Here is a 97,698-nt window from a genome sequence, read left to right as displayed (position 1 = left end):
CATACCCTGAATCACTTAAAAGTGTAACTCTCAGGGTGTGAATGACTATATTTGGCACTAAACTGCCCGCATGGGTTTCTTTGTGCAGTTGTGAGCGAAGAGCAGACGTTTCACGTATCACAGCTGAATGTTTCCAATAGGTTGAACATAACTTTATTGTTGCGAATCATTGCTCATAAGCTTATAAAATCAGAAACCTATATGGAAATTAAGGCACTATGAACATTTCAATCAGAAAGTTACTGCCGCTAGAATGGGATCATGCTTACAGTTTGATTTCACAGCTACGGAACATTTCCAAAGAAAAATTTATCGAAAGCGTCAGAATTCAGATGTTGAACGGTTATGAACTTATTGGTGCATTTGGCAATGAAAAAATGCTTGGCTTGATGGGTTTCCGTCCCGTTCATACTCTGGCCAGAGGATCACATCTCCATATTGATGATTTGATTGTAGATAAGGATTTAAGAAGCACGGGGATAGGGAAAAAATTGCTGGATTTTGCCACCACTGAATCAGAAAGCAGGGATATGAACTTCGTGTTCCTTGATGCCCGACAGCAGGCGATACCCTTTTATGAACGGAATGGTTTTGTGGCTCACACATCACCTTCAATGAAAAAGCCTCTCGGATAAAATCAGATAGCCTGTTCATAGGTGGAGGTGCGGACATTATAACTTTGCATCCACACCCTTTAGCACCATAAAAACATGAAATTAAGGAAGTTTTTTGCACATAAAAACACTCAACGGATCTGTTGCATAAGGTGGGAATGCATTGCATATCACATAACCGCATCTACGATAAAGTGCTATAGCCGGTTGCTGGTGAATCCCTGTTTCAAGCTGCAATAGGCTCGAATTCTTTTCTGAAGCAATCGTCTCGATTGCGCTGACTATCTGTTCTCCGAGCTTCATGCCCCGATATTCCGGTCGAATATAAACCCGCTTAATCTCAGCTGAGCCATTTTCATGAAATAGCAAAGCACCACAACCTGCAGGTGAGCCATCTTTATCACGTACGATAACGCACCGAAGCTGCTCGTCAGTAACTTTTGAAAGATCCAGGCAGTGATTACTTTCTGCAGGATATAGTTCGTTCTGAAAGGCATCGAGTTCGCTTACCAGCCACGCCAGGTCAGAATCACTTTTATCTACTTCTGAAATGCTGAACATTCGCTATCCTCAATACAGTTTTAACTACTGAATCTAACATAATGTTCCATCTATGACGGCTTTCAGTATTTAACATAGGAGTGCATGTGCAACTTCCGCTTCTGGCACAGGGCTGCTGTTGCAGCCCTGACAACCTTAGACTTCAATCGATTCAGAGATCTCTAACGCATCATCGACTTCAATGCCCAGATAACGGACTGTGCTTTCCAGTTTCTTATGGCCCAACAGAAGTTGGATCTCCCGGAGATTCTTGGTTTTCTTGTATATCAGGTAAGGTTTTGTTCTTCCCATGGAATGAGTGCTGTAAAGCGAAGCTTCGAGACCAAGCTTTTCTACCCACCCATGAAAAATTCGGTTGTATTGCCGGGTTGATATATGTTGGCAAGAACCGACCCGGGATTTGAATAAGTAGTCTTTACTGTGCAGATTGCCAAGCTTTATCAATGCGGAAACAGCTTCTCTTGTCCCTTTAGTTAACTCAAATTGCACTGGGCTACCGGTCTTCTGTTGCAACACCGTCGCTCTGCTTGAAACAGAACTGCCATATGCAACATCTGATACTTTGAGTTTAACTAGATCACAGCCACGTAGCTTACTGTCCAAAGCCATGTTGAACAGGGCCAGATCGCGCGTTTTCCCTTCCAGTTCAAGTCTGATTCGGATCCCCCAGATATGAGATATCTGAAGCGGTCTTTTTTGGCCGATGATACGGTCTTTGTTCCACGGTGACGTGTTCATACTCAAATCTCCTGCAGTGTGGGAGATTTGAGTATGGTTGTCCCTCAAGAGCGAAAAGCGGACGTAGTGTCGCAGGAGGCAATCATGTCTATGTCATTAAATTATAAGTAAATTTGTTTTTGTGAGCACTCAAGTATCTGGCTGAGAGACAATCCAGTTGACTTATTATGTATCGGCCGCTAAAAATATAAATACCTTATTTAGTGGTCGATACAAAACGTATTGTGGTCGTAATCCATCTGAAGAGAGAACCATGGAAAGTACTGTCGCATCGCGGGTAATACAGCGTGATATAGAAGAAGTCTGGGACATTATTGAAAAATTTCACGCTCTGTCAGCGTGGCATCCTGCCGTAGTCAGCAGTGAGTTTGAAGAGGGCTATACGGAAGATATTGTAGGAGCTGTTCGCAACGTAACTCTTGGAAACGGAGCATCGGGAACGGAAAAATTAATCCGTAAAGACAGCAAATCATATGTTTTGACCTATTCCTTTGAAACAGCACCTCTGCCTGTTGAAAATTATCTCTCCACCATACAGCTGCTACCGACCCGTAATCCGGGGAACACGCATGTTGTCTGGTCCGCCTCTTTTAACTCACACTGCAAACCGGACTTATGCAGCGAGATGCGCAGGGTGCTGGAAAATGATGTTTATCTGGCTGGAATTAAAGCCTTGCAGACAGCGACCGTCTGACGACGATAGGCTGAAGTCGTTTATTTCTGAGATGAAGTGGCAGCCAGCCTGCTGCCACTGTTTATTTACCAGTTCTGCTTCGTAGGGGATACGATAAGATCGTTGACCGTCACGTTCTTAGGCTGGTTGAGAGCGTAGACCACCGCATTTGCCACATCCTGCGGGCTGATAGCAATTTTTGTCAGCTCCAGCGCCACCTTACGTCCTTCCGGATCACTCACCTTGTCAGCCCATCCCGTGTTAATGACGCCCGGGCTGATGGTATTGACCCTGATGCCCTTATTCACACCCAGATCCTTACGCATAGATTCCGTCATGGCGTGTACAAAGAATTTGGTCGCACTGTACACACCTGCGCCGGCGTCAACCTGGTGCCCAGCGACAGAGGCCATGTTCAAGATCTGTCCGTCACTTTTGCTAAGCATAACCGGGAGTACGGACGCAATGGCATTCAGATACCCCTTGATGTTGACGTCGACCATCTTGTTCCAGTCGTCCCACGCGATGTCACTCCAGGCTGAAAACAGCATCAGTCCGGCGTTGTTAATCAGGATATCAACAGTACCGAAGGTGTCAGTAGCATGCTTTACCAGCGCCTGTGTGTCTTCCAGACGAGTCACATCAGTCACAAGACCGGTAGCATGGCCGCCGGCTGACTCAATATCCTTTACCAACCTATCAAGGCCGCTCTGATCCAGTGCTGCGGCTACGATATTCACGCCATGACGTGCAAGTTCCAGCGCGGTTGCGGCGCCAATGCCCGACGATGCGCCAGTAATAACAGCGGTTTTATTCTGCAGGTGATTCATATTCTTATCCTTCTTTATGAGGTACAGGCGGCGGGAAGATCCCGCCGGTTTTATTTATCAGTAATTCCCTTCCGGCCAGTCGGTGTAACCTTTCGCACCGCCGCCGTAGTAGGCTTCTTTCGGCGCGATGGTCAGCTCGGCACCATAACGCAGACGTTTAACCAGATCCGGGTTGGAAATAAACAAGCGGCCGAAGGCGACGGCGTCGATTATCCCGGCATCACGGCGACTGATGGCCATCTCAAGGTCGTAGTTGTTGTTACCGATGAACGGGCCGTCGAACTGGGCGCTCAGCGCATCCATATCCACATCGGCAGGTACCTCACGTGAGGTCGCCGTCGCCCCCTCAACAAAGTGCAGATACGCGAGGTTAAAACGGTTAAGTTGCTGAATCAGATACCCGTACATTGCCATCACGTTGCTGTCCGGCGGCGTGTTACCCGCATCAGGCGTGACCGGTGAAAGGCGGATACCAACCCGCTCGTTACCCCAAATGTTGACGATCGCTTCAGTGACTTCCAGCGTCAGACGCGCGCGGTTTTCAATAGAGCCGCCGTAGGCGTCGGTCCGCTGATTGGTTGAATCGCGCAGGAACTGATCGAGCAGATAGCTGTTTGCAGAGTGCACTTCCACGCCGTCAAAACCTGCGCGCAGGGCATTTTCAGCGGCACGTTTATACTGCTCAATAATGCCCGGGATTTCGTCGGTTTCGAGCGCGCGCGGCGTCGATACCGGTACGAAGCCATTGACGGTATAGGTCTGGCCTTCGGCCTTGATAGCGGAGGGGGCGACAGGGCGCTCGCCGTTGGGCTGCAGTTCAACGCTTGAAAAACGGCCTACATGCCAGAGCTGACAGACGATTTTTCCGTCTTCAGCATGTACTGCATCGGTGACCTTTTTCCAGCCGGCGACCTGCTCGTCACTCCAGATACCCGGCGTTGCCGCATACCCGCGGCCCTGAGCTGAGATATTCGTCGCTTCTGAAATAATCAGGCCGGCGCTGGCGCGCTGAGCGTAGTAAGTTGCATGTAACTCATTTGGTACACCATCTTCACCATAGCGGCTACGGGTGACAGGCGCCATAACGATACGATTAGCCAGCTGAAGTTTCCCCATTGTCACAGGGGAAAAGAGATCGGTACGGTTACTGTTGTCAGTCATGATTACTCCTAAATAGTTGACCGGTCGTCTAGTAAATTGGCAGAAAAAAATGCGGCTACGCGAGCAGCCGCTTTGTTGCACTCATTGCTTTGTCGAACGCCTGTTCAGGCGTATGAATTTTTGCCATCAGGGATGCGCCCAGCCACAGCTGGTAAAGCTCTTCTGCAAGAGCCTCTGCATCCACACCCGATGGCAGGGAGCCATCCTCCTGCCCCTGTTGTATGCACGCCGTGATCCTAAGGATAATCTCACGGGTTCCGTTTGCCAGGACGCTTCGCATTCTGTCGTACTGGTCGCAGACTTCTGCCCCGAGTTTGACGACAAGGCACTTGCTTTCCGGCAGATCCGCTCCCTGTGTGGCCTTCCAGAACGAAAAGTAGCGCAGCAGCCGCTCTCTGGCGAGTTGGCTGCCGCACAACTGCTCTTCAACCTGAACGAGATAATGAGTGAAGTAATGTTCCAGCAAGGCTTCAGCAAACTCTTCCTTGGACTGGAAGTAGTAATAGAAGGATCCTTTAGGAATGCCAGCGGCTTTGACAATCTCAGCAAGGCCGACGGCGCTATAACCTTTATGGGTGATAAGCGTTCGGGCAACATCAATGATGTGCTGACGCACGTTAGCCGTTTGTTTTTTCATAGTCCGTATAGCTTAGCGATAAAACTGACCGGTCGTCTAGTGTTGCAGTTCGCATTTTGTGCGGTCACTGTTTTCTGCAAGGCAGCAGACGCGACGCATACTGGCCGGTTGCTCTGAGGCTTTCCAGTGTGGCGCCATCTTTCGCCTCGATCGACATCCCCTCCAGAAGCGTATTCAGCACGGTGGCCAGCGCGGCGGTGCCGGTATCTGCCGGTAACTGCTCTTCATGTACAGCCCTGCGCAGTCGCTTTTCAAACAGGTCTTTTCCTTCCTGCCTGAGTAAGCTTACCGCCTCCACAACATCAGCAGACTCCTGAGAGACGTTGATGGCCGCAAGGACCACCATGCAGCCACAAGGTGCGGAAGGCGAAAGCAGAATATCAGCCGCTTTGCTGAAGAACTTATCAATCGCCCGCGTGATATCGGGCTCTTCTTCAAGCTGCTCCCAGGTTGCCTTCCAGTAGACCCTTTCGTAATAGCTCACGGCCTCCAGGAAAAGTTTTGCCTTGTTACCGAAGGCGGAATAAAGGCTGGGCGGATTGATTTCCATCGCAGCGCAAAGCTCGGCTACCGATGCTGGCTCAAACCCTTTACGCCAGAAAATGTCCAGCGCCCTGAGCAGGGCCCAGTCACGATCAAAGCTACGCGGCCGGCCTTTTGGCTTCTCGCCAGTGGCACCTGCGTTTTTCGTCTTCATGTCGGGCATACAATCATTCTCTTGACATATTACATAGCGATCACTATACAATAATAACATTACTTAGTGACCACTACATAATTATATGAGCCCCCTATGTCAGAACTCGCGTTCTCCTTCAGCCATTATCTGCAGTCCTCCGGAGAGGCAGGGGTTGTGTTGTATTTCGTTATTTTTGTCACGGCGACGCTGATGTTTTTCCCGGCTTCTCTGCTGACCGCGCTGTCCGGGTGGTTGTTCGGCGCTATGGGAGGAACCGTGCTGGCTCTGCTGGCGGGCACCACCTCCGCTCTGGTCGCGTTTTGTCTCAGTAAAAGTCAGTTATTTCCGGTCGCATCGCGCGCTGCAGGCCGGAACCGCTATCTGAAAACCCTGCTTTCACTGTCGCATAACAATGCCCTCCTGCTGATCCTGTTGCTACGCCTGAGCTCGGTCCTGCCGTTCACGCCGCTAAATTACGTGCTTGGGGTCAGCGGTGTATCGCTACGAAAGTACGCCGCAGCAACGGTGTTTGGCCTGATCCCCGGCACGTATGTGTATGCCGCTGCCGGGAGTGTTATTTCTGACGTCCAGGTGCTTCTGCGCGGCGGGTTCAGCGCCGGGGATATTTTACAGCGAGCGGATGTGTTAACCGGCATGGCAGTTGCTGTGGCGGGTCTGATGCTACTGTTTGTCATAAAAAAGATTTTCAACCGCATAGCGGGCATCCGTGCGGATACCCGTAACAACACAATCGGAGACAGATGATATGACCGACTTAACTTATGTGCAGGAATATAACGCCATCGTGGAAGTCCTCAGCAAATATAACGAAGGCGGAAAGCAGGCAAAGAGTGAGGTAATGAAGCCCGCTTTCAGCGACCAGGCCACGATTTTTGGTGTTGACGCTGATGCAAATCTCACGGGCGGTCCGATCCAGGGCCTCTTCGACACCATCGATACCGCGTTCCGGCCTTCACCGGAGGCGAAGGCCGCCATCGTATACGTCGACATCGTGGGCACCGCGGCAAGCGCGCGTATCGATACCGACGATATTTCAGGCTTCCGTTTCACGGACTTTTTCAACCTGCTGAAGGTCAACGGACGCTGGACCGTGGTGAGCAAAATTTACCATACCCACGTAGCTTCCTGACATCCGCCATAGCCCCACATCCGCCGCGTCTGGCTGTCCGCCAGACGCGGCGGAACCAACCGAGGAAAAAACATGAGCAAAAATATCAAAACCGTCCCCACCTCTGCCTATGAGGCCGTACTCGACACCGCGCGTCGTTACGTTGATGGTCTGAGAAAAGGCTGTGCAGAAACGGTGGCCGAAGCGTTTCATAAGGATGCCGTCATGTACGGATTTACGGACGGTGAACTGCTGGGAGGATCTGTCGACAACCTCTATAAATTCGTTCGTGAAAACGGCAGTGCGCCAGAGATCGTAACGCATCTGGATGTGCTGGCTATCACCCCGACCACGGCGGTGGTGCGCGTGGACATGGAAAAGGATGCTATCGGTGCCGACTACAACGACTACCTGACCCTTATCCTAATCGACGGCCGCTGGCAGGTCATTGCGAAAGTCTATCACCAGTTTAAGAGCTGACTGCCGGCGATTTTCTGCAGAAAACAGGTAACGCAAAGGAGTTATCCATGAGTACAGTTTTCATTATCGGAGGTGCAGGCAAGGTGGGCCTACGCCTGTCTAAAATTCTTGCTGACAAAGGACACGCTGTTCATGCGCTTCACCGTCTGCCGGAACAGGCACAGTTGATCCACCTGCAAGGAGCGAAGCCCGTCAGTGGGAGCCTGACGGAGCTTGGTGCCGAAGCCCTTGCGACGGCCATGAAAGGCTGTGATGTGGTGGTCTTCTCGGCCGGTGCCGGAGGCAAAGGCGGTCCGGAAATGACAAATGCCGTCGACGGCGAAGGTCTGAAGACCGCAGCAGAGGCGGCAGCGCTGGCCGGAATTTCGCGCTTCCTGCTGGTTTCGGCATTTCCAGAGGCCTCGAGGAGTGAAACCACCTCCGCATCTTTTGAAAACTACATGCGGGTTAAAAAGCAGGCCGAGGTAGTGCTGGCCGAAAGCGCTCTGGACTGGGTCATTCTGCGGCCCGGCCTGTTGCGGGACGACAAAGGATCGGGATTTGTCCGTACGGGGCTGGCCATTCCTTACGGTGAGGTTACCCGGGATAACGTGGCGGCCACGCTGGCTGAAATTATCGGGCAGCCCCGCATCAGCCGCGTCATCATTGAGCTGACCGACGGTGAAGTACCGGTCCGGGAAGCGATACAGCAAATGGCAGGACGCTGAAATGGAAAAGTCGCCGGTTTCAGGTTCGGAAATGCGGCTGCTGCTGCTCGGTGCAACCGGCCTCGTGGGCAGTCATGCCCTGCATCAGGCTATGGCCAGCCCGCATATCGGTACCGTGATTGCGCCCACGCGAAAACCACTCGGGTGTGGCCTGGCCGGGCGAACACGGCTCATAAATCCCCTGATCGACTTCGATGCACCAGACGCTGACGCCCCGGAATGGCGCGTTGACGCGGTTATCTGCGCGCTCGGAACCACCATCGGCAAGGCCGGCAGCCGCGAGGCATTCCGGCGGGTTGATTACGACTATCCGCTGACGTTTGCCCGGCTGGCGCGTGATGGCGGTGCCTCAGCGTTCGCGCTGACGTCGGCGACCGGCGCGAATACGGCCTCCCGTTTTTTTTATAACCGGGTGAAGGGTGAGCTTGAAGAAGCGCTGATACGCGAGCAGTTCACCTCACTGACGATCGTCCGTCCCGGGGTTATTGCCGGTGCCCGGACTGAAGCCCGCCCGGGAGAAACGGCGCTGAAGCTCGCGCTCACGCTTTTCTCGCCGCTTCTGCCAGGTAGCTGGCAGCTCAGCCCGGCTGAAGACATAGCCAGCCACTTGCTCAGGGCAGTTATCACTCCCCGGCAGGGCATCAGCATTGTTTCTGCGGGTGAAATAAGCCTTAAAAAATGATTTTCATAAGATGAATGATAAGAAGGAACCGTTATGTCAGTAGTTAACTTTAATGCCGTGGTTAAAACCGATGCTGGCCGCGTCTGGCAAACACTCAGCCAGTTTGGCCGTATCAGCGACTGGCACCCGGCCATCCGCAGCAGCGAAATCGAAGACAATCAGCCCGACGGTCGTCCGGGCTGCAGGCGCCGACTGGTACTTGAAAACGGCGATGTCCTGCGCGAACAGCTGCTCACGCTGGATGAAGATAAGCGTGCCTACTCATATCGCTTTATTGAAGCCCCGCTGGCCGTAGATGGCTATGTGGCAACGGTCAGCCTCATTCCTCTGAGCGATAGCGACGAAACGGTCATTGCCTGGCAGGCAAGTTTTGAAGCCCGGTCCCGCAACGAGGTGCAGGCGATGGAGGCGAACGTTCTGGAGCTGATAGCGTCAGGCCACCGCAGCCTCGCTGCCTACCTTGAAAACCTGTAACGTCTTAACGGAGCCCGAAATGCTTGACTACATTGTGCCCGTAGAGCCAGCAAAGGCCTACAGGCTGATAAATCATGGACCGACAACGCTGGTCTCTGCGCGCTATAACGGAGCGGACAACGTCATGGCGGCGTCATGGGTCTGCGCCCTGGATTACGAACCGGCGCGGCTGACCGTCGTGCTGGACAAGACCGCATTCACCCGCGGGTTGATTGAAAAAAGCCGTTCCTTTGTTATTCAGGTCCCGGTGGCAGGCCAGGCCTCACTCGTGCACTACCTCGGTTCACATTCACTGTCCTGCGAAGCGGATAAACTCGCTCAGTCCGGGGTGTCGCTGTTTGAACTGCCCGGCGCGGATGTGCCACTGGTTTCAGGATGTGCCGCGTGGCTGTATTGCGAACTCATCCCTGAAGCACATAACCAGCAGGCCTATGATTTATTCATCGGAGAAATAAAAGCGGCCTGGGCTGACAGTCGCGCTTTTAAGGACGGACACTGGCAATTTGAACGGGGAGCGGCGGACTGGCGAAGTCTGCACTATATCGCGGGCGGCCACTTTTACACTACCGGTGATCCGCTGGACGTGCCGGACGCGCCGCTGCAAACGCCCGGAGAGCCGCAGGGCTGAGTCTCACGCTGTTGCCGGTCAGGTTTACCGCCCCGCCTGCAGGATAATCTGCTCGGAGATCCGCCTGACGTTATCGTCAAGGTTTTCAAGCGGGCGGTGAATAAGCCCGACGTCCCGGTAAAAAACCTTCTCATTCAGACCGATGGCCCTGACGGAGGCCGGCCAGCGCCGCCAGTTGGCTGTCCGGGGCAGCAGAGCAACCCCCATGCCATTACTGACGAGCTTGAGGATGGCTTCCAGCTCGTCCACCTCGCAGATTTCGTTGACCGAGAGGTTCATTTCGCGAAGAAAGCGATCAACCTGGCGTCCACCGAAGGACGAACGATCGTAGCGGATAAAAGGCTGGTCGCTCAGCAGCGAGGCAATATCGTTACCTGCCACATTTTTCGGCACGATGAGGTGGAAAGGTTCATGTGCCAGCGCACTCCACTGCAGCCCTGTCGGCAGCGCAAACGGGGGTTTCAGCACCGCGGCCATATCTATTTCACCGGCGTCCACAAGGTTAATCAGTTCCATCGACAGGCCCGGTATAACGCGGATACGGCAGCCGGCGCTGTGTCTGCAAAACGCCGTCAGCGCATCCGGCAGCAGCGTACGCTGTATCGAGGCAATTGCGCCTATCGTGATGGTCTTACCGGGGATAGCCAAATTCAGTCGCTCACCCAGCCCGTCATACAATGAGAGGAGTTCCTGCGCCTGAGAGATCAGTTGTAGCCCTTTCTGGTTCAGACGTGCGTTTCTCCCCGACCGGTCAAACAACGGGAAGTTTAAGTCGGCCTCCAGCCTCTGCATCTGAGCGCTGACGGCCGCCTGCGTCAGACCAATTTTATTGCCAGCCGCCGCAAAGGTCCCTTCCTTCGCCACCATCAGAAACGTTTTCAATTCACGGATCATCGCGCTCACGATACACAAATATTATTTGTTATATATAAAGATAAAAATTGATTTTAATCAAATTAAATTATCCATAAGCTCATTTGTGACGGTAATGTTAATGCGGGAAAGTACTGAAACCCGGCTGTGCATTGAACATTACTCCTCCCTAAATTATCGATCTTGCCGCAAGCAGGCGGATCTTCTTACTGAGGATGCATAAATGAGCCTTTCCCCCTTCCATCTGGCGATCCCTGTCTATGACCTGAAAGCAACACGTCGTTTTTACGGCGAGGTCTTCGGCCTGAGTGAAGGCCGTTCGAGCGAACAGTGGGTTGACTTTGACTTTTACGGCCATCAGTTGGTCATTCACGAACATCCTAAAACCGCATCGCAGGAGAGCGTGCATTCCAATTCTGTCGACGGTCATGACGTACCCGTCCCGCACTTTGGCATCATCCTGAAGTGGGAGGAATGGGAGGCACTTGCAGAACGCCTCAGATCATTTAACACCAAATTTGTCATCGAACCTTACATCCGCTTTAAGGGACAGGTCGGAGAGCAGGCCACCATGTTTTTATTCGATCCCTGTGGCAACGCGCTTGAGTTCAAGGCGTTCAAGGATATGAGTCAGCTTTTCGCAAAATGATTACCCGGCACGGCCTCAGGCCGCGCCATACATCTCCTTCACCCGAATTTTTTAAGCGTGGCTTCTGCCTCTTTCGGGCAGAAGTTGCCCCTGTTTAAACTGAGGGCGTAATGAAAAAAATAACACTGGTTTGGCAGATAGTTATTGGACTTGTACTTGGAATAATTGTGGGATGGTATTTTAATACGCACCCTGAGTATCAGCAGTGGGTCAGCCACGAAATCCTTAAACCGCTGGGCGATATTTTTATCAAAATGATGAAAATGGTCGTGGTGCCTATTGTCTTCTGTTGCATGATCCTGGGCATAACCGGAAGCGGTGACAACAAGTCGTTCGGACGAATGGGCGCGAAAGCGCTCGGTTACTTCTTTATCGTCACGGGACTGGCCACCATCTTTGGACTGGTGCTGGCTAACCTTATTTCCCCAGGCGAAGGCACCAGTATTCAGGGAATGGCGCACGGCGGCGGACACATGAAAATGGAGCCGGCGCGGGGCGCACTGATTATTCTTCAGAATATCGTTCCTGATAACCTGTTTGTTGCACTCTCCGAGGGCAAACTGCTGTCAGTTTTGTTCTTTGCCGTGCTGTTTGGCCTGGCGCTCAATGGCCTTCCCAGGGATAAAACAGCCCCGTTCCTCAGCGTTATCCAAAGCGTATCAGATGGCATGTTCAGGGTGGTGTCCATTGTCATGGCCTACGCGCCGGTTGGCGTCTTCGGCATGATTGGTGCCACCGTGTCCACTTTTGGTTTCGCTTCCCTTCTGCCGCTGCTCAAGCTTGTAGGCACCGTTTATCTCGGTCTGGTTTTATTCGCCCTGATCGTGCTGGGCGGTATCTGCGCGCTGATCGGGGAAAACGTCTTTAAGCTGATAAAACATTTTCGTCAGGAACTGGTGCTGGCATTCTCAAGCGCCGCTTCTGCAGCGGTTATGCCACAGCTGATGTACAAACTTGAACGCTATGGCGTACCGGGTCGGATCGTCAGCTTTGTGGTGCCCGTGGGATATGCTTTTAATCTTGACGGCGCGTCGATATTTCTCGGTGTGGCGACCATATTTGTGGCCCAGCTTTACGGTATTGACCTGACGCTGATGCAACAGATCATTTTAGTTGTCACAATGGTGCTAACGTCGAAAGGAGCAGCCGGTGTGCCGGGGTTTGCCATTCTGATTCTCTCAGCCACTCTGGCGTCTGCGGGATTACCGCTTGACGCCGTTGCCTTGATAGCCGGGATATTCCGTATTATTGACAGCGGAACAACAACCCTCAACGTCCTGGGAAATGTTGTTGCTCCATTGGTCATTAACCGGTGGGAAAAAGAACCACGAGCCTTTGAAGGCTCTCAGCCGGACCTGAGTAAACGCTGAGACGAAAAATGAGGTGAAGGGTGCCTGTTCCCTGTAAAGCTAACGCAATTTGAGGGTAACTGGCACCCTTCATTATTTTGATCTGCTTCCTGTTGATCCACTCAAACTGTTATTAGCTACTTCCGCTTTTGGCACATAGCGGACATTCATATGCTTTACATCAGAACCAAAGGCATTGCCTATGCCGCCGCCCACCACTCTTTTTCAGAGGGACGTATACGTAAGAATTATCATACTTTTCCAATTGTATGACTCCATAAAAACCGGCCAGCAGGCCGGTCACATAATAATGGCACTTCAAACTAATTAACCCGGAACCGTTCGCACAGCTCGCTCAAATGAAGCAACAGATACACCACATCGGCCGCATCCGGCACAGTGACATACCAGCGTGGGTGGTCGTATTCCTCCGACAGGGGCCACAGCGTACTGCCAGTCACCGTGATCAGCACATCGATGCAGCGCCCCAGCCGGCCTTCGAGATGCAGCGCCACGCTGGTACGGCTCCCGATACGATGCGGGTGGGCGGTCAGTGTGACCGGTCCCCACAGCCTATCGCGGATAGCCGCACAGAACGTCTCAAGCGCCAGCGCATCCGTGTCGCTTAAGGTGGCCATGCCCTGCGGAGGGAGGGTAAACAACGACGGTCCACGACAGACCTGGCCGTGCGGTCGTACAACAGGTTCAGGGTATTTCAGGGTCATCATGCAGCCCGAGCCTCCCCGTTCGCCGCCAGGCCGCGCAGGCGGTCAAGCTTTTGCGCCACCTTGCGGGCAGCCTCAAGCTCGCTGCAACCAAACTCCTGCATCAGTGCGCGGCGCTCGGCCTTCTCTTCTTTCTCGGTCATCCCCAGTGCCAGATACAGGCTTGGCGGTACCGCACGGAACAGCGCCTCGAGTTTTTTCGACAGCACCACGCCCTCGGTATAGCAACCAGACAGCTTACTGGCTGACAGCAGCACCGCCTTTTGCTCCTCGGTCAGCGCCTTGAAACGGGCAATATCGTTGACCTCCTCCGGTGGCATCGTCAGACAGACCCACCACTCCGCCATGTTCAGCATCTTCTCGGCAATGTCCGGAAAGTCTTTTAAGTTCTGCGTCGCCAGCCACAGCCAGGCGCCGAGTTTACGCCACATCTTGACGATTTTTGTCATGTAGGGCGCCAGCAGCGGATTCACCGTCACGATGTGCGCTTCATCCACCGCGAACACGATGTCCCGCTCCGAGTACTGGTCTCGTTCGGCAATGTTGTTGATGGTGTTGGTCAGGCTCACCATCGTCAGCGCCATCTGCGCTTCATACCCCTCGCGCGCCAGATGTCCCAGGTCAATCAGGGTGACATCCGCCTCTGGCCACAGGCTACCTTCGCGGTTAAACAACTCCGCCTCGAAGCTGCCGGCCTGGGTAAACATCCCGAGCGACTCAGCCATTTCAGCCGCCTTGGCCCGACGCTGCTCATTACGGATATCACTCCCTTCGTCTTTCGAGAGGGTGTACAGCGCCTTCTGCAGATCTGCCGGCAACATCTGCCGCCCTTCGTCATAGGTCTGACGCGCCGCCATCAACAGGGCTTCACGGATCATCGCCCGGTCGGCACGCTTCAACTCGTGCTCTTCCTTCGCATCACCGCCAGTGATCATCATGCGCGCCGAGATCTCCATTTCACCCAGGTAATCGCGCTTGTCGTCATCGTCGTCGTCATCGGCATCGATGTCAGGGAGGTCATTTTCATCCAGGGCCAGCGTCGTTAATGCATCTTCGACCAGCTTGTGCGCATAGGAGAACGGCGGCAGCGAGACACCACTGCCTGGCTTGATGCTCACCTTGTTGACGCTGAGCCCCTGGCTCTCAAAGTAATCGGCCAGCAACCCAAACGAGTTGCCCGCTTCCGCGATAAACAACCGCGGCCGGTGTATCGCCATCAGTTGCGATAAGGTCGCACACAGCGTCGCCGATTTCCCCGCGCCGGTCGGGCCAAAATACAGCATGTGTGCATTCTGGCTACGGTCATGCTTGTTAAGCGGGTCAACCGTCAGCGTATCCCCGCCGCGGTTGAAGAAACTCATGCCGGGGTTACCGGTCCCGGTCTCACGGCCGGTCACCGGCAGCAGTCCCGCCAGGTGCTGTACCCAGGTCAGGCGGGTATACCAGTGTTTCTTGTCGGTCTCCGGGTTAAAACACATCGGTAACGCCCGCAGGTAGGTATTGAGCGGCGCCACATCAAACTCCGGCCGTACCGGTTGCAGGCCGGCGCCCAACAGCACGTTGGTCAGATCGACACGTTTGTGGTTAAGTGTGGTCAGGTCGCCGGCACGCAGCAGGAACGTAATGCCGGCACGGTACAGCTTGTGGCGATTGCCTAGGTACTCTTTCACCTGCGCCACATCCTGACGCACGCGGCCGGACTCGGTATTCTCGCCGACGGCGTTTTTCGACAGCTTGTTGAAATCATTCTCCAGCGTGTCCTGAGGCTGTACCACGATGGTCATGCACAGCATCGTTCCCTCCGGGAACAAATCCATCAGCGCATTGATTTTCTTCTCGCCGCGTTTCATTTCACCGGTGATGGTGCCCGGCTCCGGAGGGCGGCGCAGCTTCTCGACGGGAATGGCACAATGCGCCTGGTTATCGAACCACCATACTCCCTGATCCGCATCGGACACAGGCGGGGTGAACAACAGGGTCTCGGCAAAATCATTTTGCACCGGCATGGCGCCTTCCGGCGTGTCACGACTGTCGAAATAGGCGGCATCTCGGTACAGGGTCTCTTTTTCCACCCACTCCGGGTTGGGATTAAAATGACGCAGCAGCCAGTCATGGACCTGTGCCCCGTTCTGGCGCACGCAGATCACGCCGGCGCCGGCGAGCGCCCCGGTCACCCGCTCACAGGTCTGATTCAGCATGGCGATCGGCGGCATCGGATCATGATTACCCTTGCCAATCCAGCGATACACCACCATGCGGGTACGACGTTGCTGCCCACGCCATGGCTGATCGGTGATCAGCGTGTCCTTGAACAGACCTTCCGGACGAGCGATACCGCGCATATGACGTTCGGTTTCTTTCAGCCAGTCTTCTGTGAACGCGCTGCCCTGGGCATGGGGTTTGACGTAATTTCTCAGGCGATCAATATACGCCTCGACGTTGTTCTCGTCCTGGCAGAAGAACTGTGCGATCCAGGGGTTTTCGTCATGCTCGTCAAACGAATCCTGCAGTGCGTCTTCCACCGTGTCGCGCATTTGCTCCAGGCGATCGTCAGTGCGTCCTTCGGTCGCTACCGGCGTGATATCAAAAACAGCCCCGACGGACACCCCATCATCCAGCAAAATACACTGTTCGCGGTCGAGAAATTCCGCCCAGGGCAGGTAATCAACGATGGACGGATTGGCGTGATACACCTGCTGCTCATCCTTTACCGTCATCTTGCCGGGCCGCCGTAACGGCTCACGTCCGTCTACGGACAGCGGCACGCCATCCTCAGTGGCGATCACGGTGTCCTGGTCACCCCTAGCCGGCATCACCGGCGTCTTGCGCGTCAGGCGCTTTTTATCAAACAGGGAAAATCGCATCAGTAGGCCTCCGTCCGTTCACCCGGCATCGCATACTGCACCTGGCTGTAGAACGGAAACACGGTGCTGTACCCCGGCACCGGTGCGTTACCGTCCGCCAGATGCGGAAAGACATACATCACCAGGTCGGGGTTCGGCAGCCGCGGGAACTGCTGGCTGATTTCGCTTGCCTGCGTGCGGCTGTAGCTGCGATCGTCCGCTGCTGTCGCCTGGCGTTCGCTGTCGGTGAGCGGCCGGCGCAGACTGTCGCGGGCCGCCACCGCATTACGCGCCGAACCGCCGCCGTCTTCACCCTGCCACAACTCCAGCATCGAGCTATCGCCCGGTGGCAGCATTTCCTCTTTCGACGTCGAACAGCCGGCCAATGCCATGATGCTGACCATGACAGCGGTGGCCAGGACTCGATTAAATAGGTTTTTCATCATGATTATCACTCTCTTATAAGCAAACACAGCAGAAGCAGCACACTCAGCCAAAACGCGCTGCAGAACAGTAAAATGAACGCCCAGCCCTGTGGGGGACTCATCCTTTCGCATTGACGCCACAGCCACAGCATGCCCTTTCTCCTCTGAATGACGCGTTAATCCAGTCCGCCGGTGCTGCCGTCTTCGCCTGGCAGGCTAAAGTCGTAACGCACCTTGCGCCCTTTGGTCTCAAAATCGATCGCCAGTTGGCGGGTAATGTGTACGGCCAGTTTCTGGCCCGGAGGGACGTAGACGGCGTCGAACATCATGCCGTAGCGCTCGCGTACCCAATCGGCGGTCTCTTTCATTCCGCCGGACAGGGCTTTGCCCAGCACCGCCTGGCCGGCATTGCCGGTCATGGTGGCGCTGATGCCATTGACATTGTTTTGCGTGGTGTATTGCCCCTGGCTGATACCTTCGCCGGCGGCGCTGGCGGCCGACAACGCGGCAATGGTCGGCAGGTAGGTCGAGGCATTGGATTTACGCTCCCCACCGATGCACGGAATGCCGTTGTCATCGGAGATCCAGCCGATACCGGCGGTGGTGCTGACGTCTTTGCCACTGTTGCCGCTATTGTTGTTGCTGTTTGCCTTCATATTGGTGTCAGGATGCGGCAAGGTGCGTACCGTACCGTCCGCAAACACAAAGGTGATGCTGTTGACCTGGCCACGCACGCACGACAACGTCCAGTCACCGCTGGCCGTCCCGGAGACAATTGCCCCTTCCACATCCGGCAGCTCGATGCCGTTCGCCGTCAGGTTATCTTTACCAATCATCAGTTTGAACGGATAGGGGTCGGTCACCGTGCCGTTGATCGGCACCCGGCCCAGCAGCGCCGTCATCGCGCGGCTACCAACCAGCGTGGAGTTCTCCGGCAGGGTAAACACCGGCTCAGCGCCTTCTTCCTCGCCTTTTTCGTTGGTGTGCCCTTTTACCTGCTGTTCATACTTGGCTTTTTGACGCGTGATGGCGTTATCAGACAGGAACGATGTCGGGAACTGTGGGCCGTCTTTGGCGCCGTTCGGATTGCGCGGATCAGGTTCTTTCATGTCCTTCGGTCCGACCCACATCAACCCGTCCTGACCAGGCGCTGCGCTGCCTTCGCCAGCACCCATGCCATCCAGCCCCAGACCGAGCGGGATATCACTGTCGCTCTTCGCCTTGTCTTTGTTCCCGGCCAATTGATCAGTCAGCGTCTGGATTTTCCCCATCAGCGTTTGTTGCTCCTGCTGAAGCTGCTGCTGACGTTGCTGTGCCTGTTTCTGGAAACCAGCCACAGCCTCATTGACCTGGCCGGAGACATTGGTATTGCGTTTGCGCAGCGCTTCGTTTTCTTTCAATACTTTGTCGATGTTGCTTTGCAGCTCAGCCTGTTGGGTCCGGGTGGTACGCAGGGTGCCTACCAGGGTGCGCAACGTGTCTTCCGGCGTGTCCCCTTCAACGCCCAGGGCGCGCAACTCCTCCGGAGACATATTGGCCAGCACGTTATGCGGCTGCTGAGTTTTTTCCGTCGTTTTATTGTTGCTGCAGGCTTTCAGCCCAACAACCACGGCCGCAGCCAGCACGCCGATCACAATCACTTTTGGCAACATGTTAGATTTCACATCAGCCATGGTTTGCCCCCTTCTTCGCTGCCTTCACCGCTTTGCGAACCACCGACGGCTCCGCGACAAACGCCCCATCCGGGCGACCGGCGGTGACCAGGTACAGCGTGGTGGTGTCCTCCGGGGTACCCACCGGCCCCAGATAACGGTGCTGGAAGGTGGCCGTCACGAACTGCCCCTGCAGTACCCGCGGATCCAGGATGATTTTGCGACTGGCGGTGTTCTGCACTTTTAGCGCCACAACGTTGCGACTGCCAATACCCCAGCCGCCCAGCGGCGTGATGGCCACCGGCTCTGACGGGTACAGTGTGGTGATGCGTTTCGGCAGGTGCGGGTTGACCGGGTGAATGCCCGGCACCGCTTCAACCGTGCGCACCGGGCCGTACAGGCTTTGTGCCGCGTAGCGTGTCAGCACCACCGGCAGCGGCGCGTTGTATTTGATTTTTTTACGCTTCGCCTGAGTGCCGTCATCCGCCCCAGGCGCTGCCGAAGGGCTCCCGTTTGATGGAGACGGGGTATCATTACTGCTGCTGACCGACGACACATCACCGCTGTAGACAATACGCACCGGCTCGGCGGAACCTTTATCGGATGCCGTCACATCGAGGAGGATGACTTCCCCGTTTTCGACGTCCTGCAGTTGCAGGCGCGTTGGCGGGAATGCGGCATCGGCTTTCAGGTAAACCGCGCCGCCGCTGCTTTGCACCCGCAGCTTGCCGTTCAGTGCCGGCGGGAAGCCGACGCGGACATTTTTATCAGCAAACAGCACCCGCTCCTTGCCGACGGCCAGCGGGATTTGCAACGGGATACGCTCCCATTTCATCAGTTCCTCCGCCAGGGCAACCGGTACAGTAAACGTTGCCACCAGGGGAAGCACACTCAGGGAAAGCGCCAGAACACGTGCTCTCATCATTGGAATACTCCTTTCTTCTCAGGTGCGGGTTCCGCCGGCGCCGCAGCCAGACGTTGTGGCATGCTGTCGTAACAATCCAGGGCCAGACCGAACTCATTACGTTCCGGATCCCCTTCTGCGCGCACCACTTTCAGTGGGTAGCGTGTCAGTGCGCGCTTCACGGGTTCGCCGGCGAAAGACTCATCCGCCACCAAGTCAAGGCGCACCACCCAGTTATCACGGCCTTTCACCGTCACCGGGCTCTGGTTATAACGGCCGTTGTAGCCATGTTCCGGGATTTCAAACACCACGCGTGTCCTGCCGGCGAGCTCGCCGCTTTCGCTGCGCTTTTTGGCGTCCGTCTTCAGAAAGCGCTCACACGATGGTGTCAGGTACGGCGACAGGCCGTTGATTTTGGCCGGGTAATCCACCTCCCCGTTCTTTGGCCAGGCATTGAGCTGCTGGAAAATGTAGAAACCAAAACTGTAAACCGTGGAGGGAGGAACCTCCCACCAGGCGCGGGTTGACCCGCTACGCAGGTCGGGGGGGTTATGAATAGTCAGGTTCTCCGGCGCCCGCATCCAGCCGATGCTGGCCACCAGGAGGAAAACAACCAGCACACCGCAGGCAACCCGTAATGTGAAAATGTGCTGGTCGCGGTTTTTAACCGCATGTCTAAAATGGCTCATTTTGACCTCTTAACAACGCGGCGGCGGCGCAACGACCAGCCCTGTTTGTCGATAATCAGGGTGGGGTCACCCCACCCCATACGACGTTTACGCGCCTCGAGGCGCTGCCAGATATAATTCTCCGGTTTACCGCGCTTGAGGCGCGTCAGCCGGCTGCCACCAAACCAGATAACGAGGAGAGGGGTCACCAGCATGCCGGTGGGTATCACGACCCAACCGGCAAGCGGAAAAAACGGCAACGACACGAGCAGACCCAGTCCCACACCGGCCAACGCCGCCAGTCCCATCTCCGGGGTGGTAAAGCCCCGGAAGACGACAGGCTCAGCGTTAAGACGGTCAGGCAAAAATCGGATAGTCTGCATAGCAAACGACCTTAGAACAGGATTTCAGCGGACTTGCCGACCAGCCAGATAACCGCCACGACCAGCACGATACCGACCACGATAATCGCGCCGAATTTACCCCAGTTGGTTTTCCCTTCACGGACTTCATGAAATGTGGAAACCGCTGACTGGGCCACCACGATAAATGCCACCGCGGCCAACACCAGGCCGACCAGCACAATGCCGTCCTGCAGATAGCCTTTCAGCGTATCCATCAGGCCACCTCCACCGCCGGAAGACGGAGGTTCAACGCTCGGCAGGGCAGCATGCGTCGGTTGACTGGCGGCATAAGCCAGAGAAGTCGCCACCGCGACACGCGCAGAGAAATGACGGAAAAGACGAACTACAGCATTCATAAAACATTCCTTTTTGCAGTGTGAAATTAACAACATGTAAAACCGTACAGCGTCTTCAGCTGGCAAACATCCAGGTGACAACAACCAGCAGCAGCACGAGCCTGACGGCAAACTGCACCATCGCCGCGTTGCGGATCTTTTCGTTGCTCCACCCTTTCCAGATATCGGTCAGCGCCCAGGCCGCCCAGACAAACAGCGTCGCCAGCAACCCGCCTATGCAGATCAGCGACAGGATGTTGGCTTCAACCCCACCGCTGGCCGCATTGAAGGCCTGTTCCTGTGCACCGGTCATGGCCATCAGGGACGCTCCCGACGGTAATTGCCGGCCACCGCGCTGCCATCACGCGGTTGCGCGCGCGAGGGTTCGAGGTAGCGGTCAATACCGGCATTGATGGTTTTCAGATCGGACGTGGCACGGGCATAGTCGAAGAAGAAACGACCACGCTCGGACGGGTCGGCCTGAACGGCGGCAACGCGCGCGCGTTCAAGCGCTGCCTGCACCTGAACCAGCATGCGCTGGGCAGATGCGAGCTCGTCTTTTTCAGCAGCCTGGGCAGGCAGTGCGATGAGGAATGACAACCCCAGCAAAAAGCCGGCGCCCAGTCCTCGGGTAACTACGGGGATACGCATGCAAGCACTCCTTGGTAATTTAGGGTGCTGTCAGGGTGCGGGATACAAAGGGTCAGGTCAGCGGATAACTCTTTATGGGATTTTGATAATTTTTGATATGTTAAACGTACTACTGCTACAACTTATGGTCTTGCTATTACAGTTCTAGATATTCCAAGGAAGAAATTTAAACATGCTTAATTTTATTTTGGGGATCATTACTAGTCTCATCGCTACAGGCCTGATAGCTTTGGTAAAAAAATTTGCTTGGCCAACATTTAGAGATAAATGCCTGTATAAAGGCATCCGAGTTGAAGGAAAATGGGACATTATCGAAATACGTAATGGGAAAAGCGTCAACGTAGGTAATATAGAACTAACGCAGCATGGTCGCCTTATAACAGGTATAAGCTCTCGAACAAAAACTCGCGATGGCAAACGTTCGGATAGAAGTTTTAAATACCATGGCTCCATCGATGGCCATCAGGTAACTTTGATTTTCGAAGATAAACGCGGGGTGGGATTTGATACCGGAACTTACGTTTTTACAGTTCTAAACGATAGTAAAACAATGGTTGGTATGACCACTTTCCATGGTAAAACTGAAAACAGGATCATCTCTGAACCAAGAACCTTGAAAAAGATAGTATCCTGAATCGCTTTTTTCTGACGCGCCGCTCCGCGGCTTGTCTGCTGACGGCGGCGCACAAAAACCAGTTTTGTACGCCGTCGTCCAGCTCGAGGATAAATCAGAGATACTTCTTAAAGCTCGCCGTCGTCACCGTCACAGCTATCCCCAGCAATATTGCTGCTGGCAACAGCAGGAGATTCGGGTATACCGCGGTTGGCCAGGAGAGATACAGCATGCAGGGAATATAGATAGCCGGCTTCACCATCCGCTTTGCATGGTGGTAAACAAAGCTGCTTTCATAGCCGGCGCCATAACGACGGATATCACGCCGCCCCAAGCCTTCTGTCAGCGCTACCAGGACTACCAGGATAAACAGCGGGATGGACAGCACAAGAATGGTCACTCGCACCAGGGTGATGACGGTGACATATACCGTCGCCACCAGGTACTCTTTGAGCCTGGCGGCCAGCCAGCCACTCCAACTGTTCAGCTCTCGGGCAACCGCATTCTGGCTGTGTACCTGCGAGTCATAGGCACGTTGGATCCAGTCCAAAAAACCGCTGTCCACAAAGGTCCACTGATACGCCTGGCCAATCCACCGCGTGACAGTGACTGACGGCTCAGACAACATCAGACTGCGGGTAAACTCCGATGACAAATACCCCATTTCGGTATGCATCACCGCTTCACTGTGCGACGCGCCAAGCTCTGGCCAGAAGAATGCCATCCCGACATACTCAATCACCAGGCTCACTAACAACGAGGCGAAGAACATCCCGATCAGCATCCATGGCCAGCCCCACAGTACGTTGTAAAACAACCCATGCTTGCGAGGTTGTACGGGCTGCTGAGGCTGATTATTCACCGCTTGTGACATTCAGTCCCCCTTTTATGACCGCATCAGGCATTACCGTGCTGGCTGACCACCAGGATTCACTGGTCCGGTAATTGCGCTGCATCTCCTCGGCAATCTTCTCTAGGTTAGGTGGCATCAACGCGTCATCGCCATCCCCACTGGGTAAGGGCATCCGAATTTTCCACAACTGCCCGCCTTCCAGCAACGCGAACGCCTGCCCCTTCGGTAGGTTGATCACATCCGCCGGCATCAGCAGCGGCGTTTTCACCGTACCAACGCGATCCTGGGTGCTGGACGTGAAGTCCTGCCCTTTCTCGACGTCGGCCGTATCGGCGTGCCCCGACACCAGGGTTTTGGTGTAGACATCGACCTCCGGGAGCTGTGTTGTCAGTAGCTGTGCGGTCCGGTTCTCTCGCACGCGCAGCATGATCAGGGTATTAAAGTTACCCGTCACCTGGGCAGCCTTGGCGGTACTGCCTATGCGAGCCTCGATGTCCGACTCGGTTTGCGTGTAAGCCGTCACCTGCATGCCGGCGCCACCGCCTTTGTTGATGAGAGGAATAAATTCGTCCCCCATCAGTTCGTTAAACTCATCGCAGTGCAGGTTGATCGGCAGTTTGCCGTCGGCACGGGTCGGCAACCCGCCATGCATGCCGTGTTTATAGATATGGCCAGCCACTGACACCAGATCAGCAAACATGCTGTTACCGACGGCAGAGGCGACCACACCGTCCGACAGCGCATCCAGCCCTACGTAGACAATGCCCTGCTTTCGGATGACCTGCTCCCAATCAAATATCGGCCGGGGGTCGTTCATGTCCATGTAGTTCGGTGCCAGCAGCTCTGCGGTCTTGCCGGTGGTGAGTTTTTCCAGCAGAGGCAGCAAGGAGGCGACAATTTTATCGAAATAGGTGCGGTCATAGCGCACGGCTGAGCGCAGTCCATCCAGGATAGGATCATACAGCTGCTTGCCGGCTTCCGAGCTCAGGGCCATTTCAACCGCGAATATTTTGACCGCGTTCGGCTGTCCCTGCATGTTGCGCGGCACGTCCTCCTCCGTCAGCACCTTTAGGTTGTTATCTATCTGCTGCTGCAGTGCCGGCATACGCGTTTCAATCACCTTTTTCGCGTAGGTCTCATACAGTTCACTGATGTTGTTCACATAACGGGTGATCAGGGTGTAGTCCGGTCGCTGCCCCAATGCGACCAGGGCACGCGCGACGATGTTGACGAATCGCCAGGCAAACTCGCGGAATGCCGCACTGTTGCCCTCCCCACTCAACTGCCCGGAGATACGGCCGGCGACTTCCGATACCCGTTCAAAGCGACCGACGGCGTTATAGCGTGCCGAGATATCCGGCCAACCCAGATGGAAGATGAACAGCTCATCCCCACGGCCGGCACGGTGGGCTTCAGCCCAGACACGCCGCAGCAAGTCTGCATCGCCTTTCGGATCAAATACAATAGTGATGTCTCCGCGGCGAATATCCTGAGTGATCAGCAACTCGGCGAGGCGCGTTTTGCCAACACGCGTAGTACCCAACACCAGGCTGTGGCCAACACGTTCACCTAAGGCCATCGAAACATCGAGCTCGTCAGGTTCGATGCCGTGGATCGCCGGATTGCCACCCACTGGCGGCAGCGGCCGTACCGGGTTGAGTGGGGAATCCTTGCGCAGCAGTTGGGACAACCACGGCAGGGTGTATTCAGTTTTAAGCTCCAGGCGCCGCGCCATCTGGTACAGCTGCGGCGGCTGAACATACTTCTCAACCTCTGGACGACGGGTGTCCATCAGACGCTGGGTGTGCTTTTGCTGCCAGCGGAAGCCCCGCCCCAGGAACAGCCGCTGCCGGCTAACCGGTATTTGTGCGCTGGTCATGACATAGCGCGGCAGCCGGCGCAGATTACGGCGGTAACGGATCACCCGCAGGCCCTGACGTGCCCTTACCGCAGACAGCACCGCAAACCCGCCGGCAGTGACATAACTCACCGACGGCGCCAATGCCACTGACCAGGGGGCAACAAAACAAATGGCGGCTGCGGCGCCGGCCACAATCGCTGTATTCAACTCGACTGCTGGGCGCAGCAATGCTTCCATCACGTGGCGATTACTCATGGTCGATTGATTCCTTTTTCGTACCAACAGGGTTTACCGGCCAATAAATCCAGCAGGCGCTGACCACTGACCAGGTGAACGTGGGTATGGTTTTGCAGCAATGCCCGGCTGAGGTGGCCAGTACGACCGGTATGAATAAAAAAACCCTCGCACCGAGATTTCAGCAGCAGCGCACCAAAGTCTTGGATGTGTGAGGGGGTGATGGTTCGGCCATAGCGTTTGGCCTGGATGAAGTATTTTTTGCCATCAATGATGACCTGACCGTCCAGGCCGCCATCACCGCTGTATGAGTCATTGCGTTTGACCGGATGTCCCTGGCGTTCACAGGCCAGCAACAACAGTTCTTCAAATACGTAGGGATTGATTTTGCGCAGGTAGACTAGGCGATGCGAGTCACCATCCAATTGCGGCAATCGCTCAAACACTCGTGCAGCTGTAGCCTGATAACGGCGGTGGCGGCGACGGCTGGCCGTCTCCCGGCCACGGCAGTTCAACCCCGCAATGACAGCAACAAACAGCCCAATCAGCACCGCCGTCAGCACAGGATTCACCATCAACGCAGCGACTATGACGATGTGCTGTACCGACATCATGGAGTAACCTGTTGTGACAACCCGGTATCGGTGATCAGCACCGGGTAATGCGCCAACTGCAGACGACGCGCCAGTTCACTGCCGGATGCGGGCGCCATCGGCACACCCGGTGCCAGCTCACGCAGTGCCTGCAGTGCAGGCAGGTTACTGACGTTAACGACGAGACCTGCGGCGTGCCGGGATTTGAGTTGTTCCGCGTTCCCCTTTAGCCAGATGCGGCTGGCATCGTCATCACCCACAATAAACAGCGCGCCAATGCCGGGTAACTGCAGCGGTCTGTCAGCCACATCGCCGGGTGTCAGCTCTGGCGTTGCCACGGGCAACACTGCCGCCTCGGTATCAGCAGGAGATGCCGGCGCCGGCGGCACGGCCGGAGACGATTGCGCCCCCTCCTGACGGTTGATACCTTCAAAATACGGCGAAGCATCTTCACCACCGACATCGGCAATCACATTCAGGTTGGCCAGCGCCGCGGTGGTCACCAGACTCAGGCCGAACAGCAGAAAATTCACTTTTTTCATGATTATTGGCTCCGTGGTTCAATCCAGGTCAGCGCCGCCGTTTGTGCCGGTAACGCCGTGGGCATAGTGCTGGTCATCCGGATCGGGGCGGATGCCTTGCCGTTTAGGCGTGCCAGCTTGCCGCTCACGATGGATTTATACCGGGCAGCGGGCGCTCCGCCGGCAGGATGGTGATAACACCCGGCGGCAACCAGCCAGCTACCGGGGTTGCGGTCATAGCACTCCCGCAAGATGGCCGCCGCCGCGTTGAGATTGGTGTAAGGATCAAACGCCTCCCAGGTCGACGTGAAGTGATGGCCGTTCCAGCCCAGATTGACCTGGGCAATTCCGACATCAATACGTTTTCTGGGATGTGTTTTCAAAAAACGCTGTAAGGCTTCCCAGGCCTGCAGTCGGCTGGCATAGCGATACCCTTTACCGGCAACATTGATGGTCCAGGGCCAAGGGCGCTCCACATCCGGGGCCGGACCGGCGCCGCGGGTCACCGAGACGATGTTTTTCGGTGCCATCGATGTCTCGGCCAACGCCACCGAATACAGGGACTCCGGAGGAACCCCATGACGCAACGCCACCTCCCGATAACCGGAAGGTACCTGCTGGGTAGCAGCATGAACGGCTCCGACCCCCACAGAAGTGAGGAATGCAAACAGGGGAAATAGCCCCTGGGTCAGAACGCGGCGAGTGTCCATCCGTTTTCCCCTTGTTGCAGCACCACCGGCATCAAGCCGTTGCCGAACGTCATCCAGCGGCCACCGTCATGATTCAGCGTGATTTGACGTGCGCGCACCTTGTCGACGGGAATGTGATGTTCCCGAGCCCAGTCACGCAGCAGGCTGTCATTACCCTTGCTGTCGACCAGGTAAATGTCGACCGGTCGGTTATCTGCCAGCACCGCCGCCAGTCGAGCATCACACTGACCGCAGTCCTTCGCTTTCACGAACAGCGCCAGTCGCCCGCCGGTGTCATGCGCAATACCCGCAGCATTCCCCATGTTGACCGGCAACACACCGAGGCGCTGCCAGGCCGCATCCACCTCACGCTGGAACTTGAACTCTTTCTCCGTGCGGACAAACTCCTGCTTCACCCACTGCTCGGCGTACTTTTTACGTTCGGCGTCGCTCTGAGCTTCAATGCCAAGGGCGGTTAATGGATCAAGCCCAGGGGATTGGGTCCCGCGGGGACCATCCATCAACTGCTGGTATCGCTGGTACTCTTCCCCACTGATGCCCCACTGCTTGCCCTGTTCAGCCGTCTTGTTGTCCTGGCTCTGCTGAAGCTGGCTCAGGGTAGACTGGCTGTTCTCGATGGCCGTCTGCTGCGCCGCCTGTGATAACGGGCTCAGTAGCATCAACGCGACCATGTGGTATTTCAGTTTCATCGCGCTCTCCTTATTGGGCGCTGACGGTCTGCAGACGGCCGTTCACACGAAACGTCGCCTGCCCGTAGCCGGCACTGACCAGGGTCCAGCCGGCGACTGACTCCCCTTCACCGATTAACCGCACCTGCGACAAATCACTGAATCCCTGCGGCGCCACGGCAGCAAAGGCCGACGTCCCACGCTGCTCCACCCCGGTCAGCACGAATGGCGCTTTACGCGCCACACGGCGTACCGCATTACGCGGGGAGGATTTAATCGGCGTAGGTTTGTGCTTTGGGGTGATTTTGGCTGTCGCTGAAGGGGCTGCGGGTACGGACGTTGATGGCGCCACAGTCGGTGCAGGCTTTTCAGTTGCTGACTTTTTCATGGACTCAATGCTGTCTTTCAGCGCATTCAACTCAGCCTGTTGAGCCTGCAGCTGCTGCTCAAGTTTTTCCGGTAACCCATTGGTTAGCGTCAGCATCCTAATCTGTCGCGTGAGCGAGGCCTGGCGTTCAGCCAGGCTTTTAAGCAGTTTTGCATGCGTCTGCACCACATCGGCCATAGAGTTCATGCCATCCTGCGGTGCCAGTGCTTTCTGTGCCTGCTCAAGCTGGACAATACGCTGGTCGACATGGTTGATAGCCCCTGTACCAACGAGGCCAGCAACCAGGGCGACAACAACGCCGGCAGTTACTCCCCAAAAAGCCTTACTGCGCAGCAGCCCTTTTTTCGCCAGCGTCATCGAGATCATTTCTTCGTTCTTCTCGGTCATTTTTTCAACCACCCGCCAGTTGCCGGTACCGCGTTAACAGCTTGAGGTACAATGACCATCACAGCCGGACGTGCTGAAACCACCTTGCCCGGCGGCAGCTGCGTAGCCGGCAGCTGATACCCGTCACGCAGGCTGTGGCAGACAACACGTTGCACGTCGTCTACCTCGAGCTGCCACGCGGGGCCGGCCAACACTTGCAGGGCAGTACGCAAACGCATCGGCCCCAGTTGGTACTGCACCGCCGGCAACGCCTGGCGGTACAGCACGCCGTTTGCCGGTCCGGTCGCGCACAGGGAATACCCCGACTGGCGCAGCGCATAGCGCAACGCATCAGCAACCGTCGGTTTTACTGACGCCGGAATACGGATATCGATGATTTGCGAGAGCGGATCACGCTGAACGGCCGCCGGGTCAGTGCTGACCAATAAATAACGGTCGTAGCGCACTACCTCCGGCACCTGCCCGTAGGCATCCGGGCTGACCGGCTGAACATTGCGATTGACGGTGACAGACGGTGTAACAGGGGAAATATCACGCTGCTGCAGAGGCTGTTGAGTAACGCACCCGGTCAGCATGAATGCTGCCAGGGAAGAGACGAGAATTGTTTTTTTCATCCGGAAGGTTTCCTGTTCAGTGACAATTGACAGGTGTCACTGTGCGGTTACCGTCCGAGACTCTCAATTAACAACTCTTTATTGCTAAGCAAAAAAAACGCAAACCTGAAGATCAGTGTTTGAGACCAGATATCGAAGATCAGAATTAGGATAATCAGGGTGTTCAATTAACTCTCTGCTTCGCATCACCCCATCCAAGCCGGGATATTGTATGCCCATAACATACAACGCCCAATTTCCCAACAGTGCGCATGGTATAGCAAGATCTTAAGCTTTCATGAATTTGGGGTCCCTCAGTTGTTCTTGTAAACGTTACTATGCTGATCAAGCTCATTATTCACATAATATCCATTACCTCCGGATAAAATCACCTGAGTAGGTTAAGAGCTACGGATAGTGAAAATCTGAGAGTCTTGATAAACTACTCTTGATCAAACTGAATGCGTGAAGATTATTCAACATAGATAGATAGCAGTAATCAAAACCGAACCGCATACAGTTCAGACAAAGCGAAAACGCGTTTTAAGTGAATGTGGGCAAAATAGCCCGAATTTGACTATCACTCAGTTGAAGAAAGGATTTTAAGAATGCGCCTTAGTAAAGTCAGGATCCAGAATTACAGAAGCATCATTGATAGCGGAGAGTTTACCATTGAAGAAATGAAAACTCTTCTTGTTGGGCCGAACGAGGCCGGGAAAACGGCGGTCCTCCAAGCAATACAGCATCTGAACCCACCTCCAGAAGTAAAAAAACTCAACGCACTCAGAGATTATCCCCGCAGCCTCTATTCCAAGATAAGCAGGGGGGAGATAAAAGAAAGCGATATTGAGGTTGTAACTGGGGTCTTCACCCTTAGTAAGGATGAACTAGCTCACGCACCGGAACGCCATCAAGGGAAGGTACTTAGTTATCGTTATACGCGAAAGATGAACAATATTGCCACACATTATGTGGAAGGAATGGAGCACGTAAACATAAGTACAGTGAAACCAGACCTTTTGCGGTTAGTTCATCATCTCGATCGTGATTCAGAGGTAGGAACCCCCAGTAAGTACTCTGAGAGTTTTAAGAAATTAACTACTGAATGGAAAGATTACCAATCTCTTTACTCCGTGAGAGATAAGCTAAAAAGCTGGCTTGACGATATTTATGCAAACATTGATGAAGACAATCAAAAAGAACTGGATCGTTTCGAGAAAATTAATCAAGAACTTATTTATGCAAGCCAGTATGAATCATTTTATAATTATCTAAATAGTAATGTGCCTGTTTTCATTCTGTACAGTAATTATTTTCGAGTAAAACCGATTATACACCTAGGAAATCTTGCAAGACGAACTAATGAAAATGTTCTTGATGATGAACTCTACGACTATGGCAATAATTGCCTGCTCAAGCTGTTGGGCTTCACAGCAACTGAACTCTCTGAATTAGGTAAAGCATCTGAGCTCAGCCACACTGCAACCGATATGGAACCTTTCAGAGATCGATTGGACCGTCGCCAATATCAGCTAAATGCAGCTAGCGTGGAGCTAACCGATCAAATTGTACGAGTGTGGAACCCCGACCAGAAAAAAGGTGAGGCCAGTAAACTTCGTCTGACCGCAGATGGCCAGTACCTTAAAGTGGTGGTAGAAGATGATATTGGAGTTGAAGTTGAACTCGATCAACGTTCGGAAGGATTCCAATGGCTGGTTTCTTTTTTCATCGTCTTTTTTGCTGAATCGAAGGGTAAGCATCAGAACACAGTGCTGTTACTTGACGAGCCAGGAGTCAGCCTGCATGCCCTTAAGCAGCGTGAATTCAGAAAAACCATTTCACTGCTGGCTAATGATAACCAGACCATTTATTCCACGCACTCTCCTTTTATGGTAGGCCCAGACGAACTGGATCTTGTGAGAGTAGTAGAGCTGACGGAGCGGCGTACCGGAACGAAGGTACTGACTACGGTAACATCTGGTGATGCGGCAGCAATGCTACCGCTGCAAGAAGCACTAGGATATGATCTGGCACAAAGCCTATTTTCAAATCAGCGTAATATGATATTAGAAGGGCTCACCGACTACTGGTATCTTGAAGCTTGCTCAGAACTGATGAAAGCCTCAGGTAAAGAAGGAATTAGCGACAAAATTGCGCTAATCCCTGCTAACTCGGCCAGTAAAATTATTTATTTCGCTACAATACTTTCAGCCCATAATCTAAAAGTAGCTGCACTGCTTGACTCCGATAATGCGGGCGATCAGGCTGCCAATCAAGAAATATTGGTCCATCGGCTTGGAGTGAAAAAGATTCTGAGGACAGCAGATTACATTACACCCAGCGTTGCAAAAGCAGAAATTGAAGACTTAGTCCGCCACACTTTGGTTCATCTTGCTCGTTCAACACTCAATTGGGATATAGTTGAAGAAAACGCATCGAAACCGGATAAACCCGTGATTGACCTTTTCAAAAAGAAGGTCGGTAATTCATTTTCTAAATATGTACTTGCAAAAGCTTTCCTCCGTTGGTCGCGAGAGCACGGGCTGGAAAACTTACAGGAGAATGAACAAGCTGGGATCGCCGCTCTGATAGCTACAATTAATAACGTTCTAAAATAGAGGAGTGTCTATCTCTATTACGACGAGCTCGCTTCTCGGTATACGTTCAGGCGAGCTCATTCTAATCTACCTTGTCACTTTTATTTTCTCTAGAGGCATTGATCATAATCCTGTATTTCGCACGCAATTCTTTACCACGCTTGTTGAATAACCTCACAAGCATACGATTAATATATGGGGCGTCACTAACCACTCCTTCAAGCAAGTTGACATCGTAAACACTTTCAAAAAGATGACGATGGATATCCATCATTTTAAATTTACTATTCGCTCTATTAAAAATGGATCGAGACATATTAACTGCCATCTCAGGCTTCTTCTTTGTTTGCAAGCAAACAAAGAAGAAATAATGGCACTCTATATGCGTCAGTTGAGACATAACAATGCGCCTCGAAAATGAAATATCATAACCTTGAGGACAGTTTGTCTCCAGATGGTTGAAAAGAACTTCTGCCGTTTGGATTAGTCTCCCCTGCCAAACCAGATTGTTTTTTATAATTTTATGATGTTCATACTGGATAAACTGCATGAGCTCATTCTGCTCAGCGCGAAGATTACCTTTCGCGATCCTTTCTCTGATTTCTTCCGGGTAAAAACTAGTCGACTCCCGACGTATTATATACTGAATACTTTTTACCGAAATCTGGAGTACATCCCTTCCATTTATTATTTTTTCTTCGGTGGCAAGCATAACCTCTTCTAGAACCGCTTTATAAAGTTCCAGAATTTGGTAAATGGTTTTCTCATAATTATCTATTTGGTAACGTCGATGCTGTTCAGAATTCTCCTTTTCTTGCTCAATTATTTGTTTCTGCTGCACAATGAGCGTAACGACAATACCAGCAAACCCAAGCCCAGAAAACAGTGAGTTAAGTGTCCCAAAAGCATCACCAAGTGTTCCATATTCTGGATAACCGGCTGGAGAACCATTGACATATAAAATGGAAAGCAAATAAATAAAATAAACAAGAATAACCACTAGGAAGGCAATTATGACATATAATCTATTTTTCAATTTCTAGTACCGAGTTGGTTTTTAACCTAAAAGAGTGAAATGCTATAGGCCGATTACTAAAGTCTGAACCACTAGGAGTATTTAATAAAACCAGTGTCAACGACATTATCATCAATAAGTATAGAATGTCGAACTCTTTCCCAAAAAACCTTGTAATTAACATTATAGTTATGTGATTGAATCACCGTAGTTCAAAAAACAGAAACCCACTGTAGTAAAGTAAAAAACCTCCGATAAATCGGAGGCTTACAGGTCAAAACATTATAAAAAGTTCTCAATTCCATTTCAGAACGGTATGTCATCGTCAAAATCCATCGGTGCTGCATTCCCACCCGATTGAGATGGCTGGGATTGCTGAGCCGGCGTACCGCTGTGCGAGGGTTGCTGAGGTTTCCCCCAACTGCCTTGCCCAGGTTGTCCAGCGTTGGTTGGTTGTGAACGCCCTCCCAACATCTGCAGAGTACCGCCTATGTTGACGACGATTTCAGTGGTGTATTTTTCGACACCGGCCTGATCGGTCCATTTGCGTGTTTGCAGGGTGCCTTCAATGTAAACCTGCGAGCCTTTACGCAAATACTCACCGGCAATTTCGGCAAGCTTGCCGAACAGCACGACACGGTGCCATTCGGTTTTTTCTTTCTGCTCACCGGTCGCCTTATCGCGCCAGCTCTCTGAGGTCGCCAGGGTAATGTTAGCAACAGCACCACCATTTGGCATGTAACGGACTTCCGGATCTTGGCCGAGATGACCGACAAGTATGACTTTGTTTACGCCGCGAGACGCCATGATCGAATCCTCATAGGGAATAGAATTAGAATGGGAAAACGCCCCGATAAATCGAGGCGTAGAGGGCGTTATCAGAAAGAGTTTTCCGCGTATTGCTGCTGTGCGGAACCTTGCTGAGGCGGCGTAGAGTCGGATTTCTCGGCCTGAAATACCTTCTCCTGACCGATCTTGATCCAATCGACCTTGATAAGGCGGGCTTTGAGGCTGACGCGCTGTTCACCGGCATGTTCGCCGCTGTTGAGCGTGAAGATGTCCGGTTTGAGATTGCTGAGCACAAAACCAATCAGGACCTTCTTGTCTTCATCAACCGACTTTTGACAGCGGTTGATCAGACTGCTGGCTTCTTTACCGGCGACCGTCACATCGAAACGCGTGTAACTGGCGTTATCGGTAGGACCTGAGAGTCCATTGACGACACAGCTGATAAAGGTGCCATTCGGGCCATTGACTTGACGAATGTTGCTGAGGTACCCCATGCCCTTGATGGTCAGGTTGAAGTATTCAGTTTTGGTGGATGCTTGTTGAGTTTGGCTAGACATGATGTTTTCTCCAGGCGTATAGATTCGGTGACGGAGAAATACACCTTCCCTGACGGGAAAAGTGTTTCCCGTCGGGAGTCTGCAAAGTCGTACGTCAGTGCAGACTGTCTTGATTGTGAAATGGACCTTCATCACCGTTAAGTGATCCCCGTTCTCAAAGGCTAAACGGAGTTACCGCCACATGGGCTTCCTCTTTCAGGCTACGAGGCTATTGGCAGTCACCCGAAGGCGTTTCTCACAGACCGCTGAAACTTTGACTGGCACTCACCCGAAGGCGCTTCTCACAGAGTGCTGAAGCATTGGCTGGTTGTCCGAAGACAACGAGTAAGCCTGTTCATTTTTAATGCAAGCACCGAGAGTGTCAACCGTAATGTTCCGTTTTGAGATCCATAAAATAAAAACGGCGTTGATCCGAAAATCAACGCCGCACGGCCGGTACCTTAGCCTTCAGTAAATTCTGCCTAACTCCGGGGAGGAACCTAGTCTCCCGACGTTTTTTTCACGGAGTTGCATACGTCTTGACAGCCAACCTGAGTGTGGAGGCCGCTGACCGAACTGAAGCAGAAAAAAACCATGGAAGAATTTTCCCACCACCGCAGTTACGGGGTACCCTGCATCAAAGCTAGCTCACCTTAGCAAAACTTTCCGCTATGTACATCAGACAATCTCTTACTCCGATCCTGTTGCTTTATTTTTAGTCGGTGATTTCGCTTTATAGCGCTTAGCCTTGCGCCCACCTTTTGCATCGATGTTAATGACACCCTGGCAAGTGGGATAATTACTGCAGCCCCAGAAAGCACCACCGCCTTTCTTGCCAGCACGCCGGCGCATCGACCCACTGCATGTCGGGCACGGCGGTGAAGGTGGGGCGGTAAACTTCACAGCCTGCGTCTTCCCTTTCTCCACCAGATGCCCTGTCCACTGTGCCTGGCGGCTCATGAACGTATCGAGTGTCATCTGGCCCTGGGCAATCTCGTCCAGCGCCTGCTCCCACAGCGCCGTCATCCCGGGGTTGGTCAGCGCAGTCGGTAACGCATCAATCAGTTCGCTGGCGATCGGTGTGGAGAGTAGGTATTTGCCCTTCTTCTCCAGGTACCCGCGTTTAAACAGCGTCTCCAGGATACCGGCGCGCGTCGCTTCAGTACCCAGCCCTGCGTTCTCTTTCAGCACCTTCTTCAATTGCGGGTCACTGACGAACGCCGCTGCATTTTTCATGGCGGCGATCAGTGTCCCGTCGGTGAAATGTCCCGGAGGCTTCGTCTGCAGCGTTTTAAGCTCAGCGCCGGCAACCGAGACGGTTTCACCTTTTACCAGGGCAGGAAGCCGGACATCATCCGTGTCAGCCGGTTCCTCTTTCGCCTCGCTCGCGTCATGCTGGAACAACACTTTCCACCCGGCCACGGCCTCGACCTTGCCGCGAACGCGGAACAGTTGCCCGCCGATATTGAAGGTCGCTTCCGTGACATCCACTTCATGTAACGGCAGGAACTGTGCCAGGTAATGCTGACGGATCAGTTGATAGACCTTGAGCTCGTCAGTAGACAGCTTGCTCAGGTCGAACGGCTGTTTGGTTGGGATAATCCCGTGGTGCGCCGTAATTTTTTTGTCGTTCCAGATACGAGATACGAATGCCCTGTCGAGCCTGGCCACGCTTTCGCTCTGCGTCGGGTCCGTGAGGGTAACAGCGCTCAGCACATTGGCAACCTCTTCCCGCATTGATGTCGGCAGATAGCCGCAATCCGTCCGGGGATACGTGGTGGCCTTGTGCGTCTCATACAGTGACTGCGCGATACTCAAGACCTGGTTGGCGCTCATCCCCCACTTACGTGAGCAAGCCAGCTGCAGGGTGCCCAGGTCAAATGCCAATGGCGCGGACTCTTTCTTGCGTTCGGTCCCCACCTCAAGCACAACAGCATTAGCCGTTTGCTGACACAGCTGCACAACGGCCTGCGCCACATTCTGTTGAATACAGCGCTTCTCTTCATCACAGTAGTTGGCCGCAGGTACCCAGTTTGCCGGGAAGGCGATCCCGCCTTTCTGCAGCGTGCCCCTGACTTGCCAGTACGGTTTGGAGATGAAGTTGGCAATGTCGCGGTCACGGTTCACCACCAACGCCAGAGTGGGGGTCTGCACCCGCCCGATCGATAAGACCTCGCCGTATCCTTGCTCGCGGGCTTTAAGCGTATAAAGTCGGGTTAAATTCATCCCCGTCATCCAGTCCGCTCGGGATCGCGCCAGGCCAGCTTCATACAGGGGCGCAGTCTTTTCGCCAGGGAGCTTGTTCGCCAGGGCATGCCGAATACTGGCCTCATCCAGCGCTGACAACCAGAGCCGCTGGACCGGGCCGGTAAAGTGGCAATGCTCCAGTAACTCCCGCGCGATCACTTCCCCCTCGCGATCCGCATCGGTCGCAATCACCACAGAATCAACCTGTTTGAGCAACCCGCGGATAACAGCGAACTGGTCGGCAGTGTCTTTTTTTACCGCCATTTTCCACTGGGTAGGGACAATAGGAAGAACGGACTCCCGCCAGGGACTGCCGAACTGCTCACCGTAGGTCTCCGGCTGGGCCTGTTCCAGCAGATGCCCGATAGCCCAGGTGACTATCACGCCAGCGCCCGCCAGGTAACCCTGTTTTCGCTGCGTCGCCCCGAGAATGGCGCCGATATCTTTACCCTGACTGGGTTTTTCGCACAGGTAGAGTTGCATCAGATAACCTCCCGTCAGCCCAGCTGACCTTTAGCGACCTGCTGCAACTGCGTCATCAAACGGTCGAGGTAAGCATCGGTCAAGTGCGATGCATCCGGTGAGCTGTACGTCACTTTCAGGCGACTGCCGGTGCCGGACTTGACCACTTCGAGCTCGAGGCGATCATTGCCTTTCCATTCCTGCCCCATCTTGTAATAACTGCCCCGGTTTGCTGACCAGACTGGGCGAGCTTCATCAATGGAGCTCGCGCTCCAGTCGCCGTGCTGATCACGCTGACGCAGACTTTCCAGCTCTTCGGAGGAGATAAACTGATAATGGCTTTTCAGCCGCGCCGCCGCGGTATCAACATCCACCGAGAGCGTATACGTATGACGCACATCCTGCCGGCCCCCGGAAATACCGGCTCGAGTCATCCAGGGCATGCTACCTTCGCTGGAGCCACCGCGGCCCCCGCTTGCCAACGAATGTGCAGCGTCACTGATTTTTTGGTTCCATTCACCCAGTTCAGTGCCTGCACACCCCGTTAACAATAACGCGGTGCAGAGTACGCCAGGCATCAAAACAGACTTTACCTGTCGATTCATGTTCATGCTTTGGCTCCTTTTTTTGAAGAAATGGAGGGCGTTAACACAGAGGTTTTATTCAGTGGCGGCGAAAAAGCGGAACGTGACTTGCCCGACATAATGTCTGCGTCAGGTTCACCCAGACGTTTTACCGCATCAATACCAACCTGAGTTTGAAGGCGAATATCATCACGCGTAACGGCTACAGATCGATACTGTTGTACCACCCCATAAACCTGACGCACCCAATGCCCTCCCTGACTCAGTAAGTCATCCCGCTTTTGACGGGAGATCAGCCCGTAGTGCCATGCCTGGAACGCTTTCATCGCCAGTTGATCAAAGCCAACGAGTAACCAGACACAGCGATACCCGAGCGGGGTTCGGCTAAATACACCGATATTCAGCGGAGATACTGATGAGACTTCTGACATCGAAACCTGGCCTGGCAAGCTGGATAAAACGGCATCAAGTCCTGCTACTGCGCTCTGCAATCGCGCAGTGCCACGCTCAATAGCCTGCTCCAATGACAACATCGCGCTATCGGCATAAGGATTGTCAGTATTTGAATCTGCATTAATTTTCCCTGCGCGGGCGATGACCTGAGGCATGCTGACTATTTGTGGTTTATTTGACTCTTTCTCTCGCTGGCGCCCTTCCCACAACAAAATGGCATATTGGGTATGTAACTGAACGGTTAACGTCGATTTGAGAGCACCTGCGCGGGCTGGAGAGGGCTTATTTTCTTTACTGCCTGATGAATCAACCATTTGAAGCATCCTTTTGGGATTATGTGTGGCTTGAAATAGTTGCGCCAGCCTGTCTTGACAACAATCCAAAACTCTTTTTGCGCGACGAACAAAAACTCAAAAGACAACAACGTTCACTTTTCAACCACTGCTGCCAGTGGCAGCAGTGGTCTATTTTTGAACAATATTGACTATCTGCACTCACGACTCATTTTGTTGCTCGCATCATTTTCTGACGCAATTTGGCCACGACATCACTTACATGGTCCCGCGACGCCAGCTGTTCGCGGACTGGGCCTGTTGGTTTTGCCGGTGCCATAGAGCAAGGTATTTGGTGTGCCGGAACAGGCCTGGCAGGCTCTGGGGATTTGGCACTCGCATACAGCTCACCGTTCCGGGCGCGCTTAATTACCGCCAAAAGCCAGCCGGTGGGATTATTCAGGTTGCCTCTAGCCATCGTCTGCTCAAGACTCTCCAGCACCTGGCGAGCAGTCTCTGCAGGCAAAGCCTTAAGCTGGACACCTATCTGACGCAGATCATCCGCTGCCATGCTGGACTGTAGTTCGGACGGTAACTCAGGTACGTACGTTGTTTTATTCACACTCTGTGTGAAAGAACGTACGTTACAGTTCGGTTGAGTTGATGCACCGTAAGTGGCTGATTCCAGAATGAGTTCGGAAAACGAACTCGGTGTTTTGCTCCCCTGTTTCACACTGAGTTCGGTATCCGAACCGGGGGTATATCTACTGAGTTCGGCATCCGAATTCGGGGATTTTTTCCTGAGTTCGACGTCCGAACTCGGGGAATTGTCCTGCCATTGAGACACTCTGGCGGCCATCTGTTGCGGGGTTTGTGGTGAGCCCAGTCGTTCAGCAATTGCCGCCATCTGGGAATGCTGATGACGCATTGTCGGGTCATTTTGAATATCGGACAGTACTGACCAGGCCGTCTGGCTGACGGTGCGGTTTTTATGCGCGCAGCCCATGGCGACCGTATCCAGCCAGGTCGGATCCAATGTCTCCGCATCACGAGCCGAGAGCGGCTCATCGTGTTGGGCATAGATATTGCCCTTCACCCGCCCCTTGTCGCCACGCACACGTCGGCACAAACTGAGCCAGCCGGTCAGGCGTAACATCAGCAGCACGCGGCTGACAGTCTCGCGGGACGCCTTACCGTTAAACGGCGAGGCGAGCTGCAGCTGCAGTTCGTCATAGGTAGGGAACACGGCGCCCTGGTTCTGTTGCGCGTACAGACGGATCATTATCCACGCGGTTTTATCCAGCGGTGACAAACGGGTGTCCAGGAGCAACCGGCGGGGGATGGAATCATGCACATTCCCCATGAACAAGAGACCGCTGCGCAGATTCGTGACATCGGGAGCCCCCGCGTGCTTTTCGGCACCTATTCGTTCCGCCAGGCGGGCATTCATTTGTTCGAGCGTAAAGGTGATCAGGCTATCATCAGGTGTTTTTATGCTCATCGATTTTGCGCATCCTTTTACGCTGCCCTCGCCCACAGGGCGAAGGCGTCAAGCGGTTGTTGGCCTAACGGCACTCAGGCCTGTACCCGACAACCAGGCACAGGGTGAATGTCATCACTTCCACAGTTCGTTGTTGTAGCGCTCGTGGGTCAACAACTCCCAGTCATCACCACTGTTTCGGCTGAGCAGTCGCCAGCTGGTCCCGATATCAATCTTCATCCAGGCACGCCCGGGGGCGTGCTTGCCTTTGACATGAAGCTGCTTGTAGTTACGCTCCCCGCTGCGGAAGCGCCTGACCTGCTCCTTCGCCTTTTTTTGACAGGACGGCGGCGCCGAACGAGGGACCTGCAACCCCGGCATTAATATCACCGGCTTCATGCCAGCCTCCTTGCATTTCCTCCCGGCGTACCGCGTGGCGTACGCACGGCCTGAATGGCTTTTCTGGCAGTAGCAGTCTGAGGGGCATCAAAGCTGCGAACGGCATGCCAGACAGCTGTCAGAGAAACATCCATCTGCTCGGCGGCCAGCATCATGACGTCCAGTCCATCCGCACTGGAGGCGTCATCGACGTCCGCTTTTTGCCACTGACGCCACAATGCCGCATTCTCGTCGTCGCTGAGCGCCGCACACCGCCCCTGCCGAATATTGATACCGGTCATGCGCCGGCGAGCAGCGACTTCAACGGTGGAGAGGCCAAAGTAGTGCTGCATCATTTCGATAGAGCCCCCTAACGCCAGTGCACGGTCAATCCGCTGCATACGCTGCTGCTCGCGGCGCGCGTGTTGCAACATCAATGAGAAATTCTCGTGATGGATTTGGAAGGTCAGCACCGATACGGAGCTGTTCATCAGGTAATGCAGATCTTCAATGGTCAAACCATGCAGCAGCTGCATCTCTTCCGTTGTCAGCCCCAGGGACTCACAACGGCGGATATAGCCTGATTTCAACTCCATCACCAACTGCGTGAGCAGGCTGTTCGTTGCCTGCGATAAGCTATTACTCATTGTCCTATTCCCCCCCAATGCTATGTGCGATTGCCACTGGCCCATCACCCTGAACTCCCTGGTGCAACCTGGCGTTCTGCCCTGCTTTAAACCCCTGGCTGCGGGCAAGATCACCACCACGGCATCCTTTCAACGCACGTGTCTTGGCATCCACCATGTCCTGATTAGCAATCCAGGTCGTCATCAATTGCTGCTCGTTGTCTGGTACCGGGAAACTGGAAATGACCCGCTGTACACCACGCACCCAACCGGCCCGAAACTGCTCGGCGCGTGCACGGCGCGTGCTCAGTTTCAGGCGGCTATTCTGGGTTTTCAGGTAGTCTGCAGTACTCTCTTTCAGTTGCCGGCTCAGCACATCAAACGCATAGGCAGCAACGGCCGGCCGCTCACTGAAGCCGTAGAACGTCACGTTACGACGCTGACCGGAAGGGGTATCTCGCCAAGAAAAATATGGTCGGCAGCCAAAGACTCGACTGACGGCCCAGACCAAACTGATCATCCATTCCGGTAATTTCTGCGCCTCCGACGGCGCCCCCTGGCTCGGCGCTGTCTGGATAGAGGACAGATTTGCTTCCAGCTCGCTGATACCGTATTTCGCCATCAGCTTTTGCGCCCGGGCTAATGCCAGCCCAGCCTCATGCGCATTACTGTTGCTACGGGCCAGCTCGAGGAGTTTGCGCACTAGTTTCACCAGGCGCGTTTGTCGTTGTGAATGGCTCATCAAGTTGTCTCCTCTGACGCGGGTAAGTCACGCTGCAGTTCACGTAGACGACGCAAAACACGAATAAGGCGCATCAATTTCACGGCATGAATATCGTCAAGCAGCGGCCAGTCAGCAGCATTTTCCGACCCGATGAGGGCTTCATTGAGAGAGCTGGATGAGGCACCGTCCGGGTTGTTGCCGGCAAGGGTCAGGAGTAACGCGGTAAAGCGAGATGGGCGTTCGGCAGTCAATGCGTAGCCGGCAGCCCGCAAATCGGCTCTATCGGCTTTGATTTCAGCTTCGCAGCCCGCCACTTCGGCCAGTTCAAATGCCAACCGGAAGGTGATCACCTGCAGGTGCTCAATATCGTCCTGCAGGGCAGAAATAGCCCAAATGGAGGAGACCGGCTCAAGTCCCACCTCCGCAAAAGGCACCTCTACCACAGGGGCTACAGCTTGTTTTGGCTGTGTCTCGATATTGTTGTGAGGGGCGGTCGACTCATGAGAGCCAGGCAGGAGGGGTTCATTGACGCTGGTATTCTCACCGTCTAAAAGCGTTTCAACGTCACCTGATAACACCGAAGGAGCACCGTATAAATCAGGTTGAGTCTCAACACGCGGTTCAGTTTGGGTTGAGGGAATTTCCTCGACCTGAACACCCTGTGATTCATTATCAGAATCACCGGCCGACTCAAGCAAAGCGCTGTCCAGCACCAAAGAAGAGCCACCACCCGGCACTTCAGATTCCGTTGAGGGTAAACCACCGTTTTCTTCCTGCTGTAGCTCAGGCGCCAGCACGACGGTACTCGCCTTATCTGGCAACTCAGGCGTTGATGTCGGTTCACCGAGGTGCTTGCGCCGGTTTTGCTCTTTCGGATCGAGCTCAAGTAGCCAGCGATCATAATTGAGCAACGGGTGCGGCAACGCGTTGATAAGTGCCCCAATCAACTCATCGCGAAACATATCAAGCGAATAGACCTCAGGCGAATCAAAATGACGGCACACATCACCGAAAACGGTATCAAATGGCTGATCCGAGTCTTGGGTAATACAGTGCTTCTGCCATGTGGTTTCGGCATGAGACCGCATTGCCAGTAATTGCAGAATTTGCGGACGCCCCAAGCCAGTCTCCAACAAATGAGGCATATAGGGATACAGATACTGCACCGCATCTTCCATCCGACTGATACTGGAATTATGGACGGGGTAACCTTCTGCGGTAAGGAGCGTTGATAGCTCTCGTAATGAGACAGGCTTACCCAACTGTGCTTCATATAATTCTCGGGCCTGGCGAATGCCAAAGGCTTTTTCAATGAAGCTCAGGTCACCGCGAACCTCATTCTCGGCAAGGTGACCTATCACGCAAGATAATCGCCCTGGCCAGGGCTTGAACACACAAGAGAAGCGGTAAAATCGTTCTTCCCCCGTCTCCTGCCAGAGCTCGGAAAGAATGGCATAACGCGTATTGCCCCCATCGCTGAAAAAGTACCCCAGCTCTGGACGTTCCGGATCACGAGTCACCTTTGGTACCGTATCCAGACCGCGGGCTCGGATTGACGACTTTATTTCCTCATATTTCGGGTTACGCGAGGTTCGTGGGTTATCCGGGTTCGGGTTCACCTCATCCAGTGTCAGCACCAATGGCATTTCACTGACGGGGGTCTCCGCCACCACGGGGGCTAACGGCTGTGTGCCTGCTGCAATCTTACCCTGCTGGAGCAAAGCACTGTTCAGATCGAGGATCTTGGTTTTAGGACGCGCCATGTTTACGCCCTCCCCGAGTATTGGTCATACTGACCGTCGCGGAAGTCGCTGAACGCGGTGAATTGCCCTTCAAACTTGACGCGAACGGTACCCGTTGCCCCCTGCCGCTGTTTACCAATGATAATTTCTGCGGTACCGGCATCATCAGAATCAGCGTAATAAACCTCATCACGGTAGATGAACGCGATCACATCAGCATCCTGCTCCAGTGCACCGGAGTCACGCAGATCACCATTAAAGGGCCGTTTGTCAGCACGGCTTTCCAACTGACGGTTCAACTGAGATAGAGCCACGACGGGACAATCAAGTTCTTTGGCCAACGCTTTCAGGCTGCGGGAGATTTCCGCAATTTCCTGAGTGCGATTTTCCTGCCCTGGGCAGCGCATCAGCTGCAGGTAATCGACCATGATTAAGCCAGGCTTCCCGTACAACCGGGTGTAGCGCCGTGCCCTAGAACGCAACAGAGCGGGTGTCAAAAATGACTCATCGTCAATAATCAGGCGGTTTTCCAATGGCAACAACCGCTCCATCGCGTTGGAAATTCGGGCCCAATCTTCATCATCCAACTTGCCACTACGCAGACGCGAAAGTTCAACACGTCCATCTACAGCGATAAGGCGTTGAAGCAACTGCTCGCGCGGCATTTCCAGGCTGAAAAAGAATGCAGGTTTCTCCGTGCCACGAAGCGCGCCGGTGTAGGCGCTCAACGCAAAGGCGGTTTTCCCCATCGACGGCCGTGCGGCAATCAAAATCAAATCACCAGGCTGTAAACCACACGTCATCTCATCAAGCCGTGAGAAACCGGTCGGGGTGCCGGTGATACCATTGCCGCCATTCGCAGTCTCAAGATAAGTAACGACGGCATTCAACCCATCCGTCAGGCTGACATTCTGCTCTGACTGAGTTTGCTCAGAGAGCTGGAACAATTGCTGTTCGGCACGTTCGGTCAGGGCCGCAGACTCTGCGCGGGGATTAGCGGCATCCGCACTTAATTCACGACCGAGTTGCAACAGGCTACGCAGACGACTGCGTTCGGCCACAATTTCCGCATAGGCGACGATATTGGCTGCACTCGGCGTGTTTTTAGACAATTCAGCCAAATAGGCAAAACCGCCCACTTGCTCGAGTTCACCATTTTGTTCCAGTGATTCATGGAGCGTAATCAGATCAATCGGCTGCTGAACAGCCATCAGGCGAGCCATGGCCTGGAAAATTCGGCGATGTACCGCCAGATGAAAATCACGCTCTCCAACCAATGGGAGAACATCATCCCACCGCTCATTATCCAGCATCAAACCGCCGAGAACGGCCTGCTCAGCATCGGAAGAATAAGGGACATTGGATGTTGTCTGGTTCATGGCTGCACCTCCGATTTCCCTGCCAGTAGCGCATCAAAGTTTGATTGCCACTGAGGGAACAGCTCATAGGCCAGCATATGCATGGTGTCAGCGGCTGCCGGTGTAGACGTTCGAGCCGTTGTTTTTTCGAGACGATGAACGGGTTGACCGGAGGCATGCCCCATTTTGTAAATTTCCAGCTTGGGGATAATCGTATCGAGAAGGGAAACATCGAAGGCATCTGCACGCAGATATTGGCCATTTGTGATGATGCTGCGCAAACTTTCCAGAGTCTGCCAATCCAGATTGGTGTACTCCATGCAGTTGGTCAGGATACGGATACGGGGTAACGCGATGCCGTAGCAGGTCAACGGCAATAATCCTTCCATCAACCCCAATGTGCCACGCAGAAACTCACGGGTGTCCGGCAGTATAGGCTTGATAACCCCAACAGCGAATTCCGTGCTGGCCACCAGAATAAGTTCGAGCATCACAGACGCCGCGCCTTTGGAGTCAATGATGATGGCATCGTACTCGTTGAACAAAGGGTGTTGCAGGACATTCCGCAGGCGCATACGCCCATCAGGGGCATGCAGCATGGCAGAAGATAAACGGTCGTGGGGATCGTTGGAAACAATGATGTCCAGATTTCGGATAACAGAACGGGAGATAATTTGCTCAGAATGGTTGAGGTCGACCGTCTTCATCAACAGTTCGTACAAACCATTGGGTGCTTCATATTCCAGGGAGAAAATGCTGCTTGCGGTGGGTTGGGAGTGGTCGCCGTCGATGAGGAGGATCTTTTTACCTGCATCGGCGAGGAAGCCAGCAAGGTTAGCACTTTGAGTGGATTTACCTTCTCCGCCTTTAGTTGAAACCATAGGCACGATTTGTGGCTTAGTACTGAGAGAAGCAGTAGTGGCTTTTGTGACGATATTTTCCATGAGTACACTCGAATAAAGTATTCGATGAGTACAAATTCGATGCAGAAACTAATTTCCCACTGCGATAATTCAACTTGCTAGCGAAGAGAGGATTGAAAATCCCCGTGTCCTTGGTTCGATTCCGAGTCCGGGCACCATATTTAGAAGAACCCGCCTATGGCGGGTTTTTTGCTTTCTGGAGTATGGACTCTTCCTGCGGGCCAAGGCTGAAGCATAGTAGCCAGCAGGGCCTCGTGAGCCTGAAGTCATTGCCGCTGGCTTTGCCGGCATATCCGGGTCCCATTTGATGGCCTCAGCATGTCACGCCGCCTCCAGCGATATCATCACCCCTGCTATCGGCATTAGCAGCACTCCGTTGAATCATGACCGGCGCTATGCTGCCCAGGTCAATACAGTACGGCAACAGAAAAAGTTTCCGTTAGGCTGTCATACATGCTGCTTGCGTCTGGTAAAAAGATCCCATGGAAAGTGAGTTGAAGCAGTAGCCCACTAAAAAATATCAGCGCTATATCTTTTTTAAATTTTTATAGGGATGGTAAACTTACCATTACGTCACATTATCTTATTACGTAGAAAAGGCGTTAATCCAAGCAATAAGAAAGTATATATGGTACAGACTTCGAACATATGGATTTTCAGCACCGATATCAAAAATTCGAATATATATATCTGTACAGATATTAACACTCTATTTATTGCCATCGATTCGTTTTATTTTTCCTTGGAGAATAGATTACCTTATGCATTATAATCATTCTAAAGCTAAGTGTTGAAAACTTCCCTGGCGTTACATATTTTCAATGCCCTGTCCGTTATTTAAATAAATCCGGCCACAATAATATTACAAGGTATTATGATAATTACTTATAGTTTTTTAATTAGCAACGCGTTGGAGTAGAATAATATTAATTTTGTTAATGTGTCAAAAGGAAGGATTTAAGATCCTATGAGAAGTCATAGGGAAAAACCCAAAAACTCACGATAACCATTTGAAAAAATCTGGTTAGATGCAACAAAGCGGTGATTGAGATCTTTAACAAGGCTTATCCCGGCGCAGGCAGGTATTACGGGGTTGTCTAAATAATACTCAATGGTTGGTGAGCTCTTCTCATCCAAAGGTGAAAACTGTCTACTCTCTATCTTGGTCATGGAAGTCCTCCCATGGACTTTAAGGCTTTCACTGTAAAGCGAAAGCATAATCCTTCATTTTCACTCTATAAGTAACATATTTCTGCAACCTAAAAACCCTCTCGTTTTATGAATATAATGTAACAATACCTTTCATTATTGTTTTACGTATTAAAACCGCGTCTCATTATAACTACAACGCAACTAAAAACAGGATGTTTTATTTCCGTTTCCTGAATCCCAATCTATACTGGGGTAGGTATTTTACAGTCCATGGAGATTCAGGATGTCTAAGAAAAAAACCGTCATAATTACTGGTGCGCTTAGCGGCATTGGAGAAGAATGTGCCCGCAAGTTCAGTCAAATGGGGTATAATGTAATAATTTCAGGACGTAATGAAAAAAGAGGTAGGGAATTAGAAACCGAACTACGTCAAATCAATCCTGATACTCACTTCTTTTTAGCCGATATCGTATTTGAAAATCAGGTTTCCGAATTAATTAAGTACACGCAACAAGTCTTTGGGAAAATCGATGTCTTGCTTAATGTTGCAGGTACAGAGGGGCAGCCTATTTCGCATGACAAAACCACAGTCGAAGACTTCCGCCATGTATTTGATACCAATGTGCTGGGAACCCAACTGGTGATGAAGCATGTTCTGCCGGTTATGAGCAAACAGGGGTCAGGCAGCTTGATTAATTTCTCATCGCAAGCTGGGCAAGTCGGTATTCCTGGCGGCAGCGTCTATTCAGCAAGTAAACATGCAGTAAACGGATTAACGCGCTCCGCCGCACTTGAAGTTGCCGCTGACGGGGTGCGGGTTAACGCCATTGCGCCCGGGCCAGTAGCAACAGCAATGTTTGACCGGTTTGTGGGTAACGATCCGATAGCGAAGGAAAAATTTCTCAGTAAAATGCCTACAGGTCGTATTGTTACAACCGAGGAGATTGCTGCAACGGCACTTTTCCTGGCTTCGGATAATGCCCGTTCTATCATTGGCCAAATTATCACGGTTGACGGTGGTTATTCTGTAGGTTAATCCCCAAAAGAACTGGCAAGTTGATATCACAGTGTTTTCGAACTTGTACACTCTATATTAATAACCAAGTTTCTCTTAAAAAAGGATACCTGTGTTGGCGAACAGGCGTCCTTTTCTCGATCACTGGTGATAACCCCGAACGGTTGAAAAGTGAAGCGGCGCTGGCATCACTCTGTGGCGTGAATCCCTTACCAGCCTCTTCTGGGCACCGATTAAACGTGGTGGCTCACGTGAAGCAAATAATGCCCTGCGGATAATAGCTCTGGCGCGTATGCGTAGCGATCCGCCAGAGGAGCTATTTTCAATTGGCGCAACCTACCTGATGCGCGTCACTTTTCCGTGCCCTGGATTGCTGACGTCGCGCGCGATTGCACGCGCAGCGTGAATCGAACCAGCGGTACAGTCAGCGCCGTGGTCACCAGCGCGAACACCACGAGGATCGTGTAGACCTTTGGCGGAAGGATCTGCATCTGCAGACCGATTGACAGGACAATGAGCTCCATCAAGCCGCGCGTATTCATCAGCGAACCCACCAGCATCGCATCGCGTGGCGCAAGCCCGGTGGCACGCGCGCCCAGATAACTGCCGCCGAACTTGCCGATGAATCCGCCCGCGAAGAATACACCGAACCACATCCATGAAGCCGCGTCGTCGATCGTGCCGACCGACGCATGCAGCCCCGCATACGCGAAAAACACCGGCATCAGCACAAGCCTGACAAAACCTTCGACGTTATCCCGCCACTCATTCGCGATGCCGGGCACCCGCCGCACGAACAGCGCCGCCGCAAGTGCGCCAAATGCGCTATGAAACCCGATCAGCGACGTCGCCAGTGCCGACGCCATGACGAAACATAACAACACGGCCAAGCGGTCGCGCGCCGCATGCGCAGTCGATGCGAGCCGCATAAGCGTCGGTCGAACCACGAAGCGCACCAGGAGCGCGCACAGCACCAGATACGCGAGCAGGCTGACGAGCATGCGCGCAAATGCCCAACCAGGCCCGCTCGATAGCGAAGCAATAGCGGCAAGCAGCATCCATCCGAGCGCATCCGTCAGCATCGCGGCAGACATTGCGTGCCGTGCGCCCACCATGGCGTTGAGCGCCAGGTCGTCGACGATGCGCGCCATCACCGGTACCGCCGATATCGCAAGCGCGACACCGCAGAAGAGTATATAAGGCAGCGCCGGCGCGTCGCCGGCGAGCATGTCTTTCGAGACAGTGGCGACGATCATGCCGATCGCGGCCGGTAAGACGAGCCCGCCCGCGGCGATCGCGACAGGCATGCGCCAGCGCTTGCCACGCAGCGTCTCGCCCAACTCCATATGCAGACCCACCTGAAACATCAGCAGTATCAGGCCGACTTCACCGACTTGCCCCATCGCCGACAGCGTTCGGGGGCCGAACAATGCGTCGTAGAAATCCGGTGCGATCGCGCCGAACAGCGAAGGCCCCAACAGCAAACCGGCCGCGATCTCACCGACGACCGCGCACTGGCCGAGCCGTTCGGCAATGCGGCCACAGACATTGCAGAGCGCAATCACCAGCACGAGTTGCAACAGCCAGACAGTCATGAATACCTCGGAAAGCGCGATACCGACACCAATCTGGTGGCCGCGAGCCCGAGCGGGCCCGCCGCGCCATACGCCATGATGACAGTGACGCCGCTCGCCAGGTTCGCGAGCGCCTGGCGGAACGACGTGCCCGGGACCGGCTCGGTGAGGGCCGCCGACTCACGCATCACCGCTCACTCGCAACGCGGTCGGCCCAGCCCCGGTAGAACGCACGGTACTTGAGCACGAGCTTATCGTACTTGCTGTACGCGCCGCCGCCGTCCGGCTTCATCCCGTTCCAGATTTTGACGTCGTACTTCGCTGCCTGCCGGGTCTGCAGCCCGAACAGCACGTAGTCGGTCGCGCGGCGCAGAACGCCACCCACTTTCTTGATCGAGATGAGCATGTGCATGACGTTCTTGCCGTCGCTCACCGGCGTCACACACTGGAGCAGTTTGTATTTGAAGTCTCCGTCCAGGGAGACGGTCATGACGCACCCGCCGGGGTAGCCATCGAAGTGCAGGTTCATCTGCGACATGTTCAGGCCGAGTACGCGGGCCAACATGCCGGAGGCCCCGAAATACCGGTCCACGGTGAAGTCGATCCCGGCACCGAACCACGCGCCCGCCTGGGCCAGAGACTCAACCTCCGGCCACCGGCGCCAATCGTCGAAGAGCTTGAGCTCGAAGGCCGAGATCGGGAGCTCGTGCACGGGAGACGCGTGTTGCGCATCGTAGAAGTTCTCTACGATCCGCAAGACCGCCGTCGTCGTCTCGAACGCGAAGTGCAGGTGCATAAAGTCGCCGTTGTCGACATCGGCTGCGGCGATTTCGGGCAGCGGGTGCAGCGGCTCCGGGGAACCGTACCAGACCCACACGTAGCCGTATCGCTCGACGGTGACCAACGTCGGCTGGCGCACCGATCGCGGCACGGGCTCCAGCCGGCGCACCGTCTGGTTGTGACCGGGGATGTGAACGCACTGGCCCTGCTCGTCGTACCGCCAGTGATGAAACGGGCACTGGATGCACCCGTCCTTGACCTGCCCGTCGGCCAGGTTCGCGCCAAGGTGCGAGCAGTGGCGGTCCATCACCACCGCCTGCCCCGTCGCTCCGCGCCACGCCACGCAAGGACGGCCGAAGAGCGTCAACGCCGTCGGTTTGTCCTTGAGGTCATCCGAGCGCATCGCGACGTACCAGCTCGCGGCCACGCTCGTAGTCGCATCGTACGCCCTCGACGGATGCTCCTCGGCGTTCACTTGAACCAATTGAATGTCGTTCATCATTTTTGTGTCCTCGATGGCCGGCTACTTCTTCCGAGTCAGGCTGATGCGGGTCGTGATGTACGCCTTGAGCAGCGCGAACATCGGGTTGTAGTCGAAGTACTTTTTCACCTCCGCCGGCGCGCTGGTTTGTGTCCAGTGCATCAGCTTCATCGCCGGCAGCAGGCTGTACTTCGAGTTGTTGAGCTGCGGCTTGTCCCCGGTGATGCAGTACCCGAAGCCGAACATCTGCTTGGCGAAGTCTCGTTCGTCGATGAGGGCGTGGATCCGCGCCGCGGCCTCCGCGGTCGGCTTGCGCCCTGCGCTCACGGCCTCGATCTCGGCTTTGGCGTCGTTGAACAACTGGTAGTACCCCTCCATGTCCGCACACAGGTACCCGAGGTACGGGGGATCGTTGTCGAGGTGATCGAGGTCGCCCTCGTCGCGCGACGCGCGGAACCTCGCGTGGGCTTGCACAAGCCGGAACTGCCCGAGGATCGTGCCGACTGCCCACAGCCTGTGGAACGCGTCCCACAGGCGGAAGTCCGAGAACGCCGTGTAGCAGCAACTGACGAAGTCGTCGTTGTGGTCCAAAAGCTTTTGCTGCAGGCGCTCGATGTACTCGAAGCGCTCAGGGGAGAAGTCATCGTCGCGCAGCGCCTTGATGAGGCGGGCCGCGAGCGCGTGGATGGTCACCGCGGTGTTCTCGAGCCCCCGGGAGAAGAGCGGGTCGATGAACCCGTTCGCGTGCAGCATCAGGCAGTAGCGATCTCCGACGCAGCTGGTCGACGAGAACTGCAGCCGATCGGTCCTGACCCAGTCGCGCACCGGTATGGCGTCCCGGAACTGCGCCCCGATGCTCGGAAACCGCGCGAGGAACTCGTCGAACTCTTGCTGCGCGGAGATGTCCGTTTTCGGGTAGACACGCGGGTCGAGCTGCAGGCCGACGCTCACCAGATTGTTGGTCGAGCGCGGGTGGTTGTTGAACGGAATCACCCACAGCCAGCCGCCCTCGAACATGTGGTGCAAGGTCCCCTCGTGCCAGCGCCAACGCTGCCCCCTGACCTTGAAGATGTCGTCGAACGGCTTGACCCCGAGCATGTGCGTGTAGAGGCTGCGCGAGTGCGTCTTGAAGCGACACGGCTCTTCGCGGAGATTGAACTTGGTCGCGAGCGGCGCGCGGGGTCCTCCGCAGTCGATCATGTACCGGCCAGTGAACCGTTCGTCCTCGGCGGTGGTCACCGCGACGCCGTCTTTATCGGCGTGGTATTCGGTCACTTTAGTCTTCTGGCGGACCGTGCAACCGTATTTAATGGCGGCTTGCAACAGGTAGGCGTCGACGTCTTGCCGGTAATAATGGCTCTCCGGCCCCCAGGGCAGCTCGGGAATGACGCACTGCGTGAACTCCTTCGGGTCGTGCTCCTGGCCGGGTTTGTGGAACACGAAGCCGAAGTTGCGTTTGATGCCCGTGCTCGACGAGACGTAACGTTGCGTCGAGTAGAACGACGTGATGTGGTCGAGCTCCGGAATGCCGTAGCGATCGGCGATGATGCGGTTCATCAGAGACGTCTCGGGAATCGACGATTCGCCGATCGTGAACCGCGGGTGCGACGACTCCTCAATGATCAGCACGCGAAACTGCTGTTTGGCCAGGATAGCCCCCATCTGGGTGCCGGACATGCCCGAGCCGAGGATGATCACGTCGAAGTGGTTGTTATCGCGCCCGTGCGCGGGGCTCTTCTGAGTCATGAGGGCAAATCTCCTTAATGAGATGGAACAGATGGCCGTGCGTGTCAGGACTCGTTGAGAGCAGTGCGGATGCGGGAGCGCGCGGCAAGTGTGAGCGTGGCCAGATCGCCGAGCATGCTGGGCGCGTACCCCCCACTGCCGATTGCCGGGCCGCTTCGCCCGACTTCGTACACCCGCTCCGCCAATTGAACATGGGGTGCCCGGAAGCGCAGCAGGACCACAAAGATCCGGTTGAGGGCCGCCAGCCCGACCCGGACAGGCTCGCCCTGCGCACCGGCCGCTCGCGCCTCGCCGATCGCATGGTCGACGAGCGACGGCCTCCCGGCGAACCGAGCGTAGACCGCCCGGTACGCGGGAAGCACATAGGGCAGGTACGTCTCTTTGAATTCTCGATAAGCCTGGTGGTCCGATTGCGAGCCCCACAGGACGTGATCCAGCACGAAGAGGGGCATTTCTACGGCACCGGGGCCAAGGTAACTCTGGCCCCCGACTCGAATCGGTTCGTAGAAGGGGCGGAGCTCATCGTAGAAGACCTGCGGCGAGATGAAGCGGTACGCGTAGACGATAGATTCGACCATTTTTTGCAGATAGGCGGCCAGCTCGTCGCACCCTTGCGCGAACGCGGGCGATCTCAGGGGCACGTCGTGCAGCTCGACGGTCACCGCGATGGCCGCTTCGAGGGCCGCCATCGAGATGCGCACGCTCTCGAGCAGGTGCGCTTCGTCGCTGAGCCCGGTGTAGCTCCGTTGCGCGTCGGCCGCCGCGGGGTTCCAGACCGTCACATGCAGGAGCGTCTCGCGCGGCGGCAGGTCGGTCATGCGCGCCAGGTCGAGCAGCACCGGCTCGAGCCCGGGCACCACGTCCGCGGGCTCGTGTCCGTGCCGTTTGAGGGACCCCAGGAAGAAACCGATGTCCCGCATCGCGGCGGCGGCTTCGACGAAGCCCCAGCCGGAGGGCACGCCGCGCAGCGGGAGGAACTCGCGCAGCAGGCCGACGATGCCGGGCACGTCCTTGTTACGGTTCAGGCCCGGCAGTTGCAGAACGAGCGAGCGCGCCTGCAGCGGATCGCAGGCCGCCACGGCAGCGTGCGTGGCCGCGAATACACATGCCCGGTCCTGGGCGCGCTCCACTACAGGCTCTCCGGCGACGCGGCCGTCGGCCCGGGTCGAGACAGCCCCGCGCCGCCCTCGCGCAGCGACCGCAGGTAGTCATAGTTCGTCGGCAGGCTCGCCCGCAGACGCTCGGCCTCATGCTGGATGCGGGCGAACATCGCCTCGGCCTTTTCGATCGACTCCGGTCGCAGTTGCAAGAGCGGCAGCGACCGGTCGGGCAGCATGCCCAGGCCGGCAAAAATGCAGTAGTAATTCCCGTTCAACCAGAAGTTCTTGAATTCGAAGTCGAAGGTCTCATAGTACGTGGAATCGTCGAACGACGTGGTAGTCAGCGGCAGCCCCGCCTTGTAGCGCTCAACCTTCTCTTTGATGGAGTCAGAGAGCCGCAGGTCGTGCCGGTTCGCGAGCCAGAACGGCGTGTCTTCGCGCGACGAGGTGAAATAGTGTGCCTGAACAAAGTCTCGGCAGTCGTCGAACATGTAGGTGATCTCGGCGTTGAACGCGTCGGCCAACCGCGGGTCGAACGCGGTGTCGGGGAAGTGCTTCACGAGTTGGTAAAGCGCCGCGTAGATGAAGTAAATCCCCGTCGATTCCAGGGGCTCCAAAAAGCACGACGACAGCCCGATAGAGACGCAGTTGTTGACCCACGCCCGCTTGTTGCGCCCGACCCGGAACTTGATCTGGTTGAGCGGCTGATTGTCCGAGAGCCCCCACAGGTTGAGGAAATCGGTGGTAGCCTGGTCGCGGGAGGTGAACTTGCTCGAGAAGACGTAGCCGCTGCCGAACCGGCCCAGCATAGGAATCTTCCAGGTCCACCCCGAGTTCATGGCGATCGCGGAGGTGTAGGGTTCGACCCCCACTTGCGCGTCGTCGTTGGGTACGGCGCTGGCGACCGCGCTGTCGCACAGCAGGTAGTCGGACATGTCAATGAAGGGCTCTTTCAGGGCCTGATTGATCAAGAGCCCCCGCATGCCGGAGCAGTCGATGAACAGGTCCGCCTCCAGCTTCCGCCCCTCCTTGGTGATCAGGCTGGAGATGAAGCCGTGGTCGTTCAGATTAACGTCCATGACCTCGTCGACCACGCGGTTCACCCCGCGATCGACGGCCCAGCGCTGCAAGAAATCGGCCACCAGGTGCGCGTCGAAGTGCCACGCGTGGGACATCTGACGGGTGCCGTCATGCAGGCACGGTGCCAGATTGCCGTCGAGCGCCCCGGGCTGCGGGTAACAAGCGTACGCCATCGACTGCTGAAAGCCCTGTTCGCGCTTGCGCAGCCAGTAATGGGTAAGCGGCACGCCGTCGCAGCTCGGCACATTGCCGAACAAATGGTAGAAGTAATCGTTGCGCGAGTGGCCGGGAGACTTTCTCCAATTCACGAACTTGATGCCGGCCTTGAACGCGCCGTTCACCTGGGGCATCCACTCCTGCTCCGGTATCCCGAGGAAGTCGAAGAACACCTTCTGCAAACTCGGGATGGTCGCCTCGCCCACGCCGATCCGGGGGATCGCCGCAGATTCGATGAGAGTAATGTTCGCCTGCTGCTGGAGCGCCCGGACGAGGTACGAAGCGGACATCCAGCCCGCAGTGCCGCCGCCCACGATGACGATATTCTTGATCGGTTTGCTCATGACACTCTCCCATACGAGATAGTGGAGATGTTAAATTAGATTCTAATTCAGACTAGAATCTAATCTAAAAAGTGCAAATTCCGTTTCTCAGTTAACTAAGCGATATATCCTCACGCGAATCGCCCCCTCAAAACCCTAATTTTTCACTATCCACAGACCGGTTAAAAATATTATTTTCAACCGGTTAGAATTACGGATAAAGCAGGGAAAACAAGATCAACTCATTGCTCACCACAATAAAATAAAGACTTATAGCACCCCTACCCCACCCCAAATGACATATTCATAACACACTGTTTTTAATGAATTATCACAATTAAAAAAGGCAACACACATTATCAAAAAAGGTCATATTCGACGTTTTCAATCACTGCCAGCACCGCTTCACCCTCATCCTTTAAATAAATTCATTACCTATTTGATATTAATGCATTTGGAATTGATAGCATGCTCATTATATTATAAATTAAACACCCAGTTAGTTATAGGCGATGCATTATAAACTTGCCAATCAACAAGAATAATCAACTCCAACTCATTCGTTACTTACGTATAAAAACATCCATAAAATAATATCTTTTCCACAATCAAACATTCAGCCTAAAAACAATTATCCGTCTGGTTTTCATACAAATACTCAACAACATTCGGAAATTGTTTTCTGCCGGAAGGAGTATCGGGAAGACATTAAGCCGGTAATAGAGATCGCTGCGGAATTCGCGGTCGGCGACCCTCTGCTGCAGGTCGCGGTGGGTAGCGGCGACTCGATCAAGATTTCCCCCACCTCGCCCAAAAACGGCGTGTCTTTGTCCACCAGCTCGAGACGCCCCATATGCTGGGTGCTGGCACCGGTAAACGCCCCCTTTTCACTTTTGTTCGATTATTCGGCCGAAGGCCTCACCCTGCGGGCCAATGCTGAATCCCTGAATAACCTGACACCGGAAGAATACCGGCTGAAGGCTGAAGAATCGGAAATCGCAAAAGGTGTGTGGAACTAAAACGGGAGCGCTGACAATATGGAGCAGTCTCCTTTGAGGCAGACAATAATGTCGTTGGAAAAAGAGTGAGAACACACTCTTTTTTTCGTAACAAAAGAAATATGCGACTCACGCCTTTCGGCGAACAGGAACAGGGGTTATTTTACGTTAAAAATTCACTGCACAGTTTGCATGCGCTGCCCGATATAGCCGACAGGCTTGGTAAAGGGGAGTCGGGAACATTATCGCCAACATTTATCATGGGTGCGGGTTACAACATTATACCCAAGCTGATCAGCCATTTTCGTCAACCTTTCCACATAGATTGAACGGGTTTTAAAAGAGGCTTGGCTGGATAATGGCAAACTCTGCCCACGATATGTAATTAATTTACCGCTAATTATTCCCCCGCAAAAACCTGTGCCGTCATTATATAAACGAGTGCTGAAGTACTACGCCGATAACGGCGCGGAACCCAATATCAATCACTGCGATCAATGAACGCCTTATGCAAACCTTCCAATGGGTGATGTTGAAATTTTTCTTTGCCGCAAAATGGCTTAGGTATCGTCAGACGCTTCCCGATTTGCGCCGGATAACAACCAACATTCGACGTATTTAACCCAACCGAATTCCTGCCGACTGCCCGCTGCGCCGTTATTCTTTCGCGTTAACCTTTCTCATAAGCAGTGAATTACTTTCCTGGAAAATAATTCAACGCTGTTATCAAGATATCCCGCTTACCACTCATTTTACGGTGACAGAGCTTTAAGCTTGACCTGCCAAAACAGTTTCATTATTGTACAAGAAATAACATTTTTAAAAATATACGTAATGAAATTAATCAGGCGTTTTCTTTTAAAAAGAAAAATAGTTGTCACCCTTGCCGCCACATCCTCCATTCTGGCATTTATTCTTTATCAGAATAATTATCAGTTGGTTGAAAGTACGGTAACGATCCCTCACAAGCCGAATAATCTTGATGCCGTCCTGGCGATGCCGCGCCATCTTCCCCCTGGCGAGAAACCCGGCGTAGTGATATTTGTTCACGGCGACGGAGATATTAACGCCACTCACGGCGGTTTTTACCGCCCCATCTGGGAAGCGCTGTCCAAAGCCGGTTTCAGTTCGCTTTCCTGGAATAAACCTGGCGTTGGCGGCGCGCCGGGCAACTGGCTGCAACAAAGCATGGACGATCGCACCAGCGAAGTGATCTCCGCCATCGATTGGATAAAACATCAGCCCCAGCTGGACGGCCAGCGCATCGCACTCTGGGGTGCCAGCCAAGGTGGATGGGTATTGCCGAAAGTCGCAACGCGATATCCCGATATCTGTTTCATGATCGCCGTTTCGCCCGCCGTTAACTGGCTGGAGCAGGGTCGCTATAATACTATCGCCAGCATGAAGCAAAAAGGCCGTTCGGAAAGTGAGATAGCGGCGGAATTAAAGCGCGAGCATCAGGTCCTGGCATTGCTCGACGCCAACGCCAGCTTCGAACAATATCAACAAAAAGAGGGGAATGCCGCCGACTTCACCGCCGACCGCTGGACCTTCGTGATGAAAAATTACCGTTCGGACGCTACGCAAGACCTTAGCCAGGTTCACTCGCCGGTCTTTTTGGCCTTGGGCGGAAAAGACATTAACGTCGATATTAAAAATACCGAAAATGAATACCGCAAGCGCTTAAGCAAAGCAGGCCAGCTGGATATCAAATTTTATCCGCAGGCGACGCACTCCATGCTGGAAAAAAGCACCGAGGACTCATTAATAGAGACCTGGTACAAAGGTTTATTTTTCCCACGTGCCATTTTCTATCCCGGTTTTTTACAAGATCAGCAGGATTTCGCGTGGCAGCACCGTCATTGCCAGTAAAAAACCTCTGCGGGGAGTCTTCCTCCCCGCCCTCTTCCTTATCTAGTGCCAGCGGAAAATCCGCATCCCCAGAACAAAGGTAAATACGCCAAATCCCATTAGCATCAGCGTAGCCGGCATGATCAACCTGATATCTCCGCCTTCGATAAAGACTTTGCGCATGGCGTCCGCCAGCATCGTCAGCGGCAGGTATTCAATAATGCTGACCATCCAGTGCGGGAAATTTTTGTAGCTGAAGAAGATGCCGGAAAACAGCACCTGGACCAGAATGGTCACTTCCAGCAGGCCATTTGCCGTTTGCGCCTTCATCGCCCGTGACGAGGCAAGCACCGCTATACCAGAGAAACAGACATTACCGGCGAACAGCAGCAGCAGAAACGCGCTGAACGATCCCTGAATTTCCACATCAAAATAAACGCGCGCGAACAGGTTAATGATCAGAATCTCAATGAAGTTGATCAGAAAACAGGCGCCGATATGGGCCATCAGAAAGGTGGATTTTCGCATCGGCGTGATACACATCTGCCGTGTGACGCGGGTAATTCGCTTCTCCACCAACGCCCAGCCAACGGCGATCAGGCAGGTTTCCATGATCGCCATCGCCAGCAGCCCCGGCACCAGGAAATCAACGTAACGGAGGCCGGCAGTTTCGAGAACGGAAAGATTTTTCTCCGTCGGTTGCCGCTCGCCCTGTTCCTTCTCATTCATCAAATAGTACGAGAGCATGGCTTCATTGTCCTGCGGATCGAGATAGTAAATCCGCTTCTGCCCCGTCTGCTGCGGAATAACCTCGACAAACATCTGAATGTCGCCGCGTTTCAGCGCCAAGATAACCTCATCGCGGTTCTGATAATAACTGACGAGGTATTTCACCTTAATCAGATGCTGGCGCTTCACCTCTTGCAGATTGACGATACCTTGCAGCTGGTGATCGGTACCGGCCAGTTGCTCACTCCACTCGCGAACCTGCGCCGCCGCCGTCTGATCCTGCGGCATAACAATGCCAATACGCCGCTCCGGTATGTCCTGCGAGGAAAAAGAGAGGCCCAACAGCCATACCAGCAGCAGTGGAAACCCAAATGACCAGAAAAGGATCTGCGGCTCACGAATGTATTGCCGGAATTGAGTGAGCATCAGGTTGAACAGCGCGCTATTCATGGAACCCCCTCCCAGCCAGCGACATAAACAGATCGTCGAGCGTTTTTTTCCGCACGATCAGTTCGGCTATTTCGACGCCGGCGTTTTGCGCAAATGCCAGCAAGTGACTGATAAAGCTGCTCGCATCCATAATAAGCATGCTGATTTTTCCGTCCTTTTCGTTGAAATCGTATTCAAGCACCTGAGGATGCTGCCTCATGGCCTCCAGGCGCTCGGGCCGGGTGGCCCGACATTCAATTACTTCACCGTCGCAATGCTTTTTCAGCAATTGCGTCATAGTGCCCTGCGTCAGGATCTCCCCCTGGTTCATAATGCAGATGCGATCGCAGAGATACTCAGCCTCCTCCATATAGTGGGTGGTCAGCATCATGGTTGAACCATTCTCCTGGTTGAGGCGACGCAAAATATTCCAGGTATCGTGACGGATGCGCGGATCCAGGCCCGTAGTCGGCTCATCGAGGATCATAATCTCGGGTTCGTTGAGAATCGCCACCCCCAGTGCCAGACGTTGACGCTCGCCGCCGGAAAGCCCCTCCACAAAGGTGCGACGCTTGGCCGACAGCTCGACCAATTCCAGCACTTCGCCGGTACGGCGGCGCGGGCAACCGTAAAAGCTGCCGAACAGATTCACCGTCTCCTCAACCCGCAATTTGTTGATAAACAGGGTCTCCTGCAGCACCCCGCTCAACCGTTGACGCAAAAACTGCGCATCCTGCGCCCAGCTTTTTCCCAGCACCTTTACCGAACCGGAGTCCGGCTGTTTTAACCCTTCCAGGATCTCCACCAGCGTGGTTTTACCTGCGCCGTTAGGGCCCAGCAGGCCGATAAACTCGCCACGAAAAATATCCAGAGTAATCCCTTTAAGCGCCTCATGATTGCGGTAGCGCTTACGCACCCCATCGAAGGCGATGACTTTTTCACTGCTTTTATTTTCCATAATTTTTTTGTCCGTTATCAGGAGGCCGCAAACGCAACAGCACTAAGCTCCCGCTGCATCAGATTGATAAATTGTTCTATCCCGTCAGCGTTGAAGCAGCAGCAGGTGATATGTAAAACGGGTTTTCCCTCCGCCGAACTGGTGAGATAAATATTGATCGAGTCGTTCTCCCAGTTATCCGCCTCCTCTGGCTCATCCACCGAATCAGGTTGCCGCCAGACGCTCAGGCGTAACGGATCATCCCCGCCGCTCGGCGCTTTCTGCCGAAATGCATCCTGGAGAATATTGATGTTGATGATCGGATCTGCGACACCGACGCTTTGCGGAACGCGCCGGAACAATGCGCGCGGCGGCTGCGGCTCCATCAGCAGGAAATCGGCAAGAAAGCGCGGATAGAGGGCTGCACGCGGGCAGAGCGCGGTATAGATCCCGCTGACGGCACGGATCAACAGCGTTAACAGACGCGGGCTGTTGCGCCAGCGTTGTTCGGCCATCACGCCAACCGGCAAGCTCCACGGACAGTCGATATGTTCGTAGGCGCGCAGCACCCTTTCCCGCACCTGGGCCAGCAGCGTGGGAAAGGTTGGCGCATCGTTCATATCCAGGGGGACAGGCATGACGCGAAGCAACGGCGCCATCAGCGACTCGCTCCCCGGCCGGTCACGCCCTTCCAGCACGGAATTCAACGCGAAACGCGATGCGCCGGTCATCTCGCGCACCACCCTGCCGATAAGCGCCAGCAGCACCATCTGCAGGCTCACCTTATGCTGACGCGCCACGCTCTCCAGCCGTTCATAGCTGTCGGCCGGAAAAGAGACATAGCGGTCGCTGGCGTGCGCCTGCTGCTGATTGATATAGCACTGGGGAAACGTGGCCCACGGATAGCCCTGCAAATGCCGGCGCCAGAAGCGTTGATCTTCGCTGCCATGACGACGATAGCGCGCCCGTTCACTGGCGATTAACGCGGTAAAGGGCATCTCTGCCTGTCCGGCTAACGGCAGCCTGTCTCCGCGCGCCAGCAGACGATAGCGCTGCCAGAGCTGCTGACAGAAGAGATGCACCGCCGCGCCATCAGCCACGATATGCGGAAAACAGAGCACCAGAACGTGCTGCTGGGGCTGCAGGCGAAAAAGCTGAGCACGCAGCAGCGGCGGCCGCTGGAGATCGAATGGCTCGGCGAGCAAACGACGCGCTACGTCCTTGACATGCTGCTGCGCCTGCACCGGGGTCTCGCCGGTCAAATCGGCAAAGGGCAAATCGAAGCCGCCGACCGGCCGGATACGCTGCGTGGGTGCCCAGCGCGAAATGGCGCTGCGCAATATCGGGTGGTGGGCAATCAGGCCACTCAATACCCGCTCCAGCAACGCGGGCTGCAGCTCTCCCTCAATCTGAATACAGCTCTGGTTATTCGCCGTATCCCCGAGGGTGGCGGCAACAAACCAGAAGCAGTGCTGGGCATAACCCAGCGGATAGACGACGCCCTCCTGCGGTGCGGCGCTTGTCCACTCGTCGCCATAGTGGTTGCGTGCATGCTGAACGTCATTATGAACACTCATTTAGCCTCCTCCACCGCGGGCTGACGCTCCTGCAAACGCATAAGAACCTGCTCCGACAGCGCAGCCACTGTCGGGTGGTCATAGATAAAACCGACCGGCAGGGAAACATTCAGCCGTTGGCGAATCAGGGCGATGATCTGCACGGCCATCAGCGAATGGCCGTTCAGCTCGAAGAAATCATCCTCGATGCCAAGCGGTCCGATACCCATTTTTTCCTGCCAGGCTGCGGTGATTTGACGTTCGGTTTCATTGCGCGGCTCCAGATACTCGCTGCTGAGCGGCGGGCGCGGAAACAAGGCCGGCTGAAGCCTCTCTCCGTCCCGATCCTGCTGGGCGATATCCGTCTGCACATTCGCGTCGCTGTCGACCAGCGGCAGACCGCGGGTCGAGATCAGATAATGGCCGCCATTGCGCGCCAGCAGTTGCGTCAGCAACGTCCATCCCTCCTTGGGTGAAATGGCGTCACGCAACGTCTTCTCGCCGCTGTCGCCGTGCCACTGCCGCAGGCTGTCAACCGCCATGCCGACATCGCGCCAGGCATCCCAGCCGATGGCCAGATAACGGGTGCGCGCATCGCGCCGCTGGTGAGCGTTGAGCGCCCAGGCATCCTGCCAGGCATTAGCCGCACAGTACGCCACCTGGCCGACCGGCCCGACGAAAGCGGCCAGCGAAGAACAGACGACAAAAAAATCGGGCGCATGCTGGCGCAGGCAGGCTTCCAGCACGCGCGTCCCCTGCACCTTCGCCTGAAATACCCGCTGCGAATCGTCCGCCGAGCGGTTCTGGATCAGACCGCCGTCCGCCACGCCTGCGCAGTGGAATATGCCGTTAAGCGTGCCATAACGCTGGGTAAAAGCGGCGATACCGCGACTGACGCTGCGCTTATCGGCCAGGTCGGCACCGATCACCGTGACTTGGGCACCGGCCTGCTGCAGTTGCCGCAAAAAAGCGATGCGTCGCGATTTGGCGTTGCTGGCATCATGCTGCGCCAGCCAACTCTCCCACTCCGCTTCGGGCGGCAACTCCCCACGGGCAATAAACAGCAGCCGGGCACGATGGCGGCGCGCCAAATTCTCGGCAATGGTGGAACCTATGCCGCCGAATGCCCCGGTGATGAGGTAATTGCCGCCATCGCAGAAGCTAAACGGCGGTTCAGTCTGCTGCCCGCAATCCAGCTCCGTCAGCGGTGCGTAGCGCTGCGCGCCACGGAGCGCCACCATCGGAGACTCATCGGTGTGCTGCATCTCCGCCAGCAGCGTCGACAAAGCGCGGGTAGTCGCCAGCCCCCGGTAGCGCGACGGCGGGATGAAATCGATGCTTTTGCAACGAATCTGGCTGAACTCTTTCGGAATGATGCGGCTCGGGCCGATGATGAGCGCCTTACCCGGATCGATCTGCTCATCGCCTGCCAGCGCATGCAGATGATTGGACAGCACAAACAGATCCAACAGGGCGTCGTCATTTTCCGGGTGAAAATGACGGGCGATATGCAGCAGCGACTCATAATGAAGGGTGGCGTTTTTTGCCGACAGCGCACGACTGCGCGTGATGCTCCAGCCGTGGATCAGCGCGTCCGGCGCCTGCTGCTGGCTGCGGAGATACTCTGCCAGCAGATGAAAATCCTGTGGACGCTGCGGATTGACGGTGACGTTGCCGGATCTCAGGATACGGAAGCGTATTCCTTTACTGACGCGCCTGACGCGCGCGCCCTGATTTTCCAGCATGCGCGCGAGCCGTTTACCGCTGCCCAGCCGATCCATAAACAGAACCACCGTCCGTCCGCGCCAGGAATCCGGCGTTGACGACAGCGGCGGCAGTTGCTTCCAGCGTGACTGATAACACCATTGTGCCATCGGCAGACGCTCGCCGACCGCCGGGAGTGGCGCACTCTGGCTGTTGACCAATGACGCCAGCGTATAGCGCTGACGCTGAAACGCATAGCCGGGCAGCGGCACGCGTCGCCGCTGCTGATGTTGATAAAGACGCGGCCAGTCGACAGCCACGCCCTGACACCATAGCTCGCCCAGTGCCGCCAACAGCGTCTGCAGGCCGGCGCGCGGCTGCTTGACGCCGACGCCGCCGTTAAACACCCGGTGCCGGGCAGCGACACCGTCCAGTTGCATACGTGCAAGACCGGTGAGCGTACTGCCCGGCCCCACTTCCAGCAGCAGGTTTTGCGGTTCGTCCAGCAGGCGTTTTACCCCCTGACTGAAAGCCACCGGCTGACGCAACTGACTGACCCAATAGTCCGGAGAGGTCGCCTGCTCAGGGCGTATCCAGTCGCCGGTGACGCAGGAAATAAACGGCAGCGTAGGCGGCGAGAGTGTGATGTCGTCAAAAGCACGTTCAAAATCCGCCAGGCAGCCCTCCATCATGGCGCTGTGAAAGGCGTGCGAGGTGTGCAGGGGTTTCGCCTCGACGCCGCGGGCATCCAGCAGAGCCTGTAGCGTTTCAATCGCCTCGCTTTCTCCTGAAGCCACGCAAAACTCCGGCGCGTTTTCGCTGGCCAGCGACACGCCATCCGGCAGCCAGCGCGCCAGCTCTGCGGCGCTCAGGCCAACCGCCAGCATTTTGCCCGGCGGCATCTCGTTCATCAGCGCCGCACGGCGGACGACAATGCGCAGTCCGTCCTCCAGCGAAAATACGCCCGCCAGACAGGCGGCAACATATTCGCCAATGCTGTGCCCGATGCAGGCCGCAGGCGCCAGGCCCCAGGACATCAGCAGCCGGCTCAGCGCGTATTCCACCACGAACAGCGCAGGCTGGGTAAAACGCGTTTGATAAAGCGCCGAGAGCGAAGCATCGTCGGCTGCTTCAAACAGCAGCGGACGAATATCGCGTCCCAGCAGCGGTTTCAACAAGCCGGCGCATTCATCCACCACATCCCGGAAAAACGGCTCCTGCTGATAGTGATCATGCATCATGCCCGCATACTGCGATCCCTGGCCGCTGAACATAAAAATCGTCCGCGCATCGGCCATCGCCTTGCCCCCGTCGGGCATGGCCAACCGGTGGGCCAGTTCCGCCCGCGCCTGCTGACGATCGCGACAGACCAGCGCGCAGCGATGGTTCATCTCCTCGCGTCCAACCTGCAACGTCCAGGCGATATCGGCCAGGGCTTCGCCCTCCGATTCGTTCTCCTCTGCGGATGACAACCATGCCTGCATACGCGCCATCCCGTCGCGCAGCGCCGCCGCCGATCGCGCCGAGAAACAGAGCAACTGCTGCGGGCGTCCCGGCCCGGAGGGGGCGACAAAGCGCGACTCCTCAAGCACCATATGCACGTTGGTGCCGCCGATGCCGAAGGCGCTGGCCCCGGCGCGACGCGGCCGGTCGCTGGACCAGGGTTCCCCCTGTCGCGGGATATAAAACGCCGATCCCCGCAGGTCGATCTCGGTATTCAGCCGGGAAAAATTCACCGCCGGCGGCAGATAGCGATGCATCAGCATATGCGCCACTTTGATCACGCCGGTAACACCCGCCGCAGAATCGAGATGGCCAACGTTCGCTTTGACCGAGGCGACCGCACAGCGATGATCCGGCCCCCGCTGTTTGCCGTAAGCATTCAGCAGCGCCTTTAACTCAATGGGATCGCCAAGCCGCGTGGCCGTGCCGTGCGCTTCAATGTAGCCGATGCTTTCCGGGGCCACGTCTGCCGCGACCAGCGCGCGCCGCAGCACCTCGGTTTGACCGTTTATCGACGGCGCGGTAAAGCCCGGTTTGCTGGAGCCGTCGTTGTTGACTGCCGAGCCTTTAATGATGGCGTATATTCTGTCGCCGCCATCAAGAGCATCCTGCAACCGCTTCAGCACCACCGCGCCGACGCCATCGCCCGCCACCGTGCCGCTGGCATCGGCGTCGAAGCTGCGGCAGCGTCCGTCGTGCGATAAAATTCCGCTGTTTTCATAGCGGTAGCCGCTTTTTAGCGGGAAGCCGACGTGCACGCCGCCACCCAGCGCCATATCGCACTCGCCCGCCAGCAGCGACTGGCAGGCGGCGTGCAGCGCCAACAGCGAACTGGAACAGGCGGCTCCGATAGTCATCGCCGGGCCACGCAGGTTGAGCTTGTAAGAAACACGGGTGGATAACAGATCGTTATTATTGCCCGACAACAAACCGTCCAGCGCCACATGCCGCTGGATATCGGGATGACGCAGCAGATAACTCATGGCGTAGCTGCTGTTGGACGCGCTGGCGAAAACGCCAATCTGTCCGGGAAATTTCCCCGGCGCATAACCGGCATGTTCCAGCGCCAGCCACGCCGTTTCCAGAAACAGCCGTTGCTGCGGATCCATCGCCTGCGCTTCGCGCGGCGAGTAGCCGAAGAAAGCGGCGTCGAACGCCTCAGCATCCTCCAGCAACGCCGCCCGGCGCACAAAGTCCGGCTGTTCGCGTTCGGCGTGCGGCGTACCGGCCTCATCCAGTTCCTCATCGCTCAGTTCGCGTATCGCTTCAACCCCTGCGGCAATGTTTCGCCAGAAAGCCTCAATATCTGCCGCGCCGGGAAACGACCCCGCCATACCCACAATCGCGATCTCAAAACCGTGCAGGGATTGAGGAAGTGCGTCCTTTAACATATCCGCATTGCTCATTGTTTACCGCTCCTTCTTTGCTGCAAGCCGGCAAGACGGCTGCGGCCGGCATTCACCTGTAACTGAATGGCATCAAGGCTGGCATCGGGCTGCCGCTGGCCGCCGTTGATGTAATCCGCCAGTTGCTGAATGGTCGGGTAGTTAAGCAGGTCAACGATGCTCACCCCGCTATAGCCCAGCGCGGCAAGCCGCAGGTGCGCACGTGCCAGCAGCAACGAATCGCCGCCGAGGTCAAAAAAGTTCTCCTGCTGATTTGGCGCGGCCACGCCCAGCACCCTGCTCCAGACCTGCTGTATCGCTTGTGCCGTGGGATCGGTGAGTTCCACCGGAGCCGTGTCGGTCGGCGCGGGTTGGCGATCTTCCGCGCGCAGGCGGGAGGTATCCAGCTTGCCGTTGGCCGTCAGCGGCAACGCATCCAGCACCTGGAAACGGGCCGGAACCATATAGCGCGGAAGATGCTGGAGTAGCCAGGTGCGCAGCGCAGCGGCATCGAAAGCACGTTCCGGCTGCATCACCAGCCAGGCGACAATGCGTTTGCCTCTGGGCTCCTCCACCACCTGCACCGCAGCCCGTTCAATGTCAGGGTGGCGACCGATCGTCGCTTCGATCTCGCCCGTCTCGATACGAAAACCGCGGATCTTGCACTGATCGTCAATCCGCCCCAAAAATTCGATCGCCCCGTCGGCCAGGAAACGGGCGCGATCGCCCGTGCGATAAAGGCGCTCGGATCGTTCCGGATCGAAAGGATTCGCGATAAAACGCTGCTGGTAGAGTTCGGGCTGATTGAGGTACTCCAGCGCCAGACCCGGCCCGCCGATATAGAGCTCGCCAGGCGTGCCGAGAGGCGTCGGCTGCATAAAGGCGTCCAGAATCCAGGCAATATTGCCCTCATTGGGCCTGCCGATTGGCACGATGCCGTTTTCGGTCGCGCGATAATGCCAACTGGTGGTGAAGGTGGTGTTTTCGGTCGGGCCGTAGCCATTGATCAGCGTCAGCGCCGGATAGAGCCCGCTGATGCGGGCGGCATGACGCAGCGACATCGCCTCGCCACCGCTTATCACCTGGCGTACTTCACGCAATGCCTGCGGACATTCATCGACAATCAGGTTAAACAGCGACGTGGTGAGAAACAGGCTCTCTACCCGTTGCACGACCAACAAGGTCTCCAGTTGCGGTATCGCCACCGGGCCCTGCGGATAGATGACGATGGTGCCCCCGTTCAGCAGCGGTCCCCAGATTTCCAGCGTAGACGCGTCAAAGCTCACGGCGGCCAGCATCAAAAAGCGGCGGCAATGGGTGAAATCGAGATAGCCGACCTCTTTCACCAGGCGAATCACCCCCTGCTGAGCGATAAGCACCCCTTTGGCCTTGCCGGTCGAACCGGAGGTGTACATCACGTACAGAGGAAGGGAACTCTCCCCTCGCGCGACAGCAAAAGGCATCGCCGGGGCATCGCTCTGGCTCAGTTCCTTCTCCGTCAACTGCGGCACGCCGGTCTCTGCCGCCAGCGCCCTTTCCGGTTGGTGCGTGATCAGCAGGCAACAGCGCGCATCCGTTATCTGCTCCACCAGACGCGCATGCGGATCTTCCGGATTGAGCGGCAGATAAACCGCCTCCAGTTTGCTGAGCGCCAACACTGAAACAATCAGGCCGACGCTGCGGCCCAGATAGAGCGCTACGCGGCTGCCGCGCGTCACGCCGCGCTGCGCCAGCAAGGACGCCCACCGGTCTGACTGCCGATCCAGTTCGCGATAGCTCAGGCGCTGGGTTTCCCATTCTACCGCGTCGGCATCGGGCTGCTGCGCCACCTGACGGGCGAACAGCGTCGCCAGGGTTTCCGTGCCGGCGTAGCCTGCCGGCCCGCGCGTAAATGCGGCCAACTGCCGCTGCTGCTCTGCGGGAACAAAATCGACGGCAAGGTGCAATGCCTGCGGCTCTGCCGCCATCGCGCCAAGGACGCGTTGGTAGCAGGCCGCCATTTGCTCCACCTGCTCCCGGCTCAGCAACCTGGCGTTATAATCCAGCTGGACGCTCACCTGATTGCTGGCCAGCGCTGAAGAGAGCGTTTTGTGTTGGAAATGAGCATTCAGGGTAAAGTGCGTCCCCTCATGGACATCCTGCACGTTCAGCTTATCCACCACGCCCAATCCCAGCGCCGGCGTCATCTGATCGTAAATATGGAAATCCATATAGTTGAACAGCACCTCATCCAGCAACGGCTGAGGGCCAAAGTGGCGCTGAATTTCGGCAAGGGGATAGCAGCGATGAGGGATCGCCGCACATTCGTTGGCGAAGGTTTGACGAATCACTTCCGCCCAGCTTTGCGCGCCCAGCACCTGGCGGAACGGCAAAATATTGAGATAGAGGCCGTAGAGCCAATCGCCGCCCTCCGCCTCCGGACGACCATTGGTCGGAATGCCGGTCAGGATATCCGGTTCGCCGCTGAACACGCTCATCACTTTGACATGGGCTGCCAACAGCACGCTTTTTAGCGGCACGCCCAGTTGCTGCATCAGTTGGCGCATCCCCTGATAAACCGTATCGTCGAGCGTAAACGAAAGCGATTTCAGGCGCGGCGCAGCTCCCGGCGTCGCATCCTGCGCCTGATGAGGCAGCCTGAGAAGGGTGCAATCCGCCAGAGTTTGCTGCCAGTAACGGCGCTGCGCATCGTCCCGGATGGCGGCCTGTTCCTGAACGATAAAGTCGCGGTACTCCTGCTGCGGCTTGAACGGCGGCTGCCACTGGCTGCCACCGGTCAGCACGGCATAACGGTTAAACACCTCGACAATCATGGTGTGATAGCTCCAGCCATCGAATACCGGGTGGCATTCGGTCATGGTGAACTGGAAGCTCTGCGGGGAACGCAGTTGAATGAAGAAACGCAGCAACGTCGGTCTGTGCAAATCGAACGGTGTATGGCGTTCTTCATCCAACAGGACTCTGATACGCTCCTCCTGCCGTTGCTTGTCGAGATGGCGCAGATCCTCCACTACGATCGGCAACTCCGCCTGCGGCCAGACTAACTGCAACGGCTGGCTGTAGCGTGCAAAATCAAACCCGGTTCGCAACACATCGTGAGCAGCCACCGTCTCCGCCACCGCCCGGCGAAAAGCCGCTTCGTCGAAGGCGGCGTTGATACGCAAGTGCGAGGTGCCGGTACAGTGGTAAACGTTGGCGTCCGGCGTCAGGTTCATATGGTAAAACATGCCCGCCTGCATACGGCTCAGCGGATAGGCGTCAATCACCTCCGGCGGCAACAGCTCGCGATCTTCCTGCGTGATCTGGCTGAATGGCGCAGCGGTTATCGGCCCGCCGACGCCCTGCCCGCTGCCGGCGTCCAGCAACGCCGCCAGTTCGGCCACGGTCTGATGCTGGAACAGATTGACCAGCGTCAGCGCCAGCCCCCGTTCGCGCCCGCGTCCGACAACCTGGACTCCGCGCAACGAATCGCCGCCCAGCGAAAAGAAGTTGTCATAAACGCCGATGTCATCCACCTTCAGCACGTCGCGCCAGAGCGCCAGCAGCGCCGCCTCGGTATCGGTGCGCGCCGCCTGATAGTCGCTCGCCAACTGCGGACGAAGCGCCTGCGGATCCGGCAACGCGCGCCGGTCCAGCTTGCCGTTCGCCGTTAGCGGCAACGCCTCCATAAACACAAAGGCGGAGGGCAGCATGTAATCCGGCAGCGTGCGGCGCAGCCCATTGCGCAGCGTTTCCACCTTGAGACCGTTTTCACGCGTGGCGACCCAGGCAATCAGACGCATCTGACGATCGGCGCTGTCCGCACGGGCAATCACCACCGCTTGATCCACGCCATCCAGCCGCTGCAGCGCCGCTTCAATCTCTCCCGGCTCAATGCGAAAACCCCGTATTTTGACCTGATGATCGGCGCGCCCCAGATACTCCAGCGAACCGTCGCGACGTCGACGCGCCAAGTCGCCGCTGCGATAGAGGCGCGCACCATCGTCATCGCCGCTGCCCAGCAGCTCGGCTTTATTCAAAAACCGCTCGCGAGTCAGTTCGGGACGATTCAGGTAGCCGCGCGCGACCCCGGCGCCACCGACATACATTTCGCCCACCACGCCGGGCGGCACCGGCCGCCGCTGCGCATCCAGCAGATAGATTTCAAGGTCGTCCAGCGGCTCGCCGATGGGGCTTTTGCCCCCCTGTCGCGCGTCCGCCAACGTGATGCGCCGCCAGGTGACGTGCACCGTGGTTTCGGTAATGCCGTACATATTGATAATCTGCGGCACATCTTCGCCATATTTCGCCAGCCAGCCGAGCAGCGTCGCCGGCTCCAGCGCTTCACCGCCCATAATCACGTAGCGCAGCGACAGCGGCGCCGCGTCAGGGGCCGTCGCATCGGCGGCGATAAACTGCGCAAAGGCGGAAGGAGTCTGGTTAAGCACGGTCACTCGCTCATCGCTTACCCACTGCCGGAACTGTTCCGGGGAGCGGCTGACCCAATACGGCACCACGCTGAGCTGACCGCCATACAGCAATGCGCCCCAGATTTCCCAGACGGAGAAATCAAAGGCGCTGGAGTGGAACAGCGTCCATATGTCATGTTCGCTGAAGGCAAAATGGCGCTCGCTGGCGGCAAACAAGCGCATAACGTTGGCATGAGGGATTTCCACGCCTTTCGGCGTGCCGGTAGAGCCTGAGGTGTAGATGACATAGGCAAGCGCATCGGGCGTAACCGGCCGATCGGGATTGGTCTCCGGCATCGTCTGGATCAAGCCGCTTTCGCAATCGGTGCACAGATAATCGACCTCGCAACCCTCAAACAGCGACTGATGCGCCGCGACGCCGATCACCTGACGAACCCCCGCGTCCTCGACGTAGAAACGGACGCGCTCCGCCCCGTGGCCACTGTCAATGGGGAGATAGGCCATCCCCGCTTTCAGCACCGCCAGAATGGCGATCGGCAAGGCTTCGTCGCGATCCATGCAGATCCCGACCAGACCGCCGCCTTGCGCCGGACGATCCTGCATGCCCAGCAGCAGGTAGTGCGCCAGCTGATTCGCCCGCGCGTTCAACTGCTGATAGGTCAGCCCGCGTCCCTCGCCCGTTCCGATAGCTACGGCATCCGGATAGCGCTGCGCCTGATATTCGAAACGCTGATGCAACGCCTGACTGACCGGGTATGTATGGGGGCGTTCGCTGTGCAGGTCGCGCGCGGTGATGCAGGGGTAGCATTCCAGCCGCTGGGTGTCATCCTGGGCCACTTCACCGAGCAGGAACAGGAAATCCGCTTCCAACTGGGCGATGGTGGCGTCATCAAACAGATCGCTGCTGTACTCGAAGGCCCCCTGTAGCTGCCGGCCTCGGCTCTCCATCGACAACGTCAGATCAAATTTTGCCTGTTCACCGGCCAGAGAATGCGGCTTAACCTGTAGGCCATCGAACGTCCAGCCCTGCTGCCCACTCTCATCAAAGGAAAACATCACCTGGAACAGCGGCGAATAGCTGAGATCGCGCGTTGGATTAAGGGTTTCAACCAGCCGATCGAAGCTCACCTGCTGATGCTCCAGCGCTTCGACCACCGTGCGGAAAACGCTTTGCTGCAAGGCGGTGAAGCTCTCTTCCGGATCGATCTGGATACGGTAAACCAGCGTATTGACGAAGAAGCCCACCACGCCTTCCAGCTCAAGCCGCCCACGCCCGGACACCGGCGAGCCGATGGCCAGGTCGCGCTGTCCGCTATAACGATGCAAAATCAACGAGAAGGCGCTAAGCAACAGCGAATAAAGCGTGCTGTTGCGTGCGCGGGCGCGTTCACCCAGCGTTTGCGCCAGCGCCGGCGGCAGCGAGAAGAAGCGGGTTTTTCCGCGCAGGCTGAGCCGATTTGGCCGTGGGCGATCGCAGGGCAAATCTATCGGTTCAAGGTTACGCAGTTTTTCGCGCCACCAGTCCAGGGAGCGGGTGACGTCATCCCCCTCCTGCTGCTGATGCTGCCATTCGGAATAATCGATGTACTGAATGTCAAGCGGGGGCAGATCCGCCGCCAGTCCCTGACGCCGGGCGTTATAGCAGGAAGCCAGCTCGCGGCTGATAATGCCGGCCGACCAGCCATCGGAAATAATATGATGCAACACGATAAGCAGCATATGGTGACAGGCGCCGCGGCGGAACAGCACGAAACGCGAGAGCGGTGCCTGCTGTAAATTGAACGGACGTTCGCTCGCCGCATTCAGCTGCGCCTGCAACGCCGCTTCATCCGCCGCGACCCAATCCACCTTCTCCAGCGGCAGCGTCATGGTGTCATGACAGCGCTGAAAGAGCGCCTCATCCTGCCAGACAAAATCGGTGCGGAAAGATTCATGGCGCGCCACCAGGTCATTCACGCTCTGCTGCAGCGCCGTTTCGTCCAGCTCTCCTTCCAGCTCCAGTAACGTGCTGATGTGATAAATTGCTGAATCATGTCCCAGTTGTTCATGCAGCCACAGACGCTTTTGCGCCAGCGATGCCCTGAACTGGAAATGGTTTTCCTGCATGTCGCCTCCGGTAAATTGCGGTTTATCGTATTCTGGGTTGTGCATCACAATGGCCTCTCCTGTCGGCGCGACACGCGGGTGATGGCGCGCTCTTCCGATAACGGCGTCGTCCGTTGTGCCAATACCGCCGCTAACTGCCGGACGGTCTGATGGTTAAGCAGATCGGTCAGGGAGACCCTGACATTAAGTTGATTTTCGAGTCGTGCGGCGACCCGCAGGGCGTGCAGCGAATGCCCACCCAGCGCGAAAAAGTTCTGGTCGCAGCTGACCGGCCCGCAGCGTAAGATTTCTCCCCAGGTAGCCTGAATGGCGCTCTCCAGCGGCGTAGCGGGTGCCAGCAGCTCGGTATGTTGCGGACGAACGGGCAGAGGCAGAGCGCCATAGTCCACTTTCCCGTTCGACGTCAGCGGCAGCGCGGGCAGCACCACGATCGCGCCCGGGATCATGTACCCGGGCAGCGTCAGCGCCAGAAACGCACGCAGCGCCTCGCTCTCCATCCCCGCCTGCTGCGGCACGACCCAGGCCGCCAGTTGCGCATCTTCCTGCGAGCGTCCTGGCAGCAGGGCGACGGCACTCTGCAGCACCTGAGGATGACGCATCAGTTGCGCCTCAATCTCACCCGGCTCGATACGGTAGCCACGCACTTTGAGCTGGCGATCGCAGCGGCCGAAATACATCAGTTCGCCGTTCGGCATCAGGCCGACCCGATCGCCTGTGCGGTAGGCGCGTACGGCTTCCCCGGCCAAATCCAGCTTAATGAATTTTTCCTCGGTCAAATCAGGCCGGTTCCAGTACCCCCGTGCCAGCCCGGCGCCGGCGATATACAGCTCCCCCTCCGCCCCCGGCGGCGTCGGCGATCGATCCTCGTTCAGCACCAGCAGGCGGGTATTGGCGATGGGCAGACCAATCGCCATTGCGCCCTGACGATCGCGCGCCGCATCCGCCAAATGGACGCAGCAGCCCACCACGGTTTCCGTCGGACCATATTCGTTGTAAATGCGAGTGTGGGGCGCCTCCCGCAGCCAGCGCTGCACGGTTTCGCAATTGAGGGCTTCGCCCCCGACGACGAGCGCGCTGACGCGCCTTTTCGCCGCGTGATCCAGTTGCTCCTGCAACAGCGCGAGATGGACAGGGGTGATTTTCAGCAGTTGTTCCGCAGAAGAGGTGCTCAGGTGGCGCGCCATGGCCTGCAAATCGCCCTCACCGGGGATGGCGACGAGGGTGCCGCCCGTCAGCAGCGGCAGCCAGAGGCTGGTCAGGGTCGCATCAAAGCTCACCGACGAATGGAACAGGCTCTGCATACCGGCACGTAGCTGATAGCGTCGGCACGCATCGAGGAGATAATTCATCAGGCTGCGATGCTCAATCATGACGCCTTTCGGCCTGCCGGTTGAGCCGGAGGTATACAGGATATAAGCCAGTGAGTTCCCCTGGCTGACCTCCGGCGGCAAAGGCAGATCGGGCGAGGCTTCGTCAACCAGCAGCAGAGGCTGATCGGACGGCAGCGCACCCGCCAGGGTCTGCTGGGTGAGGGTCAGCGGGCACTGGCTGTCGGACAGCAGATAACGGACGCGTTCGGCAGGGCTGGCGGCGTCGATCGGCACATAGCAAAGGCCGATGCGGCTGGCGGCAAGCATCGCCGCGACATACGCCACGCCGCGAGGCAAAAACAGCGCGACGCGATCCCCGGCGCGCAATCCGCGCTGATGCAGACGGGCGCTGATCTGCTCGGCACGCTGCCGCAAGCTGTCATAGGTCAGGCTCAGCTCGCCTTCTATCACGGCGATAGGGTCGCCCATGGCTGCGGCGCGCTGGGCAAACAGCGCGTAAACGCCGCCCGCAGGCAGCGGCAGAACCGGCCCTTGCAGCCCTTTGAGCAGAGCCGCATTTCCCGAGGCGTCCAGCAGGGAGATCTCCGACAGCCGCCGGTCATCCGCGTCTATCCATTGCTGCAATATATGCAGCAGGTGCTGCGTCAACTGGCCGGCGGTATGCGGAGAGTAAAGCCCGTCGTCATACACCAGCGCCCCGCTCAGGGCCGTGCCAAACGAAGCCACCAGCGTTAACGGATAGTTGGTGCTCTCCTGGGCCGCCGTGAAACTGAATAGCCCGTTATTCTCCTGCTGCGGGTAGTTCTCAAAGACCACCAGGGTATCAAACAGCGTCGGCCAACCGGCCAGCCCGCAACTGTGCTTCAGCTCCGCCAGCGAAATGTCGCTAAAGCACTCATTTTCCAGTTGCTGACGCTGGAGCGCATGCAGCCAGTCGACTACGCGAACGTCCGGCTGGACGCTCGCCCGCATCGGCACCGTGCCGATAAGCAAACCGACCATGCGCTCAATGCCGCTGAGATCGGCATGGCGGCCAGAAAGGGTGACGCCGAACAGGCTCTCCGTCGAACCGCTGTAGCGTTGCAGCAGCAGCGCCCAGGCGCCCTGCACCAGCGTACTGATGGTCAGGCGATGACGGCGACCAAAGCTGGCCAGTTGCGCGGAAAGGGCGACATCCAGTTGAAAATCCTGCCGCTGGCGTTGCTGAGACGGCGTACGCCCCGGATAAGCGGCCGGCAACGGCGTCGCGGCGCTGAGGCCGGCCAGCCGTTGCTGCCAGTGCGCCTGGCTGCCGGCGCGGGAACGGCGCAGCCACTGGATATAGTGCCTGAATGCCGGTGCCGACGGCGGCGGTGTCTGATGATAGGCCGCAGCCACCTGCGCCAGCAGCAGGGTCACCGACCAGCCGTCCAGAATGGCGTGGTGATGGCTGAACAGCATCTGCACGCTATCCTGCGCGAGCAGCACGGTGATGCGGAACAGCGGCCCCTGATGCAGATCGAACCCCTGCTCCCGGTCCGCACGCCACAGCGCCGCGATGTCCTCCTCCTGCGGCGAGCGATAATCCACCACGCGCCAGGCGTCAGGCATCTGCTGATGCACCAGTTGCAGCGGCCCGACTTCGGCGTTCAGATCGAAGGTGGTACGCAGCGCCGGGCAGGCGGCGATCACCTGCGTCCACGCCTGTTGCAGGCGAGCAAGATCGACCCCGCGCGCAAGCTCAAAACAGATCTGCTCGTGATAGAGCCTTGCATCGCTGTCGGCCAGCGAATGGTAAAGCATCCCCTCCTGAGTCGGCGTAAGAGGATAAATATCCACAATCTGCGAATGACGCTGCTGCAGTTGCAACAGCGATGCCCGGCTCAGGCCTGCGAGAGGAAAATCGGACGGCGTCCAGGTCGTGCGCGCTTGCGCCTGGCAGTGGGCGATCAGCGCATCGAGATGCTTTTTCATCGCGTCCGTCTGCGCGGCAATGGTCTCCGCCCGCCAACTGTTCGGGTTGTAGCTCCAGACGATGACCAGTTCGCCCTCATCGATGTAGCTGTCCACCTCCAGCGCCCAGCCACGACGGTTTTCCGGCGCATAACGGTGCGCCATCAGCAGATCGGCCACGCCGCTCAGCGGAGGCTGATGGAAATCGCCGTCGAACTGCCCAAGATAATTGAAGCAGACCTCCGCTGCCTGTGCCGCGGCGTCATACAGCATGCCGTACCCTACGCCACCGTGGGGAACCCGACGCTGCGCCTCTTTGACGTCCTGGATCAGATCCCCCCACGACCCCGTCGACGGCAATTGCAGCAGGATCGGGTAGATAGCGGTGAACCAGCCCACAGTACGGCTGACATCCGGCGCATCCGGTGCGTCATCGCGCCCGTGCCCTTCGAAATCGATACGCAGTTGGCGGCTGCCGGTCCATTCGCTTAGCGTCTGCGCCAGCGCCGCCAGCAGCAGATCGCCGACATGGGTGTGATAAGCCCGCCCGGTTTGACGCACCAACGCCTGGGTGGCCGCGCGATCCAGCGTAATCTGAACCTTGCGCATTTCTCCCGTACGGCCAGGCAGCGCACGCGTGCCGCTGTCTACCGGAATAGCGGCGCCGGCATGCCGCTGCGTTTCCCAATAGCGGTGCTCATCGGCAGCCGAAACGGGATCGACGACCTGCTGCAACCATGCGCCCCATTCCGCCAGCGAAGCCGTCGCCGGCTCGCAGGGCAGCGCTTCGCCCCGTGCCAGCGCCTGATACGCGCGGCTGAGATCGCTGATAATAATGCGCCAGGAGACGCCATCCACCACCAGGTGGTGAACGCTTAACAGCAGGTAATCGGCGGATGCCGCACGGATAACATCGGCGCTGAACACCGGCCCTTGGGCAATGTCCAGCTGCGACTGCCGCGCTCCGGCCCAGGCGATAACCGCCGCCTCGTCGTCGTGAGGCGCGCCAAGGCGCGTTTCACGCAGCAGCGGCGCGTCCGTCAGGGCGGCGATAGTGGCCGGCGCATCGGCTGCGCTGAAGCGGGCACGCAACCCTTCATGCTGTTGCAAAACCCCGCGCAGCGCCCGTTCCAGCTGCGGCAAATTGACCTGCGCGTCCAACCGCCAGAGGTAAGATTGGTTGTAGTGATGTGCGTTTTCCGAGCCCAGCGCGAAGAACCAGCGCTGGGCAGGCAGCAACTTATAAGCCTGCATGGGCGGGCGTGCTTGCGTCGGCGCGGATGCCAGTGGCTCCACCACGCTGGCGAGGCTGGCGATCGTCGGATAATCAAACAGCATACGCGCCTGAACGCGCAGCCCCGCCTCGCGAGCGAGGAAGACGATTTGCAGACTAAGAATGGAGTCGCCGCCCAGGGCAAAGAAATCGTCATCCATCCCTGGCGTTTCGCCTCCCAGCACCTTTTGCCAGATAGCCGCCAGTTGCCGCTCCGTCTCACTCTCCGCCGCCCGGAAGCAGAGCGCGACCGTCACCGGCAGCGGTTGTGCGGCCAGCCAGGCGCGATCGACTTTACCGTTGCTGGTCAGGGGAATGGACGGCAGCAATAGCCACTGGGTCGGGCGCATGATTTCCGGCAGACGGCGCGCTATCTGCTGACGCACGCTATCCAGCGTTGCCGCCCCCTTGGCCAGGGCCACATAGGCCACCAGGTGAGGACGCCCGTTGACCTGACGAATACCTGTCGCAGCCTGACTGACGCCCTCGCACGCGACCAGTTGCGCTTCAACCTCTTCGAGCTCAATGCGGTGCCCACGCAGCTTCACCTGATTATCCCGGCGGCCGAGATAGAGCAGATTGCCATCCGGCAACCAGCGGGCCAGATCGCCGGTACGATAGAGCCGCTCGCCGGGTTCGGCGGCAAAGGGATCGTCAATAAAACGACTGGCGGTCAGTTCCGGGCGGTTAAAATAGCCCAGCGCCACACCCGCCCCGCCGATATAGATCTCCCCTACGCCCCCCGGCGGCGTCAGTTGCCGGTGTTCATCCAGCAGGAAAATGCGCATATTGGCAATCGGCCGCCCAATCGGAACCGCGCCCGAGACGGCGCATTCGCCCGCAGCCAGCGCATAGACGCAGCACCCGACGGTGGCTTCCGTCGGCCCATATTCATTCACGACCGAGACCTGAGGCGCATGTTCACGCCAGAAGCGCACTGCGGCGCCCGCCAGGTTTTCGCCGCCGATGACCAGCGTTGCCGCATGGCCGGCCGCCGCAGGGGGAATCTGCTGGCTGAGCAGTTCAAGATGAGAAGGCGTTATCTTCGCCATCGTCATGCCGGAAAGTTGCTTCCAGGCCGACACCAGCGCGGGGACATCCTCTTCATCGGGCAGAATAAACAGCGTTTTACCGCTCAACAGCGGCAGGAACAGGCTGGTCAGAGTGGCATCGAACGAGATGGAGGCGTGCAGCGTGTTGCCGCGTCCCTGCGCGCAATCGTAGTTATCGCAGGCATGCTGCAGATAATTGGCGAGCGCGCGATGGGGAATGACCACGCCTTTCGGCGCACCGGTGGTGCCGGAGGTGTAGAGCACATAAGCGGGATCGTCCGCAACGGCGCCCTGCGTCGGGTCAGCCATGCCGACGTCGCCGTCTGTCGTCATCTCCGGCGTCAACAACATCGTCTGCTGCTCGGTCAGTTCCAGCCGCAGAGCCTGTTCGCGCGTGGTGATGACGCGCGCCACGCGTGCATCGTCGAGCATGTAACGGATGCGCTCCGCCGGATAAGCGATATCCACCGGCACCCAGGCCGCCCCGCTTTTGACCGTCGCGAGGATCGCGCAGACCAGCGCGGGGGAACGCGGCAACAGCACCGCCACGCGCGCACCAGGCCCGATATCCAGCCCCGCCAGCAGATGCGCCAACCGATTGGCCTGCTGATTAAGCTGCTGATAACTCACCTGCCGTTCGCCCCAGGCCAACGCCGTGGCCTGCGGAGTGGCCCGTACCTGCCGTTCGAAAGCTTGTTGCAACAGCGGCGCGGCCGCACGGCGCGGACCTGCGCTGAGGGTATCGAGCAAATGGCGGCGCTCCGCCTCTGACAGCATATCCAGCCGACAGGCAGGCAACTGCGGCCGACGGCTCAAACTCGCCAGCAGGCGACCATAGGACGCGGCAAGAGCGTCGATAGCCTCGGCACTATAGAGCGACGGGCGATACTCAATATTCAGCGTCAACTGCGTCGCCGTTTCCTGCACAAACAGCGTCAGATCAAACTTGGCGTCCGGCGCGTTGAGTGCCTGACTACTGAGCCGCGCTTCGGCCCCCTCTCTGCGCTCATCCGGTGAGGCGTTATAAACGAACATAATGCGGAACAACGGGGACGTAGCGCGCCCCTCCGCCGGCAATACCGCATTAACCACCTGCTCGAAGGGCGTCTCTTTATGGGTCAGCGCTTCACGCAGCGCCGCCTCACTGGCGGCAAGAAAAGTGGCGAAAGGCTGGCTGGTGTCCAGGGTCTGACGAAACGCCAGCGTATTGAGCAGCAACCCCGGCAGATTTTGCAAGGTGTCGCTGTCGCGCAGCGACACCGGCAGGCCGATAGTTAAATCGTTTTCGCCGCTGTAACGCTGCAGCAGCAGTTGGAACGTCGACAGCAGCAGGGTAAACAGCGTGGTGTCCTGCTGCCGCGCCAGTTGGCGCAGCGCTTCGGTCAGCGGCAGGGGCAACGTCAACGTCTGATAAGCCGCCCGCCAGTCCGTTTCATCGGGCTGCGGACGCTGCGGCAGGGCGATGACCGGCGGTGGCGTAAGGAACACTTCGCGCCACCAATCAAGCCCCTCCTGATGCGAGGTACTGCGTTCCCACGCGGCATACTGCAAATAGCTGACGGCAGACGCGGTGCATGCCGCCTGCGGATCGTCAATCAACAGCGTCAGACTCCGGTCTATCAGCGACAGCGTGTGTTCATCGACCAGCAGGTGATGTACGCAGAAGATCAGCGCGCTCTGTCCCTGCGGGGAATGGATAAAGCACAGACGATAGAGCGGCGCCGCGAGCAGCGTAAAGGGCTCGCTCATCAGCGCGGCCGCACGCTGTTGCACACGGGCGTGCCACGCATCATCGTCGACGCCTTCAGCCGTAAACTCAACGGGAGCCTCAGACCAATACTGATGGGGTACGGCGCCGTCGGCGCGCAGGCGGGTATTCAGCAAGGGGAAGTGACGGAACAGCGCGTCCAGCGCCGCGCTCAGGCGCTCGGGGGTCACCGCCGGCGCGGTAGGCGCGGTAAAGGTTTTGATTTCCCCCGTAATGTAGCTGTTGCCGTCGGGATGAAGCTGCTCAAGGAACCAGATACGCTGCTGAGCGAAACTCAGCGGCGCCTCTTTCAGCGCCGGCTGCCTGCACAGCGTGCTGTCCGCCTGGGTTTCTCCTGCGCAGAGCGCCAACTGGCGTGGAGTGCGACAGGTAAAGATGTCGCTGACGCGCAAATGCAGTTGGTGCTCAGCGGCCAGCAGCGCCACTGCCCGCGCCGCCAGTAGCGAATGTCCGCCCAGCGCGAAAAAGGAGTCGTCGCGGCCGATGCCCTCGATCCCCAGCACCCGGCTCCAGACGGCGGCAATCGCCTGCTCCGCCCGGCCCTTCGGCGCCTCGCCTGGCGCGTTCGCCATGGCATCGGGTTGCGGCGTCGGAAAACGCTTACGATCGATTTTATTGTTCGGCAGGCGAGGAAACGCGGTCATCAATACATAGCAGGCGGGGCACATGAACTCCGGCAGCGTGGCGGCCAGCCAGGCATGCAACTGCGCCCGATCCGGCTGCTGCCCCGCATGCGGCAACACATAAGCGACGACGGCGCTGGCGGCCAGGTAATCCTCGCGCACCAGGGTGACCGCATCCGCCACGGCGGGATGGCGACGCAACGCGGTCTCAATCTCGCCCAGCTCAACACGATAACCACGGATTTTCACCTGGTTATCGATGCGTCCCAGGTAATCAATATTGCCGTCGCTGCGATAGCAGGCGAGGTCGCCGGTACGATAGAGCCGCGCCTCAGGCGTCGCGCTGAAGGGATCGGCGATAAAGCGATCGGCGGTCAGAGCGGGCTGGTTCAAATAGCCCTGTGAAACGCCGACGCCGCCAATACACAGCTCCCCGACGACGCCCACGGGAAGCGGCTCATGGAACTCATCCAAGATCCATACCTGGGTGTTATGCACCGGTCGACCAATATGCACACGGCTGTCGGCCGGCGTCAGCTCGGCATTGGTGGCGCTGACGGTCGTTTCCGTGGGGCCATACGAGTTAATGAAACGGCGGTTTTTGCCCCATTTTTGCAGCAGATCGAGTCCGCAGGCTTCGCCCGCCACGATCAGCACGCGCAGATCCGGCAACGGAGCCTCCGGTAATGCCGCCAGCGCCGAGGCCGGCAGCGTGACGTGACTGACCCGGCGCTGCTCCAGTTGCTCCAGCAGATCCGGTCCGGGCAGCAGCGAGAGACGCGGCGCCATCAGCAACGTACAGCCGGAGCACAGGGTCATGACGATTTCCCAGACCGACGTATCGAAGCTGAACGAAGCAAACTGCAACACCCGACCAGGGGGCTGCATATCCAGCAGCGCCACTTCGGTTTCCGCCAGATTACACACGCCGCGATGACGAATGGGCACGCCCTTCGGCTGGCCCGTGGAGCCGGAGGTATAGATGATATAGGCGGTGTTGTCGGCGCCGGCGCGCGGCGCCGGGGCCAGGGTCGGCAAGCCGTTCAACTGCGGCTCCAGCGCTTCGACAGTGAACAGCGTTATGTGCTGCGCGGCACGGGTGAAGCGGTCGACAAACTGCGCCTGCGTCAGCATCAACTGCAGCCCGGAATCGGCAATCACATAATCGCTGCGCTCCTGCGGGTAGTCCGGATCGATCGGGACATAGACGCCGCCCGCCTTAAGGATGGCCAGGAAGCCAATCACCAGCGACAGCGAACGCTCGATACACAGCCCGACCGCGACATCCACCCCAACCCCCTGCGCGATGAGCCAGTGGGCGAGCTGGTTGGCGCGCGCGTCCAGTTCGCGATAACTCAGCACCTCATCGAGAAACTCCAGCGCAGGCGCGTCCGGCGTGCGCGCCACCTGGCGCTCGAACATCTGATGAATGCCGATATCGCTGCTGAAAGGTTGCGCCGTCTGGTTCCACTGCCGGATTTGCCGACGCTCCGCTTCGGAAAGCAGCGGCAGACGCCCCACCGCCTCTTCGCTGTCCGCGATGCAGTGCTCGACAAAAGTCGTAAAGTTGGCCGCCATACGGGCAATGGTGTCCGGCAGGAAGCGATCGTCGGCATATTCAAACTGGCCTGCGATGCCCGCCTCGTCGGGCCACATCTCCAGCGTCAGTTCATAAGTGGCGCTGCCGCGATCCACCGCCTGCAACGCCGAGACGCTGCTCTGGCCCAGGCGGGTTGCCGCATCCGGCTTTTGCTGCCAGACGAACAGCGTCTGAAACAGCGGGGAAATGCCCGGATGACGCGTCTCCTCCAGCGCCGTAAGCACCTGACCAAACGGCAAATCCTGATGGGCAACGGCCGCGATAAAGCCGGCGGCAACCTGCCGCATCAACCGGCTAAACGGCTGATGCAAATCCACGGTCTGACGCAACGCCACCACATTGAACAGCAAGCCGAATGCCTGCTCGTTATCCAGCGCATGGCGGGAGCTGATCGGCGTACCTATCGTCAGATCCTGCTGGCGGGTATAGCGCGCCATAAAAGCGGTGTAGGCCGTCAATAACGCCACGTAAGGCGTAACGCCGTGACGCACAGCCAGCGCCGCCAGCGCATCTGCGGTCGCCTGGGCCAAGTGGAAAGGAATACGGCCGCCGCAGTAGCTGCGCACCGCCGGGACGGGAAAATCATAAGGTAGCTGCAGCAACGGCAGCGGCCCCGCCAGTTGCTGTCGCCACCAGGCACGCAGCGCTTCGCCTCGCGGCCCCACGCTACGCTGCTGCTGGCGGCGTGCATGGACTGTCTGGCAGGAGGTCGCTGCAACCGGCGTCAGCGTTTTGCCCGCCAGCAGACGGCCATAATCCGCCAACATCTGTCGCCACAGCAGCGCCACGGACTCCGCATCCGCGATAATGTGATGACACACCAGAGCGATAAGCGTCCGGTGCGGCTGCACCTGCGCACAAGCGATGCGCAACAGCGGCGCCTGAGCAAGATTGAACGGTCGCGCGGCTAACTGCGCCAACCAGCCCTCCGCCGCTCCCCGCGCTTCACTGCCTTGCGCGCCAAAATCCTGCCGGTCGATATCCACGACAACCTGTTCGGCGATCTGCGCCGTCACGCCGTCTTGATACGGGGTAAAGCGGGTCCGCAGCGCGTCATGACGACGCAGCGCCTGATTCAACGCCTGCTGCAACAGCTCAATGTTCAGCGGCCCCTGCCATTCGGCACGGTAGGCCAACTGCCATACGGGCGATTCGGGAGCCTGTTGCTGAATTAACCACATGCCCTGCTGCTCATCGCTGAGCGTGACGCTGCTCTGCGTCTGCACGCTATCTTGCTCGGCCTGACGCAGCGCTTGTGCGCAGCCCGCCAGCGTCGGTTGCGCCAGCAGAGCGGCGAACTCAAGCTCCCGGTCCAGTTCGGCGCGCACGCAGGCGATCATGCGCATCGCCAGCAGGGAATTCCCGCCGAGGGCGAAAAAGTCGTCATCGCGCCCGACCGCGTTCACCGGCAGCAGACGCTGCCAGATCGCCGCCAGCTTCTGCTCCTCACCGGCGTGGGGCTGCTGCGCCGCGGCCAACGGGGCGCTTCGGCGCAGCGCAGGCTGAGGCAGCGCTTTGCGGTCAAGTTTGCCGTTAGGCAGGCGGGGAAAGAGCTCGAGGATGCTAAAATCGGTCGGCAACAGCGCGGCGGGCAACGACGCGGCCAGATAGTCGCGCAGCGCGGTTGACGCCTGATTCAGTTCGCTTTTCAGGGTAATGAACGCCACCCGTTGCTGCGACTGCGCAAAGGCGACGACAGCAGCCTGCTGCACCGCCGGATGGCGCTCAAGCAGCGTTTCAATTTCTGCCGTCTCCACGCGCTGTCCGTTGATCTTCAACTGAAAATCGTTGCGCCCCAGCAGTTCCAGATCGCCGGTGGCCGTCAGGCGACCCACGTCGCCCGTACGGTACATTTTCGTGCCGCGCTCGTCGGTGAAAAAGGCGTCGGAGGCGGCCGGCTGCCGATAACCGGCGCTCATCCACGGCGTAATAATGATGACCTCACCGCTTTCGCCATCGGCGACGGGATTGCCGCTTTCATCAATCACGCTGATGCTCGCGCCGGGAATGGGCCGCCCTACGGGCACGCCCGCGCGCGCGGCATCGGCCGGCGTTACGCGATAAAACAGCTTAGCCAGCGTGGTTTCCGTCGGGCCGTAAAGGTTGAGGAGCTGGGCGTTTGCCGGGCCGTTCTGATAAAAGCGCGCCACCAGCGAACCTTTCAGCATCTCGCCCGCCAGCAGCACATAGCGCAAAGCGTGCAGCCGCTGCGCCGCATCGGGATACTCCAGCAAAACCTGCAGCAACGAGGGGATCTGGTGGGTGACGGTAATCCGCTGCGCCTGCATCCAGGCCAGCAGCGCGGCGGGCGCGTGGATCAGTTCGCGGGACGGCGGAATACACAGGGTGGCGCCATTGAGCAAAGGCAGCAGCATGTCGCGCAAAAAAGGATCGAACATCTGCGACGTCAGCATACTGACGCGATCGTCCGGCGTGATAGCCAGTTCCCGGCTCTCCCACTCGATAAAATGCAGCAGGCTGTCGCTGCGCCCCAGCACCGCTTTGGGTATGCCGGTGGAGCCGGAAGTGAAATAGACGTAGGCCAACGGCTGCGTTCGCGTCGGCTCGATGGGAAGGCACTCGCCGGTGGACTGCGCGGGCACGCCCAACTCATCCACCTCGACAACGCTCAGCCGGTCGGTAAGATGGCGAACCGAAGCCAGCCCGTGCGACGTCGAGATCAACCGCGCATCGGGGAACTGCGCCAACAGGGTTTCCAGTCGCTGCCGAGGCAACGTCGGCGATAAAGGAACAAATGCCTGCCCCGCATGCATAATCGCGAGCGCCGCCGTCACCAGCGCGGCCCCTTCCTCCAACAGCACCAGCGTAAAGGGGCTACCCGGCTGCCGACGCAGCGCGGCGCTCAATGCGGTGACCCGTTGCAATAGCTGTTGATAGGTTACCCGCGTTTCGCCCTGACTAATGGCGACCTGCTGCGGATCACGATTTACAGACTGCTCAAATACTGCGGAAACAGACATTTGCCATCCTTCCTTTGCTTTTCTTGACGGGGATAACGGTAAAAGGGGTTAGATCAGCGCAAACGCGTCTGCGTCCCTGAGGAAAGGCAATTGCTCCCTGACGCCCAGCAAATGCTCACGCGACAGCGTGGCGTTCCGCACGCTTTCCACCTCCACCTCATCGATCAGAACCTCGCCGAGCGGGTCGATAAGCATCGAGTGGCCGTTGTAGCGCAGCCGGTTACCGTCCTCTCCCACGCGGTTGACGCCAATCACGTAGCTCTGATTTTCAATCGCCCGCGCGGTGAGCAGGGCTTGCCAATGCGCCGCGCGCTTTTCCGGCCAGCTGGCGATATAGAGAGCGACGTCGTAGCGAGCGTCCGCATTGCGTGACCAAAGGGGAAAGCGCAGGTCGTAGCAGATAAAAGGCGCAATGCGCCAGCCGCGATGCTTAACCACCAACTGAGCCTCGCCCGCGGTATATTCCCGGTCCTCTTCGGCAAAAGAGAAAAGGTGTTTTTTGTCGTAGTGCGCAATGCCGCCGTCTGGCGTGACAAACAGCAGGCGGTTATAAAAGCGCCCTTCTTCGGTGATGATCATGCTGCCTACCAACGCGCTGCCGGAATGAGAGGCGCGCTCCTGCATCCACGCGACCCCAGGCCCCTGCATGGTTTCCGCGATCCCCCGCGGCGCCATGGAAAAGCCGGTGGTGAACATTTCCGGCAGGATAATAATGTCGCTGGCTTCGGCCTTGGCGATGTGCTCCGCCATACGGCGGCGATTGCGTTCGGCGTCTTCCCAGATAATGTCGCTCTGGACCAAGGTGACGCGCAGATCCTGATCTGTCATGTCTCTAATCTCCCTCAATAATGTGTGATGTTTTCAGCGCAGATCGGCGTCATACAGTTGCTCCAGGAAGCCGCCCTGACGCACGATTTCCCGAATTTCAGCGGCAGGCCCCTGCTGCCCGGGCGCGGCGATAAATCCACTTTCCACCAGATAATCGAAGTAGCGGAACAGCAGCGCCCGGTCGCATGGCGCGCAGGTAATCCCGGCATGCGACAACTGCTGACGGGTGTGCTGCGTGGCGTAACGGGCCTTCTCGCTGATTTCGCTGCCGCAGTAGAACAGCGCCAGCAGATCGGTGAAGGTGGAGCGATAAGGTTTGCCTTGTAACCAGAGACGGTTCTCGGTCAGTGCGTCGAAATAATCGGCGTTGATCAGCGTGCTGATGCGATAGCCGTACTGCCGCAGGAAGTCGACGATATCGTCATAGGTAATGGGGTTGGGATGGGTCAGGTTGAGCGTACGGCCCTGGAAGCGGTCTATTTCCACTATCGCGCAAAGCGATGCGCGGGCAACGTAATCCACCGGCGTAATATCAAAATCTTCCCGCGAGCTAAACGTCAGGCCGGTTTCCACCAGCGCTTTGATCATCTCGTAGTAGATGCCCTTCACCCTGGTCTCCACCAGCGGGTAGCGCCCGCTGAGGCTGTCGCCCCAGATATTGCCCGGCCGGGTGATCACCCAACGCAGCCCGCGCTTACCCGCCTCGTGTACCGCCTGCTCCGCTTCGAACTTGGAGCGTTCGTAGTCCATGTCATTAAACGACTGGCCGACGTCCAAATCCGTTTCCTGCAGCGTGAACCCGTCCTGGTAAAGTTTATCGCCGACGATGCTGAAGCTTGAGGTATAGAGCAGCGGCACATTGCCCAGCAGACACAGCGCAATCAGGTTTTGCGTACCGCCGACGTTGACCGGCGCGATTTTGCCGTACGACGCCACCAGGCTGACGTTAGCGGCACAATGGATAACGCGATCGATCCCCATTGCCAGTTCCTGGTAATCCGCCGGGTTCAACCCGAGCCGTGGCTGGGTGATGTCCCCGATCAGCGGGATCACGCGCCAGAGATGTTCCCGGCTGCGCCGTTCGGGATCGTAGGTATAGAGAAGTTGTTCCAGCCTCTCCAGCGCCTGCTGCGGGCTGGCGGCGCGCACCAGACAGTACACGCAGGCGTCGGTACTCAGCAGGATTTCGAGCAGGATACGGCCGCCCAATACCCCCGTTGCACCGGTAAGCAGTATATTTTTTACCTGTTGATTAACATTGACCATGTTCATCCCTCAACAAAGCGATTAAATGAGCCTGACCCGCGACGGCTAAAGGGTGCCGACACGCATCCCCCCATCCAGCGGGATCACCGTGGTATTGAGGTAATTGGTTTTACAGCTGGCGAGGAAGCCAACAACCTCCGCCACATCCTCCGGCGTGCCCCATCGGCCTACCGGCACGATGGAGCGCACGATCTTCTCTTCTTCGGGGGTATCGATCATGTGCGGGTCGACGAATTGCGCGAGCATTTCGGTTTTGCAGATGCCCGGCGCAACCGCCGTAACGCTGATATTGAGCGGCCCCAGTTCGCGCCCCCATGACTCGGTAGCCGAGATCACGCCCGCCTTCGAGGCCGCGTAAGCGGATCCGCCGGCAGCGCCCCAGATACCGGCAATGGAGGCGATATTGATGATGCGCCCGTACTTCAGGCGCGCCATATAACGGGAGAACACGGCGGTACAGTTGAAGGTGCCCAGCAGGTTGACGTTCAGCACGCGCGCCGCGCCGCTGAGACCACGCTCGGAAAGACAGAAGCTGCGTTCGATAACGCCGGCGTTATTCACCAGCACGGTCAACGCAGCGCCAAGGCGCGCTTCGATTTCGCGCGCGGCTTGGGCAATGGACTCCTCCTGCGTGACATCCATAACGAAGGTATGCAACCCTTCCGGGTGTCCCAGGCGCTCAGCCAGTTGCGTCAGCCGTTCTGCACTGACGTCTGCGGCGGCGACCTGGTAGCCGATATCCAGCAACACCCTGGCGATGGCCGTGCCGAACCCTCCTGCGGCACCGGTCACCACGGCGACCTGATGGCTCATGCGTCAACGCCCTCTTTAAAGGTGATGTCGATGATTTTTCTCGCATTGGCCATTGCGTCATAAATGCGCTCTTCAAAGAACTGCACATCGTCCTGGGACATCAGCATGTTGGCGTAAATGCGCGATAACGGAGAGAACTGGATACCGTAGCGTTTGGAAATTTCACGAATGATGATGTCGCAGAATTTCACCTTATCGCTGTACCCTTCGGAACGATCGACCGGCGAGTTCTGCGAGTGGTAAACCAGCGCCGTCGGCATCCCCTGAACCACCAGCGGCAGCTCTACCGATTCGGCGGCTTTAACGAAGATGTTCGAGATCTGGCGGGTGAAGCCGGCCATGCGCTCATAACAGCCGGGATCTTGTTCTATCAGCGAGAAGGTCGCCTTGATGGCGGCCAGGCCCAGCGGATAACCGTTGAAGGTGCCGGCATGGATAACCTTACCGCGCGTATACAGGTTCATGATGTCGCGACGCCCGACGATGGCGGAGATCGGCATGGAGCCGCCGCCCAGCGCTTTACCGAAAGTCGAGAGGTGCGGCGTAACGCCCAGCAGCTGTTGCGCGCCGCCCAGGCCAAGACGCACGCCGGTAATGATCTCGTCGAAAATCAGGACGATATTGTACTTTTCACACAGCGCCTTGGCTTTTTCCAGATAGCCTTCACGCGGGAAAATACCGCCGCCGTTGATGCAGATCGGCTCCATCAACACGGCGGCAATCTCATCGTGGTAGCGCTCGATGGTGGCGGTCAGCACCTCGATGTCGTTCCACGGCAGCATAAAGGATTGATCGGCAATCGCCCCGGTCGCGCGGCCCCAGGTGTCCAGCAGATCGCCTTTGAACTGCTCCGGTACCGGGTAACTCAAATCCTGTTTTTTGCGCCACCCCATAATATTGTCGGCGTTGCCGTGATAATGGCCGTGGAAGCGGATAAAGCGGTTTTTACCGGTGAAGCCGCGCGCCAGACGCAATGCGTTTTGTACCGCTTCGGTACCGCTCAGGCAGAAGCGCACCATCTCCGCGCTGGGAATATGTTTCACCAGCGTTTCGCAAACCTCGACCTCCAGATCGCAGGTGTCCACCGAGGTGACTTTGCCCATGTAATCCATCAGCGCCGCGTTGTAGGCTTCATTGTGGTGGCCAACGAAAAGCGCGCCAAACTTGCAGAACAGATCGAGATGTTCATTGCCGTCCAGATCCCAGACGCGCGAATTACGCCCCCGGTTGAACGGAATCACCAGCGGTCGTTCGGGATCGCCAAAGTTGTAATGCGTGCCGCCGGGCAGCAGATCCCAGCATTTTTTATAAAAATTCTTCGATACATCCAGGGACAACTTGGTTGATGCGTCCATATTCTGTGCGTTCTCCGTTTGTTTACAGGAAGATGAAAGGATAGACAGCGACTGCCTGGCGGGCTGGCTCTCGCTGCCGACCGTCAGGTTAAAGGGGGAATAGCGGCCGAGCGTGTCGGGCAGCGCGATGTGCATCAGTTCCAGCAGTGCGGTGCGCGTCAGCCAGGCCGCGCCGCTCATCAGCAAATGCGCCAGTTCCGCGACGTGACGTTGGGTCGGATCTTCCAGCGGCGTGCCCTGTAGCCATTCGTTCATGGCGCCCATCGCCGAGCCACACCAGATCTGATAATCCATTTCGCGACCGGCTTCGCCCTGGATCGCCCAACGCGAGGACTGTCCGAGATACCATTGGAACACCAGCGCCATCTGTTTCTTTGGCTGCTGCAGCGCCTTCTCAATGACCTCCGGGCGGCCGCAGCGCTGAAAATACGCCACGGTTTCCTGCCAGACGTTGGCCAGCGGTTGACGGAAAATCTGTTTTTCCAGTTGGGCGACGTCGTCGGCGGGCAGCGCAGCCAGACCCTCATACTGCTTGTAGAGCGCATAGAGTTTCTGCGCGCGTACCGGGTACATGCTGCCTTGCTTAAGCACCTGAACTTTGGCGCCCATCTCAAACATGTCGGCAGAAGGCGCGGTCGCCACATCGCCAATCCGCACTCGCCCCAGCATCTGTTTGGCCGCGTCGGACGTGCCTGCTTCTACGCAGGCCTGGTTTATCGAACCGGTCACTACATAGGCGGCCCCGAGGGCGAACGCGGCCCGCACCGCGTGCGGCGTGCCGATGCCGCCGGCCGCGCCGATGCGCACCCGATGGCGGTGACCCGATTCGCGTTCAATGTCGTCTCGCAACTGAACCACTGAGCGGAATATGCAGGCGAGCGTGCCCTGATCGGTATGGCCGCCAGAATCCCCCTCCACGGTAATGTCGTCCGCCATCGGCACCTGACGCGCCAGCTCAGCCTGTTCGGCATTGATCAGGTTGTCGGCAAGCAGTTTTTTCAGGATATTTTCCGGCGCCGGCCGCAGAAAACATTGCGCCACCTCGCGACGCGAGACTTTGGCGATAATGCGGTTGCGGCGTGCAATGGTGCCGTCGCGTCCACGCGTCAGACCGCAGGCGCGATAGCAGACCAGCGCCGGGCTGAGGTTGATATAGGCTGAGGCCTCCACAATCGTCACCTGATGCTCAAGGCAAAGCTGTACGCAGGCCATTTCCCAAGCTGGGTTGCCGGGGTTATGCAGCAGGTTAATGCCAAAAGGCCCATCGGGCAGATGCTGACGCAGGGTGGCTATGGCCTGGGTAATGCGGGGAATATCGAGCCCCCCCGCGCCGAAAATCCCCAGAATTTTTTGCTGCCCCAACGCGATAGCCATCGCCTCCGAATGGATGCCGTTCGCCATCGCGCCGGCGTAGTAAGCCATGCGTACGCCATAGTCGCGGCAGAAGCTGCCGTCACCCAATTCCGCTTCCGTTACCGCAGGCAAGGTGCCGATCGGCTTTGCCTCTGCCGAAGGTAACGCTTCGCCCAAGGCGCAGAGGTGCGCCTCATCGCCGGACTGAACCACCTGTAAAGCTTGTCCGAGGTCATAAAGCGCGGCTGAACCTGCCACCAGCGGCAGGGCATCGAACGGGCGTTTACCGCCCGAATGATTGACGGAGAAACGCGGGCTCATGATGAAACTTCCTGTGTCTGAAGCGCCGTCAGGGCGCTGGCGTCTTGAGAAAGGCGGTGCGTGTAGCCCGCGCCAAGGTTATCGCACAGGCCGATTACGCTGCCGCGATAGAGAATTTCCACGATGAAAACCAACGCGATGGCATCAGGCGTTTTGCCGTCGGGCTGCCAGTGCACATCGATTGACTTGCAGGTCAGCCGGTAGCGCAGCACGTCGCGTTCGCATTTCACTTCGCCGCGGAACTTGGCGCTGTACTGGTGGTGACACAGCGTATGCGCCACCAGGTCGGGGCTGGCATTCAGGCCGAGGTAATAAAGGAAGAATTTCACCAGTTGTTCACACCCCTCCACAAGGAAGGTGCCCGGCATCACCGGGTCATTCTTGAAGTGAGCGCGGAACACCCAGTGATCGGGATCGATATCCACTTCGCCCATCGCCTCACCCAGCCCCCAGGCACCGCCGCAAGGATCGATCGATGTGACCCGGTTCAGCATGCGTGCATCGGGTGCGCACAGCGTGCCAGCCGCGTGCCCCGCGTAGTGCGGCCCAAAACAGGTGGCGACGTCCCCGCGGATCAAGGCATCCAGCGCAGCGTCATCAAATTCGCGGCGCTCGCAACGCAACAGCGGCGTAAAAGGTCGTGCCTGCACGGCGCGCGCGAAATAGCCGGTGGTATCAATCTGCCGCGCGTTGGCGATTTCGCGCTTGCCGAAGAAGCCCGAGTTGGCGACCAGCTTAAACACCAGCCGATCGCCGACGTAGCAGAAGTATTCATAAGCAATCAGCGCCACGCCGCCGGCCCTGACAAAGGAGGTGATATTTACCCGCCCGCGCAACATTTCGCCCGCACGCGGCATTTCGCTGTAGACCGTGGTCTGGCTGTCGACCGCCCGGTAGCAAAGCTGCCCTTTGAACAGGTGATCGCAACCGATAACGGTGAAGGCGACAATCATGGCATGCGAGGATTCCAGCGCGACGAAGGGGGGCGTTTTGCCGTCGACCAGGAACCAGGCGTCCGGCGCAATATCGTATTCCCATTCGATAAAGCAGGGTTCCAGCCGATCCTTTTTCGCGCTCAGGGCGGTAATGCGGGAGACAAACAGGTAGGGCGGCGACGGCATTCGGGTACGTACCGGATACTGATCCACCCCCGCGTAGTCTTGCCCCAGAACATTGCTCACCAGCCCATCCGTCAGCTCGAACACCTGCTGCTCATTAAACAGCGGCTCGGCGACCGGGCCTTGCCCCGCCAGCAGTTGGCGGATCAGATGATAGTAATTTTGCTGAACATGCAGGTAATGCAGATGCGTCTGCGCATGACGCGTCAGATGGTGCAGGGCCATGTTGTTCGCCAGGATATTCCCGGCCGGCGTCTGCGTCGGGCTGCTCGGCGCAAAACGCGCCAGCGTATCCGCATTGACGATGAACTCGCCCAGCGGCTTCTCCCGCCCGGTATAGACGGTGACCGTCAACCCGCCTCTCGCTGCGGAGTTCGCCGCGGCCGGCTGCGCGCGAGGCCCGCTCAGCGGCTCGCGCAATAACAGATGGCTACAGGCGCGATCGATGCCGATATGGTTGACCGCCGCGCGACGCAAAGCGCCCCTCGGCGGCGCCCATTCCTGCGTCTGCTGCGGCAGTCTAAAGCGTCCGTCTGCTTGCTTCGCCAACGAGGAGTGCTGGTTGAACGCGGGCACCGCGGGCAGATAGCGCTGAGACAACTGCAACGCACATTTCACGATCCCCAGCAACCCCGCCGCGGCGGCAAGATGGCCATAGTGCGCCTTCAGCGTTCCCACCGTCACGGGCGCCTGACGTTCCGGCGTGGCATAGACGCCGGCCAGCGCGGCCAGTTCCGTTTCCATCTCCCCCGGGCGCGCTCCGGAATAGAGTTCGAGATAGTCGACATCCGCCGCGCTACAGCCGGCGGCCTGCAATGCGCGACTGGCGCTATCGGCAATCCCCTGGCGGCTGGCGGTGTAAGCCAGCGTCGGGCTCAACTCGTGCCCAACGGCCAGCCCGTCGATAACGGCGTAAATCGGCGTTCCTGCCTGCTGCGCATCCTGCTCGCGGCGCACGACCACCACGCTGCCGCCATCACCCGGCGTCTGGTTCGCCTGCACGGATTGATGATCCCACAGCACATTCTCCAGCGCGCCGCCAAAGCTGCAACTGGCGATCAGCACGCCCTCGACCTCGTGGCGCGCCAGCAGGAACTGCGCCAGTTCAATGGCCTTAAACGCGGCGTTTTCTTCGCTGTAAAGGGAGAACGCCGGTCCGTTCAGGTGCAAATGGGCAGCCAGCCGGCTGGCGACCACATTACCGATGCCACCGGTGATACCTTCGGGGTAAGGCGCCGGGAACAGGCTGTCCTTCACGACATTCTGCAATGCCTGAAGATCCTCTTCGCTCAACGCAATGCCCTGGCTGCGCAGACTCTGTTCCAGCTGCCAGCTAATCTCGTTACGCGCCTGGTAACGCAAGCAGCTGTAATCCACTCCGCCTGCGACAATCACGGCCAGATTACGGCGCGTGCCATCCAGGGCATAACCCGCGTCGAGAAAAGCGCGTTCAGCCACCGGCAGAAGAAACAGATGCGAAAGCAGATGAGGGCCGACCACATTTGGCGGCAGCCGGAAGCGTTTACAGTCAAATTCAAACGTCTCGATCCAGGCCCCCTGCGGGATCTGTTCGATACCGCGCGTGGCCAGCAGATCCTGCTGGCGCTCTACGCCCAACCAGCGCGTAGCGGGCAGTGGGCGCTGATGTTGCCTGCCCTCGCGGAAGGTGCGATCAAGACTTAGCGTATCCTCGGTATCGGCGGCGTGTACGCCGATGCCGACCAGCGCCAGCGGCTCTGCTTTTAATGGCTTTGCGGCTTGCGGCAGCGCCGCACGCAGCGCAGCGTGATCCTCGCTCAGCACCAGATGGGCGTTGACGCCGCCGAAACCGAAGGCGTTGATGCCGGCGCGTTTTTGCCGATCGCGCTGCGGCCAAGGGCGGGCCTCGCGGACCACATCCTCCAGGCCGAGTTGGCCGGCAGGCGTGTTAACCAGTTGCTGCACGCCAGGCGTAGGCGGGATGAGATTGTGCTGCATGGCGAGGATCACTTTGAACAGGCTGCCCATGCCGGAGGCCGTAAGCATATGGCCGTTGATCCCTTTGTTGGCGCCAAGCAGAGGGCGAGTCGGCGCCTGCGCGAAGAAGGCTTCCATGGCTGCCAGCTCGATCTGATCGCCCACCGGCGTGCCCGTGGCATGGCACTCCAGATAATCGATATCCGGCTCGGTCTTGCCATAGGCGCGTGTCAGCGCCAGCTGCTGTCCGTTGCTGTCGGGCACCAGCATATGGCGGCTGCCTGCATCGTTGGAGAGACCGACCGCCTCGATAACGCCGTAAATTTTATCGTTGTCGCGAATGGCGTCAGCGTAGCGTTTCATGGCGATCACGCCTGCGCCCTCTCCCGCCTTCAAGCCTTCCGACGTGCGGTCAAAGGGGATCGACTGCCCTTTCTGCGGAAACGCCTGCAACACATTGAAACCGTGATCGATATAGATGTGGTCGGCATGGCACACCGCCCCCGCCAACATCATGTCGGCTTTGCCGCTGGCAAGGTAATCGCTGGCCATTTTGATGGCGTAAAACGCAGAGGAGCAGGCCGCATCCAACGCGTAGCTCGGCCCCTGCAACCCCAGCGCCTGGGCGGCGACGGTGGCATTATGGCCGCCCGTGATAAGGTTCAAGTCGGACAGCGTCTCTTCAGGCCAGACGCGGTCGAAGGCAAAATCGTCCCGACCAAGCAACTGACGCAGATAGGGAGTCAGCATCTGGTGATAAAAGCGGCTCATCAGCCGCTTGCCGCTGTGCGTCGGCATGCCGATGTTGCCAATAAGCAGGCCGGTTTTTGCCAGCGTCTGCGGCTGCCCGCGATAGCCGCTATCGTTTAACGCCTGCGCTGCGGCGTGCAGGGTCCACTTGAACAAGTTATCCAGCGTCTCCAGCTCTTGCGCCGGTAGCGCGTAGCCGGAGGCATCAAAGTGAAAATCGCGGATGTGCCCATTGCGGTTATAGCCGATTTTATCCGCCGTTCCCGCCACCGGATGGTAATAGACCGCAGGGTCGATGCCGGTTTCCGCAGCGGAAAGCGGCGAGGCGCAGTCCCGGCACTGAATCAAATTCTCCCAGTATTTCTCCGTGGAATCCGCCCCCGGAAACAGGCAGCCCAACCCCACGATCGCAATATTTTCCATTACCAGCCACTCCTGAACATAAGCCTGTTGCCGGGCGCTTAACCGCGCCCGGATGAACATCGTCAGCGGTTAAGCGCGCCGTTTAGCGGTGCTCTTTTTTTTCCAGCGCTGCGTCGGTGCAGGTAAACAGCGACCGAAGCGTGGTGGAGACGGTGAATTTCACTTTTTCAAACCGGCTATAAACGTTGCCCAGTTTGTCGTGCAAAGTGATATCCGCCAGCAGCAGGGTTGCCGTCTGACTGGTAATGCGCATGGAGGCATAGAATGTCTGGTCAAAATCCAGCGGCGAATATTGCTCGATAGCCCCTATCGCCGCAGGCAGCCCCGCCTTGTCCGATTGCTGCATCAACCACAGCAGCGGCAGTTGAAGACCGACATCGTTAATAAACAGGTTGAAGGAGTTGGCCGGGAACTGCCCCTGCTCCCGGGCCGCCAGCGACGGTAAGCGACATTTGAGGATCAGGCTCTGCTCATCGATGTGCACCACCTGCTGAATGCCGCGGAAGGCGTTACCGTGAAACAGCTGCGCGCCCTGCGTCATATCGCCATAAAGCGGCACCGCCAGCGGGATCGCGACGTCGAGATCCCCGTGCAATTCTGCAAACTGCGCTTCTCTTCCCTGTAGGGCGAGCAACAGCGTGGCCTGATAGTGCTTCATCTCCTGCTGGCTGCTGATGATCAGATCGACTGCCAGATGATCGTCGTCAGGCCTGTCGCCGGCATGAGGCGTCATGCTCACGCGATAACGCTCCGCTTCGCTGCCGTCGAACACGATGCCTTTCAGGACGGTAAAGTGGCTGACCCGCCGCAATTGATAGCCCGGGAACCGCTCTTCACAGACGCGCGTCATCCATGCGATGGCTGCGGTGGCAGGCAACACGGGGTTATCGTTGATCACATGATGTTGCAAAAACGGATTGTTCTGCGGCTGGAGCAGGCGCGTGACTTCGTACCCTTCCGCGAGCGCCGTCAAGCGCCGTTTCGCACGATAGTTGTCTCCGCCGATGATGACCTGAGGATGCGCCGCGTCCGTGAACTCGCGCACAAACAATTCAGTGCCGGTCTCCAGCGGAATGATCACCATGTTATGGGTATCGTAGGCGCGCTTCAGCGTATCGTTCACCATACCGCCGTCCCACGGGCCCCAATTAATGGCGCGCACTGTCGGTTGCCCCTCCGCCTGCAGCGGCAGCCATGCAAACTTGTTCAGCGTCTCGTTGGCCATCGCGTAATCCGTTTGGCCGGCGTTGCCAAAGAAGCCTGACACGGAAGAGAACAGCATCACGTGCCTTAACCCGGTGATATCCAGCGCGCGGCAGAGGTTTTCCAGCCCTCGGACCTTCACGTCAAACACGGAACGTAAATCACCCAGCGTTTTTTTCTCAATGCGCTTGTCGGCCAGGTTGCCCGCACCGTGGATAATGCCGGTGATGGGGCCGACAACCTGCTGCGCCTCGTTCAGTACCGCCGCAACCTGTTGCGCATCGGTAATATCGCAGTGGCGATAAATCGCCTCTCCGCCAGCCTGAGCAATCTGGTGCAGAGTGGCGTTGATTTCGTCGCTATGCAGCAAGCCGCTCAGCATGGCGTCGATTTTTACCGGCGTTGGTTGCACGCCTTCAGATTGCAGTTGGGCTATCGCCGCTGCCTTGCGTTCCGCTACCGTGGCTGTGCCCTGCGCCCACGCCGGCAACGGTGCATCGATGTCGGTGCGGCCAAGCAAGATAAAATGAGCCTGGCTGCTCTGCGCCAATTCAATCACGCATTTTGCGGTTATCCCGCGTGCGCCGCCGGTGACCACCAGCACATCCCGCTCGCTAACGTCGGGCGGCGTTTCTTCGTTCGCCGTCGGCGCTGCGCTCAAAGCCAGCGTCATCCGTTCGCCTTGAGCACTGCGCCCGACCTCCGCCAGATCGCGGCGCGCATCCTGGAGTTCCTCCAGCAGAATGCTCACCGCCTCGCCGCTTTTCAGCCCGGCGTCGATATCAAGCGTGCGGCAAAATGCCGTTTTCCATTCAATATTCAGCGATTTGGTCAGCCCGCTAATGCCCGCCGGGAGCATGGCGGAGAGACCGCCTGCCCTTGAAAGGGACAGCTGACCGTCACCGCGAGTGACCACAAAGAACCAGCCTGGGTGCTGTTCACCGCGGTTCAGGCTCTCCTGCAGCCGCTTCGCCAACAGGAAGGCGGTTTCCAGCGAACGGTAGCCATTGGCGCTGAAAACGTCGGTAACCTTTTTCACTTTTTCGCGCGTGGCCTGCAGCCAGATCACGCCGTCTAACGCACCGCGAGCCTGCTCAATTTCCGTGATGGCGGTATCCAGCGTCGCCTCATTCGGATGAGCGAGGCTGTAGACGTGCTGCGTTTTCCCCTGCTTTTTATTTTTGGCGGCGGCCGAATGCAGCGCCAGCACCGAGACCGTTTGTCCCCGTTGCGTCAGCTGTTTCGTTACGTCATCGATGAACGTTTTTCCTTCATCGACAATCAGCCAGTGACGTTTAACGGCAAAAGTCTGCGTATCGCAATCCGGCGTCGGCAGGGGCTGCGAAGTCACGCTAAAACGTTGTGTATGCGGCTTTACGCTTACTGTTTCTTCTGTTGCAGACTGAACCGCAGGCGCCACATACTGCTGCGATTCAGTTGAAGACTTTTTTGCCGATTCAACCTCTGCGACGTCTACCGTAGAGGTGACAAAGCCGAGCGTGCGCAGTTTGGCGTCGCCACCGATATCTTCGGAAGCGCGCAACGCATCCGCAGGCAACTCCGCTTCGCTTTCGCGCTGATTATCTTCAGTAAAGAAGTC

71 protein-coding genes and 3 pseudogenes (1 of these 74 running past the window's edge) are annotated in these 97,698 nt (G+C 57.1%); 17 read left to right on the top strand and 57 right to left on the bottom strand.

All coding sequences use genetic code 11. From position 1 onward, the window contains the following. The first annotated feature begins 218 nt into the window (after positions 1-218). A complete protein-coding gene (locus tag ACUTSW_RS18710) occupies positions 219-635 on the top strand; it encodes a GNAT family N-acetyltransferase (protein ID WP_445585059.1) in 417 nt (138 codons plus the stop codon). A gap of 81 nt (positions 636-716) precedes the next feature. On the opposite strand, the gene ACUTSW_RS18705 is transcribed toward ACUTSW_RS18710, so the two are convergent. Together ACUTSW_RS18705 and ACUTSW_RS18700 are read right to left on the bottom strand one after the other, a co-directional pair. After that, positions 717-1,175, bottom strand: a complete 459-nt coding sequence (locus ACUTSW_RS18705; protein ID WP_445585058.1) for a GNAT family N-acetyltransferase — start codon at positions 1,173-1,175, stop codon at positions 717-719. Between the two features lie 135 nt (positions 1,176-1,310). After that, the gene (locus tag ACUTSW_RS18700; RefSeq protein ID WP_259190796.1) at positions 1,311-1,913 is read right to left on the bottom strand and encodes a site-specific integrase; all 603 of its coding nucleotides are present in this window, start codon (positions 1,911-1,913) and stop codon (positions 1,311-1,313) included. A 253-nt stretch (positions 1,914-2,166) separates the two neighbouring features. On the opposite strand from ACUTSW_RS18700, the gene ACUTSW_RS18695 reads away from it, so the two are divergent. Beyond that, positions 2,167-2,607 (top strand): SRPBCC family protein, encoded by a 441-nt coding sequence (locus tag ACUTSW_RS18695; RefSeq protein WP_053230300.1) that lies wholly within the window; start codon positions 2,167-2,169, stop codon positions 2,605-2,607. 65 nt (positions 2,608-2,672) lie between these two features. Here the strand turns inward: ACUTSW_RS18695 and ACUTSW_RS18690 are convergent, their stop codons facing one another. The 4 genes from ACUTSW_RS18690 to ACUTSW_RS18675 all read right to left on the bottom strand — a co-directional run bounded on the left by ACUTSW_RS18690 (position 2,673) and on the right by ACUTSW_RS18675 (position 5,920). Next, entirely contained in the window at positions 2,673-3,416 is a 744-nt protein-coding gene (locus tag ACUTSW_RS18690; protein WP_037433135.1) for an SDR family oxidoreductase, read from the bottom strand. A 57-nt stretch (positions 3,417-3,473) separates the two neighbouring features. Continuing rightward, a complete protein-coding gene (locus tag ACUTSW_RS18685; RefSeq protein ID WP_037433136.1) occupies positions 3,474-4,577 on the bottom strand; it encodes an alkene reductase in 1,104 nt (367 codons plus the stop codon). Between the two features lie 55 nt (positions 4,578-4,632). Further along, positions 4,633-5,214 carry a TetR/AcrR family transcriptional regulator gene (locus tag ACUTSW_RS18680; RefSeq protein WP_183130102.1) on the bottom strand — a complete coding sequence of 194 codons (582 nt, stop codon included), beginning with the start codon at positions 5,212-5,214 and terminating at the stop codon, positions 4,633-4,635. A gap of 64 nt (positions 5,215-5,278) precedes the next feature. Next, positions 5,279-5,920 (bottom strand): TetR/AcrR family transcriptional regulator, encoded by a 642-nt coding sequence (locus ACUTSW_RS18675; protein WP_122290165.1) that lies wholly within the window; start codon positions 5,918-5,920, stop codon positions 5,279-5,281. Between the two features lie 87 nt (positions 5,921-6,007). Between ACUTSW_RS18675 and ACUTSW_RS18670 the strand changes: the two genes are divergently transcribed. The 7 genes from ACUTSW_RS18670 (at position 6,008) to ACUTSW_RS18640 (ending at position 9,993) form a co-directional block, all read left to right on the top strand. Beyond that, the gene (locus tag ACUTSW_RS18670; protein WP_064799171.1) at positions 6,008-6,658 is read left to right on the top strand and encodes a TVP38/TMEM64 family protein; all 651 of its coding nucleotides are present in this window, start codon (positions 6,008-6,010) and stop codon (positions 6,656-6,658) included. A 1-nt stretch (position 6,659) separates the two neighbouring features. Beyond that, a complete protein-coding gene (locus ACUTSW_RS18665) occupies positions 6,660-7,043 on the top strand; it encodes a nuclear transport factor 2 family protein (protein ID WP_062792312.1) in 384 nt (127 codons plus the stop codon). Between the two features lie 72 nt (positions 7,044-7,115). Then, complete coding sequence (locus ACUTSW_RS18660) at positions 7,116-7,502, top strand: nuclear transport factor 2 family protein (protein ID WP_037433141.1); 387 nt, start codon at positions 7,116-7,118, stop codon at positions 7,500-7,502. Positions 7,503-7,549: 47 nt separating this feature from the next. Then, positions 7,550-8,209 carry an NAD(P)H-binding protein gene (locus tag ACUTSW_RS18655; protein WP_122290169.1) on the top strand — a complete coding sequence of 220 codons (660 nt, stop codon included), beginning with the start codon at positions 7,550-7,552 and terminating at the stop codon, positions 8,207-8,209. Between the two features lies 1 nt (position 8,210). Then, entirely contained in the window at positions 8,211-8,891 is a 681-nt protein-coding gene (locus ACUTSW_RS18650) for an NAD-dependent dehydratase (RefSeq protein WP_238986603.1), read from the top strand. Positions 8,892-8,924: 33 nt separating this feature from the next. Then, positions 8,925-9,365 carry an SRPBCC family protein gene (locus tag ACUTSW_RS18645; protein WP_122290171.1) on the top strand — a complete coding sequence of 147 codons (441 nt, stop codon included), beginning with the start codon at positions 8,925-8,927 and terminating at the stop codon, positions 9,363-9,365. A 19-nt stretch (positions 9,366-9,384) separates the two neighbouring features. Continuing rightward, entirely contained in the window at positions 9,385-9,993 is a 609-nt protein-coding gene (locus tag ACUTSW_RS18640) for a flavin reductase family protein (RefSeq protein ID WP_122290173.1), read from the top strand. Positions 9,994-10,017: 24 nt separating this feature from the next. On the opposite strand, the gene ACUTSW_RS18635 is transcribed toward ACUTSW_RS18640, so the two are convergent. Then, complete coding sequence (locus ACUTSW_RS18635; RefSeq protein ID WP_064799173.1) at positions 10,018-10,887, bottom strand: LysR substrate-binding domain-containing protein; 870 nt, start codon at positions 10,885-10,887, stop codon at positions 10,018-10,020. 202 nt (positions 10,888-11,089) lie between these two features. Here ACUTSW_RS18635 and ACUTSW_RS18630 point away from each other — a divergent pair, with 202 nt between their 5' ends. Both ACUTSW_RS18630 and ACUTSW_RS18625 read left to right on the top strand, forming a co-directional pair. Continuing rightward, positions 11,090-11,515, top strand: coding sequence for a VOC family protein (locus ACUTSW_RS18630; RefSeq protein ID WP_064799174.1), 426 nt, complete (start codon positions 11,090-11,092; stop codon positions 11,513-11,515). Between the two features lie 110 nt (positions 11,516-11,625). Continuing rightward, positions 11,626-12,885 (top strand): cation:dicarboxylate symporter family transporter, encoded by a 1,260-nt coding sequence (locus ACUTSW_RS18625; protein ID WP_445585057.1) that lies wholly within the window; start codon positions 11,626-11,628, stop codon positions 12,883-12,885. Between the two features lie 302 nt (positions 12,886-13,187). Here the strand turns inward: ACUTSW_RS18625 and ACUTSW_RS18620 are convergent, their stop codons facing one another. From ACUTSW_RS18620 to ACUTSW_RS18575, 10 genes are all read right to left on the bottom strand, one after another. Continuing rightward, positions 13,188-13,592 carry a hypothetical protein gene (locus tag ACUTSW_RS18620; RefSeq protein ID WP_064799176.1) on the bottom strand — a complete coding sequence of 135 codons (405 nt, stop codon included), beginning with the start codon at positions 13,590-13,592 and terminating at the stop codon, positions 13,188-13,190. Further along, a complete protein-coding gene (locus ACUTSW_RS18615) occupies positions 13,589-16,453 on the bottom strand; it encodes a conjugative transfer ATPase (protein WP_445585056.1) in 2,865 nt (954 codons plus the stop codon). The genes ACUTSW_RS18620 and ACUTSW_RS18615 overlap by 4 nt, the downstream gene beginning before the upstream one ends. Further along, positions 16,453-16,878, bottom strand: a complete 426-nt coding sequence (locus ACUTSW_RS18610) for a TIGR03751 family conjugal transfer lipoprotein (protein WP_260629184.1) — start codon at positions 16,876-16,878, stop codon at positions 16,453-16,455. The genes ACUTSW_RS18615 and ACUTSW_RS18610 overlap by 1 nt, the downstream gene beginning before the upstream one ends. 155 nt (positions 16,879-17,033) lie before the next feature. Continuing rightward, positions 17,034-18,530, bottom strand: coding sequence for a TIGR03752 family integrating conjugative element protein (locus ACUTSW_RS18605; protein ID WP_260629185.1), 1,497 nt, complete (start codon positions 18,528-18,530; stop codon positions 17,034-17,036). Beyond that, positions 18,523-19,434, bottom strand: a complete 912-nt coding sequence (locus ACUTSW_RS18600; protein ID WP_290016654.1) for a TIGR03749 family integrating conjugative element protein — start codon at positions 19,432-19,434, stop codon at positions 18,523-18,525. The genes ACUTSW_RS18605 and ACUTSW_RS18600 overlap by 8 nt, the downstream gene beginning before the upstream one ends. Next, positions 19,431-20,102 (bottom strand): PFL_4703 family integrating conjugative element protein, encoded by a 672-nt coding sequence (locus ACUTSW_RS18595; protein WP_260629187.1) that lies wholly within the window; start codon positions 20,100-20,102, stop codon positions 19,431-19,433. The genes ACUTSW_RS18600 and ACUTSW_RS18595 overlap by 4 nt, the downstream gene beginning before the upstream one ends. Next, positions 20,099-20,464 (bottom strand): TIGR03750 family conjugal transfer protein, encoded by a 366-nt coding sequence (locus ACUTSW_RS18590; protein WP_260629188.1) that lies wholly within the window; start codon positions 20,462-20,464, stop codon positions 20,099-20,101. Before ACUTSW_RS18590 ends, ACUTSW_RS18595 begins: the two co-directional genes overlap by 4 nt. Before the next feature lie 11 nt (positions 20,465-20,475). Continuing rightward, positions 20,476-20,841, bottom strand: coding sequence for a TIGR03745 family integrating conjugative element membrane protein (locus ACUTSW_RS18585; RefSeq protein WP_260629189.1), 366 nt, complete (start codon positions 20,839-20,841; stop codon positions 20,476-20,478). Between the two features lie 55 nt (positions 20,842-20,896). Continuing rightward, the gene (locus tag ACUTSW_RS18580; RefSeq protein ID WP_212556649.1) at positions 20,897-21,139 is read right to left on the bottom strand and encodes a TIGR03758 family integrating conjugative element protein; all 243 of its coding nucleotides are present in this window, start codon (positions 21,137-21,139) and stop codon (positions 20,897-20,899) included. Then, positions 21,139-21,471 (bottom strand): integrative conjugative element protein, RAQPRD family, encoded by a 333-nt coding sequence (locus ACUTSW_RS18575; RefSeq protein WP_260629190.1) that lies wholly within the window; start codon positions 21,469-21,471, stop codon positions 21,139-21,141. The genes ACUTSW_RS18580 and ACUTSW_RS18575 overlap by 1 nt, the downstream gene beginning before the upstream one ends. A 172-nt stretch (positions 21,472-21,643) precedes the next feature. On the opposite strand from ACUTSW_RS18575, the gene ACUTSW_RS18570 reads away from it, so the two are divergent. Then, positions 21,644-22,105: a hypothetical protein gene (locus ACUTSW_RS18570; RefSeq protein WP_445585055.1), complete on the top strand. Its 462-nt coding sequence runs from the start codon at positions 21,644-21,646 to the stop codon at positions 22,103-22,105. Between the two features lie 94 nt (positions 22,106-22,199). Here the strand turns inward: ACUTSW_RS18570 and ACUTSW_RS18565 are convergent, their stop codons facing one another. From ACUTSW_RS18565 to pilL2, 8 genes are read right to left on the bottom strand one after another with little or no spacing between them, the layout of a single operon-like run. Beyond that, on the bottom strand, positions 22,200-22,958 hold the full coding sequence (locus ACUTSW_RS18565; protein WP_260629192.1) for a TIGR03747 family integrating conjugative element membrane protein: 759 nt from the start codon (positions 22,956-22,958) through the stop codon (positions 22,200-22,202). Next, entirely contained in the window at positions 22,939-25,053 is a 2,115-nt protein-coding gene (gene traD / locus ACUTSW_RS18560; RefSeq protein WP_260629193.1) for a type IV conjugative transfer system coupling protein TraD, read from the bottom strand. The genes ACUTSW_RS18565 and traD overlap by 20 nt, the downstream gene beginning before the upstream one ends. After that, positions 25,050-25,646 (bottom strand): restriction endonuclease, encoded by a 597-nt coding sequence (locus tag ACUTSW_RS18555; protein WP_260629194.1) that lies wholly within the window; start codon positions 25,644-25,646, stop codon positions 25,050-25,052. Before ACUTSW_RS18555 ends, traD begins: the two co-directional genes overlap by 4 nt. Next, the gene (locus ACUTSW_RS18550; protein WP_445585054.1) at positions 25,643-26,167 is read right to left on the bottom strand and encodes an integrating conjugative element protein; all 525 of its coding nucleotides are present in this window, start codon (positions 26,165-26,167) and stop codon (positions 25,643-25,645) included. The genes ACUTSW_RS18555 and ACUTSW_RS18550 overlap by 4 nt, the downstream gene beginning before the upstream one ends. Positions 26,168-26,169: 2 nt before the next feature. Then, entirely contained in the window at positions 26,170-26,856 is a 687-nt protein-coding gene (locus ACUTSW_RS18545; protein WP_260629196.1) for a transglycosylase SLT domain-containing protein, read from the bottom strand. Then, on the bottom strand, positions 26,835-27,545 hold the full coding sequence (locus tag ACUTSW_RS18540) for a TIGR03759 family integrating conjugative element protein (RefSeq protein ID WP_445585053.1): 711 nt from the start codon (positions 27,543-27,545) through the stop codon (positions 26,835-26,837). Before ACUTSW_RS18540 ends, ACUTSW_RS18545 begins: the two co-directional genes overlap by 22 nt. A 10-nt stretch (positions 27,546-27,555) precedes the next feature. Continuing rightward, positions 27,556-28,299 (bottom strand): hypothetical protein, encoded by a 744-nt coding sequence (locus ACUTSW_RS18535; RefSeq protein WP_260629198.1) that lies wholly within the window; start codon positions 28,297-28,299, stop codon positions 27,556-27,558. Continuing rightward, a complete protein-coding gene (gene pilL2, locus ACUTSW_RS18530) occupies positions 28,296-28,913 on the bottom strand; it encodes a PFGI-1 class ICE element type IV pilus protein PilL2 (protein ID WP_260629199.1) in 618 nt (205 codons plus the stop codon). Before pilL2 ends, ACUTSW_RS18535 begins: the two co-directional genes overlap by 4 nt. A 587-nt stretch (positions 28,914-29,500) precedes the next feature. On the opposite strand from pilL2, the gene ACUTSW_RS18525 reads away from it, so the two are divergent. Further along, positions 29,501-31,510, top strand: coding sequence for an AAA family ATPase (locus ACUTSW_RS18525; protein WP_445585052.1), 2,010 nt, complete (start codon positions 29,501-29,503; stop codon positions 31,508-31,510). A gap of 61 nt (positions 31,511-31,571) precedes the next feature. Here the strand turns inward: ACUTSW_RS18525 and ACUTSW_RS18520 are convergent, their stop codons facing one another. The 14 genes from ACUTSW_RS18520 to ACUTSW_RS18455 form a co-directional block, all read right to left on the bottom strand. After that, on the bottom strand, positions 31,572-32,525 hold the full coding sequence (locus ACUTSW_RS18520) for a hypothetical protein (protein ID WP_260629201.1): 954 nt from the start codon (positions 32,523-32,525) through the stop codon (positions 31,572-31,574). A gap of 285 nt (positions 32,526-32,810) precedes the next feature. Continuing rightward, positions 32,811-33,311, bottom strand: coding sequence for a single-stranded DNA-binding protein (locus ACUTSW_RS18515; protein WP_260629202.1), 501 nt, complete (start codon positions 33,309-33,311; stop codon positions 32,811-32,813). 71 nt (positions 33,312-33,382) lie between these two features. Continuing rightward, positions 33,383-33,850: an STY4534 family ICE replication protein gene (locus ACUTSW_RS18510; RefSeq protein ID WP_012004778.1), complete on the bottom strand. Its 468-nt coding sequence runs from the start codon at positions 33,848-33,850 to the stop codon at positions 33,383-33,385. A 669-nt stretch (positions 33,851-34,519) separates the two neighbouring features. Next, the gene (locus ACUTSW_RS18505) at positions 34,520-36,559 is read right to left on the bottom strand and encodes a DNA topoisomerase III (RefSeq protein WP_445585051.1); all 2,040 of its coding nucleotides are present in this window, start codon (positions 36,557-36,559) and stop codon (positions 34,520-34,522) included. Positions 36,560-36,573: 14 nt separating this feature from the next. After that, positions 36,574-37,149 carry a hypothetical protein gene (locus tag ACUTSW_RS18500; protein WP_445585050.1) on the bottom strand — a complete coding sequence of 192 codons (576 nt, stop codon included), beginning with the start codon at positions 37,147-37,149 and terminating at the stop codon, positions 36,574-36,576. Further along, on the bottom strand, positions 37,146-37,889 hold the full coding sequence (locus tag ACUTSW_RS18495; RefSeq protein ID WP_012004775.1) for a PFL_4669 family integrating conjugative element protein: 744 nt from the start codon (positions 37,887-37,889) through the stop codon (positions 37,146-37,148). Before ACUTSW_RS18495 ends, ACUTSW_RS18500 begins: the two co-directional genes overlap by 4 nt. Positions 37,890-38,076: 187 nt before the next feature. After that, positions 38,077-39,348 (bottom strand): STY4528 family pathogenicity island replication protein, encoded by a 1,272-nt coding sequence (locus tag ACUTSW_RS18490; protein ID WP_445585049.1) that lies wholly within the window; start codon positions 39,346-39,348, stop codon positions 38,077-38,079. 114 nt (positions 39,349-39,462) lie between these two features. Beyond that, the gene (locus ACUTSW_RS18485) at positions 39,463-39,726 is read right to left on the bottom strand and encodes a ParE family toxin-like protein (RefSeq protein WP_012004773.1); all 264 of its coding nucleotides are present in this window, start codon (positions 39,724-39,726) and stop codon (positions 39,463-39,465) included. After that, a complete protein-coding gene (locus tag ACUTSW_RS18480; protein WP_012004772.1) occupies positions 39,723-40,352 on the bottom strand; it encodes a DUF2857 domain-containing protein in 630 nt (209 codons plus the stop codon). Before ACUTSW_RS18480 ends, ACUTSW_RS18485 begins: the two co-directional genes overlap by 4 nt. A gap of 4 nt (positions 40,353-40,356) precedes the next feature. After that, a complete protein-coding gene (locus ACUTSW_RS18475) occupies positions 40,357-41,073 on the bottom strand; it encodes a DUF2786 domain-containing protein (RefSeq protein WP_260629205.1) in 717 nt (238 codons plus the stop codon). After that, positions 41,073-42,818 (bottom strand): ParB family protein, encoded by a 1,746-nt coding sequence (locus ACUTSW_RS18470; RefSeq protein WP_260629206.1) that lies wholly within the window; start codon positions 42,816-42,818, stop codon positions 41,073-41,075. The genes ACUTSW_RS18475 and ACUTSW_RS18470 overlap by 1 nt, the downstream gene beginning before the upstream one ends. A gap of 2 nt (positions 42,819-42,820) precedes the next feature. Continuing rightward, on the bottom strand, positions 42,821-44,176 hold the full coding sequence (dnaB-PI, locus tag ACUTSW_RS18465) for an SPI-7-type island replicative DNA helicase (RefSeq protein ID WP_260629207.1): 1,356 nt from the start codon (positions 44,174-44,176) through the stop codon (positions 42,821-42,823). Further along, positions 44,173-45,099: a ParA family protein gene (locus ACUTSW_RS18460; RefSeq protein WP_103101367.1), complete on the bottom strand. Its 927-nt coding sequence runs from the start codon at positions 45,097-45,099 to the stop codon at positions 44,173-44,175. The genes dnaB-PI and ACUTSW_RS18460 overlap by 4 nt, the downstream gene beginning before the upstream one ends. A gap of 954 nt (positions 45,100-46,053) precedes the next feature. After that, complete coding sequence (locus tag ACUTSW_RS18455; RefSeq protein WP_445585048.1) at positions 46,054-46,248, bottom strand: hypothetical protein; 195 nt, start codon at positions 46,246-46,248, stop codon at positions 46,054-46,056. Positions 46,249-46,513: 265 nt separating this feature from the next. Between ACUTSW_RS18455 and ACUTSW_RS18450 the strand changes: the two genes are divergently transcribed. Continuing rightward, positions 46,514-47,266: an SDR family NAD(P)-dependent oxidoreductase gene (locus tag ACUTSW_RS18450; RefSeq protein ID WP_445585047.1), complete on the top strand. Its 753-nt coding sequence runs from the start codon at positions 46,514-46,516 to the stop codon at positions 47,264-47,266. A gap of 110 nt (positions 47,267-47,376) precedes the next feature. Next, a pseudogene (locus ACUTSW_RS18445) lies at positions 47,377-47,549 on the top strand (transposase); the annotation flags it as partial. 46 nt (positions 47,550-47,595) lie between these two features. On the opposite strand, the gene ACUTSW_RS18440 reads toward ACUTSW_RS18445, so the two are convergent. The 6 genes and pseudogenes from ACUTSW_RS18440 to ACUTSW_RS18415 form a co-directional block, all read right to left on the bottom strand. Beyond that, positions 47,596-48,840, bottom strand: coding sequence for a cation:proton antiporter (locus ACUTSW_RS18440; protein ID WP_445585046.1), 1,245 nt, complete (start codon positions 48,838-48,840; stop codon positions 47,596-47,598). A 166-nt stretch (positions 48,841-49,006) separates the two neighbouring features. Continuing rightward, positions 49,007-50,101 (bottom strand): Rieske 2Fe-2S domain-containing protein, encoded by a 1,095-nt coding sequence (locus ACUTSW_RS18435; RefSeq protein ID WP_445585045.1) that lies wholly within the window; start codon positions 50,099-50,101, stop codon positions 49,007-49,009. Between the two features lie 21 nt (positions 50,102-50,122). After that, entirely contained in the window at positions 50,123-51,826 is a 1,704-nt protein-coding gene (locus ACUTSW_RS18430; RefSeq protein ID WP_445585044.1) for an NAD(P)/FAD-dependent oxidoreductase, read from the bottom strand. Between the two features lie 44 nt (positions 51,827-51,870). Beyond that, complete coding sequence (locus ACUTSW_RS18425) at positions 51,871-52,956, bottom strand: monodechloroaminopyrrolnitrin synthase PrnB family protein (RefSeq protein ID WP_445585043.1); 1,086 nt, start codon at positions 52,954-52,956, stop codon at positions 51,871-51,873. After that, positions 52,956-54,566, bottom strand: coding sequence for a tryptophan halogenase family protein (locus tag ACUTSW_RS18420; RefSeq protein WP_445585042.1), 1,611 nt, complete (start codon positions 54,564-54,566; stop codon positions 52,956-52,958). Before ACUTSW_RS18420 ends, ACUTSW_RS18425 begins: the two co-directional genes overlap by 1 nt. A 665-nt stretch (positions 54,567-55,231) precedes the next feature. After that, a pseudogene (locus ACUTSW_RS18415) lies at positions 55,232-55,434 on the bottom strand (sigma 54-interacting transcriptional regulator); the annotation flags it as partial. A gap of 49 nt (positions 55,435-55,483) precedes the next feature. Between ACUTSW_RS18415 and ACUTSW_RS18410 the strand changes: the two are divergent. Together ACUTSW_RS18410 and ACUTSW_RS18405 are read left to right on the top strand one after the other, a co-directional pair. Continuing rightward, positions 55,484-55,564 (top strand): annotated as a pseudogene (locus ACUTSW_RS18410) (integrase); the annotation flags it as partial. A gap of 753 nt (positions 55,565-56,317) precedes the next feature. Further along, positions 56,318-57,415, top strand: a complete 1,098-nt coding sequence (locus ACUTSW_RS18405; RefSeq protein WP_445585041.1) for an alpha/beta hydrolase family protein — start codon at positions 56,318-56,320, stop codon at positions 57,413-57,415. Positions 57,416-57,457: 42 nt separating this feature from the next. Here ACUTSW_RS18405 and ACUTSW_RS18400 read toward each other — a convergent pair whose 3' ends face one another. From ACUTSW_RS18400 to ACUTSW_RS18345, 12 genes are all read right to left on the bottom strand, one after another. After that, the gene (locus ACUTSW_RS18400; RefSeq protein ID WP_445585040.1) at positions 57,458-58,573 is read right to left on the bottom strand and encodes an ABC transporter permease; all 1,116 of its coding nucleotides are present in this window, start codon (positions 58,571-58,573) and stop codon (positions 57,458-57,460) included. Further along, positions 58,566-59,510, bottom strand: coding sequence for an ABC transporter ATP-binding protein (locus ACUTSW_RS18395; protein ID WP_197912318.1), 945 nt, complete (start codon positions 59,508-59,510; stop codon positions 58,566-58,568). The genes ACUTSW_RS18400 and ACUTSW_RS18395 overlap by 8 nt, the downstream gene beginning before the upstream one ends. A gap of 17 nt (positions 59,511-59,527) precedes the next feature. Continuing rightward, entirely contained in the window at positions 59,528-61,066 is a 1,539-nt protein-coding gene (locus tag ACUTSW_RS18390; protein ID WP_445585039.1) for a condensation domain-containing protein, read from the bottom strand. Continuing rightward, positions 61,063-65,658 carry an SDR family NAD(P)-dependent oxidoreductase gene (locus tag ACUTSW_RS18385; RefSeq protein WP_445585038.1) on the bottom strand — a complete coding sequence of 1,532 codons (4,596 nt, stop codon included), beginning with the start codon at positions 65,656-65,658 and terminating at the stop codon, positions 61,063-61,065. The genes ACUTSW_RS18390 and ACUTSW_RS18385 overlap by 4 nt, the downstream gene beginning before the upstream one ends. Next, positions 65,655-72,197 (bottom strand): amino acid adenylation domain-containing protein, encoded by a 6,543-nt coding sequence (locus ACUTSW_RS18380; RefSeq protein WP_445585063.1) that lies wholly within the window; start codon positions 72,195-72,197, stop codon positions 65,655-65,657. Before ACUTSW_RS18380 ends, ACUTSW_RS18385 begins: the two co-directional genes overlap by 4 nt. Beyond that, positions 72,197-84,712: an amino acid adenylation domain-containing protein gene (locus tag ACUTSW_RS18375; protein WP_445585037.1), complete on the bottom strand. Its 12,516-nt coding sequence runs from the start codon at positions 84,710-84,712 to the stop codon at positions 72,197-72,199. Before ACUTSW_RS18375 ends, ACUTSW_RS18380 begins: the two co-directional genes overlap by 1 nt. 48 nt (positions 84,713-84,760) lie before the next feature. Beyond that, the gene (locus ACUTSW_RS18370) at positions 84,761-85,540 is read right to left on the bottom strand and encodes an amidohydrolase (RefSeq protein ID WP_063200412.1); all 780 of its coding nucleotides are present in this window, start codon (positions 85,538-85,540) and stop codon (positions 84,761-84,763) included. Between the two features lie 33 nt (positions 85,541-85,573). Further along, positions 85,574-86,806, bottom strand: coding sequence for a thioester reductase domain-containing protein (locus ACUTSW_RS18365; protein ID WP_445585036.1), 1,233 nt, complete (start codon positions 86,804-86,806; stop codon positions 85,574-85,576). A 45-nt stretch (positions 86,807-86,851) separates the two neighbouring features. Further along, on the bottom strand, positions 86,852-87,619 hold the full coding sequence (locus tag ACUTSW_RS18360; RefSeq protein WP_006328024.1) for an SDR family NAD(P)-dependent oxidoreductase: 768 nt from the start codon (positions 87,617-87,619) through the stop codon (positions 86,852-86,854). Beyond that, positions 87,616-90,648: a PfaD family polyunsaturated fatty acid/polyketide biosynthesis protein gene (locus tag ACUTSW_RS18355; RefSeq protein WP_445585035.1), complete on the bottom strand. Its 3,033-nt coding sequence runs from the start codon at positions 90,646-90,648 to the stop codon at positions 87,616-87,618. The genes ACUTSW_RS18360 and ACUTSW_RS18355 overlap by 4 nt, the downstream gene beginning before the upstream one ends. Further along, positions 90,645-94,895, bottom strand: coding sequence for a polyketide synthase family protein (locus ACUTSW_RS18350; protein ID WP_445585034.1), 4,251 nt, complete (start codon positions 94,893-94,895; stop codon positions 90,645-90,647). The genes ACUTSW_RS18355 and ACUTSW_RS18350 overlap by 4 nt, the downstream gene beginning before the upstream one ends. An 82-nt stretch (positions 94,896-94,977) precedes the next feature. Further along, positions 94,978-97,698, bottom strand: partial view of an SDR family NAD(P)-dependent oxidoreductase gene (locus ACUTSW_RS18345; protein WP_445585033.1) — the 3' portion only. The gene runs 4,026 nt beyond the window's last position; only the last 2,721 of its 6,747 coding nucleotides appear in the window; its start codon lies beyond the right edge, outside the window; it ends in the stop codon at positions 94,978-94,980.

This window comes from Serratia sp. TSA_198.1 (assembly GCF_052686505.1).
Note: the sequence above shows the minus strand (reverse complement) of the source record. Positions and strands in the feature narration are given on the sequence as shown.

Bases quoted from the DNA above. Each gene is read 5' to 3' on its own strand.
- ACUTSW_RS18710 (WP_445585059.1), top strand. From the start codon at position 219: ATGAACATTTCAATCAGAAAGTTACTGCCGCTAGAATGGGATCATGCT.
- ACUTSW_RS18705 (WP_445585058.1), bottom strand. From the start codon at position 1,175: ATGTTCAGCATTTCAGAAGTAGATAAAAGTGATTCTGACCTGGCGTGG.
- ACUTSW_RS18700 (WP_259190796.1), bottom strand. From the start codon at position 1,913: ATGAACACGTCACCGTGGAACAAAGACCGTATCATCGGCCAAAAAAGA.
- ACUTSW_RS18695 (WP_053230300.1), top strand. From the start codon at position 2,167: ATGGAAAGTACTGTCGCATCGCGGGTAATACAGCGTGATATAGAAGAA.
- ACUTSW_RS18690 (WP_037433135.1), bottom strand. From the start codon at position 3,416: ATGAATCACCTGCAGAATAAAACCGCTGTTATTACTGGCGCATCGTCG.
- ACUTSW_RS18685 (WP_037433136.1), bottom strand. From the start codon at position 4,577: ATGACTGACAACAGTAACCGTACCGATCTCTTTTCCCCTGTGACAATG.
- ACUTSW_RS18680 (WP_183130102.1), bottom strand. From the start codon at position 5,214: ATGAAAAAACAAACGGCTAACGTGCGTCAGCACATCATTGATGTTGCC.
- ACUTSW_RS18675 (WP_122290165.1), bottom strand. From the start codon at position 5,920: ATGCCCGACATGAAGACGAAAAACGCAGGTGCCACTGGCGAGAAGCCA.
- ACUTSW_RS18670 (WP_064799171.1), top strand. From the start codon at position 6,008: ATGTCAGAACTCGCGTTCTCCTTCAGCCATTATCTGCAGTCCTCCGGA.
- ACUTSW_RS18665 (WP_062792312.1), top strand. From the start codon at position 6,660: ATGACCGACTTAACTTATGTGCAGGAATATAACGCCATCGTGGAAGTC.
- ACUTSW_RS18660 (WP_037433141.1), top strand. From the start codon at position 7,116: ATGAGCAAAAATATCAAAACCGTCCCCACCTCTGCCTATGAGGCCGTA.
- ACUTSW_RS18655 (WP_122290169.1), top strand. From the start codon at position 7,550: ATGAGTACAGTTTTCATTATCGGAGGTGCAGGCAAGGTGGGCCTACGC.
- ACUTSW_RS18650 (WP_238986603.1), top strand. From the start codon at position 8,211: ATGGAAAAGTCGCCGGTTTCAGGTTCGGAAATGCGGCTGCTGCTGCTC.
- ACUTSW_RS18645 (WP_122290171.1), top strand. From the start codon at position 8,925: ATGTCAGTAGTTAACTTTAATGCCGTGGTTAAAACCGATGCTGGCCGC.
- ACUTSW_RS18640 (WP_122290173.1), top strand. From the start codon at position 9,385: ATGCTTGACTACATTGTGCCCGTAGAGCCAGCAAAGGCCTACAGGCTG.
- ACUTSW_RS18635 (WP_064799173.1), bottom strand. From the start codon at position 10,887: ATGATCCGTGAATTGAAAACGTTTCTGATGGTGGCGAAGGAAGGGACC.
- ACUTSW_RS18630 (WP_064799174.1), top strand. From the start codon at position 11,090: ATGAGCCTTTCCCCCTTCCATCTGGCGATCCCTGTCTATGACCTGAAA.
- ACUTSW_RS18625 (WP_445585057.1), top strand. From the start codon at position 11,626: ATGAAAAAAATAACACTGGTTTGGCAGATAGTTATTGGACTTGTACTT.
- ACUTSW_RS18620 (WP_064799176.1), bottom strand. From the start codon at position 13,592: ATGATGACCCTGAAATACCCTGAACCTGTTGTACGACCGCACGGCCAG.
- ACUTSW_RS18615 (WP_445585056.1), bottom strand. From the start codon at position 16,453: ATGCGATTTTCCCTGTTTGATAAAAAGCGCCTGACGCGCAAGACGCCG.
- ACUTSW_RS18610 (WP_260629184.1), bottom strand. From the start codon at position 16,878: ATGATGAAAAACCTATTTAATCGAGTCCTGGCCACCGCTGTCATGGTC.
- ACUTSW_RS18605 (WP_260629185.1), bottom strand. From the start codon at position 18,530: ATGGCTGATGTGAAATCTAACATGTTGCCAAAAGTGATTGTGATCGGC.
- ACUTSW_RS18600 (WP_290016654.1), bottom strand. From the start codon at position 19,434: ATGATGAGAGCACGTGTTCTGGCGCTTTCCCTGAGTGTGCTTCCCCTG.
- ACUTSW_RS18595 (WP_260629187.1), bottom strand. From the start codon at position 20,102: ATGAGCCATTTTAGACATGCGGTTAAAAACCGCGACCAGCACATTTTC.
- ACUTSW_RS18590 (WP_260629188.1), bottom strand. From the start codon at position 20,464: ATGCAGACTATCCGATTTTTGCCTGACCGTCTTAACGCTGAGCCTGTC.
- ACUTSW_RS18585 (WP_260629189.1), bottom strand. From the start codon at position 20,841: ATGAATGCTGTAGTTCGTCTTTTCCGTCATTTCTCTGCGCGTGTCGCG.
- ACUTSW_RS18580 (WP_212556649.1), bottom strand. From the start codon at position 21,139: ATGGCCATGACCGGTGCACAGGAACAGGCCTTCAATGCGGCCAGCGGT.
- ACUTSW_RS18575 (WP_260629190.1), bottom strand. From the start codon at position 21,471: ATGCGTATCCCCGTAGTTACCCGAGGACTGGGCGCCGGCTTTTTGCTG.
- ACUTSW_RS18570 (WP_445585055.1), top strand. From the start codon at position 21,644: ATGCTTAATTTTATTTTGGGGATCATTACTAGTCTCATCGCTACAGGC.
- ACUTSW_RS18565 (WP_260629192.1), bottom strand. From the start codon at position 22,958: ATGTCACAAGCGGTGAATAATCAGCCTCAGCAGCCCGTACAACCTCGC.
- traD (WP_260629193.1), bottom strand. From the start codon at position 25,053: ATGAGTAATCGCCACGTGATGGAAGCATTGCTGCGCCCAGCAGTCGAG.
- ACUTSW_RS18555 (WP_260629194.1), bottom strand. From the start codon at position 25,646: ATGATGTCGGTACAGCACATCGTCATAGTCGCTGCGTTGATGGTGAAT.
- ACUTSW_RS18550 (WP_445585054.1), bottom strand. From the start codon at position 26,167: ATGAAAAAAGTGAATTTTCTGCTGTTCGGCCTGAGTCTGGTGACCACC.
- ACUTSW_RS18545 (WP_260629196.1), bottom strand. From the start codon at position 26,856: ATGGACACTCGCCGCGTTCTGACCCAGGGGCTATTTCCCCTGTTTGCA.
- ACUTSW_RS18540 (WP_445585053.1), bottom strand. From the start codon at position 27,545: ATGAAACTGAAATACCACATGGTCGCGTTGATGCTACTGAGCCCGTTA.
- ACUTSW_RS18535 (WP_260629198.1), bottom strand. From the start codon at position 28,299: ATGACCGAGAAGAACGAAGAAATGATCTCGATGACGCTGGCGAAAAAA.
- pilL2 (WP_260629199.1), bottom strand. From the start codon at position 28,913: ATGAAAAAAACAATTCTCGTCTCTTCCCTGGCAGCATTCATGCTGACC.
- ACUTSW_RS18525 (WP_445585052.1), top strand. From the start codon at position 29,501: ATGCGCCTTAGTAAAGTCAGGATCCAGAATTACAGAAGCATCATTGAT.
- ACUTSW_RS18515 (WP_260629202.1), bottom strand. From the start codon at position 33,311: ATGGCGTCTCGCGGCGTAAACAAAGTCATACTTGTCGGTCATCTCGGC.
- ACUTSW_RS18510 (WP_012004778.1), bottom strand. From the start codon at position 33,850: ATGTCTAGCCAAACTCAACAAGCATCCACCAAAACTGAATACTTCAAC.
- ACUTSW_RS18505 (WP_445585051.1), bottom strand. From the start codon at position 36,559: ATGCAACTCTACCTGTGCGAAAAACCCAGTCAGGGTAAAGATATCGGC.
- ACUTSW_RS18500 (WP_445585050.1), bottom strand. From the start codon at position 37,149: ATGAACATGAATCGACAGGTAAAGTCTGTTTTGATGCCTGGCGTACTC.
- ACUTSW_RS18495 (WP_012004775.1), bottom strand. From the start codon at position 37,889: ATGGTTGATTCATCAGGCAGTAAAGAAAATAAGCCCTCTCCAGCCCGC.
- ACUTSW_RS18490 (WP_445585049.1), bottom strand. From the start codon at position 39,348: ATGAGCATAAAAACACCTGATGATAGCCTGATCACCTTTACGCTCGAA.
- ACUTSW_RS18485 (WP_012004773.1), bottom strand. From the start codon at position 39,726: ATGAAGCCGGTGATATTAATGCCGGGGTTGCAGGTCCCTCGTTCGGCG.
- ACUTSW_RS18480 (WP_012004772.1), bottom strand. From the start codon at position 40,352: ATGAGTAATAGCTTATCGCAGGCAACGAACAGCCTGCTCACGCAGTTG.
- ACUTSW_RS18475 (WP_260629205.1), bottom strand. From the start codon at position 41,073: ATGAGCCATTCACAACGACAAACGCGCCTGGTGAAACTAGTGCGCAAA.
- ACUTSW_RS18470 (WP_260629206.1), bottom strand. From the start codon at position 42,818: ATGGCGCGTCCTAAAACCAAGATCCTCGATCTGAACAGTGCTTTGCTC.
- dnaB-PI (WP_260629207.1), bottom strand. From the start codon at position 44,176: ATGAACCAGACAACATCCAATGTCCCTTATTCTTCCGATGCTGAGCAG.
- ACUTSW_RS18460 (WP_103101367.1), bottom strand. From the start codon at position 45,099: ATGGAAAATATCGTCACAAAAGCCACTACTGCTTCTCTCAGTACTAAG.
- ACUTSW_RS18455 (WP_445585048.1), bottom strand. From the start codon at position 46,248: ATGACCAAGATAGAGAGTAGACAGTTTTCACCTTTGGATGAGAAGAGC.
- ACUTSW_RS18450 (WP_445585047.1), top strand. From the start codon at position 46,514: ATGTCTAAGAAAAAAACCGTCATAATTACTGGTGCGCTTAGCGGCATT.
- ACUTSW_RS18440 (WP_445585046.1), bottom strand. From the start codon at position 48,840: ATGACTGTCTGGCTGTTGCAACTCGTGCTGGTGATTGCGCTCTGCAAT.
- ACUTSW_RS18435 (WP_445585045.1), bottom strand. From the start codon at position 50,101: ATGATGAACGACATTCAATTGGTTCAAGTGAACGCCGAGGAGCATCCG.
- ACUTSW_RS18430 (WP_445585044.1), bottom strand. From the start codon at position 51,826: ATGACTCAGAAGAGCCCCGCGCACGGGCGCGATAACAACCACTTCGAC.
- ACUTSW_RS18420 (WP_445585042.1), bottom strand. From the start codon at position 54,566: ATGAGCAAACCGATCAAGAATATCGTCATCGTGGGCGGCGGCACTGCG.
- ACUTSW_RS18400 (WP_445585040.1), bottom strand. From the start codon at position 58,573: ATGAATAGCGCGCTGTTCAACCTGATGCTCACTCAATTCCGGCAATAC.
- ACUTSW_RS18395 (WP_197912318.1), bottom strand. From the start codon at position 59,510: ATGGAAAATAAAAGCAGTGAAAAAGTCATCGCCTTCGATGGGGTGCGT.
- ACUTSW_RS18390 (WP_445585039.1), bottom strand. From the start codon at position 61,066: ATGAGTGTTCATAATGACGTTCAGCATGCACGCAACCACTATGGCGAC.
- ACUTSW_RS18385 (WP_445585038.1), bottom strand. From the start codon at position 65,658: ATGAGCAATGCGGATATGTTAAAGGACGCACTTCCTCAATCCCTGCAC.
- ACUTSW_RS18380 (WP_445585063.1), bottom strand. From the start codon at position 72,197: ATGCACAACCCAGAATACGATAAACCGCAATTTACCGGAGGCGACATG.
- ACUTSW_RS18375 (WP_445585037.1), bottom strand. From the start codon at position 84,712: ATGTCTGTTTCCGCAGTATTTGAGCAGTCTGTAAATCGTGATCCGCAG.
- ACUTSW_RS18370 (WP_063200412.1), bottom strand. From the start codon at position 85,540: ATGACAGATCAGGATCTGCGCGTCACCTTGGTCCAGAGCGACATTATC.
- ACUTSW_RS18365 (WP_445585036.1), bottom strand. From the start codon at position 86,806: ATGGTCAATGTTAATCAACAGGTAAAAAATATACTGCTTACCGGTGCA.
- ACUTSW_RS18360 (WP_006328024.1), bottom strand. From the start codon at position 87,619: ATGAGCCATCAGGTCGCCGTGGTGACCGGTGCCGCAGGAGGGTTCGGC.
- ACUTSW_RS18355 (WP_445585035.1), bottom strand. From the start codon at position 90,648: ATGAGCCCGCGTTTCTCCGTCAATCATTCGGGCGGTAAACGCCCGTTC.
- ACUTSW_RS18350 (WP_445585034.1), bottom strand. From the start codon at position 94,895: ATGGAAAATATTGCGATCGTGGGGTTGGGCTGCCTGTTTCCGGGGGCG.